The 115,343-nt window shown below is 63.1% G+C and carries 96 protein-coding genes, 1 tRNA gene and 2 pseudogenes (2 of these 99 only partly in view); 43 read left to right on the top strand and 56 right to left on the bottom strand.

The window, feature by feature from the left end:
* Both NKJ28_RS08635 and NKJ28_RS08630 read right to left on the bottom strand, forming a co-directional pair.
* Nucleotides 1-393 carry the start of a glycosyltransferase family 2 protein gene (locus tag NKJ28_RS08635; protein WP_023676309.1) on the bottom strand. The gene continues 630 nt to the left of window position 1, outside the view, so the window shows 393 of its 1,023 coding nt (coding positions 1-393); the start codon lies at nt 391-393; the stop codon falls past the left edge of the window.
* A gap of 455 nt (nt 394-848) precedes the next feature.
* Nucleotides 849-1,178, bottom strand: coding sequence for an exopolysaccharide production repressor protein (locus NKJ28_RS08630; protein WP_245274682.1), 330 nt, complete (start codon nt 1,176-1,178; stop codon nt 849-851).
* A gap of 549 nt (nt 1,179-1,727) precedes the next feature.
* Here NKJ28_RS08630 and NKJ28_RS08625 point away from each other — a divergent pair.
* A complete protein-coding gene (locus tag NKJ28_RS08625; protein WP_023676307.1) occupies nt 1,728-2,405 on the top strand; it encodes a sugar transferase in 678 nt (225 codons plus the stop codon).
* 207 nt (nt 2,406-2,612) lie between these two features.
* The gene (locus NKJ28_RS08620; RefSeq protein WP_084641075.1) at nt 2,613-3,824 is read left to right on the top strand and encodes a polysaccharide biosynthesis/export family protein; all 1,212 of its coding nucleotides are present in this window, start codon (nt 2,613-2,615) and stop codon (nt 3,822-3,824) included.
* A 127-nt stretch (nt 3,825-3,951) separates the two neighbouring features.
* On the opposite strand, the gene NKJ28_RS08615 is transcribed toward NKJ28_RS08620, so the two are convergent.
* Nucleotides 3,952-5,223 (bottom strand): O-antigen ligase family protein, encoded by a 1,272-nt coding sequence (locus NKJ28_RS08615; protein WP_023676305.1) that lies wholly within the window; start codon nt 5,221-5,223, stop codon nt 3,952-3,954.
* Between the two features lie 328 nt (nt 5,224-5,551).
* Between NKJ28_RS08615 and NKJ28_RS08610 the strand changes: the two genes are divergently transcribed.
* A complete protein-coding gene (locus NKJ28_RS08610; protein WP_023676304.1) occupies nt 5,552-6,304 on the top strand; it encodes an SDR family NAD(P)-dependent oxidoreductase in 753 nt (250 codons plus the stop codon).
* Nucleotides 6,305-6,345: 41 nt separating this feature from the next.
* Here the strand turns inward: NKJ28_RS08610 and NKJ28_RS08605 are convergent, their stop codons facing one another.
* Nucleotides 6,346-6,927: a DUF1349 domain-containing protein gene (locus NKJ28_RS08605; protein WP_023676303.1), complete on the bottom strand. Its 582-nt coding sequence runs from the start codon at nt 6,925-6,927 to the stop codon at nt 6,346-6,348.
* Between the two features lie 37 nt (nt 6,928-6,964).
* The gene (locus NKJ28_RS08600) at nt 6,965-8,401 is read right to left on the bottom strand and encodes an aldehyde dehydrogenase family protein (protein ID WP_352635063.1); all 1,437 of its coding nucleotides are present in this window, start codon (nt 8,399-8,401) and stop codon (nt 6,965-6,967) included.
* A gap of 177 nt (nt 8,402-8,578) precedes the next feature.
* On the opposite strand from NKJ28_RS08600, the gene NKJ28_RS08595 reads away from it, so the two are divergent.
* Nucleotides 8,579-9,610, top strand: coding sequence for a hydroxyacid dehydrogenase (locus NKJ28_RS08595; RefSeq protein ID WP_352623309.1), 1,032 nt, complete (start codon nt 8,579-8,581; stop codon nt 9,608-9,610).
* 25 nt (nt 9,611-9,635) lie between these two features.
* On the opposite strand, the gene NKJ28_RS08590 is transcribed toward NKJ28_RS08595, so the two are convergent.
* The 9 genes from NKJ28_RS08590 to NKJ28_RS08550 all read right to left on the bottom strand — a co-directional run bounded on the left by NKJ28_RS08590 (nt 9,636) and on the right by NKJ28_RS08550 (nt 21,089).
* Nucleotides 9,636-10,121, bottom strand: coding sequence for a hypothetical protein (locus NKJ28_RS08590; protein ID WP_023676299.1), 486 nt, complete (start codon nt 10,119-10,121; stop codon nt 9,636-9,638).
* 103 nt (nt 10,122-10,224) lie between these two features.
* Nucleotides 10,225-13,179 (bottom strand): nitrate reductase, encoded by a 2,955-nt coding sequence (locus NKJ28_RS08585; RefSeq protein ID WP_352634972.1) that lies wholly within the window; start codon nt 13,177-13,179, stop codon nt 10,225-10,227.
* Nucleotides 13,180-13,182: 3 nt separating this feature from the next.
* A complete protein-coding gene (gene nirD / locus NKJ28_RS08580; protein ID WP_023676297.1) occupies nt 13,183-13,512 on the bottom strand; it encodes a nitrite reductase small subunit NirD in 330 nt (109 codons plus the stop codon).
* Between the two features lie 65 nt (nt 13,513-13,577).
* Complete coding sequence (gene nirB, locus NKJ28_RS08575) at nt 13,578-16,028, bottom strand: nitrite reductase large subunit NirB (protein WP_023676296.1); 2,451 nt, start codon at nt 16,026-16,028, stop codon at nt 13,578-13,580.
* 19 nt (nt 16,029-16,047) lie between these two features.
* Nucleotides 16,048-17,349 (bottom strand): MFS transporter, encoded by a 1,302-nt coding sequence (locus NKJ28_RS08570; protein WP_352634970.1) that lies wholly within the window; start codon nt 17,347-17,349, stop codon nt 16,048-16,050.
* A 58-nt stretch (nt 17,350-17,407) separates the two neighbouring features.
* A complete protein-coding gene (locus NKJ28_RS08565) occupies nt 17,408-17,566 on the bottom strand; it encodes a hypothetical protein (RefSeq protein WP_023676294.1) in 159 nt (52 codons plus the stop codon).
* Between the two features lie 416 nt (nt 17,567-17,982).
* A complete protein-coding gene (locus NKJ28_RS08560) occupies nt 17,983-18,780 on the bottom strand; it encodes an ABC transporter ATP-binding protein (protein WP_352634969.1) in 798 nt (265 codons plus the stop codon).
* An 11-nt stretch (nt 18,781-18,791) separates the two neighbouring features.
* Entirely contained in the window at nt 18,792-19,688 is an 897-nt protein-coding gene (gene ntrB / locus NKJ28_RS08555; protein WP_352634967.1) for a nitrate ABC transporter permease, read from the bottom strand.
* Between the two features lie 84 nt (nt 19,689-19,772).
* Entirely contained in the window at nt 19,773-21,089 is a 1,317-nt protein-coding gene (locus tag NKJ28_RS08550; protein WP_352634965.1) for a CmpA/NrtA family ABC transporter substrate-binding protein, read from the bottom strand.
* On the opposite strand from NKJ28_RS08550, the gene NKJ28_RS08545 reads away from it, so the two are divergent.
* On the top strand, nt 21,076-21,204 hold the full coding sequence (locus NKJ28_RS08545) for a hypothetical protein (RefSeq protein WP_352448433.1): 129 nt from the start codon (nt 21,076-21,078) through the stop codon (nt 21,202-21,204). The genes NKJ28_RS08550 and NKJ28_RS08545 overlap by 14 nt on opposite strands.
* A 243-nt stretch (nt 21,205-21,447) precedes the next feature.
* On the opposite strand, the gene NKJ28_RS08540 is transcribed toward NKJ28_RS08545, so the two are convergent.
* Nucleotides 21,448-22,686 (bottom strand): CmpA/NrtA family ABC transporter substrate-binding protein, encoded by a 1,239-nt coding sequence (locus NKJ28_RS08540; protein ID WP_352577826.1) that lies wholly within the window; start codon nt 22,684-22,686, stop codon nt 21,448-21,450.
* A gap of 2 nt (nt 22,687-22,688) precedes the next feature.
* Nucleotides 22,689-23,288, bottom strand: coding sequence for an ANTAR domain-containing response regulator (locus tag NKJ28_RS08535; RefSeq protein ID WP_023676288.1), 600 nt, complete (start codon nt 23,286-23,288; stop codon nt 22,689-22,691).
* 127 nt (nt 23,289-23,415) lie between these two features.
* Here NKJ28_RS08535 and NKJ28_RS08530 point away from each other — a divergent pair.
* From NKJ28_RS08530 to NKJ28_RS08520, 3 genes and pseudogenes are all read left to right on the top strand, one after another.
* Nucleotides 23,416-23,772, top strand: a pseudogene (locus tag NKJ28_RS08530) (ABC transporter permease subunit); the annotation flags it as partial.
* A gap of 242 nt (nt 23,773-24,014) precedes the next feature.
* Entirely contained in the window at nt 24,015-25,109 is a 1,095-nt protein-coding gene (locus NKJ28_RS08525) for a branched-chain amino acid ABC transporter substrate-binding protein (protein ID WP_352448431.1), read from the top strand.
* A gap of 42 nt (nt 25,110-25,151) precedes the next feature.
* Nucleotides 25,152-27,656 (top strand): adenylate/guanylate cyclase domain-containing protein, encoded by a 2,505-nt coding sequence (locus NKJ28_RS08520; protein WP_352454712.1) that lies wholly within the window; start codon nt 25,152-25,154, stop codon nt 27,654-27,656.
* A 247-nt stretch (nt 27,657-27,903) separates the two neighbouring features.
* On the opposite strand, the gene NKJ28_RS08515 is transcribed toward NKJ28_RS08520, so the two are convergent.
* The 3 genes from NKJ28_RS08515 to NKJ28_RS08505 form a co-directional block, all read right to left on the bottom strand.
* On the bottom strand, nt 27,904-29,400 hold the full coding sequence (locus NKJ28_RS08515; protein ID WP_352568365.1) for a helicase HerA domain-containing protein: 1,497 nt from the start codon (nt 29,398-29,400) through the stop codon (nt 27,904-27,906).
* 150 nt (nt 29,401-29,550) lie between these two features.
* Nucleotides 29,551-31,659, bottom strand: coding sequence for a PAS domain-containing hybrid sensor histidine kinase/response regulator (locus NKJ28_RS08510; RefSeq protein ID WP_502896637.1), 2,109 nt, complete (start codon nt 31,657-31,659; stop codon nt 29,551-29,553).
* 10 nt (nt 31,660-31,669) lie between these two features.
* Nucleotides 31,670-37,381 carry a HAMP domain-containing protein gene (locus tag NKJ28_RS08505; protein WP_352635061.1) on the bottom strand — a complete coding sequence of 1,904 codons (5,712 nt, stop codon included), beginning with the start codon at nt 37,379-37,381 and terminating at the stop codon, nt 31,670-31,672.
* Between the two features lie 44 nt (nt 37,382-37,425).
* Here NKJ28_RS08505 and NKJ28_RS08500 point away from each other — a divergent pair, with 44 nt between their 5' ends.
* A complete protein-coding gene (locus NKJ28_RS08500; RefSeq protein ID WP_352634963.1) occupies nt 37,426-37,944 on the top strand; it encodes a hypothetical protein in 519 nt (172 codons plus the stop codon).
* 229 nt (nt 37,945-38,173) lie between these two features.
* Here the strand turns inward: NKJ28_RS08500 and NKJ28_RS08495 are convergent.
* Nucleotides 38,174-38,249, bottom strand: a tRNA-Ala gene (locus NKJ28_RS08495).
* A gap of 163 nt (nt 38,250-38,412) precedes the next feature.
* The gene (locus NKJ28_RS08490; protein WP_023676282.1) at nt 38,413-38,802 is read right to left on the bottom strand and encodes a TIGR02300 family protein; all 390 of its coding nucleotides are present in this window, start codon (nt 38,800-38,802) and stop codon (nt 38,413-38,415) included.
* 194 nt (nt 38,803-38,996) lie between these two features.
* Here NKJ28_RS08490 and aroA point away from each other — a divergent pair, with 194 nt between their 5' ends.
* The 4 genes and pseudogenes from aroA to rpsA all read left to right on the top strand — a co-directional run bounded on the left by aroA (nt 38,997) and on the right by rpsA (nt 43,214).
* Nucleotides 38,997-40,355: a 3-phosphoshikimate 1-carboxyvinyltransferase gene (aroA, locus tag NKJ28_RS08485; RefSeq protein WP_352634961.1), complete on the top strand. Its 1,359-nt coding sequence runs from the start codon at nt 38,997-38,999 to the stop codon at nt 40,353-40,355.
* Nucleotides 40,352-40,630: pseudogene (locus NKJ28_RS08480) on the top strand (DUF6881 domain-containing protein); the annotation flags it as partial. The gene aroA and the pseudogene NKJ28_RS08480, both read left to right, overlap by 4 nt.
* Before the next feature lie 30 nt (nt 40,631-40,660).
* Nucleotides 40,661-41,311: a (d)CMP kinase gene (cmk, locus tag NKJ28_RS08475; protein ID WP_352635059.1), complete on the top strand. Its 651-nt coding sequence runs from the start codon at nt 40,661-40,663 to the stop codon at nt 41,309-41,311.
* A 205-nt stretch (nt 41,312-41,516) separates the two neighbouring features.
* Nucleotides 41,517-43,214, top strand: coding sequence for a 30S ribosomal protein S1 (gene rpsA / locus NKJ28_RS08470; protein ID WP_352634959.1), 1,698 nt, complete (start codon nt 41,517-41,519; stop codon nt 43,212-43,214).
* Between the two features lie 107 nt (nt 43,215-43,321).
* Here the strand turns inward: rpsA and NKJ28_RS08465 are convergent, their stop codons facing one another.
* From NKJ28_RS08465 to NKJ28_RS08455, 3 genes are read right to left on the bottom strand one after another with little or no spacing between them, the layout of a single operon-like run.
* Nucleotides 43,322-44,029 carry an SDR family NAD(P)-dependent oxidoreductase gene (locus NKJ28_RS08465; RefSeq protein ID WP_023676277.1) on the bottom strand — a complete coding sequence of 236 codons (708 nt, stop codon included), beginning with the start codon at nt 44,027-44,029 and terminating at the stop codon, nt 43,322-43,324.
* Between the two features lie 57 nt (nt 44,030-44,086).
* Nucleotides 44,087-45,667: a 5-guanidino-2-oxopentanoate decarboxylase gene (locus NKJ28_RS08460; RefSeq protein WP_352634957.1), complete on the bottom strand. Its 1,581-nt coding sequence runs from the start codon at nt 45,665-45,667 to the stop codon at nt 44,087-44,089.
* Nucleotides 45,664-46,512, bottom strand: a complete 849-nt coding sequence (locus tag NKJ28_RS08455; RefSeq protein WP_352591054.1) for a dimethylarginine dimethylaminohydrolase family protein — start codon at nt 46,510-46,512, stop codon at nt 45,664-45,666. The genes NKJ28_RS08460 and NKJ28_RS08455 overlap by 4 nt, the downstream gene beginning before the upstream one ends.
* A 217-nt stretch (nt 46,513-46,729) precedes the next feature.
* On the opposite strand from NKJ28_RS08455, the gene NKJ28_RS08450 reads away from it, so the two are divergent.
* The 5 genes from NKJ28_RS08450 to NKJ28_RS08430 all read left to right on the top strand — a co-directional run bounded on the left by NKJ28_RS08450 (nt 46,730) and on the right by NKJ28_RS08430 (nt 51,204).
* Nucleotides 46,730-47,539 carry an ABC transporter ATP-binding protein gene (locus NKJ28_RS08450; protein ID WP_023676274.1) on the top strand — a complete coding sequence of 270 codons (810 nt, stop codon included), beginning with the start codon at nt 46,730-46,732 and terminating at the stop codon, nt 47,537-47,539.
* A gap of 51 nt (nt 47,540-47,590) precedes the next feature.
* A complete protein-coding gene (locus NKJ28_RS08445) occupies nt 47,591-48,385 on the top strand; it encodes a transporter substrate-binding domain-containing protein (RefSeq protein WP_352568373.1) in 795 nt (264 codons plus the stop codon).
* 212 nt (nt 48,386-48,597) lie between these two features.
* Nucleotides 48,598-49,263 (top strand): ABC transporter permease, encoded by a 666-nt coding sequence (locus tag NKJ28_RS08440; RefSeq protein ID WP_352578586.1) that lies wholly within the window; start codon nt 48,598-48,600, stop codon nt 49,261-49,263.
* Between the two features lie 14 nt (nt 49,264-49,277).
* On the top strand, nt 49,278-50,084 hold the full coding sequence (locus NKJ28_RS08435) for an ABC transporter permease (RefSeq protein WP_023676271.1): 807 nt from the start codon (nt 49,278-49,280) through the stop codon (nt 50,082-50,084).
* A 118-nt stretch (nt 50,085-50,202) separates the two neighbouring features.
* Entirely contained in the window at nt 50,203-51,204 is a 1,002-nt protein-coding gene (locus NKJ28_RS08430; RefSeq protein WP_023676270.1) for an Ldh family oxidoreductase, read from the top strand.
* Nucleotides 51,205-51,261: 57 nt separating this feature from the next.
* Here the strand turns inward: NKJ28_RS08430 and NKJ28_RS08425 are convergent, their stop codons facing one another.
* Nucleotides 51,262-51,591, bottom strand: a complete 330-nt coding sequence (locus NKJ28_RS08425) for a hypothetical protein (protein ID WP_348625925.1) — start codon at nt 51,589-51,591, stop codon at nt 51,262-51,264.
* A 187-nt stretch (nt 51,592-51,778) separates the two neighbouring features.
* On the opposite strand from NKJ28_RS08425, the gene NKJ28_RS08420 reads away from it, so the two are divergent.
* Entirely contained in the window at nt 51,779-52,753 is a 975-nt protein-coding gene (locus NKJ28_RS08420) for a complex I NDUFA9 subunit family protein (RefSeq protein ID WP_023676268.1), read from the top strand.
* Nucleotides 52,754-52,774: 21 nt separating this feature from the next.
* On the opposite strand, the gene NKJ28_RS08415 is transcribed toward NKJ28_RS08420, so the two are convergent.
* Entirely contained in the window at nt 52,775-54,148 is a 1,374-nt protein-coding gene (locus NKJ28_RS08415; RefSeq protein WP_352634954.1) for a cytochrome P450, read from the bottom strand.
* Nucleotides 54,149-54,332: 184 nt separating this feature from the next.
* On the opposite strand from NKJ28_RS08415, the gene NKJ28_RS08410 reads away from it, so the two are divergent.
* The 4 genes from NKJ28_RS08410 to NKJ28_RS08395 all read left to right on the top strand — a co-directional run bounded on the left by NKJ28_RS08410 (nt 54,333) and on the right by NKJ28_RS08395 (nt 61,408).
* Nucleotides 54,333-54,902 (top strand): NADPH-dependent FMN reductase, encoded by a 570-nt coding sequence (locus NKJ28_RS08410; RefSeq protein WP_023676267.1) that lies wholly within the window; start codon nt 54,333-54,335, stop codon nt 54,900-54,902.
* A gap of 58 nt (nt 54,903-54,960) precedes the next feature.
* On the top strand, nt 54,961-57,627 hold the full coding sequence (locus NKJ28_RS08405; RefSeq protein ID WP_352634952.1) for a caspase family protein: 2,667 nt from the start codon (nt 54,961-54,963) through the stop codon (nt 57,625-57,627).
* 146 nt (nt 57,628-57,773) lie between these two features.
* On the top strand, nt 57,774-60,245 hold the full coding sequence (gyrB, locus tag NKJ28_RS08400) for a DNA topoisomerase (ATP-hydrolyzing) subunit B (protein WP_352453677.1): 2,472 nt from the start codon (nt 57,774-57,776) through the stop codon (nt 60,243-60,245).
* Nucleotides 60,246-60,490: 245 nt separating this feature from the next.
* Nucleotides 60,491-61,408: a hypothetical protein gene (locus NKJ28_RS08395; protein ID WP_352634950.1), complete on the top strand. Its 918-nt coding sequence runs from the start codon at nt 60,491-60,493 to the stop codon at nt 61,406-61,408.
* A 99-nt stretch (nt 61,409-61,507) separates the two neighbouring features.
* On the opposite strand, the gene NKJ28_RS08390 is transcribed toward NKJ28_RS08395, so the two are convergent.
* The 11 genes from NKJ28_RS08390 to NKJ28_RS08340 form a co-directional block, all read right to left on the bottom strand.
* On the bottom strand, nt 61,508-63,028 hold the full coding sequence (locus NKJ28_RS08390; protein ID WP_352634948.1) for a hypothetical protein: 1,521 nt from the start codon (nt 63,026-63,028) through the stop codon (nt 61,508-61,510).
* Nucleotides 63,029-63,120: 92 nt separating this feature from the next.
* Entirely contained in the window at nt 63,121-64,518 is a 1,398-nt protein-coding gene (locus NKJ28_RS08385; protein ID WP_352454727.1) for an NAD(P)(+) transhydrogenase (Re/Si-specific) subunit beta, read from the bottom strand.
* Nucleotides 64,519-64,524: 6 nt separating this feature from the next.
* Nucleotides 64,525-64,947, bottom strand: a complete 423-nt coding sequence (locus tag NKJ28_RS08380) for an NAD(P) transhydrogenase subunit alpha part 2 (protein ID WP_502898217.1) — start codon at nt 64,945-64,947, stop codon at nt 64,525-64,527.
* Nucleotides 64,947-66,221 carry a Re/Si-specific NAD(P)(+) transhydrogenase subunit alpha gene (locus tag NKJ28_RS08375; protein WP_352578573.1) on the bottom strand — a complete coding sequence of 425 codons (1,275 nt, stop codon included), beginning with the start codon at nt 66,219-66,221 and terminating at the stop codon, nt 64,947-64,949. The genes NKJ28_RS08380 and NKJ28_RS08375 overlap by 1 nt, the downstream gene beginning before the upstream one ends.
* 81 nt (nt 66,222-66,302) lie before the next feature.
* Nucleotides 66,303-66,527, bottom strand: coding sequence for an aa3-type cytochrome c oxidase subunit IV (locus NKJ28_RS08370; RefSeq protein WP_352522521.1), 225 nt, complete (start codon nt 66,525-66,527; stop codon nt 66,303-66,305).
* Nucleotides 66,528-66,700: 173 nt separating this feature from the next.
* On the bottom strand, nt 66,701-66,850 hold the full coding sequence (locus tag NKJ28_RS08365) for a DUF3096 domain-containing protein (protein WP_013528205.1): 150 nt from the start codon (nt 66,848-66,850) through the stop codon (nt 66,701-66,703).
* A gap of 119 nt (nt 66,851-66,969) precedes the next feature.
* Nucleotides 66,970-67,752, bottom strand: a complete 783-nt coding sequence (locus tag NKJ28_RS08360; protein WP_023676258.1) for an N-acyl amino acid synthase FeeM domain-containing protein — start codon at nt 67,750-67,752, stop codon at nt 66,970-66,972.
* Nucleotides 67,753-67,902: 150 nt separating this feature from the next.
* Nucleotides 67,903-70,224 (bottom strand): putative bifunctional diguanylate cyclase/phosphodiesterase, encoded by a 2,322-nt coding sequence (locus tag NKJ28_RS08355; RefSeq protein WP_352452207.1) that lies wholly within the window; start codon nt 70,222-70,224, stop codon nt 67,903-67,905.
* Nucleotides 70,225-70,376: 152 nt separating this feature from the next.
* Nucleotides 70,377-73,856 carry an indolepyruvate ferredoxin oxidoreductase family protein gene (locus NKJ28_RS08350; RefSeq protein WP_352634943.1) on the bottom strand — a complete coding sequence of 1,160 codons (3,480 nt, stop codon included), beginning with the start codon at nt 73,854-73,856 and terminating at the stop codon, nt 70,377-70,379.
* Between the two features lie 225 nt (nt 73,857-74,081).
* Complete coding sequence (locus NKJ28_RS08345) at nt 74,082-74,612, bottom strand: hypothetical protein (protein WP_352452209.1); 531 nt, start codon at nt 74,610-74,612, stop codon at nt 74,082-74,084.
* Nucleotides 74,605-75,213, bottom strand: coding sequence for a CGNR zinc finger domain-containing protein (locus NKJ28_RS08340; protein ID WP_352634941.1), 609 nt, complete (start codon nt 75,211-75,213; stop codon nt 74,605-74,607). The genes NKJ28_RS08345 and NKJ28_RS08340 overlap by 8 nt, the downstream gene beginning before the upstream one ends.
* Nucleotides 75,214-75,353: 140 nt before the next feature.
* Between NKJ28_RS08340 and NKJ28_RS08335 the strand changes: the two genes are divergently transcribed.
* The 4 genes from NKJ28_RS08335 (at nt 75,354) to NKJ28_RS08320 (ending at nt 79,868) form a co-directional block, all read left to right on the top strand.
* Nucleotides 75,354-76,259 carry a branched-chain amino acid ABC transporter permease gene (locus NKJ28_RS08335; protein ID WP_023676253.1) on the top strand — a complete coding sequence of 302 codons (906 nt, stop codon included), beginning with the start codon at nt 75,354-75,356 and terminating at the stop codon, nt 76,257-76,259.
* Nucleotides 76,260-76,463: 204 nt separating this feature from the next.
* Nucleotides 76,464-77,048 (top strand): TRAP transporter small permease subunit, encoded by a 585-nt coding sequence (locus tag NKJ28_RS08330; RefSeq protein ID WP_023676252.1) that lies wholly within the window; start codon nt 76,464-76,466, stop codon nt 77,046-77,048.
* Nucleotides 77,048-78,826 carry a TRAP transporter large permease gene (locus NKJ28_RS08325; protein WP_352635057.1) on the top strand — a complete coding sequence of 593 codons (1,779 nt, stop codon included), beginning with the start codon at nt 77,048-77,050 and terminating at the stop codon, nt 78,824-78,826. Before NKJ28_RS08330 ends, NKJ28_RS08325 begins: the two co-directional genes overlap by 1 nt.
* Nucleotides 78,827-78,842: 16 nt before the next feature.
* On the top strand, nt 78,843-79,868 hold the full coding sequence (locus NKJ28_RS08320; protein WP_023676250.1) for a zinc-dependent alcohol dehydrogenase family protein: 1,026 nt from the start codon (nt 78,843-78,845) through the stop codon (nt 79,866-79,868).
* A gap of 387 nt (nt 79,869-80,255) precedes the next feature.
* On the opposite strand, the gene NKJ28_RS08315 is transcribed toward NKJ28_RS08320, so the two are convergent.
* Nucleotides 80,256-81,365 carry a TRAP transporter substrate-binding protein gene (locus NKJ28_RS08315; protein ID WP_023676249.1) on the bottom strand — a complete coding sequence of 370 codons (1,110 nt, stop codon included), beginning with the start codon at nt 81,363-81,365 and terminating at the stop codon, nt 80,256-80,258.
* A gap of 284 nt (nt 81,366-81,649) precedes the next feature.
* Between NKJ28_RS08315 and NKJ28_RS08310 the strand changes: the two genes are divergently transcribed.
* Nucleotides 81,650-82,423: a gamma-glutamyl-gamma-aminobutyrate hydrolase family protein gene (locus NKJ28_RS08310; RefSeq protein WP_023676247.1), complete on the top strand. Its 774-nt coding sequence runs from the start codon at nt 81,650-81,652 to the stop codon at nt 82,421-82,423.
* Nucleotides 82,424-82,437: 14 nt separating this feature from the next.
* Here NKJ28_RS08310 and NKJ28_RS08305 read toward each other — a convergent pair whose 3' ends face one another.
* The 6 genes from NKJ28_RS08305 to NKJ28_RS08280 form a co-directional block, all read right to left on the bottom strand.
* Nucleotides 82,438-82,833 carry a hypothetical protein gene (locus NKJ28_RS08305; RefSeq protein ID WP_031211664.1) on the bottom strand — a complete coding sequence of 132 codons (396 nt, stop codon included), beginning with the start codon at nt 82,831-82,833 and terminating at the stop codon, nt 82,438-82,440.
* 154 nt (nt 82,834-82,987) lie between these two features.
* Complete coding sequence (locus NKJ28_RS08300; RefSeq protein ID WP_023676246.1) at nt 82,988-83,968, bottom strand: 2-hydroxyacid dehydrogenase; 981 nt, start codon at nt 83,966-83,968, stop codon at nt 82,988-82,990.
* The gene (locus NKJ28_RS08295; RefSeq protein ID WP_023676245.1) at nt 83,965-84,987 is read right to left on the bottom strand and encodes a LacI family DNA-binding transcriptional regulator; all 1,023 of its coding nucleotides are present in this window, start codon (nt 84,985-84,987) and stop codon (nt 83,965-83,967) included. The genes NKJ28_RS08300 and NKJ28_RS08295 overlap by 4 nt, the downstream gene beginning before the upstream one ends.
* A 68-nt stretch (nt 84,988-85,055) precedes the next feature.
* Nucleotides 85,056-85,940, bottom strand: coding sequence for a DMT family transporter (locus NKJ28_RS08290; RefSeq protein WP_036238364.1), 885 nt, complete (start codon nt 85,938-85,940; stop codon nt 85,056-85,058).
* A gap of 197 nt (nt 85,941-86,137) precedes the next feature.
* Nucleotides 86,138-86,545 carry a DUF2000 family protein gene (locus tag NKJ28_RS08285; protein WP_352568386.1) on the bottom strand — a complete coding sequence of 136 codons (408 nt, stop codon included), beginning with the start codon at nt 86,543-86,545 and terminating at the stop codon, nt 86,138-86,140.
* 64 nt (nt 86,546-86,609) lie between these two features.
* Entirely contained in the window at nt 86,610-86,744 is a 135-nt protein-coding gene (locus NKJ28_RS08280) for a hypothetical protein (RefSeq protein WP_352635070.1), read from the bottom strand.
* Here NKJ28_RS08280 and NKJ28_RS08275 point away from each other — a divergent pair.
* The gene (locus tag NKJ28_RS08275) at nt 86,697-87,470 is read left to right on the top strand and encodes an AraC family transcriptional regulator (protein ID WP_352635055.1); all 774 of its coding nucleotides are present in this window, start codon (nt 86,697-86,699) and stop codon (nt 87,468-87,470) included. The two genes, NKJ28_RS08280 and NKJ28_RS08275, sit on opposite strands and share 48 nt — an antisense overlap.
* A gap of 1 nt (nt 87,471) precedes the next feature.
* Here NKJ28_RS08275 and NKJ28_RS08270 read toward each other — a convergent pair whose 3' ends face one another.
* Together NKJ28_RS08270 and NKJ28_RS08265 are read right to left on the bottom strand one after the other, a co-directional pair.
* Complete coding sequence (locus NKJ28_RS08270) at nt 87,472-87,954, bottom strand: MarR family winged helix-turn-helix transcriptional regulator (RefSeq protein WP_254816029.1); 483 nt, start codon at nt 87,952-87,954, stop codon at nt 87,472-87,474.
* Between the two features lie 203 nt (nt 87,955-88,157).
* Nucleotides 88,158-88,880: an intradiol ring-cleavage dioxygenase gene (locus NKJ28_RS08265; protein ID WP_352620710.1), complete on the bottom strand. Its 723-nt coding sequence runs from the start codon at nt 88,878-88,880 to the stop codon at nt 88,158-88,160.
* A 197-nt stretch (nt 88,881-89,077) separates the two neighbouring features.
* Between NKJ28_RS08265 and NKJ28_RS08260 the strand changes: the two genes are divergently transcribed.
* Nucleotides 89,078-90,145: a CobW family GTP-binding protein gene (locus NKJ28_RS08260; protein ID WP_352590975.1), complete on the top strand. Its 1,068-nt coding sequence runs from the start codon at nt 89,078-89,080 to the stop codon at nt 90,143-90,145.
* A 254-nt stretch (nt 90,146-90,399) separates the two neighbouring features.
* The gene (locus tag NKJ28_RS08255) at nt 90,400-91,374 is read left to right on the top strand and encodes a WD40 repeat domain-containing protein (protein ID WP_352634937.1); all 975 of its coding nucleotides are present in this window, start codon (nt 90,400-90,402) and stop codon (nt 91,372-91,374) included.
* 8 nt (nt 91,375-91,382) lie between these two features.
* Here NKJ28_RS08255 and NKJ28_RS08250 read toward each other — a convergent pair whose 3' ends face one another.
* Entirely contained in the window at nt 91,383-91,838 is a 456-nt protein-coding gene (locus tag NKJ28_RS08250; protein ID WP_352634934.1) for a hypothetical protein, read from the bottom strand.
* Nucleotides 91,839-91,995: 157 nt separating this feature from the next.
* Between NKJ28_RS08250 and NKJ28_RS08245 the strand changes: the two genes are divergently transcribed.
* The 3 genes from NKJ28_RS08245 to NKJ28_RS08235 all read left to right on the top strand — a co-directional run bounded on the left by NKJ28_RS08245 (nt 91,996) and on the right by NKJ28_RS08235 (nt 95,623).
* A complete protein-coding gene (locus NKJ28_RS08245; RefSeq protein WP_352568393.1) occupies nt 91,996-93,378 on the top strand; it encodes an aspartate aminotransferase family protein in 1,383 nt (460 codons plus the stop codon).
* Between the two features lie 14 nt (nt 93,379-93,392).
* On the top strand, nt 93,393-94,814 hold the full coding sequence (locus NKJ28_RS08240; protein WP_352634932.1) for a glutamine synthetase family protein: 1,422 nt from the start codon (nt 93,393-93,395) through the stop codon (nt 94,812-94,814).
* Between the two features lie 86 nt (nt 94,815-94,900).
* Nucleotides 94,901-95,623, top strand: coding sequence for a UdgX family uracil-DNA binding protein (locus NKJ28_RS08235; RefSeq protein ID WP_352635054.1), 723 nt, complete (start codon nt 94,901-94,903; stop codon nt 95,621-95,623).
* Nucleotide 95,624: 1 nt separating this feature from the next.
* Here NKJ28_RS08235 and NKJ28_RS08230 read toward each other — a convergent pair whose 3' ends face one another.
* The 4 genes from NKJ28_RS08230 to NKJ28_RS08215 form a co-directional block, all read right to left on the bottom strand.
* On the bottom strand, nt 95,625-96,890 hold the full coding sequence (locus NKJ28_RS08230; RefSeq protein WP_352590963.1) for a glycerate kinase type-2 family protein: 1,266 nt from the start codon (nt 96,888-96,890) through the stop codon (nt 95,625-95,627).
* A gap of 175 nt (nt 96,891-97,065) precedes the next feature.
* Entirely contained in the window at nt 97,066-97,572 is a 507-nt protein-coding gene (locus NKJ28_RS08225; RefSeq protein WP_352590960.1) for a heme-degrading domain-containing protein, read from the bottom strand.
* A 74-nt stretch (nt 97,573-97,646) separates the two neighbouring features.
* On the bottom strand, nt 97,647-98,960 hold the full coding sequence (guaD, locus tag NKJ28_RS08220; protein ID WP_352590957.1) for a guanine deaminase: 1,314 nt from the start codon (nt 98,958-98,960) through the stop codon (nt 97,647-97,649).
* Complete coding sequence (locus NKJ28_RS08215; RefSeq protein ID WP_352590954.1) at nt 98,957-100,174, bottom strand: urate hydroxylase PuuD; 1,218 nt, start codon at nt 100,172-100,174, stop codon at nt 98,957-98,959. The genes guaD and NKJ28_RS08215 overlap by 4 nt, the downstream gene beginning before the upstream one ends.
* 141 nt (nt 100,175-100,315) lie before the next feature.
* On the opposite strand from NKJ28_RS08215, the gene NKJ28_RS08210 reads away from it, so the two are divergent.
* From NKJ28_RS08210 to dps, 4 genes are all read left to right on the top strand, one after another.
* Nucleotides 100,316-101,236: a LysR family transcriptional regulator gene (locus tag NKJ28_RS08210; protein WP_352590951.1), complete on the top strand. Its 921-nt coding sequence runs from the start codon at nt 100,316-100,318 to the stop codon at nt 101,234-101,236.
* Between the two features lie 75 nt (nt 101,237-101,311).
* Nucleotides 101,312-102,325: an LLM class flavin-dependent oxidoreductase gene (locus NKJ28_RS08205; RefSeq protein ID WP_352634929.1), complete on the top strand. Its 1,014-nt coding sequence runs from the start codon at nt 101,312-101,314 to the stop codon at nt 102,323-102,325.
* Nucleotides 102,322-103,575, top strand: a complete 1,254-nt coding sequence (locus NKJ28_RS08200; RefSeq protein WP_352590945.1) for an LLM class flavin-dependent oxidoreductase — start codon at nt 102,322-102,324, stop codon at nt 103,573-103,575. The genes NKJ28_RS08205 and NKJ28_RS08200 overlap by 4 nt, the downstream gene beginning before the upstream one ends.
* A gap of 146 nt (nt 103,576-103,721) precedes the next feature.
* Nucleotides 103,722-104,210 carry a DNA starvation/stationary phase protection protein Dps gene (dps, locus tag NKJ28_RS08195; protein WP_023676226.1) on the top strand — a complete coding sequence of 163 codons (489 nt, stop codon included), beginning with the start codon at nt 103,722-103,724 and terminating at the stop codon, nt 104,208-104,210.
* Between the two features lie 43 nt (nt 104,211-104,253).
* Here dps and NKJ28_RS08190 read toward each other — a convergent pair whose 3' ends face one another.
* The 5 genes from NKJ28_RS08190 to uraH form a co-directional block, all read right to left on the bottom strand.
* Entirely contained in the window at nt 104,254-104,751 is a 498-nt protein-coding gene (locus NKJ28_RS08190) for a hypothetical protein (RefSeq protein ID WP_352634926.1), read from the bottom strand.
* A 66-nt stretch (nt 104,752-104,817) separates the two neighbouring features.
* Entirely contained in the window at nt 104,818-105,822 is a 1,005-nt protein-coding gene (xdhC, locus tag NKJ28_RS08185) for a xanthine dehydrogenase accessory protein XdhC (RefSeq protein ID WP_352635052.1), read from the bottom strand.
* A gap of 62 nt (nt 105,823-105,884) precedes the next feature.
* Complete coding sequence (xdhB, locus tag NKJ28_RS08180) at nt 105,885-108,236, bottom strand: xanthine dehydrogenase molybdopterin binding subunit (RefSeq protein ID WP_352634924.1); 2,352 nt, start codon at nt 108,234-108,236, stop codon at nt 105,885-105,887.
* A complete protein-coding gene (gene xdhA / locus NKJ28_RS08175) occupies nt 108,236-109,717 on the bottom strand; it encodes a xanthine dehydrogenase small subunit (protein ID WP_352634922.1) in 1,482 nt (493 codons plus the stop codon). The genes xdhB and xdhA overlap by 1 nt, the downstream gene beginning before the upstream one ends.
* Before the next feature lies 1 nt (nt 109,718).
* Entirely contained in the window at nt 109,719-110,093 is a 375-nt protein-coding gene (uraH, locus tag NKJ28_RS08170) for a hydroxyisourate hydrolase (protein ID WP_352620696.1), read from the bottom strand.
* Between the two features lie 172 nt (nt 110,094-110,265).
* On the opposite strand from uraH, the gene puuE reads away from it, so the two are divergent.
* The 5 genes from puuE to NKJ28_RS08145 form a co-directional block, all read left to right on the top strand.
* Nucleotides 110,266-111,699 carry an allantoinase PuuE gene (gene puuE / locus NKJ28_RS08165; RefSeq protein WP_352634920.1) on the top strand — a complete coding sequence of 478 codons (1,434 nt, stop codon included), beginning with the start codon at nt 110,266-110,268 and terminating at the stop codon, nt 111,697-111,699.
* A gap of 63 nt (nt 111,700-111,762) precedes the next feature.
* Entirely contained in the window at nt 111,763-112,611 is an 849-nt protein-coding gene (locus NKJ28_RS08160) for a bifunctional allantoicase/(S)-ureidoglycine aminohydrolase (RefSeq protein WP_023676221.1), read from the top strand.
* Nucleotides 112,608-113,111 carry an ureidoglycolate lyase gene (locus tag NKJ28_RS08155; protein ID WP_352634918.1) on the top strand — a complete coding sequence of 168 codons (504 nt, stop codon included), beginning with the start codon at nt 112,608-112,610 and terminating at the stop codon, nt 113,109-113,111. The genes NKJ28_RS08160 and NKJ28_RS08155 overlap by 4 nt, the downstream gene beginning before the upstream one ends.
* Nucleotides 113,111-113,704 carry a nucleoside deaminase gene (locus NKJ28_RS08150; RefSeq protein WP_352634916.1) on the top strand — a complete coding sequence of 198 codons (594 nt, stop codon included), beginning with the start codon at nt 113,111-113,113 and terminating at the stop codon, nt 113,702-113,704. Before NKJ28_RS08155 ends, NKJ28_RS08150 begins: the two co-directional genes overlap by 1 nt.
* 85 nt (nt 113,705-113,789) lie before the next feature.
* Nucleotides 113,790-115,343, top strand: partial view of a CocE/NonD family hydrolase gene (locus NKJ28_RS08145; protein ID WP_352634914.1) — the 5' portion only. It continues 429 nt past the right edge of the window; the window shows 1,554 of its 1,983 coding nt (coding positions 1-1,554); its start codon is at nt 113,790-113,792; its stop codon lies beyond the right edge, outside the window.

Genomic DNA, 115,343 nt, shown 5'->3' with positions numbered 1-115,343 from the left:
CGAAACGTCGGTTGCCGCGTCATCCCTGACAAGCATGATATTGTCTGCGGCGAAATCCCAATCGGTGCTGGCGAACAGTCTGTGAAACCTGCCTTCGAAAAAGAAATCATCAGCGTCCAGAATGCTGATGAACGGCGACCTGGAACCGGCTATCGCGGCGTTGCGTGCAAAGGATGGGCCGCGATTGACGTCGAAGCGGATGACGGAAAGGCGGCCCGTGCCGTCGCCGGCCGCGTGGGCGACTTTCGCGGTATCGTCGGTGGACGCGTCGTCGACGACGACAACTTCCGCAACCTCAGGCTCGCGTAATGCCGATGCAATGGCAGCCGGGATTGTCCGCGCCGCATTGCGGGCGGCGATGATCACGCAGACCTGGAATGATGTCATGGACATGCCTCTCGATTGCAGAAGTCGTTGCGGATTTCCTCGCCCCGTCCGCTCAATGCCCCACCGCCCATTCTGAAATGCATCGGCCCAAACGCCTATGCTGCAAGTGCGAAGCAAGCATCGCCAAAATCATCGGCGCCGTCCAGTTTTTCATTTTGCTGGGTGTCATGGCCCGGTTGGGCAGGCGGCGAGCCTCAATCGGGATGGCTCCAGAAATGCGCCGCTTTGGCAGAGCCGTTCCTACACGCTCTATAGAGCGCTCGACTGGCAGAAACCAGTTGCTGATCCTCGCCGACCGGACGGCGGCGGGGCGGAGCGAGCGCGTCGAGGCCCGCAGTGTCAAGGAATTGAAAGAACAGGAATGCCGACTGCCGGTGTTGTTGAGGCGAGCAATTCGTCAGAGGACCGGCGAGCTTAACCACAGGTCATATGGACATCGCAGACCGCGGCCAGGCCCGAAATCAGTGAAGGCCTCTCCTGGCGCTGAGTTTCTCGCCTTCGGCCGCTTCGTTCGAACTCAGCTTTCGTTCAGCGTCGCGAATTTTGTCGGCCGGGGTCGGGGCATTTCTGGCGACCATGGCAAAGACCAGCAGAAAATAACCCAGTTGGATGACTATGGCACAGCCGATGACGCGAAACAGCGTCGTACCGAGCGAGGCGCCGCCCAAATAGGACCAGACGATCACGATCGCCAGCGCAAAACACATTCCGATAATGAACTTTGGCAGTGACATACCCGATAGCCCATCAACCGGCTCGGGAAAAAATGTCGACAAGCCCACCCCGAGCACCTCCCTTAAACTCTGCGAGCTTATTTAGGTTGCCCGCGTCTGGCCGGTTGCTTCCGGCCTAGCCCAATCTGTCCATAGTCCGACAGAAACAATTTACAACTCTATTGAGCCGCGCAATAGGCGGCAAGGGCAGCTGCGGAATAAATTTTAAACGAATCCTCGGGATCGACTCTGCCATGGTGCAACGCACACGTCGGCATCACCACTGATTGCCGGATATCGACTCGCTCCAGTATGATTCATAATATTGAATAGTATTTTATCATAACATCAGTCATTATCTTGAAATTCTAAATGACGGCAAAGCTCCACAGGAGGGTATAAAGAGCGATTCGCCTAAAATCAGCCCAAAAATTGGACTAGCTTTTCCAAAATTGCCCATAATCTGTCTCTTTTGCGACATAAATGGGAAATTTTGTGCAGGACGAGTTTATTATTTAGTCAGTTCATGACGCGACTATTACAGCCGTCTGAGAAATTGTGTGTTGCGCTGCAACATTTTTTTGGTATCGTGCGGTAAACCATCCGTTCAACGTATGGAGTTTACGCATGAGGGACGTAGCCAAGCCGGCCGATGCGGATTTTTCGCAGGCCGGCGTCGATTTTCCGCCACCGATTGGCGGCCTGCTCAAACGCAGCTTCGATATTGTCGGTTCGCTGATCGGCCTGGTCGCTCTCAGCCCGCTGTTCGTAATGATAGCGCTGCTTGTCAGGTTTTCCGATGGCGGGCCGATTTTCTATGGTCACAGCCGAATCGGCCGCGGAGGACGGATTTTTCCGTGCCTCAAGTTCCGCACCATGGTTCCAGACGGCGAGCGGGTGCTTGCTGCCTATCTCGCCGCGAATCCGGAGGCCAACGCCGAATGGATAGCGACCCGCAAGTTGAAGAACGACCCGCGGATCACGCGCGTCGGAGCGGTGCTGAGGAAGCTCAGCCTCGATGAGTTGCCGCAGATCATCAACATCCTGCAGGGGGATATGAGCCTGGTCGGGCCTCGTCCCGTGGTGCGCGATGAGCTGGAGATATATGGCAATTCGGCCGTCTATTACCTGAAATCGCGCCCCGGCCTCACCGGGCTTTGGCAGGTCAGCGGACGCAACGATGTTTCGTATGACAGCCGCGTCGCATTCGACAGGCACTATGTCGAGAACTGGTCGATGTTCGAAGACATTCGCATCATCATCAAGACCGTACCTGCGGTCTGGATGTCGCGAGGCTGCTACTGACGGCCGCTTGCTGGCCGTGCATCGAGGAGCGACTGTCCAGAATTCGGGCCCAGAACTCAGGCCCCTAACTCAGGCATCGGCAGCTCATCGGGCGGGGCAAACCAGATCGGAAACGCTCAGTTGAAAGCAGATATAATCGATATCTTTTGCACCGGCATTCTCTCCAGACGCATGCGGCGAGTACGGCTTTTGACGACTTGCCTTACAATGGCGACCGGCCTGACGCTGTCGCTAGCCCTGCCACAGTTTGCCTTCGCCGACGACTATCGCCTAGGAGCACAGGACAAGCTGACCATCCGCGTGGCGGAATGGCAGACCGTCGAAGGCACGTTCCGTGACTGGTCGGCCATCAATGGAGAATACACGGTCGGCCCCGCTGGAACCTTGTCGGTTCCCTTCGTCGGCGAGATGCCCGCATCCGGCAAGACGACTTCGGAGATCGCGGCATCGCTCGGTGAGGCGCTGCAGCGCAAGCTCGCTCTGGCCGACAAGCCGGAGGCTTCCGTCGAAATGGCGCAGTACCGGCCATTCTACATCTCTGGCGAGGTGCAATCGCCCGGCCAGTATCCTTGTGTGCCTGGGTTGTCCGTGCTGAAAGCGATGAGCATTGCCGGCGGAGCCCGGCGGAACCCGGAGAGCGGACAGCGCTACGACCGCGACCTGATCAATGCCAAGGGCAATTTCGACGTACTACAAGACCAATTGGTCAGGCTGACCGTCAAGCGCGCCCGCATCGAAGCGGAACTAGCGGACAAGCCGACATTCGCGGTGCCGAAAGAGGTGGCCGACGATCCGAAGCTGCCCAGCATCGTTGCCGATGAGACGGCGATCCTGGCGGCCGACCAGAAGAAACTCAAGCTGCGCTTGCAGGCGCTCGACGATTTGAAGGCACTGCTGCAAAGCGAGATCGATTCGCTGCAGAAAAAGATCGTCAACCAGCAGAAGCAGGTTGATCTGGCGAAGGAGCAGCTCAACGGCATCGGCTCGCTGGCGCAAAAGGGGCTGGTCGTCAACACGCGGGTTTTGAACTCGCAGCAAACCATCGCCGACCTCGAGGGCCAGATCCTGGATTACGAAACGGCGATTCTCACGGCCAAGCAGTCGATCAGCAAGGCCACCCAGGACGCCATCGATCTCGAGAACACCCAGAACTCCAGCCTCGCGACCGACCGGCAACAGACGGAAGCCGATCTCAACGAGGTGACGCTGAAGCTGAATATGGAAAAGGCCTTGATGTCCGAAGCCTTGTCGGGCAGCCCCATGCCGCAATTCTACGGCAACAACGAACCAGCGGCCTTGTCATTTTCCCTGGTGCGGGTGGTCGACGGCAAGACCAGCGAAATCACCGCCGATGAAGACACGCCGGTGCTGCCAGGGGACGTGATCAAGGTCAAACCGGCGCCCATGGCCATCCAGTAGCTTCTTTCCACCGGAGCAAAGCACCAACCCCGCAGGCAGCGGTCTGCGGGGGGTTTTTGCGTTTGGGATCTTATGGGTCAGAAAACAAGGCGGCCTTCGGGCAACGAACCGCCTGGATCCGCCCGCTCTAGCCTCGCACGGCGTCCGGTTCCTCGAGATGGTTCACGGCGCTCCACCGGGAAGGAGCGACGGCCGGCACCCTCACCAGCTTGAAGTAGCTGTAGTACAGCAGGAACGATCCCATGATGTAGGGATTGAGGGTCTCGACCTCGACGAAGGATCGGATGAACAGAAGCACCATGACGCCGGCAAGAATCACGGAGTCGGCTTGCCATGTCCTGAATATCAGCGCCGAGACGTGACCCCAGAGCGTGCGCAGGATGATCAGCGAAAGCAGTGTCGCGCCGACGAAGCCGAGTTCCACCAAGGTCTCGATGTAGGTGTTGTGGAAGTGGAAGCCGCTTCGCGCGGCGATATAGAATTCGTTCCACAGCCGCTCGGCCTCGGAGAAGCCCTGCACCCAATAAGCCGCGTAGCCGACGCCGAGGATGGGCGATTGCTGCGCGGCATTCCAGCCCTGTTGCCAGAGGTAGGTTCGTCCGGTGAGCGTCGAATCCTTGCCGAAAAGGCCAAGGACAAAGTCCATCAGCCCGAGATTCAGCGCAATCACGGTGCAGGCGACCAGCCCGCCCGCACCGATTATGAAAATCACCCGGCGATGGCGGAGCGAAAGCAGCTTGCCGATGGAAAGCAGGGCGACCAGAGCGAGAACCGCCGGGGTCGACGCCATCGAAGTGGCCGAATGCGACACGACCAGCAGATAGCCCGACAGAAGGACGATCGGTACAATCAACAAAAAGCTTATGCGTCCGCGCCTGAGAAAGGCGAGGTAGACAACGCAGAAATAAATGCCGAGCGATGCGACAAAGCCGATCTGGTTCTTGGAGCTGAAAGCGCCGACGAAATTGTATGTCCCGTCGAGAACGTCGTAGGAATAACTTGCGACCTTGAGCGAGTAGAGCAGAACGACGAAAATCCCGATCAGGGCGCCTATGGTCAAGGTCCGGACGCTGACGGTGCGCGCGGCAATGTAGGCGCAGGCGATATGGGAGCAATATTGGACGGCCGTTCTTGCCGTGGTGCCGGGAGCCGCCGACCAGAACACCGAGAAGCAGACATAGGTTGCAAAGGCCAGCGGAAGCCAGGCGCTGGAAGCGTGCCTTAATATCTTGCGGTAGTCGACCAGGATGAGCGGTAGCCAGACCGCATAATAAGCCAGGATCATGGCCTGGCCGAAAATGGTCGAGTAGGAGAACGCCCAGATCGAGACGGCAACGGCAAAGCTGCCATAGACCGTGTTCTTGTCCGGATCGATCAACAGAGATTTTGGAATCTTCATCTCGATAGCGGTTTTCCGTCCTTGCAGCTCAATGCCGATTTCATGGGCCGCTCGTGGGCCGATTCGTCGGATCGATGGGAGCCTCGCCTGCAGGCGCTCGCATTGTGCAGTGCAATATAACCCATCCGGCGCCGCCTGTCACCCGGATGCCAACCGGGCGCGTCGTTCCAGCCGTTCTCTCCATACCGGGCGAGACGATTTGGCCAGAAGGCAGTGCCGTACAATTGACCGGTGCTGGCCCATCATAAGCTGTTCTGAGGTTGCAAGTCCGCGCTTGAACTTGTCCGCCGTTGACTTCACATTCGCCGCCCATTGGGAGGAAGACCACATGCCGATGAGTTTCGCGGGACGATTTGCCGGACGATCTGCTGTTATCACCGGCGGCGCCTCAGGCATCGGCCTGGCCGTCGCGCAAAGGATCACTGACGAAGGCGGGCGTGTTTCGGTCTGGGATCGCGATGCCGCCCAGATCGAGCAGGCCAAGGCCATTGTTCCAGGCCTGCACAGCGTCACGTTAGACGTCGCCGACCCCATAGCGGTCGAAGCCGCCGCCGGAGAGACGATCGAAGCGCTTGGCGCGGTCGATGTCCTTGTCACCAGTGCTGCCATCACCGGGCCGAACATGACGACCTGGGAGTATTCGGTGGAGGATTGGCGCCGGGTCACCGACATCAACATCAACGGCGTCTTCTTCTGCAACAAGGCGCTGGTCCCGCATATGCTCGAACGCAATTACGGCAGGATCATCAACATCGCCTCGATTGCCGGCAAGGAAGGTAACCCGAACGCCTCGGCCTACAGCACCTCCAAGGCGGCGGTGATCGGCATGACCAAATCGCTCGGCAAGGAACTGGCCAAGACCAAAGTAACGGTGAACTGCGTCACGCCGGCGGCCGTGCGCACCGCGATCTTCCAGCAGATGAGCCAGCAACACATCGACTTCATGCTGTCCAAAATACCGATGGCGCGGTTCGGCGAGGTCGAGGAGGTGGCGGCGCTGATTTGCTGGATCGCGTCCGAGGAATGCTCGTTCACGACGGCGGCCGTCTTCGACGTCTCCGGCGGCCGGGCGACCTACTGAGGCGGGGCCGGACGCAAACCGCCCGACCGGATCGCGGCGCCTCAGTCGTGAAGCTCCCGCGAGATCGGCGGGCCGATCGAAAAATCGCTGAATGTCACTTCGAAGCCCTCGCGCTGCGGCGAACAGCACATCATGCCGACATCGACCGTTTTCGACGGCGGGAAATAGGCAAGCCGCACCGGTTTCCAGTGCTTGTCAGATGCGTCGCGATACTGGACGCGGATCGTCTCGGCATGGCGGGTCATGCGGATCCTGACCCCGTCCGGATCGGCCGGAATGCTGGCCAGCGACCAGTCGGAGGCATCGTTGGTGACGACGACGGAAAAATACATCAGCCCGTCGGTGTATTCGATGCCGGCCTTGATCCAGTGCGTCTCGCTCAGGCGGACCATAAGCCCGGCCTGATCGTAAAGCACCTCATAGTGCCCCTTGACCGTGACTTCGGCGCTGAAATCGCCCTCGACCTCACGATAGAGGAAATGGCCATTGTCGCGCCAGAAGCCGTAGAACGTCTCGCGCCAGAAGTCGGTCTCCTCACCGGTCCGTACATGCACCGTATTGTTGCCGAAGGCGTGGTGCGGCGGCGGATTGAGCCAGGTCAGGTCCGTATTCTCAGATGCCATCGACTTGCTCGCTGCCTGGCTGGTCTGCCGCCTTTTCTTAGCCGGCAAACGTGTAAGCGGTCTTCACCGTGGTGTAGAACTCTGCGGCATAGCGGCCCTGCTCGCGCGGGCCGTAGCTCGATCCCTTGCGCCCGCCGAAAGGCACGTGGAAGTCGACGCCGGCCGTCGGCAGATTGACCATGACCATGCCGGCTTCCGAATTGCGCTTGAAGTGCGTGGCATGCTTGAGGCTCGAGGTGCAGATGCCGGACGTCAGCCCGAACGGCGTGTCGTTGGCCACCGCCAGCGCCTCGTCATAATCCTTGACGCGGATGACGTTGGCGACCGGGCCGAAAATCTCCTCGCGCGAGATGCGCATGGCGTTGGTGGTTTCGGTGAACAGCGCAGGCTGCAAATAGAAGCCGCGGGTTTCGCGATCGAGCCGCTCGCCGCCGAAGGCGAGATCGGCACCTTCCTGACGTCCGATGGCGATATAGTCCTCGTCCTGTTTGAGCTGGCTCTGGTCGACAACCGGCCCGATCTGCGTCTTGGCATCGAGAGCGTCGCCGACGATCAGCTTGGCCATGCGGTCCTTGAGCACCTCGACGAAGCGGTCGTGGATGCCGTCCGTCACCACCAGCCGGGACGACGCCGTGCAGCGCTGGCCGGTCGAGAAGTAGGCACCGTTGATGGCGCAGTCGACGGCGACGGCAAGGTCGGCATCGTCGAGCACCACAAGCGGGTTCTTGCCGCCCATTTCGAGCTGGAACTTGCGCATGTGCTCGACGCTGGCGGCGGCGACGCGCTTGCCGGTGCCGACCGAGCCGGTGAAGGTGATGGCGTTGAGGTCAGGACTGTCGAGCATGGCCTGGCCGACCACCGAACCTTTGCCCATCACCAGGTTGAGCACACCCTTGGGCAGCCCGGCGCGGTGCAGGATGTCGACAATGGTCCAGGCGCTCTCCGGAACGAGTTCCGCCGGCTTGAAGACGATGGTGTTGCCGTAGGCCAGCGCCGGAGCGATTTTCCAAGCCGGAATGGCGATCGGGAAATTCCACGGCGTGATGATGCCGACGACGCCGACCGCTTCGCGGGTGATCTCGACGCCGACGCCGGGCCGCACGCTTGGCACCAGCTCGCTCGACAGGCGCAACGCCTCGCCGGCGAAAAAATCGAATATCTGGGCGGCCCGCACAGTCTCGCCGATGCCCTCGACCAGTGTCTTGCCTTCTTCGCGCGCCAACGCCCGGCCTATTTCATCTTTCCGCGCGGTGATCTCGTCCGACGTCTTCCTCAGCACCGCATGGCGTGCCAGCAGGCCCGATCGGGACCATGCCGGAAATGCCGCTTTCGCCGCGGCGATGGCCTGCCGAGCATGCTCCGCGCCCCCCGATGCATATTCGCCGACCACGTCGTCGAGATTGGACGGGTTGATGTTGCGGGAGCCGGCATCGCCTACCCACTCGCCATCGATGAGGTTCTTTCGAAACGGGATCATGTTGCTGTCTTCCTTGTCGTCCTTCGATCGCCGTCTATCTGGACCACCGACCGCCGCACCGCAAGGCCGAAGAAGGCAAACTTCTCCTTCTCGACAGGCATGTGATAGGTGTCGGGGGCGGGAAAAGACGATTCTTGTGTGGTGCGACGCGGATCGCACGGGAGGTAAAGTATCATGTCCGACAGCGCCTTGCCGCTGGTGATCAGCGCACCCGAACCGCGCACGCTCGACCTGATCTTCACGCCGGCTGCGCTGGCGAAATTTCGATCGAAATACCGCATCGTCGAAACATCGCCTGAAGGTGTCGCGGCGCTGCCGGCCGATATCCTTGGCGAGGCGCGCTACATTGTCGGCCAGCCGCCGATCACGCCGGAGACGCTGGAGAAAATGAAGGCGCTGCGCTGCGTCTTCAATGTCGAGAGCAACCTTATCGACAACATGCCGTACGAGGCGCTGTTTTCGCGCGGCATCCATGTCGTCACCACCGGGCTGGTGTTTGCAGAGCCGGTGGCCGAGCTCGGCCTTGCCATGGCGCTCAACCTCGCCCGCGGAATCGTCGACGCCGATCTCGCATTTCGTCAGGGCAAGGAGCTGTGGGGCGGCGACGGCAACCGGACGGCGCGGCTTCTTTCCGGCGCGGATGTCGGCATTATCGGCTTCGGCGATCTTGGCCGTGCGCTCAACCGGCTGCTGTCAGGCTTTCGCACGCGGACAAAAGTCTTCGACCCGTGGCTGCCGCCGTCGATCCTGATCGAAAACGGCGTCGAGCCGGCCTCTCTTGACGACGTTCTGTCGAACAGCGATTTCGTCTTCGTCGTCGCTTCGGTGACCAGCGAAAACCAGGGCTTCCTCGGCGCCGAGGCGTTTGCCAGGATGCGCAAGGGAGCCGCTTTCATCCTGCTCAGCCGAGCCGGCGTGGTCGATTTCCCGGCACTGATGGACGTCGTCCGCAGCGGCCATATCGTCGCCGCCAGCGATGTTTTTCCTGAGGAGCCTCTGGCCCAGGATCACCCGGTCCGTACGTTGCCGGGGTTCCTGCGCTCCGCCCACCGGGCCGGCGCGCTTGACATCGCCTTCAAGCGGATGGGCGACATGGTGCTGGAAGACATGGACCTGATCGACCGCGGCCTGCCGCCGATGCGTTCGAAGCGGGCCGAGCGTGAGACCGTTTCGCGAATGCGTTCGAAGCCGGTCGACAAGAATTAAGCCGCCTGCCGACGGTCGCACATGCTCAGACGGTGAAGGACCAAAACAGGCAGGCCAGTGTCGCTGCGGCGAAGATGACGAAGAACAGGCTTCTCAACAAGATGTTGCGGCGCAGCTCGTTGATGAACAGATGGCATCCGACGACGCCTGCGACAAACAGGAAGCGCCAGTTCAGGAGTGCGGAGAGCACATCGCGCTGACCGAAAGCAAATCTCGCGGCGAGACATCCAACGATGAGCGCAAACAACACGATGACCGTCCAGAAGATCGCATCGGCGGCATGTGTCAGGACGATGCCAGCGAGCCTGATCGGCAGAACCATCATCAGCAGTGCGCTGAAAAAATAGATCGCCGCGAGCGGAATGAACGTCCCCGCATCGGCGACGTCGCTCAAGCGCTTGGCGCCGATCGCGCCATAGGGATAGCCATGCCTGGCCACCGCCAGGCTGAGCGCCATCAGCAAGGCCGTCAGCACGGCGGCAAGCGCGAATGAGGTCAGGGCTTTGCTCATGAGGCTCCCGTTCCGAGCGAATCGAAGTCAGAACGTTGGTAGCCCATGGTTTGTAAATTGCTAGTAAGCATCATGCAGCGGCGCGGCAGAGTTCCTCGGCGCATCACTCCGCAGCTTGCAGACGCCGCCCGTCGATAATGGTCTTGATCTCGGCGCGGCAAGAGCCGCAATTGGTGCCGGCGTGAAGGGCGGCGCCGATTGCCGCGACGCTGGTACAGCCGCCGCGTACCGCTTCCGCGATCTGGTTGGCACCGACCCCGAAACAGGCGCAGACGATGGCACCGCGGTCGACGCTGTTGCCGCCCGGCCGCCCGGCGACAATCGCCAGCCGCGCCTGCCGATCGGCATGGTCAGCACCAAGTTGTTCGACCGCCCAGCCGCGCGACACCGCTACCGGGGTAGGCGCAAGATAGAACGCGCCGACCAGCCGATTGCCTGCGAAACGGGCGAAGCGATGGTGCCCGCCGGCGATGTCGTGATAGGCGAGCGTCTCGCCTTCGAGGCCGAACAGCGAGGCGGCAAACCCGGTCCAGTCACGGCCGGACTGCAGCGCAATTTCAAGGCGCCAGCCGGCGGGGCAGCGGGCGAGGCTCCAGTAATCGGCGTCGATCGATGCGGGTCGTTCGGCAAGCACGGCGAAGCCGAAGGCAGTGGCGGCGAACCGCTGGATGCGGGCGGCAACGTTCTTCGAGGCCGGCTGACCTGAAATCGCATCGGTCGTCGGCGGGACCAGTGCATCGACACGCGCGCGGGCGGAGATCTGATCGGTCCAGTGCATCGGAACGAATACAGAGCCTTGGCGTTGGCGCACCGTCACCAGCGCGCGGACCAGCACCTCGCCATGGCCAGTCGAGACGCGCACGATGTCGGCATCGCCGATACCATAGTGCTGCGCATCCGCCGGGTGGATTTCGACGAACGGTTCGGCCATGTGCTGCGACAGGCGCGGGCTCTTGCCGGTCCGCGTCATGGTGTGCCAATGGTCGCGGACGCGCCCGGTGTTGAGGACGAGCGGGTAGTCCGGGTTGGTGCGGGTTTGTGCGGCTGGGCGGATGGCAATGAAGCGCGCCTTGCCGTCGGGCGTGTAGAAGCCGCCATTGGCGAAGAAGCGGATGCTGGCTGAGCTATGTCCAGCCTGAACACCCCCCTCTGGCCTGCCGGCCATCTCCCCCTCAAGGGGGGAGATTGGCGGTTTTGCCGGCTGCGCCCACTCATCAACCTGGGAGACTGGCGACAGCCGAGCAGCAGGCTGATCTCCCCCCTTGAGGGGGAGATGGCCGGCAGGCCAGAGGGGGTCATCTGCGACGGCCTCCACCTCGGTGGGGCGACCCGGAGAGGTCGAGACTTCACCACCGACCCCACCCCGTCCCGCTTGTTTCGCTTTGCTCAACGCGCGTGCCGACCCTCCCCTCAAGGGGGAGGGTGAGGCCGGCGCTGGCCATTGGAACGGCAGAAGATCCTCATAGGCCTCTGCACCGATATCGCCATACGCGCCTATATCAAAATCGCGCGCGCCGTCATTCTCGAAGCCCGACAGCGCCGCGTGCTCGGCGAAGATGTCGGTCGGCGACACATGCGAAAACGCCTCGCCGAAGCCCATCAGCTTGGCAACTTCAGCGATGATCCACCAATCTGGCCTTGCCCCGCCGGGCCTGGCCAAAAAAGCCCGCTGGCGCGAGATGCGGCGCTCCGAATTGGTGACGGTGCCATCCTTTTCGCCCCATGCGGTGGCCGGCAGCCGGACATGGGCGTGGCGGACCGTGTCGGTCTCGCCCAGCACGTCCGAGACCACAACAAACGGGCAGGCCTTGATCGCCGCTTCGACGGCATCGGCATCCGGCATCGAATCGACCGGGTTGGTGGCCATGATCCACAGCGCCTTGATGCGTCCGTCGGCCACCGCTTGGAACATCTCGACCGCTTTCAGGCCGGGTTTTTCGGCGACGGTTGGGGCATTCCAGAAGCGCCGCACGCGTTCGCGGTGCTCGGGGTTTTCGATCTCCATGTGGGCGGCCAGCATGTTGGCCATGCCGCCGACCTCACGGCCGCCCATGGCGTTGGGCTGGCCGGTCACCGAGAACGGCCCGGCGCCGGGCTTGCCTATGCGGCCGGTGGCTAGATGGCAGTTGATGATGGCGTTGACCTTGTCGGTGCCCGAAGACGACTGGTTCACGCCTTGGCTGTAGACGGTCACCGTCTTCGCCGTCGCGGCAAACAGGCTGTAGAAGCGGGCCAGTTCGTCCTCACTGAGACCCGTGGCAGCCGCGATGCCGGCAAGATCGAGCGCCGAGGCGGCGAAAAGCGCTTGCCCGAAGCCGGTCGTGTGCGCCGTGATATAGGTGCGGTCCAGCGCGTTGTGCTGGCCGAGATAGGCGAGCAGCCCGGTGAACAAAGCGACGTCGCCATCGGGCGCGATCGCCAGATGCATGTCGGCGATGTCTGAGGTCATTGTGCGGCGAGGGTCGATCAGCACCACCTTCATCTCGGGCCGCTTTTCCCGGGCGGCGGCAATGCGCTGGTAGAGTACCGGATGGCACCAGGCGAGATTGGAGCCGACCAGCACGATCAGGTCGGCAAGTTCCAGATCCTCGTAATTTCCCGGAACGGTGTCCGAGCCAAAGGCGCGGCGGTGGCCGGCGACCGACGAGGCCATGCACAGGCGCGAATTGGTGTCGATATTGGCCGAGCCGATAAAGCCTTTCATCAGCTTGTTGGCGACGTAATAGTCCTCGGTCAGCAACTGGCCGGAAACATAAAAGGCGACCGAACCGGGGCCGTGTTCGGCAATGGTTTGCGAGAAGGTCGAAGCGACAAGGTCGAGCGCTTCGTCCCAGTCGGTGCGGCGACCGTGGATCTCCGGGTATAGCAACCTGCCGTCGAGGTCGATGGTCTCAGCCAGCGCCGAGCCTTTGGAGCAGAGCCGGCCGAAATTCGCCGGGTGGTCCGGGTCGCCACGAACGGTTATTTCACCGTCCGCGGCGACCTTCGCCAGCACGCCGCAACCCACCCCGCAATAGGGGCAGGTGGTCCTCACCTCGCGCGCTTCATCAATCTGCATGGTTCACGCCGCGCGGCTGGCCAGCGCTTCAAGCGCAATGAACAGCCGCTCGCCGTCGATCCGCACCGCAATGGTGCGCACCGCGCCCTCGTCCGCGCCGAGCGCCTTGCCTGTCTCCAGCGAGATCACCCAATTGTGCAAGGGACAGGTCACCGCCGTGCCATGGACGATGCCCTGGCTGAGCGGCCCACCTTTGTGCGGGCAATGGTCGTCGATGGCGAAGACTTGATCGTCGGCCGTGCGGAAGACGGCGATCTTGCCTTCGGGCGTGGCGACGCAGCGCGCGCCGCGACGCGGAATGTCCGAGAGCGTGCCTATCGATACCCAGTTCATGTGGCTATTCCTCTTTTGCGCGTGTTCTTGTCCGAAAACGCATTCCACTTTTCGGGAACACGCGCCTACTCCGCCGCCTGGGCAAAGCCGACCGAAGCCATCGGCCGGAATTCATGCTTGTCCTTGCCGGAAGCACGTTCCGACCATGGGTCGACCTGGGCGAATTTCTGCGAAAAGACGAAGCGGTCGAAATAGGCTTTGCGCTTCTCGCCATCGTCCATGATCTGACGCTTGATCTCAGCTATGCCGACGCGCTTGGCCCATTTGTAGATACGCTCGAGATAGCGGCCCTGCTCGCGATACATCTGCGTCAACGCCACGATATGCTCCAGCGCCTCGTCCTCGGTCTTGACCAGGCCGAGCACTTCGGTGCCCTTGATGTCGAGACCGGCGGCGCCGGCGAAATGGATCTCGTAGCCGCTATCGACGCAGATCACGCCGACATCCTTGCAGGTCGCCTCGGCACAGTTTCGCGGACAGCCCGACACCGCCATCTTGACCTTGGCCGGGGTCCACGAGCCCCACATGAATTTTTCGATACGGATGCCCAAGCCGGTCGAATCCTGCGTGCCGAAGCGGCACCAGTCCGAGCCGACACAGGTCTTCACCGTGCGCAGTCCTTTGGCATAGGCGTGGCCGGAGACGAAGCCGGCCTGGCCGAGATCGGCCCATACCGCCGGCAGGTCTTCCTTGCGGATGCCGAGCATGTCGATGCGCTGGCCGCCGGTGACCTTGACCATCGGGATCTCGAACTTGTCGACGACGTCTGCGATGGCGCGCAATTCGGCGGCGTTGGTGACGCCGCCCCACATGCGCGGCACTACCGAATAGGTGCCGTCCTTTTGGATGTTGGCGTGGACGCGCTCGTTGATGAAGCGCGACTGGTAATCGTCGGCGTATTCGTCGGGCCAGTCGCAGACGAGATAATAGTTGAGCGCCGGCCGACATTTGGCGCAGCCGCAGGAGGTCTTCCACTCCAGTTCCTGCATGACGGCGGGAATGGTCTTCAAGCCCTTGGCCTTGATCAGCCGGCGGACCTCGTCATGGCCAAGCGCGGTGCAGCTGCACATCGGCTGGACCGCCGCGGGGTTGTATTTGTCGCCGATGGTCAGCACCATCAGCTTTTCGACCAGCCCGGTGCAGGAGCCGCAGGAGGCCGACGCCTTGGTGTGGGCGCGCACATCGTCGAGCGAGGTCAAGCCCCTGGCCGTGATCGCGCCGGTGATCTTTCCCTTGCATACGCCGTTGCAACCGCAGATTTCCGCATCATCCGGCAAGGCTGCAACGGCCGCCATAGGGTCCAGGGGGGCGCCTCCCTGGTAGGACTGGCCGAAGATGAGCGTATCGCGCATCTCGGATATGTCGGTCTGCTTCTTCTTGAGGTCGTTGAACCAGGCGCCGTCCGCCGTCTCGCCATAGAGCACGGTGCCGATGATGCGGTCGTCCTTGAGTACCAGGCGCTTGTAGACGCCGGCCGCGGCATCGCGCAGCACGATCTCCTGGCGGTCATCGCCCTCGGCGAAGTCGCCGAGAGAGAACAGCTCGATGCCGGTGACCTTGAGCTTGGTCGGCGTGTCCATGTGGACGAAAGCCGCCGCCTCATTGCCGGCCAGATGGCTGGCGGCGACGCGCGCCATCTCGTAGAGCGGCGCGACCAGCCCGTAGACCTGGCCGTTGACCTCGGCGCATTCGCCGATTGCGTAGATATCGGGATCGTTGCTGCGCATGCCGGCGTCGACGACGATGCCGCGATTGACCGCAATGCCGGCTTCCTTCGCCAGCGCCGCATTCGGCCTGATGCCCACCGCCATGACGACGAGCGTTGCGGGAATGACTGTGCCGTCGGCAAGCTCCACCCGCTCGACCTTGCCGTTGCCGGTGATCGCCTGGGTGTTGGCCTTGGTGATGACCTTGATGCCGCGCTGCTCGACGGCGCGCTGCAGGAGATATCCGGCGGCCGGATCGAGCTGACGCTCCATCAGCGTCGGCATGACGTGCAGCACGGTGACGTCCATCCCTTGCGCGTTCAGACCCGCAGCCGCTTCCAGGCCGAGCAGGCCGCCGCCGATGACCACCGCCTTGGCCCGCGACTGGGCGGCAAGCATCATCGCCCGGACGTCGTCGAGATCGCGATACGTGAGCACGCCGGGCAGATCATGGCCTGGCACCGGAATGATAAACGGCACCGAGCCGGTGGCGATGACGAGCTTGTCGTAGGGCTCGGTCACGCCATGATCGGAGGTGACGGTCTTTGCCTGCCGGTCGATGGCGACGATCTTGTGGCCCTTGTAGAGGGTGATGCCGTGCTTGATGTACCAGCCGTCGCCATGGATGATGATCTCCTCATAGGCCTTTTCGCCCGACAAAACCGGCGAGAGCATGATGCGGTCGTAGTTCACGCGCGGCTCGGCGTTGAAGATGGTGACCTGGTAGCGCCCAGGCGCCTTTTCCAGGAGGTGCTCCAGCATGCGCCCGGGGGCCATGCCGTTGCCGATGATGACGAGTTTCTCGGTCATGTCCTGATCCACTCCGGTCTCACTCAGCCGCGTAGGAAAGGCCTGAAGCTTCGTCAGACGCCGTGCGCTCCATCCGCCGGATGGAAAAATGCATCCAGGCAAAGCAGGTGGCGACGATGACGAAGAGCAGCATGAAGCAGCTCGACCAGACGCCGGTGAGGTCGTTGAGCGCTCCGAAGACGATTGGCAGGATAAAGCCGCCGAGCCCGCCAATCATGCCGACAACGCCGCCGACCGCGCCGACACTCTGCGGATAGTAAGCCGGGATGTGCTTGTAGACGGCAGCCTTGCCGAGGCTCATGAAGAAGCCGAGCACACAGGCAACGGCTATGAAGGCGAGCGGGCCGACCTCGAAATGGAAGGCGATCGGCCCGCTGACACCGCGCACGACGTAATCTGCCGAGGGGAGAGACAGAACGAGAGTCGCGGCGGCACTGACAGCGAAGGTCCAGTAGAGCACGGTGCGGGCGCCGATCCGGTCGGAAAGCACGCCGCCATAGGCGCGGAAAATACTTGCCGGAATTGAATAGGCCGCCCCGATCATGCCGGCGGTCGCAAGCCCGAAGCCGTAGACGCCGATCAGGTAGCGGGGCAGCCACAACGAGAGCGCCACGAATGCACCGAAGGCGAAGAAATAATAGAAGGCGAAGCGCCAGACCTGCAGGTTCTTGAGCGGTGCGAATTCCTGCAAGAAGCTTCTCGCGGGCGCTGCCTTGCCGGCGCGGCGCTCGCGGATGACCGGATCGTCGCCGGTCGTGAACCAGAAGACGGCGGCCATGACGACGAGTGCTGCCGCCCAGATCAGCGCGACCGACTGCCAGCCCCAGGAGAGAAGCACGAACGGTGCCAGGAACTTGGTGACCGCGGCGCCGACATTGCCGACACCAAAAATGCCAAGCGCCGTACCCTGCTTGCCGGCCGGGAAGAAGCGCGAGACATAGGCGACACCGACGGCGAAGGAACCGCCGGCGAGCCCAACGCCTAGTGCGGCGACCAGCATCTGCCCGTAGGTGTGCGCAAAAGCGAGCAGAAAAGTCGCGACCGCCGCCGCAAGCATGGTCGCGGTGTATACCAGCCGTCCGCCAAAACGGTCGGTCCAGACACCGAGCACCATACGGACGAGCGAGCCGGTGAGGATCGGCGTGCCGACGAGCAGGCCGAACTCCGTCTCGTTCAGCCCCAGCTCCTGCTTTATGCGCACGCCGATGATTGAAAAGATCGTCCACACCGCGAAGCAGACGGTGAAGGCGATGGTGGACATGGCAAGCGCCTGCCGGGGAGCGCTGTCCTGGCTGGGCGCGGCTGGGAGATTTGCGGTCATTTTCTGGCTCCGGTTTGCGGCGTGGGAGGCACCGCCCTTGTCTGTTCGTTCGCGACTGTCAGCGGCGCAGCATCGGCGAACTGGTTGAACCCGACCTTTGCGCGGTCACTTCGAGACCCTTGCCGTCAGTCTTGGCGCCGGCGGGAAAGAGGACGAGCGCGGCGGTGAACAGCGCGCTGCTGGCCAGAAAATGGCGGCGCGTGAGCCCGCGAGGCACGCGCCAGTTCCAATCCGTTTCGTCATCGTCGTCTCCGGTTGGGCGCCGCTTGGGACCAGCGCCGTCGATTGCGTCAAAACAAAAAAGCCGCCGGCCAGGTCTTCGCGTCCGGGGTTCCGGGAGCGCGTGTGGACCTGAGCGGCAGCTTTGCCTGTGGCGCCCGCCATTGGACGCCGTTTCACTTGGCCCTTGCGGACCCTACATTTTGAAAAGCAGGAAGCGTGCCAATTCGACAGCGCTCTTAATTATCGAATGAAATCAATATGAACCGCAGCCGCGCGACTTTTGACCAAGCTCGGCAGCGGATCAAAGATTAGTCAAAATGCCTTGCACGGCAGCATAATATTTGTGCAATGCGGTAGATTGCCCATTGCCGATGCAGATTGCCAATGATGACGAGTTTTCCCGTTATGGCCTTACTCCGCGGCTTCGACGAAGCGGTGGCGTTCGTAGAGGAATTTCAGCACCGCCTCGCGGCAGCGCAGGAAGGTGCGGTCGGAGGAAAGCTCGATGCGCCGACGCGGCCGGGCCAGCGGCACGGGAAGAACCTCGCCGATGGTGGCCGCCGGCCCGTTGGTCATCATGACGATGCGGTCGGACAACAGCACCGCCTCGTCGACATCGTGAGTGATCATGATCATCGTCGAGCCGAGCCTCGAATGGATATCCATCACCGCGTCCTGCAGATGCGCGCGCGTCAGCGCGTCGAGCGCGCCGAACGGCTCGTCGAGCAGCAGGATCTTCGGCTCCATGGCCAGCGCCCGGGCGATGCCGACGCGCTGCTTCATGCCGCCCGAAATCTCGGCCGGACGTTTGTCCTTGGCATGCGCCATCTGCACGAGATCGAGATTGCGCATGATCCATTCATGCCGCTCGGCCCGGCTCTTTGTGCCGCCGAAGACCTTGGATACCGCGAGGTTGATGTTTTCGTAGACGGTCAGCCATGGCAGCAGGCTGTGGTTCTGGAACACCACGGCGCGTTCGGGACCGGGGCTGTCGACCTCCTTGTCTTCCAACAGAACCGCGCCGGCGGAGACCTTGGTCAGGCCGGCGATCAGGTTGAGCAAGGTCGACTTGCCGCAGCCGGAATGGCCGATGATCGAGACGAATTCGCCTTTGTCGATGGTCAGCCGGATGTCCTTGAGCACGTCGCTGACTTGGCTGCCGCGGGCGAAGGATTTGTCGATGTGGTCGAGTTTCAGATAGGCCGTCATCGTCCCTCTCCTCACTTTGCCGTTGTGCCGCGGGTGACGAAGGCGCCGACCGCCGCGACCAGGCGGTCGAGGCAGAAACCGGTGACGCCGATATAGGCGAGTGCGACAATGATGTCGGGCAGGCGCGACGAGTTCCACGCGTCCCAGATGAAGAAGCCGATGCCGACGCCGCCGGTCAGCATTTCGGCGGCGACGATGGCCAGCCAGGACAGGCCGATGCCGATCCGCAGGCCGGTGAAGATGTAGGGCGCGGCCGCCGGCACCATGATCTTCACAAAGAACTCGAACTGGTTGAGCCGGAGGATACGGGCGACGTTGCGGTAGTCCTCGGGGATGTTGCGGACACCGACCGCGGTGTTGATGATGATGGGCCAGATCGAGGTGATGAAGATGACGAAGATCGCCGACGGGCTGGAATCGCGGAACGCCGCCAGCGACAGCGGCAGCCACGCGAGCGGCGGCACCGTGCGCAGGATCTGGAAGACCGGATCGAGACCGCGCATCGCCCAGATCGACTGGCCGACGAGCGCGCCGAGCGCGACGCCGACGATTGCTGCCAGGCCGAAGCCCATGGCGACGCGCTGCAGCGACATCAGCACCCGCCAGGCGAGCCCAATGTCCTGCGGGCCATTGTCGAAGAACGGGTGGGCGATCAGGTCATAGGCCTCGTTCCAAACTTGGCTTGGCGGTGGCAGGCTGGCTGTGGGCGACGAACAGGCGACCTGCCAGACGACGAGCATAATGGTGATGACGATGACCGGCGGCACCAGCGTGCTGGCCAGCTTGCCTGCGATCGCGGCCGGGTCGAAGCGGCGCCGCGCCCTGGCGGTGAAGGCGATGATTTCGGCGGGCTTGGCAGGCGCGGGGAACGGCTTCACCTTGCGGTCCTCGATGGCTTGGATAGACATTTCTCGAACGTTCCTTTGGCATTTGGCGACAAGCGGCGCCGTTGCGCTTGTGGCGACAAACGGCGCGAGCGCCGTTTGCACCGTTCAGGCCGATGCCTTGATCTTCAGGCTGTCGAGATAGGCGGACGGGTTCTCCGGATCGAAGACCTTGCCGTCGAAGAAGGTCTCGACGCCGCGCGATGAAGACGCCGGGATATCGGCCGCGGCGACACCAAGATCCTTGGCCGCCTCTCGCCACAGATCCTCGCGATTGACCTGGGCGACCAGCGCCTTGATGTCGGTGGTCGGCGCGAACTTGCCCCAGCGGATGTTTTCGGCGAGGAACCAGCTGTCGTGGCTCTTGAAGGGATAGGACACGCCGCCCTGCCAGAACTTCATGTAGAGATCGGTGCCGTTGGCGACGCGGCCATTGCCGTAATTGATGTCGCCCTTGAGGCGGCCGATGATGTCGGCAGTCGGCACGTTCATCCATTGCCGCTTGCCGATGATGGCGGCCATCTCGTCCTTGTTTTCCTTGGCTTCGCACCATTGCTGGGCTTCCATGACCGCCATCAGGATCGCCTTGGTGGAGTTCGGGTACTTGTCGATGAAGGCGGCGCGCAGGCCGAGCGCCTTTTCCGGATGGCCCTTCCACAGTTCGCCGGTGGTGGCGGCGGTGAAGCCGACGCCCTGGTGGACGAGCTGCTCGTTCCACGGCTCGCCGACACAGAACACGTCCATGTTGCCGACCTTCATGTTGGCGACCATCTGCGGCGGCGGCACGACGATGGTCGAGACGTCCTTGTCGGGATCGATGCCGCCGGCAGCCAGCCAGTAGCGCAGCCAAAGATCGTGCGTGCCGCCCGGGAAGGTCATGGCGGCCTTCACCTCCTTGCCTGCGGCCTTTTTCGCAGCGAAGGCGTCCTTCAGCTTGGAGGCGTCGAGGCCGACACCGGTGCCGGCATATTCCTGGGCGACAGAAATGCCCTGGCAGTCGTAGTTGAGCCGGGCCACGATCGCCATCGGCAGCGGCTGCTTGTTTTGAGTCACCTTGCCGGTGTGCATCAGATAAGGCATCGGCGTCAGGATATGGGCGCCGTCAATGCCGTTGGCTTCGCCGCCGAGCACCAGATTATCGCGCGTCGCCCCCCAGGAGGCCTGCTTGAGCACCTCGACGTCGGGCATGCCGAATTTCTCGAACAGGCCTTTCTCCTTGGCAATCATCAGCGGCGCCGCATCGGTCAGCGCTATGAAGCCGAGCTTGGCGCCGGTGACTTCCGGCGCGGCGGGCGCCGCATAGGCGCCGGAGGGCAGCAGCGCACGCGCCGCGGCCAGCGTTGCCGCGGTGGCCGCGCTGATCCTCAGGAAATCGCGGCGGCCGATCGCCGTTTGGGCGGAATGGCTATTGGTGCTTTTCGTCATCGTCATCTCCGGTTGGGCGCGGCTTGGGATCGGCGCCGTCGATTGCGTGTTCGACCAAAACAAAAAAGCCGCCGGCCAGGCCGCGCGCGTCCGTCCATCCGGGATCGCGTGTTGACCTGAGCGGCAGCGTTGCCTGTAGCGCCCGCCATTGGACGCCTATTCCGTGACCCGAGAAGAGTCTGCCTATTGCAACGCAGGAACCGTGCCAGTTTCGGAATGGATGACAAACATCAACGAGATCAACGACATGCCAAAATCGTCGGCGCGCCGGCCCGCTGGGCGAGCAAGCCAAAGATTGTTCATTAGCGCAGTTGCACGCACATTTTTTGTGCAGCGCACAAGAATGCCGCCGAAATGATCAGACTTCGGCGCGCGCCAATTTCTGGCCGGCAATGTAGGCGTCGATCTCGTCGGGATCGAAGATCTGGCCATCGAAGAAACCATCGGGACCGAGCACCAGGCTTGCCCCCGCCGAACCGACCGGAGTCGCGGCCTTCAGCGCGCCCTCGACCTTGGCATTGGCACCGGGAAGCGCTACGCCAAGCGGCTTCAACGCCGAGCGGTAGAGATCGGGGCGGTAGCAGTCGCGGGCAATAGCGAGGTTTTCCGGCGTGTGCGCGACATGCCCCCAGCGCACCATCTGCGTGTAGAACCACAGCGCATGGCTCTTCCACGGGAAGTTCGCCGCCTTGTTGAAGGGCAGAAAGAAGTCGCCGACACTCAGTTCGGCGCCGCCGCCGAGCGCCAGATGCCCGCTGAGGATCGGCATCTGCAGCGCCGGCGCAAGCCCGAGGAAGGCCGGCTGCGCCATAAGGGCCGCGAGTTCGTCACGGTTTGCCGGATCCTGGCACCAGCGCGCCGCGTGATGAAGCGCACGCAGCAGGGCTGAAAGCGCGTCCGGCTCTCTTTCCGCCCATGCCTTGCGCACGCCGACGACTTTCTCGGGGCTGGTCTTCCAGATGGCCGCCTTGACCGTGGCGATATGGCCGGTGCCCGCGACGACCGAGGCGCTGTTCCAGGGTTCGCCGACGCAGTAGCCGTCGATCCTGCCGGCGGCGAGTGCGTCGGCCATGAAGGGGGGCGGCACGATGACGATCTCGATTTCACGCGACGGGTCGATGCCACAGGCGGCGAGCCAGTAGCGCAATTCGTAATTGTGCCCGGAGTGCGGATGGACGACGGCGAAGCGAAGCGGATCGCCGCCGCCATTCGCCCGTTCACGAATCAGCGCTCCCAACGCCTTGCCGGCCCGCGCCGGATCGAGATCGGGTTGGGCGCCGTGCGCGGCCATGCCGGCCCAGACCGCGTTCGAAACCGTCACGCAATTGCCGCCGAGGCCGAGCGAAAACGGCACGACGGTATCGGAGGCGAGCGGCGTCAGCCCCAGATTGCAGGCGATCGGCATCGGCCCCAGCATATGCGCCAGATCGAAATGGCCGATGGCGATGCGGTCGCGGATGTTGGCCCAGGATGTTTCCCGGTTGAGCGTCAGGTCGATGCCTTCACGCAGGGCGAAGCCGATTTCCTTCGCCGCGACAAGGACAGCGCTGTCGAAGAGCGGCATGAAGCCAGCATTGATCCGGTGCTCGGCCGCCATTCTCAACTCTCCTCGGGATCCAGCAGGCCTGCCGCCGTTACCAGGCTCTGGGCGATCTCGGCGATCTTGCGGTTCTGGTTCATGGCGGTCTTGCGCAGCAGCGTATACGCCGCGTCCTCCGACAGGCCGCGCGACTTCATCAGGATGCCCTTTGCGCGATCGATCACCTTGCGGCTTTCCAATTCGCTGCGGGCTTCTTCCAGTTCGCGCGCCATGCGCGAAAACGCATTGAAGCGGCTGATTGCCATGTCGAGGATCGGCTTGACCCGCTCCTGACGCAGGCCGTCGACGACATAGGCCGACACTCCGGCTTCCACCGCTGCTTCGATCGAAGCCTGATCGGAGCGGTCGACGAACATGGCGATCGGCCGCTTCACCACGCGCGAAAGCTGGAACATGTTTTCGAGCATGTCGCGGTTGGGATTTTCGAGATCGATGACGATCACGTCGGGTTCGATCTCGGCTATCCGCCGCGCTATGCCGGCGACGTCATGGATGACCGTGACCTGCTGATGCCCGGCCTCCCGCAATCCCGCTTCGATTATCGAAGCGCGGATGTGGTTCTCATCGATCACCAGGACAGTGAGGGATTTGCGGATCATGCCGCATTTTGCGCAGGCGAGACGATTGTGCAATGCGGCATCGCGAGATTCACGGAAACAAAGCCGGCGTCCAGGCGCCGCCTGAGGAATTGGACGCGACGGCCAGCGTCGCGGCGGTGGTGCTGGGGCGGTCGGCGACAACGAACGGGCAACGCGCCTGTCCGGCGTACGCTGCTGGCAGGTGATCACCGCGCTCTACGTTATCTCGAGCGTGCTCGTCGGCACTGCACTACATCGGCCTGATCAAGGCCGTCGCTCGCCGACCCGCTGGTGCTGCCTTGGGTGGCCGCCGCCGTCGTCGGCGGCACCTCGATCTTCGGCGGCCGCGGCGGCTGCACCGGCACAATCAACGGCGCTGATCCCTACCGCGCTGACGACGCTGCTGACGATTTTGCAGATGCCGGAAGGGGCGTGGTGGATATTGTTTGGGTTAATCGTGCTGTTTGTGACGGCGGCCTATTTGCGGATTGTGGAGGAGAGATAGGGGGAAGCTGAGGCGGGGGCTGCTTTGACCCAATCACGACGCTCACTCCGGTCAGTGGTAACGTCCGGATTTGGCGCGCGATTCCGACCTCAGCGAACGAAGTTATGACACGCCATTCCAGTGTATGCTTGCTTCGCCAAATTGGGTGTGCGCTGCAATAGCAGCCCGAGACAGTCGCGCTTGCCGAAGGGGCTGTCGGCTTTGACGGGATTGGCGTAAGCTACAGTTAAGGGGGTGCACACATGCACCGCATCATCGCCATAGCGATCTTAGTTCTCGCGGCCGTGTTCAGCTCCGCGCGGGCGGAGGTGCTGATCGGCGTCTCGGCTGCGATGACGGGACGGCTCGCCTGGATCGGCGAGCAGGGACAGCGCGGCGCGGAGATGGCAGTGGCCGACGTCAACACGGCGGGCGGCGTGCTCGGCCAGAAGGTGAGGCTCATCTCGGTCGACGACTTCTGCGATCCCGAGCAAGCTGTGGCGGCCGCCAAGAAGCTGGTGGCTGACGGGGTCGTGCTCGTCGTCGGGCATTATTGCTCCGGGGCCTCGATCCCCGCATCAAAAGTGTACGAGGAGGCAGGCGTCGTTGAGATATCCCCAGGCTCGACCAATCCGCAGCTGACCGAACAGGGCCGTGCCAATGTCTTTCGCACCATTGGCCGCGACGACGCGCAAGGTTTCATCGCCGGCAACTACCTTGCCGATCGCTGGGGCAACAAGAAGATTGCGATCCTCCACGACAATTCGACCTATGGGAAGGGTCTCGCCGACGAGACCAGGAAGCAGCTGAACAAGCGGGGCGTGACTGAGGCCGTTTACGACGCATACATTCCCGGGAAGGACGACTATTCGGCCGAGGTCGCTACGTTGCAGACCGCCGGCGTCTCCGCCTTATATGTGGGTGGGTATCATGCCGAGGTTGCGCTGATTGCTCGCGCTGCACACGACAGTGGCTACACGGTTCAGCTCATATCCGGAGATGCTTTGGCGACCGAGGAATTTGCCCTGATCGCCGGCCCCGCGGCGGAGGGGACCCTCTTCACGTTCCCGGCGGACCCGAGGCGAAGCCCCGAAGCGGCCGCGGTCGTTGAGCAGTTCCGTGCGGAGAATTTCGAACCCGCGGGCTACACGCTGTTGAGCTACTGCGCGGTCCAGGTTTGGGCCCAGGCAGTCTCGAAGGCAGGTTCGCTGGAGCAGAAGGCCATCATTGCGGCACTGCACGAACAGGAATTCGACACCGTCATCGGCCGGGTCGATTTCGACGACAAGGGCGACCTCACGAAGCAGAGTTGGGTTTGGTACGTCTGGCGCGGCGGAGAGTACGTGCCGGTTGAATAGGGTTCGCTGATCGCCGGCGTGCCGGCTGAGATGTCTAGTCTGATGCAGACCAGTGTGGCCGGACTGTTCCGACTCGCCGAGCTTGAACGCCTCGGCATACGCGGCCGGCTGTTGCTCGCCTTTTTCGGGATCAGCGCCCTTGCGGTGCTGGCAACCGCTGCGGCGCTTTATGCCTTCCTCCAGGTTGGCGACGTCGTGGACCGAATTACCACGGATCGAGTGCCGTCGGCGCTCGCCTCCCTCCAGCTGTCGCGCCAGGCCGAACGGGTCGCTGCTGCCGCGCCATCGGTGCTGGCAGCGACAAGCAGGGCTCAGCACAGCGAGGTCTCGGCTGCCGTCGCGCTCGAGATGTCCCGCCTCGAGGCCCTGCGCACGGACCTCCGGGATGCCACGTTGGGCACAGTGCCTTTGGCCGAGATCGAGGAAGCCGCGATTGTTCTGAGGCGCAACCTGAAGGAGCTCGACTCTCTTGTTGTCGCCCGGCTCGACGTGGTCGCCCGCAAGGAGGAGCTCCTGAACCGCCTCGCCGCGACGACGACCGGAAGCCAGCGCCTTGTGGCCACCGGCATCCTAGTAATGGATTCCAGGCTCCCGCAATGGCGGGCGGTCGCGGCCGACACGTCGCTGTCGCCCGATCGACGCGCAGCGGCGATGGCCGACCTGGTCCAGGCGATTGCGGCTTACATTCCCCAGCAGAAGGCGCAGCTGGAGATCTCGGCGGTCAACGACGCGCTGGTGAAGGTCGCGAACGCGCCGACGCCGGGCGACCTGGCGTTGATCCTTTTTCCGCTACGCCGTTCGCTCACTGCTCTTGAAAAGGTTTCCACGGAGATCGACGAAAAGCTGCGGACCCGCTTCCGGCAGCGTGTTGACGAGTTCAGGGGTTTGACCGACGGCGAGGACAGCATCCCCAAGGTGCGGGAGGACGAGTTTGCTGTCCTGGCACAGGGCGAAAGGCTTCTGGCCGAGAACAATCGACTGTCGCGCAATCTCACCGCTGGCGTCGATCGCCTGGTCGCCACGGCAGATCAGGAGATCGCTGCGTCCGGTCGCGAAGCCGCGCTCGTCCAGCGCTACGGCACCGCGGTTGTACTCGGCTCCGCCTTTCTCAGCCTCCTGAGTTCGGTTCTGGTTGTCTGGCTCTATGTCGACCGCAGCCTCCTCGCCCGACTGGGGGCCGTGAGCCAAGGCATGCTCGCGATTGCGGGGGGCAATCTTCGTGCGCCGCTGCCAGCCGCGGGCAGCGACGAAATCGGGCGCATGGCCGAAGCGCTGAGACTCTTCCGGGATACTGCTGTCGAGGTCGAGGAAAAGAACCTGCGCGACGTTGCGGAAGCTCGTCAGCGGCTCATCGATGCCATCGAAAGCATCTCCGAAGGATTCGCTCTGTACGACTGGGAGGACCGGCTCGTCCTCAGCAACAGCCGCTACCGCGAATTGCTCTACACCGGTCTGGAGACCGAACTGACGCCCGGCACGACATTCGAGCAAATCATTCGCCGATCCGCTGAGCGCGGCTACATCAGGGACGCCGAGGGGCGGGTCGAGGAGTGGGTCGCCGAGCGCCTCTCGCGGCACCGCAACCCTGGCGAACCTTGGGTGCAGAGGCGAGGCGACGGGCGATGGGTCATGGTCAGCGAGCGGCGGATCAGCGCCGGCGGCACGGTCGCCGTCTATTCGGACATCACTGAGCTGAAGCAAAGGGAGGAGAACCTCGCCGAGAAATCCGTGGTTCTGGAGGCGCTTTCCAGCAAGCTGGCGAAGTATCTGGCGCCCCAGGTGTATCGCTCGATATTCACCGGCCGCCAGGAGGTCAGGATCGCCAGCCAGCGGAAGAAACTGACAATATGCTTCTCCGATATCGCCGGCTTTACCGAGACCACTGACAAAATGGAATCCGAGGATCTCACCCAACTCCTCAATCACTATCTGACGGAAATGTCGAAAATTGCTTCGGATCACGGCGCGACGATCGACAAATATGTCGGCGACGCGATCCTGATGTTTTTCGGCGATCCCGAGACTCGCGGCGTCAAGGAGGACGCGCTGGCTTGCGCGCAGATGGCACTTGCAATGCAAAAGCGGATTAGCGAGCTTGCCGAAGTCTGGCGGGACATGGGGATCGAAACACCGCTGCGCTGTCGCATCGGCATCCATACCGACTACTGCACCGTCGGTAACTTCGGCAGCGAGGACCGGATGGACTACACGATAATCGGCGGCGCCGTGAATCTCGCCTCGCGCCTGGAGCAGGAGGCGCCGCCGGGGGCCATCCTCATTTCCTACGAGACGTTTGCGCAAGTGAAGGACGCAATCGACTGTGAGGAACTGGGGCAAGTCCAGGTCAAGGGGATCGCCTATCCCGTCGCCACCTACCGCGTCATCGATCTGAAGGCCAATCTGGCGGCCGCTCGTCGTGCTGTTCGAACCGAGCTGCCGCACTTCAGGTTGGAACTTGAACCGGAGCTGATGTCCCCTGACGAGCGTGGCGATGCCGCCAATGCACTTCGAGACGCGCTGGATCGGCTTCGTCACAAGCCTGGGTAGTAGGGCTTGGTCCACAACGACCCCTCCCAATGGACACAAGGAGTGGGATGTGGGACGCCGCTCATTGGCGCTATCGATGCGAAGGCCGCAGAACGGTCGCGGTCAGTCTTCGAACTCGGGCGGAACGTCCGCATCGGAGCCGAGACTTAACATTCACGGCATCACTGGCAAGGTCCGGATATGGCGCAAAACAGACTTAGCCCCTGCCTGATGAGCGGTGCTTTCTCAGTGTGAGTTCGTCCCCCCATCACACCAAACTCCCCTGCTCCGCCTCCTCCGCATTGGGATCCCCCGGTGCCGTTGCCCAGGCGAGCTCCACCAGCGTCACCGTCCGCCGGCCGGCTCCGTCGAGCTGGCATACGATCAGCCCCTGCTCCTCGATATAGGTCAGCAGGCGCCGGGCGCGGCGCAGCGAGTGCGAGCCGTAGGCGCGGGCGATTGCCGCGTCGCTCGGGCAGGGCCAGCCCTCCTTGGCGGCGCGAGCGATCATCATGAACACGCCTTGCATGTCCTCGGGCAGCAGCGAGGCGCGCGCCGAGACGTCCTGCCAGGCGTCGTCGCCCGCCATGTCGGAGCCGAGGCCGGCGCGGGCGCGGGTCAGCATGCGGCGGAACTCGGGCAGGTCCGGCACGACCGAGGCGAGGCCCTCGATGCGGCAGCGGACCACGAACTCCTGATAAAGCACGCCGATGACCCGGAAGCCGGCATCGGGTTGCGCCAGCACGGCGCGCAGCACCCGGTCGACGCGCTCGCGCCGCTCCGCCAAATCCTCGGCGCTGATTTGCGCCTCCGCTGCTTCCGGGCGGATTTCCAGCGCCGCCGACTTCGCCGCCATCAGCTGATCGAGTAGATCCGGCGACGAGCGGCGCTGCGGCCGGACGGTTTCCGGCGGCGGGGCCGCCAGGATGATCGCACGGGCATCCTCCAACGCCGATTCCGGCAGCGGCATCAGGCGCGGGGTCGCGTTGCGCGGGCTTGTATCTGTCGGGCCGATGCGCAAGCCGAGCGGACGGCGCGACAGCGCCGGGCCGAGCGCCATGAATTGCCCGCGCTCGAGGTCGCGAAAGGCCTCGGCCTGGCGCCGCTCCATGCCGAGAAGGTCGGCGGCGCGCGCCATGTCGATATCGAGAAAAGTCCGGCCCATGAGGAAATTGGAAGCCTCGGCGGCGACGTTCTTGGCAAGCTTGGCCAGCCGCTGGGTGGCGATGATCCCGGCCAGCCCGCGTTTGCGGCCACGGCACATCAGATTGGTCATGGCGCCGAGCGAGAGCTTGCGCGCCTCGTCCGAAACCTCGCCGGCGACGGCCGGCGCGAACAGCTGCGCCTCGTCCACCACCACCAGCATCGGGTACCAGTGGTCGCGGGCGACCTCGAAAAGCCCGCCGAGGAAGGCGGCGGCGCGCCGCATCTGGTTCTCGGCGTCGAGCCCCTCGAGATTGAGCACCGTGGAGACGCGGTGGATGCGCGCCCGCTCGCCGGCGCTCTGCAGGCCGCGCTCGGTATGCTCCTCGGCGTCGATCACCAGATGGCCAAAACGGTCGCCCAGCGTCACGAAGTCGCCTTCGGGGTCGATGATGGTCTGCTGCACCCAGGGCGCGCTCTGCTCCAAGAGCCGGCGCAGCAGGTGGGACTTGCCGGAGCCCGAATTGCCCTGCACCAGAAGCCGCGTCGCCAGCAGTTCCTCAAGATCCAGCGCCGCCGGGGCGCCTGCGCTCGTCTGGCCCATCTCGATCGCAACGGTCATGTCTCGACTCTCCTTGCGGAGAGGGCTTATCAACCGCATCACAGCCCGTCGAGCGCGCCATGGCCGGCGCTCCGTGTTGCGCACAGGCTGGATGTCGCGGACGATCGAGGATACGGAACGTACCGTTTCGATTCGATAAGGCTTGTCTCTTCAGGTCGAAAACCGGTACCCGCCTTTCACCGGCTGGGCCTGCCTGGCTTTCTGCGAGCCGGCGCGCGCGGCCGCCGCAAGAATGCTCTCCATCAGGTCCTTTTCGCGCAGCGGTTTGCCGAGCAGCGGCACGTCGGGGGGCCGGTCGGCGATCGCGTCGGCATCGGCATATCCCGTTATCATCACCGCCGGCCAATCGGACCGCAGATTCCGGGCGAACCGAATGACCTCCAGGCCCGAGACGAGCGGCATGGCAAAATCGGTGACGATGACATCGAAATCGTACGGCGCCCGCTCGATCATCGCCAGCGCTTCGGCACCGCCCCCGGCACAGGTAACCGCAAAGCCGTGTTGGCGAAGCGATTGCGCCGTCAGTTCCCGTAGTACATTGCTGTCGTCGATCAGCAGGACCGATGGATAGTCCTCGCCGGCATTCCCGACGCTGTCGTCGGCATCGGACTTCTCGGCGATTTCCACCGGGCGCTCGATTGAACGCGGCAGCCAGAGCTGGACGGATGTTCCACTGCCGACGGTGCTTTCAATGCGAAGCGTGCCGCCCGATTGCTTGACGAAACCATGCACCGTGCTCAGACCGAGGCCAGTGCCTTTGCCGACCGGTTTTGTGGTGAAGAACGGTTCTACGACCTTGGCGAGAATGTCAGCCGGTATGCCCGACCCCGTGTCCTTGACCGTGACCACGACATAGTCGCCCGCCGAAATATCCTCGGCTGCACTGCCTAGCGTTCGATTTTGCGCCTCCACGATTATCGTGCCGCCGGACGGCATGGCATCGCGCGCGTTGAAGACCAGGTTCATCAGCGCGAGCTCCAGCTGGCTGGCATCGACATGCGCCGGCCACACAGTGTCGTCGACAAGCCAATCGAAACGGATCAGGCCGCCCAGGACCGGGGCCACCAACCCGTTCATTGTATCGCCGAGCGCGGCGAGGCGCACGGCCTGCGGCCGCAGCGTCTGGCGGCGCGAGAAGGCAAGCATGCGGTTGACGAGCTCGGCGCCTTGTTTTGCCGACCGGCGTGTCAGTTCCAGAACCTGCCTGGTCTGTCCGTCGAACTCGGCATGGCGCTCGAGCAATCCCAATCCGCTGAGAATTGCGGCAAGCAGATTGTTGAAATCATGCGCCAGGCCGCCGGTAAGCTTGCCGATCGCGTCGAGGCGCTGCGACTGCAGCAGCTGGTCCTCAAGCTCGCGCCGCTCGGTAACGTCCAGCAATGTGCCGAGGATCTCGGGGTTCCGGCCGTCGGAGCCATTCGACAGGACGCCCTGGTCGAGAAAAATCCGGTAATTGCCGTCGGCGCATTGCCAGCGGAATTCGCAGGTGTAGGAGCCGGTGGCCTTGGCTGCGAGCAGGACCTCCCTCACTCTCGGCAGATCGTCGGGATGAACGCGGCTCAGGCCGAAGCCTGGATCGGCGGTCAGCCGTTCCGCAGGAAAGCCGGTCAGGCGTTCGACCCCTTCGGTGACAAAGCTGGCGCCGAACGGCGGCTCCGCCGCCCTTGCGTGGAAGCAGACCGGAAGAGAGCTCAAAATGGCATGCTGCCGCTCCTGTGCGCTGCGCAGCGCCCGCTCGGCCTCGAGCTTTTCCTTCTGCGCCTGCAGTGCCTGGGCCAGCAGCCGTTGCTCGGCAGCCGCCTTTTGCTGGATTTCGAGCGTCTTCTCATGAAGTTCGACGAACACGGCAACCTTGGAACGCAGCATGGCCGGGTCGAAAGGCTTGAACACGTAATCCACCGCGCCGGCGTCGTAGCCGCGCAGCATGTGCGCGTCTTCCTTGTTGATGGCGGTGAGAAAAATTATCGGCGTTCGCCTGGATTGCTCGCGCTGGCGGATCAATCCCGCGGTCTCGTAGCCATCCAGCCGGGGCATCAGCACGTCCAGCAGGATGACTGCGAAATCCTCCTTCAGCAGTGCGCGCAACGCCTCTTCGCCCGACTGCACGCAGACGACTTCACCGATAGGGGCCAGAACCTCGCCGATCGCCAGCAGATTGCGCTCGTCGTCATCCACGGCCAGGATGCGCGCCTTTGCCGGCCCCGCTGCCGGCGCCATGACCTCCAGCTTCCTTGCTCCGTTTCTCGACAGCTTCTGCATCGAGCGGCCGTCAGTTCACTGCCATGAGCGTCTTTTCCGGACCATGGACACGGGATCGCGAACGGCCGATCCAGACACGCAGCAATGCCAACAGCAGATCGAGGTCGACAGGCTTGGCGATGTAGTCGGAGGCGCCGGCGTCGAGGCACTTCTGCCGGTCGCCCTTCATTGCCTTGGCTGTGACCGAGATCAATGGGATATGGGCGATCGCCGGCATGCTGCGGATCTGCCGCATCGTCTCGTAGCCATCCATTTCCGGCATCATGATATCGATCAGTGCCGCATCGATGTCCGGGCTCTGCTCCAGAAGCGCGATACCTTCCCGGCCGCGCTCCGCATGCAGCACCTGGATGTCATAGGTCTCGAGAACGCTAGTAAGCGAATAGATGTTGCGGATGTCGTCGTCGACGATGAGGACCTTTGCGCCGGCGAGGTCGAATTTGTCCGGCTGTTCGGCTGCCGCACCATCGTTTTCGTGGCCTCGCCCGGGGAGTGTTGCCGACATCAGGAGAGCCAGCTGCGCGAAATTCTCCGCCCGCGGAACATCCGCCAATGCCGGATGCAAGGCGAGCGACTGTTGCAGCGCTTCCGGATGAGGCGCAAAGAACAGCAGTCGCGACACCGACTGCCCGAACAGGACGGCAATCTCATCCAGCATCTGGGCGTTGTCCTTGGCCGAGCGGCCAAAGCCGAGCACAACGGCATCATAGTTGGCGATGCCGATTTCGTCCGCATTCGCCGCGACGCGGCCGATCGCCGTAACCGAGGTGACGCCGTCGCGGATCGCCTCGATCAGCGAAAGGCGGCGCTCGGGATCGGGATCGGCAATCAGGACGCGGCTCTGGACGCGGAGCTTTCTGGAATGAATATCCTGGAAGACCTTCATCAGTTCGTCCGACGATACGGGCTTGGTTGAAATGCTGGATGCACCCTTGCGGGCAAGCACCTCGATGTCTTCGGCGCCCGAGATGACATGAACGGGAATGTCCTTGGTTTTCGGGTCATGGCGAAGCAGATCGAACAACACCCAGCCGTCGATATCCGATAGTCCGAGATCGAGCGTAATCGCGTCGGGAACCAGCTTGCGTGCCAAAGCCAGCGTGCCGGAGCCCGCGGTCGACAGGACGCCTTTCAGCCCGGCCGAACGTGCAAGGCCGAGCAGCAAACCGCCGAAGGTCGGGTCGTCCTCGACGATCAGCACGACCCGATCTTCAGACGAGATCATGTCGCGGTCATCGAGCAATTCGGAGGACGGCGGGCTCGGCTGCGCTGTCGTCGCGGCCACCTCCATCGCCGGCAGCAACGCCGCTTGCGGGGCCAAGGCCATCCGGGGTCCGTCGAATGGAATGACCAGAGTGAACGTCGAACCCTTGCCCGGCGTGCTCTCGACCCGCAATTCGCCGCCGAGCAGCCGGGCAATCTCCCGGCTGATCGAGAGCCCAAGCCCGGTGCCGCCATATTTGCGGCTGGTGGTGCCGTCGGCCTGCTGGAAGGCCTCGAAAATCAGCTTCTGCTTGTCTTGCGGAATACCGATGCCGGTATCGCTGACCACGATCGCGAGCGCCTCCATCGGTTGCGCCGAGCCGTTGTGACGGCCCGTCGTTTCGGCCCGGAAATTCAAGCGGACCTCGCCTTGCGAGGTGAACTTGAACGCGTTCGACAAAAGGTTGAGCACGATTTGCTGCAACCGCTTCTCGTCGGTGCGGACGGTTTCCGGAAGCTCGCGGTCGACATTGATGGTGAAGCCAAGCCCCTTGTCGGTCGCCAGCTGCCGGAAGGTTCGCTCCATATGCTGGCGAAGATGCACCACGGGCATATCGTTGATATCGATCGAGACGGTGCCCGATTCGATCTTCGACAGATCGAGGATGTCGTTGATGAGGCTCAAAAGGTCGGTGCCGGCCGAATTGATGGTGCGCGCGAACTCGACCTGCTTGTCGTTGAGATTGCCCTGCTGGTTGGTTGCGAGCAGGTTTGAAAGGATGAGCAGCGAGTTCAGCGGCGTGCGCAGTTCGTGGCTCATATTGGCGAGGAATTCCGACTTGTATTTCGAGGTAAGCGCCAGCTGCTCGGCCTTCTCCTCCAGCGCCCGCCGCGCCATCTCGATTTCCAGGTTCTTGTTCTCCACCTGCTTCTTTTCGTTCTCGAGCAGCTGCGCCTTTTCCTGCAGCTCCTCATTGGTGGCGTGCAGCTCCTCCTGCTTCTTGGTCAGTTCGGTCTGACGCGCCTGCAATTCCGAGGTCAGCAGCTGCGACTGCTTGAGCAGGCCTTCGGTGCGCATGGTGGCGGCGATGGTGTTGAGAACGATGCCGACGGATTCCATCAGCTGGTTGAGGAACGACTGGTGCGTGTCGCGGAATTCGCTGAACGAGGCGAGTTCGATGACGGCCTTCACCTCGTCCTCGAACAGAGCCGGAAGAATGATCACGTTCGCCGGCGCGGCATTGCCAAGGCCGGAGGTAACGCGCAGGAAATTCGGCGGCACATTGTCCAGCATGATGGCGCGCTTGTCGGCGGCACTCTGCCCGACAAGCCCTTCACGCAGATCGAGGCGTTGCTTGATTTCCGCCTTGCTTTCGGCGCCATAGGAGGCGGCGAGCTCCAGATAGAATTCATCCTCGTCGCGGTTGGTCACATAGAACACGCCATATTGCGCATTCACCAGCGGGGCGAGTTCGGACATGATGAGGCGCGAGATCGTGGCCAGGTCGCGCTCGCCCTGCAGCATGCGCGAGAAGCGGGCGAGATTGGTCTTCAGCCAGTCCTGCTCGGCATTCTTCAGCGTCTGGTCCTTCAAATTGCGGATCATCTCGTTGATGTTGTCTTTCAGCGCCGCCACCTCGCCGGAGGCCTGGACGCTGATCGAGCGGGTCAGATCGCCCTTGGTCACCGCCGTCGACACCTCGGCGATGGCGCGCACCTGAGTGGTCAGGTTGGCCGCGAGCTGATTGACGTTGTCGGTCAGGTCGCGCCAAAGGCCGGCAGCGCCGGGCACCCGGGCCTGGCCGCCGAGCTTGCCTTCGATGCCCACTTCGCGGGCGACGTTGGTCACCTGGTCGGCGAAGGTCGCCAGCGTCTCGATCATGCCGTTGATGGTGTCGGCGAGCGAGGCGATCTCGCCCTTGGCATCGACCGTCAGCTTGCGCTTGAGATTGCCTTGCGCGACCGCGGTCACGACATCGGCGATGCCGCGCACCTGGTTGGTCAGGTTCGTCGCCATCAGGTTGACGTTGTCGGTCAGGTCCTTCCAGGTACCGGCGACGCCCTCGACCCGCGCCTGGCCGCCGAGCTTGCCCTCGGTGCCGACCTCGCGGGCGACACGCGTCACTTCGCCGGCAAAGGAGTTCAGCTGGTCGACCATGGTGTTGATCGTCGATTTCAGCTCCAGGATCTCGCCCTTGACGTCGACGGTGATCTTCTTCGACAGGTCGCCGCGCGCCACAGCGGTGGTCACCTCGGCGATGTTACGGACCTGGCCGGTCAGGTTCTCGGCCATCGAATTCACATTGTCGGTCAGATCCTTCCAGGTGCCGGCAACGCCGCGCACCTGCGCCTGGCCGCCGAGCTTGCCCTCGGTGCCGACCTCGCGCGCCACGCGCGTCACCTCGGAGGCGAAGGAATTCAGCTGGTCGACCATCGTATTGATGGTGTCCTTGAGCTCGAGGATTTCGCCGCGCACATCGACGGTGATCTTCTTCGACAGGTCGCCAAGCGCCACCGCCGTGGTCACCTCGGCGATGTTGCGCACCTGGCCGGTCAGGTTGGCAGCCATCGCATTGACATTGTCGGTCAAGTCCTTCCAGGTGCCGGCAACGCCGCGCACCTGCGCCTGGCCGCCGAGCTTGCCGTCCGAACCGACCTCGCGCGCCACGCGCGTCACCTCGGAGGCGAAGGAATTCAGCTGGTCGACCATCGTATTGATGACGTCCTTGATCTGCAGGATCTCGCCCAATGCATCGACGGTGATCTTCTGGGTCAGGTCGCCGGTCGCAATTGCCGTCGCCACCTTGGAGACGTCGCGCAATTGCACGGTCAGATTGCCGGCCATGGCGTTGACGTTGTCGGTCAGGTCCTTCCAGGTGCCGCCGACACCCTCGACATGCGCCTGGCCGCCGAGCTTGCCTTCCGACCCCACTTCGCGCGCCACACGCGTCACTTCGGAGGCGAAGGAATTGAGCTGGTCGACCATCGTGTTGACGGTATCCTTGAGCTCCAGGATTTCGCCCTTGACGTCGACGGTGATCTTTTTCGACAGGTCGCCGCGGGCGACGGCGGTCGTCACCTCGGCGATGTTGCGGACCTGGCCGGTCAGGTTGGCGGCCATCAGATTGACGTTGTCGGTCAGGTCCTTCCAGGTGCCGCCGACCCCTTTCACCTCGGCCTGGCCGCCGAGCTTGCCCTCGGTGCCGACCTCGCGGGCGACGCGCGTCACTTCGGAGGCGAAGGAATTGAGCTGGTCGACCATCGTGTTGATGGTGTCCTTGAGCTCGAGGATTTCGCCCTGCACGGCGACAGTGATCTTCTTCGACAGGTCGCCCGAAGCGACCGCAGTCGTCACCTCGGCGATGTTGCGCACTTGGCCGGTCAGGTTCTCGGCCATCGAATTGACGTTGTCGGTCAGGTCCTTCCAGGTGCCGGCGACGCCGCGCACCTGCGCCTGGCCGCCGAGCTTGCCCTCGGTGCCGACCTCGCGGGCGACGCGCGTCACCTCGCCGGCAAATGAATTCAGCTGGTCGACCATGGTGTTGATAGTCGATTTCAGCTCGAGGATCTCGCCCTTGACGTCGACGGTGATCTTCTTCGACAGGTCGCCCAGCGCCACAGCCGTCGTCACCTCGGCTATATTGCGCACCTGGCCGGTCAGGTTCTCGGCCATCAGGTTGACGTTGTCGGTCAGGTCCTTCCATGTGCCGCCGACACCTTCGACGCGCGCCTGGCCGCCGAGCTTGCCTTCTGTACCGACTTCGCGCGCGACGCGCGTCACTTCCGAGGCGAAGGAATTGAGCTGGTCGACCATCGTGTTGATGGTGTTCTTGAGTTCGAGGATTTCGCCTTTCACGTCGACGGTAATCTTCTTCGACAGGTCGCCGGAAGCGACGGCGGTCGTCACCTCGGCGATGTTGCGCACCTGCCCGGTCAGGTTCGTCGCCATCGCGTTGACGTTGTCGGTCAGGTCCTTCCAGGTCCCGGCCACACCTTTCACGCGGGCCTGGCCGCCGAGCTTGCCTTCGGTGCCGACCTCGCGCGCCACGCGCGTCACTTCCGAGGCGAAGGAGGCCAGTTGCCCGACCATGGTGTTGACGATCTTGCCGATGCGCAGGAATTCGCCGCGCAACGGCCGGCCGTCGATTTCGACCATCATCGTCTGCGACAGGTCGCCTTTGGCGACCGCGCCGATGACGCGCGCCACTTCGGCCGTCGGCTGAACCATGTCCTCGATCAGATCGTTGACGGAACGGACGCTCGATTCCCAGCTGCCGGTGGCGTTGCGGACACGGCCGCGTTCGCCGATCCGGCCATCCTTGCCGACGACCTTGCTGAGGCGCTCAAACTCGCGCGTGACCTGATCGTTGAGCTCGACGATTTCGTTGAAGGTGTCGGCGATCTCCGAATCGAGGCCAGAATAGATATTGTCGATGCGAACGGAGAAGTCACCGCTCCGAAAAGCCTTCAGCGCGTTCAGTATTTGACGGTGGTCCAATTGCCTTGTGGATGCAAGCACGCTCACAGCGCCCCTCCCAGCTCACGGATTTCTTGAAAGTCCTGGTGAAACTGTCCCCTGCGGCCGACACAACTCCCCGCAAGCGCAACAACGCGGCGTGCTCGATTTGGTTCCAGGCGAAATTGCCGCGATGCGGCCGGAATTTCGCGGCCGAATTCATGAAACGACGAACAACAAAGATCCATAGTGATTGTATCGATCACTATTTCTGTCCAACGGAACATCTCGAAAAAACTCTCGTTGGTATAGATCGCGATAGAGCGATGCAACTCTATGGAGACACTAAGATGATGAAAATTCTCTCTGGATCCCTACTTGCTATCGGCCTGGCCACATCTGCCATGGCACAATCCATGGGCTCCGGGACCGGTAGCACTTCCGGCGGCAACACCGGGACCGGCAGCGCAACTACCCCGAACACGATCGATCCGAACGCAACGAACGCCACCACGCCGCAGACAAACGGTATGGAGGACCGCTGTAAGGATACGGCGAGCAGCGATACCGACAACAATACCCCCAGCGGCGCCATGACGTCGGATATGCAGAACTGCAACAAGTAACGGAGTTTTGCTCAGCCGTCATTTCAGCCCGCTGCCTGGTCCAGACCGGTGCTCGCGGTTCAAACCACAGCCAGAAACATGCACTGACCGGGCACGGGCCCATTACTTCTGAATGGATCGGCGAGCCCAAGCCGGGCGGCCGATTAACTAGTCTCAGCTAGGTTCTGCGATAAGCGGCGGCCAGCCCGGACGGGCGGGCGGCCGTTCTGCTGATTTTCGCGGAGAGAACTGGTGGAGCCAATCGGAATCGAACCGACGACCTCTTGAATGCCATTCAAGCGCTCTCCCAACTGAGCTATGGCCCCACTCCGGCAGTTCACCGGCGCCGTTTCCGGCGAAGAGATCCGGCGCGGGTTCTAGACCGCGCCGTTAGTGAAGGCGGCTTCTAACCCCGCCTTCAGTCAATATCAAGCCTTCAAGAACCGCTTTTTCTAGGCAGCGCCGCGAAAGCCGGCGAATGCGGTTCGCTCAGACCTCGTCGTCGTCTTCGCCGACGCCGATCATGTCGGCAACGTCGTCGTCTTCTTCCTCCTCGTCGGCGAGGAACGTGTCATCCTCGTCATCGCCAAGGTCAACGTCGTCTTCGTCATCGCCGAGATCGGGAAGCTCGTCGGCCTTCGCGTCCTCGTCCGCCTCTTCGAGCGAGACGACCTCGACGCCCTCTTCCTCCTCGGCGTCCACTTCCTTCTCGGCAACTTCCTCTTCCTCCTCGAGGGCGGCGATCTTGCCTTCCTCGAAATAGGAGCGCGGATAGCTCTTGCCCGTGTAAGGCGAGACGATCGGGTCCTTGTTCAAGTCATAGAATTTTCGACCCGTCTCCGGGTCGATGCGTTTGGTGCCAAGTTCGGGTTTTGCCACAGCAAGCCTCGTCGATGAAAGTTTGGTCCCCTTAACCAGAGTTTACGGCGCTGTCAAAGCGAAAAGCCGGCGTCCCAAAAAGCTTGAATTCGAAGGCCTTCATACCAAGGGGATGACCATTTCGGTACGCCATGATAGGAGACCCCGCAAACCAGCAGAAAATGGCCGGCCGCCGGCGTTTCCAGGAAAGAACCATGTCGCACACTGCCGCCCCGAAGCAGGCCACCGCCCGCAAATCATCTGGCCTTTCAGGCGCGGCACGGGTGCCGGGCGACAAGTCGATCTCGCACCGCTCGTTCATGTTCGGTGGCCTGGCCTCCGGCGAAACCCGCATCACCGGGCTGCTGGAAGGCGAGGACGTGATGCGTACGGGCGCTGCCATGAAGGCCATGGGCGCCCATATCGAGAAGCATGGCGCTGAGTGGGTGATCCGCGGTACCGGCAACGGCGCGCTGCTGCAGCCGGAAGGCCCGCTCGATTTCGGCAATGCCGGCACGGGCTCCCGCCTCACCATGGGCCTGGTCGGCACCTATGACATGGAAACCACCTTCATCGGCGACGCCTCGCTGTCGGGCCGGCCGATGGGCCGGGTGCTCGAACCGCTCCGCCAGATGGGCGTGCAGGTGCTGAAGGCGACGCCCGGCGACCGCATGCCGATCACGCTGCACGGGCCCAAGCACGCCGCGCCGATCACCTACCGCGTGCCGATGGCATCGGCGCAGGTCAAGTCGGCGGTGCTGCTGGCTGGGCTGAACACGCCGGGCATCACCACCGTCATCGAGCCGGTTATGACGCGCGACCACACCGAAAAGATGCTCAAGGGGTTCGGCGCCAATCTGTCGGTCGAGACCGACGAGCGCGGCGTGCGCCACATTTTCATCGAAGGCCAGGGCAAGCTCACGGGGCAGACGATCGCGGTGCCTGGCGACCCCTCCTCGGCCGGCTTTCCGCTGGTGGCGGCGCTGATCGTGCCGGGTTCGGACATTATCATCGAAAACGTGCTGATGAACCCGACCCGCACAGGCCTTCTGCTGACGCTGCAGGAAATGGGCGCGCGCATCGACATAATCGATCCGCGCACCGAAGGCGGCGAGGATGTTGCCGATCTGCGCGTGCGTTACTCCGAGCTGAAAGGCGTCACCGTACCGCCGGAACGGGCGCCGACGATGATCGACGAGTATCCGGTGCTTGCCGTGGCGGCCAGCTTCGCCGAGGGCGAAACGCTGATGCTTGGCCTGGAAGAGCTGCGCGTGAAGGAATCCGACCGGCTGTCGGCAGTGGCCGAAGGGCTGAAGCTCAACGGCGTCGACTGCAGCGAAGGCGAGGCCTCGCTTGTCGTGCGCGGAAAGCCCGGCGGCAAGGGCCTCGGCCAGCATCCCAACGGACAGGGCACCATCGTCCAGACCCATCTCGATCACCGCATCGCCATGAGCTTTCTGGTGATGGGGCTGGCGACGGAAAAACCGGTGACCATCGACGATCAGGCGATGATCGCAACGAGCTTTCCGGAATTCATGGGACTGATGAAGGGGCTGGGCGCGGAGATTGAATGAAATATGTCTGCGTACATTGGAAGCACGAGCGGCCGGAGCAACCATCTCATCTCTGGTATGAGATTGCCGACGACAACTGTCAGTCGAGAACAATAGAGTTCTATCGGGACGGTTCAGTCGGTTTTGCGTCACGTGGCGTCGCGCCAGATGGATCAGAGGACCTCGAAGTTGGCGGGACAACGAACTCAGACCAACCTTTTCCGGCCCTCGACGAGATCAACGCTGATCCTGTATTTGAGGCGGTGGAAGTCACGGCGGCAGAGTTTGAAAAGCGTTGGCAGCAGGCGCTTGCCTCGCGACGGCATATGACGGCGTCCTTCACCATCGCCATCGACGGACCTGCCGGTGCCGGCAAAGGCACCCTTGCCCGGCGGCTCGCCGATCACTACCGGCTGAACCTGCTCGACACCGGCCTTACCTATCGCGCGGTAGCCCATGCGCTGCTTCGGCTTGGCCTGCCGCTCGACAATGTCTCGGCCGCCGAAACCGCCGCCCGCCAGGTTGATCTGGCCAAGCTCGACCGGGCGGTGCTGTCGGCGCATGCGGTCGGCGAGGCGGCGTCGAAAGTGGCGGTCATCCCGTCAGTGCGGCGTATACTGGTCGACAAACAGCGCGACTTCGCCAAGACGCCGCCAGGCGCAGTGCTGGACGGCCGCGACATCGGCACCGTCGTCTGTCCCGATGCCGACGTAAAACTCTATGTCACGGCCAGCGCCGAGGTGCGGGCAAAGCGGCGGCTGGATGAAATCGAGAGCATCGGCGGCACCGCTAATTTCGATGAAATCCTTGCCGATATCGTGCGCCGCGACGAGCGCGACATGGGCCGCATGGACTCGCCCTTGAAGCCGGCCGCCGATGCGCACTTGCTCGACACGTCGGAAATGGCTATAGAGGCCGCGTTTCTGGCAGCTCAGGTGATCATCGACGACGTCCTGGCCAAGAGAAACGAAGCCTGAGCCGGGTTTTCCTGCCGCCGCCGATTGCCGGCGACAACAAGAATTCCCATATCGGGTAGGAACCAGCCTGCCAGCATTCTTCATGCGCCGGAATTGCCGCTCAAGGGCGGCCAAGGGCTTTTTGCCCGGAACGCCGGCAGGCCAACGCAACGCTAACCCACGGCGCCGGCCCCGCGACAGATTGCGGGGCATTCCAGGAGAAACTATGTCAGTTGCAAATCCCACTCGCGATGATTTCGCGAGCCTGCTCGAAGAATCATTTTCCGCCGGCCATTCCGGCGAAGGCCAGGTCGTCAAGGGCATCATCACCGCCATTGAGAAGGAGATGGCCATCATCGACGTCGGCCTCAAGGTCGAAGGCCGCGTGCCGCTGAAGGAATTCGGCGTCAAGGGCAAGGACACGACGCTCAAGGTCGGCGACACGGTCGAGGTCTATGTCGAGCGTATCGAAAATGCGCTTGGCGAAGCCATGCTGTCGCGTGAGAAGGCCCGCCGCGAAGAGAGCTGGGTCCGTCTCGAAGAGAAGTTCACCAAGGGCGAACGCGTCGAAGGCGTCATCTTCAACCAGGTCAAGGGCGGCTTCACCGTCGACCTCGACGGCGCTGTGGCCTTCCTGCCGCGCAGCCAGGTTGACATCCGCCCGATCCGCGACGTCTCGCCGCTGATGCACAACCCGCAGCCCTTCGAGATCCTCAAGATGGATCGCCGCCGCGGCAACATCGTGGTGTCGCGCCGCACCGTGCTCGAGGAAAGCCGCGCCGAACAGCGTTCGGAAATCGTGCAGAACCTCGAAGAAGGCCAAGTAGTCGAAGGCGTCGTCAAGAACATCACCGACTATGGTGCGTTCGTCGACCTCGGCGGCATCGATGGCCTGCTGCACGTCACCGACATGGCCTGGCGCCGCGTCAATCATCCGACCGAAATCCTCAACATCGGCCAGACGGTCAAGGTGCAGATCATCCGCATCAACCAGGAAACCCACCGCATCTCGCTCGGCATGAAGCAGCTCGAGAGCGATCCGTGGTCCGAGATCGGCACCAAGTTCCCGATCGGCAAGAAGATCAAGGGTACCGTCACCAACATCACCGACTACGGCGCATTCGTCGAGCTGGAGCCGGGCATCGAAGGCCTCATCCACGTTTCGGAAATGTCGTGGACCAAGAAGAACGTGCATCCCGGCAAGATCCTGTCGACGACGCAGGAAGTCGACGTGGTGGTGCTCGAAGTCGATCCGGCCAAGCGCCGTATCTCGCTCGGCCTCAAGCAGACGCTGGAGAACCCGTGGGAGGCCTTCGCGCGCAGCCACCCGGTCGGCAGCCAGGTCGAGGGCGAGGTCAAGAACAAGACCGAGTTCGGCCTGTTCATCGGCCTCGAAGGCGACGTCGACGGCATGGTCCACCTTTCCGACCTCGACTGGACCCGTCCTGGCGAGCAGGTGATCGAGGAGTACAATCGCGGCGACATGGTCAAGGCGCAGGTGCTCGACGTCGACATCGACAAGGAACGCATCTCGCTCGGCATCAAGCAGCTGGCCAAGGATACGGTCGGCGAAGCAGCGACGTCAGGCGAACTGCGCAAGAACGCAGTCGTCACCTGCGAGGTTATCGGCGTGAAGGATGGCGGTCTGGAAGTGCGGCTGGTCGACAGCGGCATCGAGACCTTCATCAAGCGCTCCGACCTCAGCCGTGACCGCGACGAGCAGCGCCCCGAGCGCTTCACCGTCGGCCAGAAAGTCGACGCCCGCGTCATCGCCTTCGACAAGAAGACCCGCAAGCTGCAGGTCTCGATCAAGGCGCTGGAAATCGCCGAAGAGAAGGAAGCGGTCGCTCAGTACGGCTCAACCGATTCCGGCGCTTCGCTGGGCGACATCCTTGGCGCCGCGCTGAAGAAGCAGGGCAGCTAAGCCAACACCGCGCCTCGCGCGGGTTATAAACGAAACAAAAAAAGCCCCGCCGGAACGATCCGGCGGGGCTTTTGCTTGTGACCTTTTGCTTGTGACGAGCCGCAGGCTTAGGCCCTGCCGTAAAGCGGCACCAGCGTGCCGCTGATGGCCATGTTGGCCGGCGAGGCGAGATAGGCAATGGCCTCGGCGGCCGCTTCAAGGCTGACCCATCTGCTGAAATCTGCGTTCGGCATGTCAGCCCGGTTGGCCGGCGTGTCGAGCGTCGAAGGCGCCACGGCGTTGACCAGGATGCCGTTGCCCTTCAGCTCTTCGGCTATCGCCACGGTCATCGCGGCGACTGCCGCCTTGGCGGCGGCGTAGGCCACCTTGCCGGAGCCGCGCCGCGGATCGAGCCCGGCTCGCGCGGTGACATTGACGATGCGACCCGGCACGGAAGATCCCAGCATCGAGCGTATCGCCGCGCGGCAGCACAGAAAGGTGGTGCGGGCATTGGTGTCCATCATCTCGGCGAAGGAGGCGGGTTCGATCTTCTCGACCGGCGCCGCGGTGAAGCCGCCGGCAAGATGCACCGATGCCCATAAATCTGGAACGCTGGCATAGAAGGCGTCGACCTTGGCAGGGTCGGCAAGGTCGACATTGTGCGCCAGCCTGACGCGGTCATGCGCCGGAAAGGGAAAATGCGCAGGCGCGGCAGCGTGGGCATTGGGCACATGGCAGATCGCGCCCTGCTCCAGCAGTTTTCCTACGACCGCGCCGCCAAGGGCACCGGTGCCGCCGGTCACCACGATATGTCTGCCGTCCAGTGTTTCCGTCATATTCGACCGCTCCGTCATTGCGCGCCGCCGATGCGGAAGGTCGCGCCTTTCGCGCGATCACTCAACCGAAATCTCGATGACGTAAGGTCGTCCAGTCGCCCGCGCGCGCCCAAGCGCGTCCGCCAAGCCGCCGGTGCCGGAAATCCGCTCGGCGGCAATGCCGTAGGCTTCGGCCAATTTGCAGAAATCCGGCGGTGCCGGGGAGACGCCGACCGGCTCGACGCCGACGTCGAGCATCGAGGTTTCGATCTCGCGGTAGCCACGATTGTTCCAGACTGTGAAGATCACCGGCGCCGCCGCGTCGAGCGCGGCGCCCAGTTCCGGCAGGGTGAACTGGAAGCCGCCGTCGCCGGTGAGGCAAACGACCGGCGCCTCAGGCCTGGCAAGGACGGCACCGATCGCCGCCGGCGGGCCATAGCCGAGCGCGCCGAAGCCGGTGGCGGCGTTGAACCAGCCGCCCGGCCGGTCATGATCGTAATAGAGGTTGGCGGCGTAGACCGGCTGGGTCGAATCGCCGACGATGATCGCGCCAGGCAGCGCATCGCGGATCGTCTCGACGGCGCGCAGTTGCGCCTGCATGGCCGGGCCAATCTCGGCAAAGGCCGCCTGCCGCGTCGCGGCGGCGCGGGCTGAACCATCATCCAATGGCGTCTCGTGCGTGCCGATTTCGGCAAGCAGCGCCTTGAGCGCCGCTCCGCAATCGGCCTGGATCGAAATCCGCGCAGGCCGGCGGGCAAGCTGGTCGGCGCCGATGTCGATGCGGATCAGGTTGGCGGGCAGGACAAAACCGCCGTCGCCATAGCCATCATAGTCGGTCGGACCGAATTCGGTGCCAGCGGCAATGACCAGATCGGCGCCGGCCATCAGCGCACGCACCGCCTTCAGGCTGGGGCTGGCCGGCACGCCAAGCGGATGACGATAGAGCAGGCCGCGCGCATTGGCGGTCTGGACGACCGGCGCTCCCAACCTCTCGGCCAGGCGCTGCAACGGCGCTTCGGCCGCTTTGGCGCCGCCACCGGCGAGGATAAGCGGCAGGCTGGCAGACGCGCACAGCCTTGCCGCCTCTGCAATCGCCGCCACATCCGGCCCGGGCGGCGCTGAATTCCGCAGCAGCGGCACGATGCCGTTGGCCGGCATGGTCATGACATCGGTCGGGATCTCAATATGCACCGGACCCGGACGCGAGGATGAGAACAGCGCAAAGGCGCGGGCGAGCACGCCGGGCAGTTCGCCGGCCTCGGTGACACGGTGCGAAAACAGCGCCACCTTCTCCATCATGCCGCGCTGGTCCGGCAGTTCATGCAGATGGCCAAGGCCTTTGCCCAGCGTCGGTGTGGCGTTGACGCCCGAGATTACCAGCATCGGCACCGAATCGGCGCGCGCCTGACCCATGGCGGTGATGGCGTTGGTCAGCCCCGGCCCGGTGATGACGAAGGCGATACCCGGCCTGCCGCTGGCGCGCGCATAGCCGTCAGCCATGAAGCCGGCGCCCTGCTCGTGGCGCGGCGTGACGTGACGGATCTTCGATCGCGCAAGCCCGCGATAGAGCTCGACCGTGTGTACGCCGGGAATGCCGAAGACGGTGTCGACGCCGTGCGCTTCGAGCAAGGTGATGAGCGCTTCGCCGATGGTCGTCATTGTCTTAGCACCGGGCGCGTGAGGCAGGTAGGGCCGCCCTCGCAGGCAATGCACAGCGCATCGGCCTCGAATGTCGAGACCGTACAGCCGGCGGCTTGCATGGCAGCCGCCGTCTTCGGAAAACCGGCAACGGCGATAACCTGGCGCGGCGCGGTCGGCAGCACGTTCAGGCTGAGCCCATTCGAGACGAAGAATTCGTCGGCGTCGCCCTCGACCAGCCGAATGCCGCGTTCGCGCAGCATCTGGTGGAAGGCGACCGGCAGGAGGGGCGCATAGACCAGCGCCAGATCGTCTGCGAGCGGGCTGATCACCGACATCAGATGCAGGCAGGCCTCCTCGCCCTGCCAGAGCGGGAGGTCGAAGCCATAGACCTGGATGCCCTTGGGTGAAAGCAGGTTGGAGAGCTGCTGGATGCCGTGCTGATTGGTGCGCACGCCGCGGCCGACGGCCAGCGTGTTTGCATCCACCCACACGCAGTCGCCGCCCTCGACCTGGCCGGGAGCCTCGATACGGCCGAGGATGGGGATGCCCATGCGCCCGTAGGCTGCCTCGTGCAGGCCGGGCTCTCGCCGGCGCAGCGCCTTGCCCATGGCAAGGATGACCGCGCCATGGTCGGTCATCAGCGACGGATCGTGGGTAAAGACCGAATCGGCAAGCCCGTCATCGGCGTCGCTCAGCCATTCGATTTCGGCGCCTGAGACAGAAATCAGCCTGGCCAGTGCATCATGCTGGGCTGCCGCTTTTTGTGGATCGAAGCCGGGGCCATAGTGCCACTCCAGCGCTTCGGCCCGACGCATGGCGCTGGCGGCGGAGCGCATCAGCACGCGCTGCAGCGGCCCGGCCATCGACTGCGACCCGTATGCTTTGCCCACTAAGTTCTCCTGAAACGCGCCCCTCCTGCCAATAGCCACTCGGCAGGCCGTGATCAATGGTCCAAAAACTGCGGTTGACGGAGGCAAGCGGAACGGTCCATCTTGAGAATCGGAACGCTGTCCAGTGACGGGTAATGGGTAAAAAATTCCAGCAAGCACTGCCTCGGCTGCTCCGCGGGGCGCCGCGACGATGACAGCGCCGGCCACCGCCCTGAAGCATACGGCGCAGAACGGCGCTGCCGAAGCCATCCACGTCGAGAACCTGCACAAGAATTTCGGCAAGCTGCATGTATTGAAGGGCGTTTCGCTGTCGGCGCGCGATGGCGAGGTGATCGCCATCATCGGCGGCAGCGGCTCGGGCAAATCGACGCTGCTGCGCTGCATCAACTGCCTGGAGAACCCGACCAGCGGCATCATCCGGGTCAATGGCGAAGAGATAAAGCTGAAGGCCGACAGCTACGGCCACACCGTGCCCGCCGACCGCAAGCAGATCGAACGCATCCGCTCCAAGCTCGGCATGGTCTTCCAGAACTTCAATCTGTGGAGCCACATGACGTTGATCGAGAACGTCATCGAGGTTCCCGTGCATGTGCTCGGCGTCAAGCGCGATGTGGCGATCGGCGAGGCGGAAAAATTGCTCGCCCGCGTCGGCCTGGCCGAAAAACGCGACGTCTATCCCGCCTATCTGTCGGGCGGCCAACAGCAGCGCGCCGCGATTGCCAGGGCGTTGGCCATCAACCCGCGCGTCATGCTGTTCGACGAGCCGACCTCGGCGCTCGATCCGGAGCTGGTCGGCGAGGTGCTGAAGGTGATCGGCGACCTGGCGCGCGAAGGCCGCACTATGGTGCTGGTCACCCATGAGATGAAGTTTGCCCGCGAGGTCGCGACGCATGTCGTCTACCTCCACAACGGGCTGGTCGAGGAAGAAGGGCCGCCGGAACAGATCTTCGGCGCGCCGAAATCCGAAAGGCTGAAGCAGTTCATCCGCAACATCAGTTAAACTGTGGGCGGACGAAAACCGGGAACAACAACAAAACTGGGAGTCATGACGATGAAGATTATTCTCAAGACCTTTGCCGCAGCGCTGCTGCTCGGCGTTGCCGCGATGGGCGTGGCCAAGGCCGATCCGGTCAAGATCGGCGTCGCCGCCGAACCCTATCCGCCCTTCGCCTCGCCGGACGCTTCCGGCAAATGGGTCGGCTGGGAGATCGAATTCATCGATGCCGTCTGCGCCGAGGAGAAGCTCGACTGCGTCATCACCCCCGTCGCCTGGGACGGCATCATTCCGGCGCTGACGACCAAGAAGATCGATCTTATCGCCGCCTCGATGTCGATCACCGCCGAGCGCGAGAAGACGATCGCCTTCTCGGACAAATATTACAACACCCCGACTGCGATCATCGGGCCGAAGGACCAGAAGTTCGGCTCAACACCGGAGGACCTCAAGGGCAAGATCATCGGCGTCCAAGTCTCGACCGTACACGCCGACTACGCCAAGAAGCACTTCGCCGACGCGGCGGAAATCAAGGAATACCAGACCCAGGACGAGGCCAACCAGGATCTTGCCGCCGGCCGGGTCGACGCGGTGCAGGCCGATTCCATTGCCCTCGACGCCTTCCTAAAATCGGACCAGGGCAAGCAATGCTGCGATCTGAAGGGCATGGTCGCGCCGGATCTGGCCATTCTCGGGCCCGGCGTCGGCGCCGGCGTCCGCAAGGAAGACTCCGAGTTGAAGGAAAAGATCAACGCCGGCATCAAGGCCATCCGCGCCAACGGCAAATATGACGAGATTTCGAAGAAGTACTTCGACTTCGACATTTACGGTGCCGACACGCAGTCGAACTGACTGCCTCATCCATGAGCGATTAACCACGCGGCCCCGATAGAGCCGCGTGGTTCGTCGAAATCCATCGACGCGAGCTTCCGCGGGCGGAGATCGCCGGCGGTTTTAGCGCCAGCAATTCGAGGGCGACGCTGATCGACGCATTTGTTCCGGCTTGGGCCGCCTCTGCCATCGCGCTTCTCTCGCCCGTGCCGCCGGGCTGGGGTGGAACGCTCATCGTCGGGCTGCTCCATACGATCGAGATCGCGGTCGGCGCCACCGGTCTCGGCCTTTTGATCGGCATCGGCGGCGCCTCCGGCAAGCTGTATGGTGGTCCGGTGGTGCGCGATCTCCTGGCAGTCTATACGACCGTCGTGCGCGCCGTGCCGGAGCTGGTGCTGATCCTTCTGCTCTATTACGCCGGCACCGACCTGATCAATCAGATGCTGACGGCAATGGGCTATCAGCGCATGGACATTAGCGGGCTGGCGGCCGGCATTGCCGTGCTCGGCTTCGTCCAGGGCGCCTATTCGACCGAGGTGATCCGCGGCGCGATCCTTGCCATTCCGCAGGGCCAGATCGAAGCCGCGCGCGCCTATGGCATGTCTCCCGGCCTGCTGCTGCGGCGCATCACGCTGCCGGCGATGCTGCCGTTCGCCATACCCGGCCTTGCCAATCTCTGGCTGATCGCCACCAAGGACACCGCCCTGCTGGCGGTCGTCGGCTTTTTCGAGCTGACATTGGCGACACGACAGGCGGCCGGCGTCACCAAAGCCTATCTGACATTCTTTATCGCCGCCGGCGCGATCTACCTTCTGTTGACGCTGGTTTCGAATCTGATCATCGGCCGTATCGAGACATGGGCCCGCCGCGGCATGCCGTCGCTCAAGGAGGCCCGTTGATGGCTGGCCCGGTGATGACTGGCGAAGCGGCCGTCGAGATAGCCGCACGCGCTTCGCTGTGGCTGAAGCCGCATCGTATCGTGCTGATCCTGATCGCGCTGGGGCTGGTTTTGGCGGCGGCCGTCTTCATGCGCTGGGACTGGCTGCCTAAATATTACGGGATAGGACTGCTCGGCATCTGGCGCGCGCTGTGGATTCTTGCCGTCACTTGCACGCTGGGTTTCCTGCTCGCCGTGCCGCTCGGGCTGGCGCAGGCTGCGGGCTCGTTCTGGTTCGCGGCACCCGCCAAGGTCTTCTGCACCGTCATCAGAGGGACGCCGCTGCTGCTGCAGCTCTGGTTGCTCTATTACGGGCTGGGCTCGCTGTTTCCACAATATCCATGGATTCGCGAGTCTTGGATGTGGCCCTATCTGAGGCAGGCATGGCCCTATGGCGTCCTCGGGCTGACGCTGTCCTTCGCCGGTTATGAGGGCGAGGTGATGCGAGGCGCTTTCGCCGGCGTGCCGAAAGGCCAATTGGAAGCCGCCCGCGCCTTCGGCATGAGCCGCTGGAGGATTTTCCAGCGAATCTGGCTGCCGCAGGCCTTCTACCGCGCGCTGCCGACACTGACGGGCGAAACCGTGCTGCAGCTGAAATCGACGCCGCTGGTGGCGACCATCAGCGTGATCGACATATTCGCCGTCTCTTCAAAGGTGCGTCAGGATACCTACCTCACCTATGAACCCTTGCTGCTCCTGGCGTTGATCTATATGGCGATCACCGGCATCCTCGTCTTCACCCTGGGCAAGATCGAGGCGCGGATTCCGAACAAGGTTGGTTAGGTGAATAGTGAATGGTGAATAGTCAGTAGTGAGTAGCCCGTAGTGTTACCGGCTAAGTCCCACTCACCATTCACTATTCACCATTCACCCATTCCCTCAGATATCCATGGCAATCACAATGCAACTCAGTCTCGACCAGGCGACAGGGCTGTGCCGGATGGCCGCACTTGGCGCCGGCGCCAACGAAGAGGCGGCGCAGTCGCTGGCTGCCTCGATCGTCGCGGCTGAGGCGGAAGGACTGTCGACCGTCGGGCTGTCGCATTTCATCGATTATCTCGAAGCGCTGGAAGCCGGCCGTATCGACGGCAACGCCGATCCGGTGATCACCAGGCCGGCGCTCGCGGTCTATCTTTCCGATGCGCGCGGCGGCTTAGCGCATACCGGTTTCGACCGCACGATCGATGACCTCGCCAAGGCGGCGCGGCTGTTCGGCGTCGCCATCTTTTCGCAGAAGAATGCTTATACGTGCGGCGCGCTCGGCTATTTCACCGGACGGCTGGCCGCGCAGGGATTGGTGTCGTTCGCCGCCACCAACGGCCCGGCCGTGCTTGCCGGCTCGGGCTCGGTCAAGCCGGTCTACTGCACCAACCCGATGTCCTTTGCGGCACCCGCCGCGGACGGGGCGGCGCTGGTCATCGACCAGTCGTCGAGCGCCACCGCCTTCGTCAACATCCGCAAGGCGGCCGAGGACGGCAAGAAGATACCCGAAGGCTGGGCACTGGATGCCAGCGGCAATCCGACCACGGACCCGGCAGCTGCCATGAAGGGCGCCATGCTTGCCTTCGGCGGCCAGCGCGGCGCCAACATCGCGCTGATGGTCGAGGTGCTGGCTGCGGGCCTGTCGGGCGCCAACTGGTCGCTCGATGCGCCATGGTTCAGCGGCGGGCCGGACAGTCCGGGGACCGGCCTGTTCGTGCTTGCCGTCGAGCCCAAGCTGCTCGATCCGGACTTCGAAAAGCGGATGAAGGATCAGCTCGACCGGCTGCGGCGGCGCTATGGCGTGCATGTGCCGGGGCGTGCCCGGGCCGAGGCCGCGGAGAAGGCGGCGGCGCGCGGCATAAGCGCGCCGAAAGCCGTGGTGCAACGCATTTCCGAATTCGCCGCGCGCTATTCGTCCTGAAGAAATTCGTTTGTCCGATGAGCGGCTGACGAGGCCGGCCGATCCGGCAGCGCGAGCCTACTTCCCGCAATGATGATCGTTGATCGCGTTCACCGCATTCGCGTCCGGTCCTACCCTGTTGTAGGAGCAGGGTTCGGCGGCCGTCGTGAGCAGGTGGTTGTCATAGTAGCGCGGGCCACCGAACAGAATGTCGATGATGTCGCCGTTGGCAGGAACGTAGCGTTCGGGTTGCGCTTGGTGGTGATGCCGGTTTGCCGCGAATGCCGAGGCACCCATGCTGCAGCCTGTTGCGAAAGCCAGAGCGAAGATCGCAACGCATTTTGTCGTCATCGGCAATATCCTCCATTCGGAATCAAACCATACATCTAAAATCGCCGGCCGGAACAAAGGTTCCTGTTCCTAATGGCGTTGCCGTAAAGCCGGGCCTCGGCGGCGTTTTCTGCCATTTCGAACGGATCCGGAAAATCATGCTTCAACAGTGCCGGGCGACCTATGGTCGCCCTTTGCCTTTGGCGCGAAACCGACTATGAAACGGCTTCAATCAAGCCATCTGGATAGCCCGCCGGAGCCAGCCATGACCGAAATCCTTCAGACCCCAAAGCTCGTCGTCGTTTTCGGCGGCTCCGGCTTTGTCGGTCGTCATGTCGTGCGGGCGCTGGCCAAGCGCGGCTACCGCATCCGGGTCGCCTGCCGTCGGCCCGATCTCGCCGGCCATTTGCAACCGCTTGGCAATGTCGGGCAGATCCAGCCGGTGCAGGCCAATGTCCGGGTGCGCTGGTCGGTCGACCGCGCCGTGCAAGGCGCCGACCATGTCGTCAATCTGGTGGCGATCGCGCATGAGGCCGGCCGGCAGAAATTTACTGCCGTCCACGAGTTCGGCGCGCGCGCTATTGCCGAAGCGGCGCGCGCCGTCGGCGCCGGCCTCACCCACATCTCGGCTCTGGGAGCGGACCTCCACGCGCAATCGGACTACGCGCGTACCAAGGCGCTCGGCGAAAAGGCCGTTCTTGAGACGGTCCAAGACGCCGTGATCTTGCGGCCATCGATCAATTTCGGGCCGGAGGACGGTTTCTTCAACCGCTTTGCCAACATGGCCCGTTTTTCCCCAGTGCTGCCGCTGATCGGCGGCGGGCAGACGAAATTCCAGCCGGTCTATGTCGGCGACGTCGCCGAAGCGGTGGCGCACTCGGTCGACGGCAAGGTCCAGGGCGGCCGGATCTATGAACTCGGCGGGCCGCAGGTGCTTACCTTCAAGGAATGCATGCAAGAGCTGCTTGTCATCATCGAACGCAAGCGGTTTTTGCTGCCCGTGCCATGGTGGCTGGCGAACCTCCAGGCATCAATTCTCGGGCTGCTGCCCAATCCGTTGTTGACCAAGGACCAGGTCCTGCTGTTGCGCCAGCACAATGTCGTGTCGGATGCCGCCGTCAAGGACAACAGGACGCTCGCCGGCCTCGGTATCCAGCCGCGTTCGATCGGAACCATCCTGCCAAGCTATCTCTGGCGCTACCGCGCCGCCGGCCAGTTCCAACGCAAGTCCGCCGCATAACACGAGCGGACGTGCGGTTGCCTACGAGCCGCGCCGGGTGACCTGCATCGGCAGGCCGCCTTGCGGCTGCGTCGTCAGCTTCTGCACCGGCCAGGGGCGGGTTTCCGCGGTGGCGTCGAAACGGTAGCGCGACAGCATGATCGCCAACGCGATGATCGCCTCCTGCATGGCGAAGCTGGCGCCGATGCAGACGCGGGGGCCGGCGCCGAACGGCAAATACTGGAAACGATCGATCTTTTCGCGGTTTCCCGGATGGAAGCGTTCCGGCATGAAAGCGTCGGGCCGGTCCCACAATTTCCGATGGCGGTGGACGACCCACGGCATCACCAGCACCGCGGCACGTCGCGGTATGTAGAGGCCGTTCCAGGTTTCGGGCTCGATCGGTTCGCGGTTGATCGACGGCGCCGGCGGATAGAGCCTGAGCGCCTCGTCGAAGGCGGCGCGGGTGAGCGGCATGGCGTCGAGCCATTTCGTCGGGTCGGGCTCACGCGCCAACACCGCATCGATCTCGTGCTCGATCTTTTCGCGCTCCCACGGCGCTTCGGCAAGGCAGTAGAGCGTCCAGCCGAGCGCCCTGGCCGTAGTCTCGTGGCCGGCACCGATGAAGGTGATGATGTTGTCCTCGACCTCGGCCCGGGTCAGCCCGCCCGGTCCCTCCGCCTTCAACAGCAGCGTGAGAAAATCCTGCGGCACGGTGTCCGGAGCGCGCCTCAGCCGCGCCTCGCGCATCTGCACCGTGTCGGTGACGATCTTGCGGAAGTAGGCCATGGTCTTGCGGCCGCGGATGCGGGTCAGGCGCGGCAGCCAGTCGGGCGCACGCAAAAGGTCGAGCGGATCGACCCGGCCCATGGTCTCGAACAGGCGGTCGATCTCCTTGGCGAAGCTACCGGGCTCGCCCGATATCTCGCCCGAAAACAGTGTCTCGGCCAGGATGTCGAAGGTGAGCAGCGTCATGTCGTGGGCGATGTCCGACGTGCCACCTTGCTCGTAACGGGTGACGAATTCGAGCGTGCGTTTCAGCATCGGCTCGGCGAAGCCGAAGATGTGGCGCGGCGTGAACACCGGCGCCATCGCCTTGCGCGAACGCCGCCACACTTCGCCTTCGGCGGTAAGCAGGCCGTCGCGCAGGATTGGCCGCAATATCTTCTGACGCACCGTCGCCATCTTGTAGTTCTTGGCGTTATCGACGAGCACATGGCGGATGAGGCCGGGATCGTTGGCGATGACTAGCGGCCCGCCGACGCCGGTCACCGAAATCCAGGGCTCGTTATAGGTCGGCTCGCCCCACAGTTCGAGCGGATTGCGGTAGACGATGCGGATCATCTCCAGCGTCGAGGGCGGCGCTGTGCGCGGCTTCGGCGCCGGCGGGACGAAGGGAACGGGCTGACTGTCCATGGCTTGCTCCGCTGACACCTCAATGTAGTGGCGGGCAAGGCAGGCGTCCATGTGACCGGACGACAAGGCGAAGCATCCGCTCTCTGGAATGTGACCGGGGCACCGGAAAGTGCCTGCTTGCTGTGTCCGGCTGCGTGTCTTAGGTGGCAGCACCACAGATGCCACTAACCGGCGGGAGCCTGCCTTGAAGCACCAGTTGAACGTCATCATCGGCAGCACGCGGCCGGGCCGCGCCGGGCCGGTTTTCGCAAATTGGCTGGAGAGCTTTGCGCGCGAGCACGGCAAATTCGAGCCGGTGCTCACCGACATCGCGGCCTTCAACCTGCCGGTGCTGGACGAGCCGCATCATCCGAGACTGGGCAAATACGAAAACAGCCACACGAAAGCCTGGTCGAAGGCAATCGACGCCGCCGACGCATTCGTCTTCGTGGCGCCGGAATACAATTATTTCGCCGCCCCCGCGATCGTCAACGCGGTCGACTACCTGCTCAGGGAATGGCGATACAAGCCGGCCGCCATTCTCAGCTATGGCGGTGTCTCCGGCGGCTTGCGAGCGGCGCAGGCGGTCAAACCGTTGCTGACCTCCGTCGGCGTCATGCCGATTCCGGAAGGCGTGGCGCTGCCGATGTACCAGAAGCTGCTCGACGAGACCGGCGCCTTCCTGCCCAGCGAGCAGGTGCTCGGCGGGGCCAGGACCATGCTGGACGAGTTGTTCCGCTGGAGCGAAGCGCTGAAGCCGATGCGGGTCGGCTGACAACGCGAACGGCCGAGCTTGCCGATGCCATAACTTGCTCATGCCATAAAGAGATGGAATGCTCCGGCAAATGACCGGGCCGGGGCGGTTCGATTTGCGTTTTCTGTTTGCCTTGCTGCTGATCCTCTCGACGGCCTCCGCTGCCATGGCGGAGCGACGCGTTGCGTTGATCATCGCCGAGAACGACTATCGGCTGATCCGGCCGCTCGCCAATCCCGTCAATGACGGTGAGGTCATGGAAACGGTGCTGAGGAAGCTTGGTTTCGAGGTCTTCCTCGAAACCAACCGCGACCTGCGGCGCATGCGCCGGGCGCTCGACGATTTCCGCGAGGATGCCAAAGGCGCCGACGTGGCACTGGTGTTCTTCTCCGGCCACGGCGTCGAGATAGCCGGCGAGAATCGGCTCCTGCCGGTCGATGCAGACGCGTTGTCGCTCGCTACGCTGGAAAGGACCAGCCTGCCGCTGGAGGAGATCCGCGCGACCGTCGCCGCCACCAGCAAGGTCGGACTGATCGTGCTCGATGCCTGCCGCAGCGATCCGTTTGCGGCTACGGGCCGCGAAGGCCGCGGCGCAACGGCGCTGGTAAAAGAGGTCAGCGACAAGATCCGGCCGGGTCTTGGCCGCATCGGGCGGGCAGAAAACATCCTGTTTGCCTTCTCGGCGGCACCCGGCGAGACCGCCGCGGATGGGACGGGCCAGAATTCGCCGTTTACCGCGGCGCTGACGAAATACCTCGGCACCGAAGGTCTCGAGATCCGCTCCGTGCTGACGCTCGTGCAGCAGGAGGTCTACGACCTCTCGCGCGGTAAGCAATTGCCCTATGTCGAGAGCGGCCTGCCGCAGCTGTTCTTTGCCGCCTCGGCCAAGGAGAAATTGCCGGAGCGCGAACGCTTGTTGCTGGCCATGGCCGAGGTGACGCCTCAGATGCGCGGCGAGGTGGAGAAGATCGCCAGCGACGCCAACATGCCGCTGGCACCGCTCTATGGCGCGTTGATCAGTTCCGATACCGGCCACCTCTCCGCTGACAGTCTGAACGCCAGGCTGCGTGAGGCAGCCGACGCCTTCGTCAAGGTGCGGAGCGAAATGCAGACGCTTGGATCCGACGATCTGCGGGTGGCAGCGTTGCGCCGGCAGGCCGAAGAGCAGCTTTCGCTGGGAGCGTTCGATGCCGCGCGTAAAAAGCTCGCCGAGGCAGCCGAGATCGACAATGTCTCGCGCAACGCGCTGAAGGCCAATTTCGTCAGCCGCACGCTCTCCGAAGCCGCGACGCGCTATCTGTCCGGCGGGGCGGCGCGCGCCGACCTCGACTACGCCACAGCCATCAGGGACTATGAGTCCGTGCTCGCGCTTTATGGCGAAGCCGGACAGGTGGTGCTGTCGCTCGACGACGCCGACCGCTTGATCCGCACGCTGGACGAGCTCGGCAAGCTCTATACCACGGTCGGCAATATCGATGCGGCCGGCCGTGCCTTCGAGGCGCTGCAAGCCGATCTCGAGCGGCGGTCGCATCATGAAACCGATCCCAACGTGAAGCGCGACTTCGCCGTCAGCCACGTCAAGCTCGGCAACGTGCGGATGGCGCAAGGCAATCTGCCGTCAGCGCTGCAGAATTATGAGACCGCCAAGACCATTCTGCAGGGCCTGACCGAGGCGGAACCGGACAATCTGGAGTGGTTCGGCGACCTCGCCATGGCCGACGACAAGATCGGCAACGTATTGGCGACGCAAGGCGATCTGGCCGGCGCCGCAGAGGTCTACCAGGAAAGCCTGTCGATCAAGAAGCAGCTCGCCGCCGGAGAGCCCGACCTTGCCGAACTACAGCGCGACCTGACCATCACCTACGATGAGATCGGTCACCTTGCCCATATCGCAGGCCAACTGGACAACGCACAGGCGGCCTATGAAGAGAGCCTGAAGGTGCGGCTGGCGCTGGCGGCGGACAAACCGGGAGACGCCGACCGGCAGCGTGACGTCTCGGTCAGCCACGATACGATAGGCGACCTGCTGCGCGAACGCGGCGACGCCGCCGGGGCGCTGGCGGCCTACAAGGAAGGTCTGGCGATCGTAAAGCAACTGGCGAAACGCGATCCGGACGACACCGAGTTGAAGCGCGACCTGTCGGTCGGCAACGCCAAGATCGGCAATGCGCTGAGCGACCAGCAGAATTGGCCGGCGGCACTTTCGGCTTATCGTGAGGCACTTTCGCAGGCCAGCGCGCTCGCCGCCGGCGACCCGAACAACACCGAATGGCAGCGCGACCTGTCCGTGTGCATCGAGAAAGTCGCCGGCGTCCTGGCGATACAGGGCGACCACAAAGGCGCGCTGAAAGCCTATCTGGACAGCTACGCGATTGCGCAGAGGCTGGCCAAGCTCGATCCCGCCAATTCCGACTGGCAGCGGGACTTGTCGATAACGCTGTCCGAAGTCGCCACGCTGCGCCTCAGGCAGCGCGACGTCAGGGGCGCCCGGCAAGCCCTTCAGGACAGCCTGGCCATTCGCGAGAAACTTGCCCGGTCCGATCCGGACAACGCCACCTGGCAGCGCGACCTGGTGGTCGCCTATATCGACTACGCCCAAGTCGCAAAGGACCCGAAGGCTGTGCTTTCCAAGGCGCTCGACATGACGCTCGAGCTCGACCGGAGCGGGCGGTTGGCACCGCGCCACAAGTTCATGATCAAGTTTTTACGTGAGCGGCTGGCCAGGATCGAAGCCAGGCGCCGGTAGCCGGCTCACGCGATGGTCATTCCGTTCCGAAATGCCTGCAAACCTTGGAAAAACCGCCTTTTGCGCCTATATCTACGACATTAGAAATGCGCGATTCGAAGCCGATTTTTCGCGCTCTGCACACGGCATCAATCAGACAGGTTTTCATGAGCGACCAGACCGACATCGCCAACGGCGTTGAAGCCGAATACGGCGCCGATTCCATCAAGGTTTTGAAGGGCTTGGATGCCGTTCGCAAGCGGCCGGGCATGTATATCGGCGATACCGACGACGGCTCGGGCCTGCACCACATGGTCTATGAAGTCGTCGACAACGCCATCGACGAAGCACTGGCCGGCCATGCCGACCTGGTGACGGTGACGCTCAATCCGGACGGATCGGTGACGGTCATCGACAATGGCCGCGGCATTCCTACCGATATCCACACCGGCGAAGGCATTTCGGCGGCCGAAGTGATCATGACGCAGCTGCATGCCGGAGGCAAGTTCGACCAGAACTCCTACAAGGTGTCAGGCGGCCTGCACGGCGTCGGCGTGTCGGTCGTCAACGCCCTGTCGGCCTGGCTGAAACTGAAGATCCGCCGCAACGGCCAGATCTACGAGATGAGTTTCACACATGGCAATGCCGACGCGCCGCTGCGCATCACCGGCAGTTATGAACAAGACAAGGTCCCCGGCACCTACGAAGGGCGCAGTGGCAGCGAAATCACGTTTTTGCCGTCGTCCGAGACTTTCACCATGGTCGAATTCGACTACGGTACGCTGGAGCATCGGCTGCGCGAGCTCGCCTTCCTGAACTCCGGCGTGCGCATCGTTTTGACCGATGCCCGCCATGCCGACATCGTGCGCCATGAACTGCACTACGATGGCGGGCTGGAAGAGTTCGTCCGATATCTCGACCGGACGAAGAAGCCGTTGCTCGACAAGCCGATCTCGATCCGCGCCGAGCGCGACGGCATCACGGTCGAAGTCGCCATGTGGTGGAACGACAGCTACCATGAAAACGTGCTGGCCTTCACCAACAACATCCCGCAACGCGACGGCGGCACGCATCTGGCAGGCTTCCGCGGTGCGCTGACGCGCCAGATAACCGGCTATGGCGACTCCTCGGGCCTGACCAAGAAGGAAAAAGTGGCGCTGATCGGCGATGATTGCCGCGAAGGGCTGACCGCGGTGCTGTCGGTCAAGGTTCCCGACCCGAAATTCTCCTCGCAGACCAAGGACAAGCTGGTGTCGTCCGAGGTCCGCCCGGTGGTCGAAGGGCTTGTCAACGAAGCGCTCGGCACCTGGCTCGAGGAGCACCCGACCGAGGGCAAGGCGGTCATCGAGAAGGTCATCCAGGCCGCTGCCGCGCGCGAAGCCGCGCGCAAGGCACGCGACATCACCCGCAAGAGTTCGCTCGGCGTCACCTCGCTGCCCGGCAAGCTGGCCGATTGCCAGGAGCGCGATCCGGCGAAATCCGAGATCTTTATCGTCGAGGGCGACAGCGCCGGCGGCTCGGCCAAGGGCGGCCGTTCGCGCCAGAACCAGGCCATTCTTCCGCTGCGCGGCAAGATCCTCAATGTCGAGCGCGCCCGCTTCGACCGCATGCTCGGCTCCGACATGATCGGCACGCTGATCACCGCGCTCGGCACCTCGATCGGCAAGGACGAGTTCAACGCCGACAAGCTGCGCTACCACAAGATCATCCTGATGACCGACGCCGATGTCGACGGCGCCCACATCCGCACCTTGCTGCTGACCTTCTTCTTCCGCCAGATGCCGGAATTGATCGAACGCGGTCATCTCTACATCGCGCAGCCGCCGCTCTACAAGGTGACGCGCGGGAAGAGCTCGCAATACATCAAGGACGAAGCCGCCTTCGAGGAATTCCTGATCGGCTCCGGGCTGGAAGAAGCGTCGCTTGCGCTCAGCACAGGCGAGGTGCGGGCCGGGCAGGACCTGCGCAGTGCCATCGACGACGCCTTGGCTGTCCGCCAGCTCATCAACGGATTGCACACGCGCTATAACAGAGGCGTGGTCGAGCAGGCAGCGATTGCCGGCGCGCTCAACCCGGAGATCTTCACCGACCTCCGCCGCGCCAACGAGACGGCCGAGCGTGTTGCCCGTCGTCTCGACATTATCGCCGAGGATACCGAGCGCGGCTGGATCGGCCGCATGTCGACCTCGAACGAGGGCATTGGCGGCTATGTCTTCGAGCGAACGGTGCGCAGCGTCAAGGAGTTCGCGCATCTCGACCTGGCGCTGATCAATTCCGCCGACGCACGCCAGCTCGACCGCTATGCGCCGCGCCTGGCGGAAATCTACGGCGAGCCGCCGGTGCTGCGCCGCAAGGATGTCTCGGAAACCATTTCGGGGCCGCTGGCACTGCTCAACGCCGTGTTTGCCACCGGCCGCAAGGGCCTGACCATGCAGCGCTACAAGGGCCTTGGCGAAATGAACGCCGAGCAGCTCTGGGAAACGACGCTCGACCCGAATGTGCGCTCGCTGTTACAGGTCAAGGTCAATGACGCGACTGATGCGGACAGCTTGTTTTCACGGCTGATGGGCGACGAGGTCGAGCCAAGGCGCGAATTCATCCAGGAAAACGCGCTGTCGGTTGCCAATCTGGACATCTGAGCCGCCATCCAGATACCCAGCCAGCAGGCATGAAGTGTATTGGTGCGCCTTGGCGCACCAATACGACTGCTGCAACGCAACAAAGATCACCAGGACCGCCGGAACGGAAAGGCTTTCAAGGCATTGTAGTTGATCACAATCGCCGCAGGAGGCATCCATGGGACGTGGCATTTTGCTCTGGCTTCTCGGAGTCCCAATTCCGATCATTATTCTGATCATGCTGTTCGCGCGGTAGGGAGGCTTCGATGCAGTCCACCGTAACAGCTGTCGACGTTTCCGCCCCGACGGAATCCGCTTCCACTGCTGTCAGCTGGGGGCCAATCGTCGCCGGCGCCTTTGCTGCGTCAACGCTTACCTTCATCTTGATGCTGCTCGGCTCCGGGCTTGGGCTGAGCATGGTGTCGCCATGGTCCGGCTCGGGTGCGTCAGTCACCACTTTCGCCGTTTCCACCGCCGTCTGGCTGATCGTCGTGCAGTGGCTGTCGTCGGCCCTGGGCGGCTACCTCGCCGGACGCCTGCGCACCAAATGGGTCGGCATCCACACCGATGAAGTCTTCTTCCGCGATACCGCTCACGGCTTCCTGGCCTGGGCGCTGGCGACGCTGCTCGTCGCCGGCGTGCTCGGCACGGCGCTTTCGGCCGCGATAGGTACCGGTGTCCAGGCTGCTTCGACTGTGGCATCGGGCGCGGCAATGGGCGCTTCGGCAGGTGCTGCTGCAAACGCGGGTAGCGCCTCGACTGACAACGCCACATCGTATTTCGTCGATACGCTGTTCCGCCCGGCCGATCCGACAAGGCTCGCTGCCGCCAATCCGGAGAGCGACGCCGCGGCAACGGCGCAGGCATCGCGCATTCTAATCGCGAGTGCCGCAGCAGGCGAAATATCGGCCGACGACAAGACCTATCTGTCGCGGCTGGTGGCCGCCCGCACAGGCCTGTCCGAAGCGGATGCCACCGCTCGCGTCGATACGGTAATCGCCAGAGCGCAGGACGCCAAGGTCAAGGCCCAGCAGGCGGCCGACACCGCCAGAAAGGCAGGCGCCACCTTCTCGCTGATTGGCGCGCTGTCGCTGGTCGTCGGGGCCTTCATTGCCAGCGCGGCTGCAGCACTTGGCGGCAGGCAGCGCGACGACGAGGAAGCGATTTTCCTGACCAATCGTTGATCGGTGACTAAGCGAACTCGGTCCGCTTCGGGAAGATTACGCCCGAAGGGGACCTTGCTTTGAACTGCCGCCGCGGCATTGTCGTGCGCTGCTCGCCGCCTACAGCTCAGCTTCCAGTTTGCGGCCGAGATCGACCGCATCGCGCAGCACGGCAAGGTGCGAGCGCGGCTGTACGCCGGCCGGCGCGTTGACCTCGACGCCGCTCGCCGTCAGCGACCAGTAGAGCCTGTGCGTGAAGACGCGGCCGCCCGAGCCGCGCAGCTCGACCTGGATGTTTTCCACGCCGGGACCAAAATTTTCCGTCATCCGCCCTGAAATCGGGTCGCCGGTCAGCCAGCCATTGCCCCTGTCGAAAATATTGGTCCAGCGCGTCGCGGCAAACACCGCGCCATGATGCACCGCCCGCTGCGGCTTGCCGGAATGGCTGCGCCCTTCCTGGTAGAGCATGGTCCCGCCCGCCGCCCTGTCGGCAATCGGCGGGCATGCCGAAAACAGGCGCTCGGCGATGCCGCGCCTGAATTCGGCGAGGTTGTAGGTCACCAGAAATTCGCTGTGGGTCAGCGGACTGCCGAGTGTGACGAAATCGCTGATCTTCCACGGCAGCGGATGATCGGCGTCGCCGACGCGAAGCTGCCGGTAGAGCTCCCATTGGCTGCGCCGGAATGCGGGGAGGTCATCGAGGCTGTCGGGCCAAGCGGAGGCATCGGCGGCCAGCGTCGCCTTGTCGACGGCGTGGATCGCCTTCAGCCTCGCTTTGTCGCGAATGGCTTCCAACTTTCTAGGCCTGAAATCGGCCCACAATATCTGCAACAGATCATAGGCGATGATCGACCCGAGGCTGTGCGAGACCAGCACGATGCGGTCATAGGCATCGTCCATCATGAGACGCTTCAGCAGCTTGAGGCCACGCTCGCGGACCAGCGCCCGCTTCTCGACCGTTGCCGCTTCGGCCCGCACATAGGCGGCGACGTCGCCGAAATAAGGCAAGCCAAACTGGTCCACCGACCAGATGACGAACGACGCCAGAACCGTGACAAGCACACCGGTCGTCCAGGAGATGTAGCCTTGCCAGGTCGACGTTGCGAGCGCCAGCGCCGCGCCGAGGACGACGATGGTGGCCAAAAGCGTGACGACATAGAGTTTGAGCACATCGCGCGGAATATCGGCCGGCTTGCGCCAGAGCAGGGTCGTCACCCAGGCAGCAAGGCGGCTTCGGGTCGTGCCCTGGGTGATGTCGGCCCAGTAAAGCTCGTAGAAATCGGTGCGGCGGCCATCGACATCATAGGGCGTGGTGATCCGGCGGAGTTCGTGCGAATTGGTCCGGCTGTCGGGCGTGATCCAGCTCTGGTTGATCTTCGCACCCATCGGGTCGGCCGGATCGGGGACATGGGCATAGAACGGTGCCCGGGCCGGATCGTGGCTCCATACGGCCTGGACAAACTCCCTCAACGTGTCCATGGGCCGCTGCTCGCCCATGCCGTGCACGACCACTACCGCCTGGCTGCGCTTGCGTGGCGCCTTCTCTGCTGCGGTCAGATCGGCGGCCGGCGATGCAGCAGAACCAGGGTCGGGCACCAGCACCTCCACGATGACTCCGTTAGCAAGACGACGGGTCGGCATCGTAGCTTCAGAACCGGTAACAGCCAAGAAAAAGCCCGGCGCGGAGCCTGGCTGTATTCGACGATCGGCAGTGAGTTGGCAGCGACGCCGTTTCAGTGATCCATCGCTTTGACGATCTCCTCGGTCATCTTCTTGGCGTCGCCGAGCAGCATCATGGTGCCGTCCTTGTAGAACAGCGTGTTGTCGATGCCGGCATAGCCGGAGCCGAGCGAGCGCTTGACGAACAGGCAGGTGCGCGCCTTGTCGACGTCGAGAATTGGCATGCCGTAGATAGGTGAGGACTTGTCGTCACGAGCCGAGGGATTGGTGACGTCATTGGCCCCGATGACATAGGCGACGTCGGCCTGCGCGAACTCAGAGTTGATGTCCTCCAGCTCGAACACTTCGTCATAAGGCACGTTGGCTTCGGCCAAGAGCACGTTCATGTGCCCGGGCATGCGGCCGGCAACCGGGTGGATGGCGTATTTGACGTCGACGCCGTTGGCCTTGAGCTTGTCGGCCATCTCGCGCAGCGCGTGCTGCGCCTGGGCGACGGCCATGCCGTAGCCCGGCACGATGATGACCTTTTGCGCATTCATCATCAGATAGGCGGCATCCTCGGCCGAGCCCTGCTTGACCGTGCGCTCGATGCCGTCGTTGGCAATGGCTGATGTCTCGCCGCCGAAGCCGCCGAGGATGACCGAGATGAAGCTCCGGTTCATGCCTTTGCACATGATGTAAGACAGGATGGCGCCCGACGAGCCGACCAGCGCGCCGGTGATGATCAGCGCCAGATTGCCGAGCGTGAAGCCCAGGGCGGCCGCGGCCCAGCCCGAATAGGAATTCAGCATCGACACGACCACCGGCATATCGGCGCCACCGATCGGGATGATGAGAAGCACACCCAGCACCAGCGAGGCGGCAACGATCAGCCAGAACACCACCTTGGACTCGGCGGTGACGAGCAGCACGATCAGCACGATCAGCGCAATGCCAAGGGCCGCGTTGATGAAGTGGCGGCCACCGATCATGATCGGCTTGCCCGACATGCGGCCGTCGAGCTTCAAAAAGGCGATGACCGAGCCGGTGAAGGTGATGGCACCTATGGCAACGCCGAGGCTCATCTCGATCAGTGCCTGGGCATGAATATCGGCGACGGTGCCGATGCCGAAGCTTTCCGGTGCATAGATGGCGGCGGCCGCCACCATGACCGCGGCAAGACCGACCAGCGAGTGGAAGGCGGCGACCAGCTGCGGCATCGAGGTCATGGCAATGCGCCGTGCCGTGACCGCACCGGCCGAGCCGCCTATCAGCAGCCCGAGCACTATGAGGCCGAAGCGCCCGGCCGAAGGGGTCGCCAGCGCCAGCGTCGTGGCGATGGCGATGCCCATGCCGATCATGCCGTACATGTTGCCCTGGCGGCTGGTGGTCGGATGCGACAGGCCGCGCAATGCCAGGATGAACAGTATGCCGGAGACCAGATAGAGAAAGGAGGCGAAGTTGGCGTTCATAGCGGCCTACTTTTCCTTCTTCTTGTACATGGCCAGCATGCGCTGGGTGACGAGGAAACCGCCGAAGATGTTGACCGATACCAGCATCAGCGCAACGAAGCCGAAGCCGGTGGCGATGCCCGAGGCCGAGATGCCGACGGCCAGCAACGCACCGACGACGATGACGGAGGAAATGGCGTTGGTGACCGCCATCAGCGGCGTGTGCAGTGCCGGCGTGACGGACCACACGACGTAGTAGCCGACGAAGATCGCCAGGACAAAGATGGCGAAGCGAAAGACGAAGGGATCGATGGCACCGCCGGACAGCGCGTGAGCGGCGTCACCCGCCGCCTCGGTGCCGGGCGCGGCCGCCAGGTTCTGCACCGCGAGCCGCACGGCAGCTGTCGCCTCGTCGAGCTGGTCGAGGGCTTTCTGCAGGGTCTGGTCCATCACGCGATCCCTCCGGTGGTCTTGGGCTTCCTCGAAGCGGCCGTTTTCTTCGCAGCCGGCTTCGCCGAAGCCTCGGCAACCATCGTCCTGGCCGGAATGGCCGGTGGTTCGACATATTGGCCCTTTGGCGGCTCCTGCTCAGCCTTTGCGAAAGCCGGATGCACGATCTTGCCAGCATCGGTCAGCATCGTCGCCTTGACCAGTTCGTCGTCGTGGTTGATGGCAAGCGTCTTCGCCGCCTTGTCGACCAGCGTCTCGAGGAAGGCATAGAGGTTCCTGGCATAGAGAAGCGAAGCGGAGGCGGCGACGCGACCGGGAACGTTGAGATGGCCGACGATCTTTACCCCGTTGGCCGTGGTCACCACCTTGCCGGCTTCGGCGCCCTCGACATTGCCGCCGCGCTCGACCGCGAGGTCGACGATCACAGAGCCGGGTTTCATCGAGGCGACCATCGCCGCCGAGACCAGCTTCGGCGCCGGACGGCCGGGGATCAGCGCGGTGGTGATGACGATGTCCTGCTTGGCGATGTGCTCGGCGGTCAACGCCGCCTGCTTGGCCTGATACTCCTTTGACATTTCCTTGGCGTAGCCGCCGGCCGTCTCGGCCGCCTTGAACTCCTCGTCCTCGACCGCCAGGAATTTTGCGCCGAGCGAGGCAACCTGCTCCTTGGCGGCCGGGCGCACATCGGTGGCGGTGACCACGGCGCCGAGGCGGCGCGCGGTGGCGATGGCCTGCAGACCGGCGACGCCGACGCCCATGATGAAGGCCTTCGCCGCCGGTACCGTGCCGGCGGCCGTCATCATCATCGGCAGTGCCCGGTCATATTCGGCAGCCGCGTCGACCACTGCCTGATAGCCGGCGAGGTTCGCCTGGCTGGACAGGACGTCCATCGACTGGGCACGGGTGATGCGCGGCATGAACTCCATGGAAAAGGCAGTAACACCAACCTTGGCCAGCGCGGCGACGGCAGCATCGTTGCCATATGGATCCATGATGGCAATGACGGCAGTGCCCGGCCGATAGGCTTTCAGCTCGGCATCGCTCGGCCGGCGCACCTTCAGCACGACATCAGCCCTGGAAACATCGCCGGCCTTGCCGATCGCGGCGCCGGCCTTGGCAAACTCCTCGTCGGGAATGCGCGAAGCAGTGCCTGCGCCGGCTTCGACGACCACGCCGAAACCCAGCGCCGCCAGCCGTTTCACCGTGTCGGGCGAGGCCGCGACGCGCGGCTCGTTCGCGTCGAGCTCACGAGGGATGAAAACCGTCTGTCCCACCGCATGATCCTTTCGGCCGGAACCCGTTACCCAAGACGCCGGCCGGCCACCGGCGGCGCCCTCGACAAAGGTTGGAGGAGTCTATCGGAGAATAAAGGCGCCGACGGCCAGGATCAGCACGAACAGGATAGTCCCCGAGAAGAAGCCGCCCACAAAGAAGCCGAACGCCATGGCCAGAAGCACGGCGGCGCAAAATAGCGACCCATATTTGGCCAGCATCACAAAGCCGGCATAGGTGCGGTCGTGCTCGGCATAGTCCATCTTCGCGCCCAGTTCGACAGGACCGGTCGGCGTGTGTTCAGCCATAGGAATACCCCTTCGAAGACATCTTTCAGGCACATAGCGAAAAGCCGCGTTAAGGGCAATGGCGCTATTGCCGCATCGCCGCAGCCAACAATCTCAAGCAAAACTTGAAATCGCTGCGCGAAGCGCGGCGATACCAATCCCAATGGATGGCAGGTCCGCTATTGCCGATGTCGTTAGCCGGCGAGATGCGGGAACAGACCGAGCAGGCCGACAACGATCAGATAAAGGGCGACGATATAATTGAGCAGCCGCGGCATCACCAGGATCAGCACGCCTGCAATCAGCGAGATAAGCGGGGTAAGGGCGAGCGTGGAAATGGTCATATCGGTTCCTTTGATCGGATCGCTATCGAAGCGATGCTTGGCGGATGCCGGCAATGCCGACCTACCACCAGCACCCTTGCCCAGAACGCCGAAGCGACCGGAAGGCTCCATGGGCTCGTTCAGGCGGCTTCGCGAAAATACTTGGCGGTGGGCAGGATGGTCAGCGGGGCGAGTTCGCCGGCACCGGGCGTATCGAACAACATGCGCTGCTCCATTGGCGTCGAACGGAAGAACGGAAAGCGAGCGTAGGTTTCATTCTTGATCGCCAGGACATCGGCTTGATAAAGCAGCGCGAAACAGTTGATCACGCCGGCATAGGGCCGCGCATCGCCAATCGGTCGCGCCCGATAGATGCGCTTGTAGAAAGCCGCATGGTCCTCGCGGATCATGGATATGCAATAAGGCGCGCCGAAATGGAAGCAAGCCATGCCCGCAAGGCGCAGCGTCACATACGGGATCTGCGGGTAAAGCCGTGACCATTCGGCGTCCACGGCAAAACGGCTCGGGTCGATAAAGACTTCGCCGGCCGCCAGACGCGGCATCAACAAGTCCTTGTAGACGCTGAGCGCTGGTGATGTGGCGTTATCAGCAGACACGTTATGCAGGCGCATTGTGCTGACCAGCCGCCCCTCGATGTAGATTCCGAACGTATGGCAATTGGGCAGTTCGTCAAATTCGTCATGGACCTGACGGGACGCATTCTCGGGCACCAGATCGTTCATCCGATAGGAATTGTAGCGCAGCCTGTAAATGCTTTCGAAGTCCTCGCCGCTTTCACAGCGTCGGTACTCCGTCCGGTCAAGCAGCGCATAAACATGTTGCGCGAAGCTGGACATGGTCTCGGACGCATCTTTCCCACCAGCGCCCGCCGCATGGCCGAGCGAACTCAACTGGGCACACATGAACTCTATTCCCCGCGATTACCGCCACCAGCCGACACTACGGACGGGTCATGAGATGTAAAGATGAAAATAAATAGGAGCTCGTTTACCGCTCGTTAGGGTTAACAATTAATAAAATTATACTAAAATACGCGGTTTTTCAGCGCGAAGTCAGCGCCGCGGCGCCTTCCTTGCCGTCTGGATGTCCTTGGCGAAGGGCCAGACGGTGCTCGACATCGTCTCGATGCCGGACGCGCTGAGTGCCGACCCGAACAGAAAGCCCTGGACCAGGTCCGGCTTGACCTGCAATGCCAGGATCTTGAGCTGTTCGAAGGTCTCGACACCTTCGACGGTAACCGAAAGTCCCAGCGGCCGTGACAGGTTGACGATGCCCTTGAGCAATTCGAGCGACCGGCTGTTCTGAGTGACATCCATCAGGAACGAGCGGTCGATCTTGATTTTGTCGAGCGGCAGTTTGTGGAGATAGCTGAGGCTCGAATATCCGGTACCGAAATCGTCGAGCGCAATGCGCACGCCGAGCCGCTTCAACTCCTCGATATATTGGCGTGTCAGCGACTTGTCGTCGAGCAGCGCCGTCTCGGTGACCTCGATCTCCAGACGTCCGGCGGAGAGACCGGATTCAGCCAGCGCGTCGCGAACCTTCTGGATGACATCACGGTTGCGGAAATCCTTGGCCGAGAGATTGACCGACACGCTGGTCTGGGCCGGCCATTTGGCGCATTCCGTGCAGGCCGCATGCAGGACGAAGGTGCTGATGTCGGAAATAATCCCCATTTCCTCCGCCAGCGGAATAAAGATACCGGGGGAAATCGGCCCGAGATCGGGATGATCCCAGCGGCACAGCGCTTCGCAACTGGCGATACGCATCGTGCTCATCGCCACGATCGGCTGATAGACCACCCGCAATTCGTTGTTTTCCACGGCGCTGCGCAGGTCCGCCTTCATCAGCTGACGGCTGCGGAAGGCAGCATCCATGGAGGCCTCGAACAGCCGCCAACCGTTCTTGCCAAGCTCCTTGGCCTTGTAGAGTGCAAGGTCGGCTTTGACGATCATGGCGTCAACGTCGGTATCCTTGACCCGCGACAGCACCGCGCCGCCGCTGGCCTGGATGCGTAATCCGTGGCCGGCGACATCGACCTCGCCCTGTAGATTGACAAAGATCTCATCAACCTGGCCGGTCAGGTGGCTTTCATCCTCGATGCGCTCGAAGAAGATCATGAACTCGTCGCCGCCGAAGCGGCTGACGGTGATGCCTGGCCCAGCGACTGCCGCCAGCCGCTCGGCAACGGCGTAGATCAATCCGTCGCCGACCGGATGGCCGAGCGTGTCGTTGACGCTCTTGAAATCATCGAGATCGAGCACCACCAGCCCGCAGAGACGCTCGGGATCCCCTGAGGCCATGGCTTCCACCACCAACTCGTGGAAGTAGGCGCGGTTGGGCAGGCCGGTGAGACTGTCGTAGCGCGCCATGAAGCGGATCTTGTCTTCCGCCTCGACCCGGGCGGTCACATCCTCGAAAGTGACGACGCCCAGTTCCTGGCTGCCTTCGCGCGCCGAAAATTCATAGTGCTGGCCGTTGGTGAGCGAGACCAGGACCTTGCGGTCGCGGCCCTCGCGCAACGCACGCGTCAGCTGGGCTTCGATGTAACGGCAATCTTTCGGCGCCAGCATGCCGCCTGCAGCGCCGCGCATCAGCAGACCGTGGATCGAGCGGCCTAGCAGCGCATCGGCCGATTTGAGCGACATCAGGTGCGCGGCTTCGGCATTGGCCACCGCCACCCGGCCGTCGGGACCAAGCATGACAAGGCCATGCGACATGGTGTTGAGCGCGCGGTTGAAACGCTGCGCGATGCGGTTCGCCTTCTTTTCCTCCGACAGGGCGGTAAACAGGACTTCGCGGACGATGTCGGCGAACCGCTTGATCGCAAACAGAAAAGGGGCCGACATCAGACCGAGGATGATGTGGTAGATATCGCCGCGCAGGATAAAGCCAAGCGATATGGGCCATGTGGTGGTTATGATAAAAATCATAACCATGCGCGGCGACCCATAATTGCGGCCGGCAATCGACGTGACCGATGCCAGAGTGACGCAGACAGAGGCTATTTCGGCATAGTTGTCGTGGCTGTCATTTGCCAGATAGATACTGACGAAACAGAACGCGCCAAGCATGAAACCATGCATCGAACCGAAAATTATGTAATCGTTTTCGCGATCATGGGCTTCTTCCCACGTCGTCGGGGAAGGAAGTCGCCCGTATTTTCGGATGTTGCGAAGGCGCAGAGTACCGACAATGATGAGCCCAGCGGCAACTAGAAGATACGCCAAGTCCATGGTCTTCCAATAGACCAGAATGACGAGGAGTGTCTGCGCAACAAGGCCGATCGACAGCGTGAACCCGTCGCGAAACAGCGTTTCCACGAACGGAATGTAAACGTCGACCGGAATCTCGTTTTTTCGTCTCAGATTCACGCCTGGATCCCAACCCTGGGGAACCCAGCAGTGTCACATTGGCCTTAAGAAAGGTTTAGAGCAGCGGTTCGGGCTCTATTGGCATCCATTGGTGACGCAGCGGAAGCAGGGAAACTACAGTTCAGGTAAACAAGGAGTATCACAGCGCTGAATTATTCGGCGGCTTGAAGTTGCGGCCGCAGCGGCGCCGTCGAGAGGCGGTCGAGCAGACGCTGGCGTTCGCCGGCGGCTTTTTCGGCACTGGCCTGCTTGACGTGGCCAAAGCCGCGGATGAGCGCCGGTACCGAAACAAGCGCGGCAGCAACCTCGATCTTGCCCGGCGCCAGCGCGCCGGCGACAAGCTCCAGGTCGGCTTCATAGAGGGCAAGAAGCTGCCGCTCCATACGCCTCTCGGCGCTGTAGCCGAACAGGTCGAAAGCGGTACCGCGCAGCCCCTTCATCGCCGCCAGCAGGCGGAACCCGTTCATCATCCACGGGCCAAAGCTCGATTTCTTCGGCTTGCCGTCACTGCCGCGCCTGCCCATGATCGGCGGTGCGAGATGGAATTCAAGCTTGCCGTAGCTCTGGAACTGCTTTGCGAGCTCTGCGGCAAAGGAGCCGTCCGTATAAAGCCGCGCCACCTCGTATTCGTCCTTGATCGCCATCAGCTTGAACAGGTTCTTTGCGGCAGCCTCGGTCACCACGGTCGAACCGCGCACAGCATTGGTTTCGGCCTTGCGCAGCGCCGCCAGTCTGTCGGCATAGCGCTTGCCATAGGCGGCGTTCTGATAGGCGGTCAGGAAGGCGACGCGGCGAGCAATTATATCGTCCAGCGTCTCGGCAATGGCGGCATGCTGCGTGGCCTTGCCCGGCTGGGCGAGAAGGCTGCGCACGAAATCCGGCTGGTGGGCGGCGCGGCGGCCCCAGCGAAATGCCGCGATATTCATCGCTACCGCCTCGCCGTTGAGCTCGATCGCCTTTTCGACCGCCTCCGCCGACAGCGGCAAGCCGCCATGCTGGAAGGCGAATCCGAGCATGAACATGTTGGCACCAAGCGAGCTGCCGAACAGCGCGGTGGCGGTGCGGGTGGCGTCGAAGAAATGCGTCCTGTCGTCGCCCGCGGCCGTTCTTATCGCTTTCTTCAGCCGCTCGACGGGCAGCGAGAAATCGGCCGAACGGGCGAACTCGCCCGGCATGATCTCGGCAGTGTTGGCGAGGAAGATGGTATGGCCTTCGCGCACCGCGGCCAACACCTTCTTGGCACCCGAAACGACGAGATCGCAGCCGAGCACGAGATCGGCCTTGCCGGCCGATACCCGAATGGCGTGGATGTCGTCCGGCGTGCGGGCGATGCGGACATGGGTGAACACCGAGCCGCCCTTCTGGGCGAGGCCGGCCATGTCGATCATGCCGCAGCCCTTGCCTTCCAAGTGCGCGGCCATGCCGAGCACCGCGCCTATTGTGACGACGCCGGTGCCGCCGACACCGTCGATGATCGCCGCCCAGCCTTGTTCACCGAGCGTAAATTGCGCCGGCGCCGGCACCCCCGCGAGCGGGTCGGCCGCGCCGGCTATGCCTTCGGCTTTCCTGATTTTGGCGCCGTGGACGGTGACGAAGGAGGGGCAGAAACCGTTGACGCACGAGAAGTCCTTGTTGCAACTCGACTGGTCGATCTTGCGCTTGCGGCCGAATTCGGTCTCGACCGGCTGGATCGAGACGCAATTCGACTGCACGCCGCAATCGCCGCAGCCTTCGCAGACCAGCTCGTTGATGAAGATACGCTTGTCGGGATCGGGGAAGGTGCCGCGCTTGCGGCGGCGACGCTTCTCGGCGGCGCAGGTCTGGTCGTAGAGCAGCACCGAGACGCCTTTGACCGAACGCAACTCGCGCTGGACGAGATCGAGGTCGTCGCGGTGATGGATGGTGGCGCCGGCGGGAAATTCCACCTTGCCGGTATATTTGTCCGGCTCGTCGGTGACGATGGCGATGCGCTCCACGCCCTCGGCGCGCACCTGCCTTGCGATCATGTCCACCGTCAGGCCGCCCTCGTGCGGTTGCCCGCCGGTCATCGCGACGGCGTCATTGTAGAGGATCTTGTAGGTGATGTTGGCGTCGGTCGACAGCGCGAAGCGGATCGCCAGCACACCCGAGTGGTTGTAAGTGCCATCGCCCAGATTCTGGAAGATGTGCTCGCGCTTCGAGAACGGCGCCTGGCCGACCCACTGCGCGCCCTCGCCGCCCATGGCGGTGAAGCCGACGGTGTTGCGGTCCATCCACAGCGCCATGAAATGACAGCCGATTCCGGCGGCGGCGAGCGAGCCGTCCGGCACCTTGGTCGAGGAATTGTGTGGGCAGCCGGAGCAGAAGAAGGGCGTGCGCGAGGCGATGTCTGACGTGTCGGCCAGCATCGCCTGGAACTGGCGCAACTTCGCCACCCGCGCGGCGATTTCTTCCGACGGGCCGATCGTTCGCAAAATCCTCTCGCCGAGCGCGATGGCAATATCGTTGGGGTCGAGCGCGCCCTTGGCCGGGAACAGCCAGTCGCCGCGCTCGTCCTTCTTGCCGACGATGATCGGCTGCGTCGCGGTGCCGTAAAGGTTCTCGCGCAGTTGCACCTCGATCAGCGAGCGTTTCTCCTCGACGACGACGATGGTATCGAGGCCGCGAGCAAAGTCGGCGATGTGCTGCAGGTCGAGCGGCCACGGGCAGCCGACCTTGAACAGCCTGATACCGATGCGACTGGCGGCCGCTTCGTCGATGCCGATATCCTCCAGCGCCTGGCGAACATCGAGATAACTCTTGCCGATGGTGACGATGCCAAGCTTGGCGCTGCTGCCGCCCGAATAGACGATCCGGTTCAGCCCATTGGCGTGGATGAAGGCCGAAGCGGCGGCGCGCTTGTGTTCATGCAGCCGCTCCTCCTGGCCGAGCATGTCGATCTCGTTACGGATATTGAGGCCGCCGGGCGGCATGTCGAAGTCCGGCACGATGATGTTCAGCCGTTCGAGCGCGGCATCGACCGAGGCCGTCGATTCGATGTTGTCCTTGACGCATTTGATCGCCGCCCAGGTGCCGGCAAAACGCGACATGGCAAAGCCGTAGAGGCCGTAGTCGATGATCTCCTGGACGCCGGCCGGATTAAGGATCGGCACCATGGTGTCGACGAACAGGAACTCGGTGGCATGCGCGTTGGTCGAGGATTCGGCCATGTGGTCGTCACCCATCAGGGCCAGCACGCCGCCATGTTTCGACGACCCGGCGAGATTGGCGTGGCGGAACACGTCGCCGGAGCGGTCGACGCCCGGACCCTTGCCGTACCAGACCGAAAAAACGCCGTCATGGGTACCCTCGCCCAGCAATTCGGCCTGCTGCGAGCCCCAGCAGGCGGTGGCGGCGAGCTCCTCGTTGAGACCGGGCTGGAAGACGATGTCCGACTGCGCGAGCTGGTTCCTGGCCTTCCACAGCTGCATGTCGAGGCCGCCGAGCGGCGAGCCGCGATAGCCGGAGACGAAACCGGCGGTGTTCAGGCCAGCCCGGCGGTCGCGCTCGCGCTGCATCAGAAGCATGCGGATGACTGCCTGGGCACCCGACAGGAAGATGCGCTCCTTTGCCAGGTCGAACTTGTCGTCGAGCGCGACATTGTGCAGCGTCATCAGGCATTTCCTGTGCGGAGGCCGCGCCTGGTGGTGCGCGGCCAACGTCGGAGTCGAGTGCCCACAGTCTTTCTTCCCTTGCCGGGGAGGTCAAACAAAATCGAAGGTGCCAGGCGGTCCGCAACAAACGATCCGTGCGCGGCCGTGTAGCGCCACGAAACGCCTGTCGGGGAGGATGGCCGAGCATGAAAAATTCCGGCGGCGGTCAGTGCCGCTGGTGATGCATCATGCAGCCTTTGGGCAACTGGGCTTCGGTTCACCGGGCAGCTTGCCGTCGACATGGCCGGCCAAGTCCTTGTTGAGCTCGTAGACTGGCCCGACCACCAGAGGCCGGTCGGGCAGGACCGACTGGTCGAGCGAGGACGTCAGAGTGGTCGCGAAACTCTGCAGCAACTTGCCGCTGGAATCCTCGATGCGGATCGACACCGCATAGGGCTTGTCCTTGACAACGCAGGTAAGCGGCGGGCTGGTGAGCGTCACATGCGGCAGCTTCGGCCATATTTTCTGGGTGACGATGATCGGATCACCACCGGCCGGGTTCTGGAAGGAGACCACAGCGACCTGCCCCTCACCCACCGGCCGCAGCGGATTGAGGGTGATGACATAGGTGGCGATACCCAGCCGGTAGTTGAACTCGAACAGCTTCCCGGAAATGGCGAACAGCTGGTCCTTGCCGGAATCACGGCAGGCGCCGAGCGCGGCCGCCGCGAACAACGCCGCGACGACAATCATCGCGCGTGAGAATCTTCTAGACATTGGTGACCTCCCTGGCCGCGGTCCGGCGGCGATAGTGTCGGTTTGCCTTCTGGCGGTTGCCGCACACCGCCATGTCGCACCAGAGGCGGCTGGAATTGCGGCTTTTGTCGACAAACAGCCAGCTGCAGTTCGGACATATCCGCAGCCTGGCGATGGTGTCGCTACGCAGCAGCGACAGCGCCGAGACCGCAAGCGCGGCCTCGAAGGCAATCGGCGTCGCCGGATCACCGAACGGTTTTCCAGGCGTGCCGATTTCGGTGCGGCTATGAGCAAGGCCATCGGCGCAGGCTTCCAAGAATTTCGGCATATCGCCGGTCGCGATCGCACCTTTCGATACCGCGCCGCGAAACAGCCGATCGGTCGTCTCCCGGATCGACAGCACCACCGGTGCGATCTTTTCAGGCGCCGGCGCTACGAGCCGCCTGCCGCCGCGCTCGGCGGCGCGAAAGGCACTCGCGGCTTCGGCAAAGCGGGCGATCTCGGCCGGATCGTCGAAACGGTCGAAAGTTTTCTTCGGATCGTTCCGCAAAACGACGGTGTTCGCCGTATCGAGCGCCAGCATGCCACCGGTAAAGCGGTGCGGAGTCCAGGATACTGTCATATGGCGAATCTAACTGATAACTCGCGTTTGACAAGTTAGATTCCGGGTGCAACGCTCGTCACTGAGGCGATCGCCGTACTGAGAATATCGTTCGTCCCAAACCTCTGCCCCGATTGCGGGGCATGCATAGAGGGTCTTGCATGCTCTATTTCTTCCAGCAGGTTCTGAACGGGCTGCATTCGGGCGCGCTCTACGCATTGCTTGCCTTCGGCTACGTGCTGACCAATGGCATCCTGCACCGTACCAATCTTGCCTATGGCGCGCTGTTCGCCTTTTGCGGGCATACGATGATCCTCACCGCGGCGTTCGGCTATCAGGCGCTGTGGCTGACGCTGTTTGCATCGGTCGCGCTCGGCGTAGCTGCGGCATTCCTTTATGCGGCGCTGCTCAGCCATGTCCTGTCGCGAAGTATCTTCGAACCGCTGGCCGACCGCTCGCCCAACGCCATCGTGGTGACGACGCTCGGCATATTGCTGGTCTTGTCGGAAGCCAGCCGCATCGCCGCCGATACCCATGACCTATGGTTGCCGCCAATGCTGGCCCAGACCATCGTCTTCGCGCAGAATGCCAGCTTCAAGGCGACGTTGACGCTGATCCAATTGCTCGATTGCGCCGCCGTACTGGCGGCCATAGCGCTGGCTGCTTGGGGCTTCGCATATTCGAGCTTCGGCCGGAGCTGGCGCGCCGTATCCGACGATCCCAAGGCGGCTGCGATGTGCGGCGTCGATGTCCGTGCGGTGTTTCGGCGTGCGGTGCTTTTCGGCGGCCTTTGCGCGGCACTGGCCGGCGTGCTCGCCGCCTTCTACTACGGTAACATCAGCTTCGGCACAGGGTTGGTCTACGGGTTGAAAATCCTGTTCGTGACCGCAGTGGGCGGCTATCTTTCGCCTTTGCGGGCGGCACTGGGCGCCGCCGCTTTCGGCATGGCCGAATCGCTATGGGCCGGCTATTTTCCGCTCGAATGGCGGGACGGCTGGATGTACCTGTTCCTCGTCGCCATGCTTGTGCTGATCGGCGCCGGCCGCGACCAACAGAAGATCGCCTGAGCCGCACCCGACTTTGCTTGAGTGAAAGCGCCGCATGTCCTTGGACATGCAAAGGACGCGGCAGCATTTTGCCGCCCGTCATCTCACAACTGTGTTTATGCGGGCTGTCCCGTGTTGACCCGCCGGACCACGCACTGCATACCGTTGGTCCACAGCGACGCGACGGACAGGGAACCGCCGCGCTCTGACACAAGGGAGGAATGCATGGCAGGGCTTCTCGCTCTTTCCAGAACCATTGACCGTTTGAACGAATTCATCGGCAAATGGGTTTCGTGGCTGATCCTGCTGGCGATCCTGGTAAGCGCCGCCAACGCCGTCATCCGCAAGGTGTTCGACATGTCCTCGAACGCCTGGCTGGAATTGCAATGGTATCTGTTCGGCGCCGCCTTCATGCTGGCCGCCGCCTACACGCTGAAGCAGAACGACCATATCCGCATCGATATCGTCTACGGCATGTTCTCGCGCCGCGTGCAGCACTGGATCGACCTTTTCGGTCACGTCTTCTTCCTGATGCCGTTCGTGACGTTGATGGTGGTCTATTTCGTTCCCTATGTGTCGCTGTCGTATCGCAGCGGGGAGATGTCGAACAATTCCGGCGGGCTGATCATCTGGCCGGCGAAGGCGATCCTGCTGGTCGGCTTTTTTCTGCTCGCGCTGCAGGGCATTTCCGAAATCATCAAGAAAATCGCCATCATGCGCGGTCAGATGGACGATCCCACTCCGTTCATATCGGTGCATGAGCAGGCCGAACTCGAAGCCAAGGCGCTCGTCGAAGAGGTGCGCTCGTGATCGAGTTCATCGCCCAGAACATGGCGCCGATCATGTTCGCCTCGCTGGTCGTCTTCCTGCTGATCGGCTACCCCGTCGCCTTCTCGCTCGCCGCCAACGGCCTGATGTTCTTCTTCATCGGCGTGCTTCTGTCGCCCTATTCGGGCGGCTCGATCAATCTCGCCTGGCCGTTGCTGCACGCGTTGCCGGATAATTTCTATGGCAGCCGGGTGATGTCGAACGATACGCTGCTGGCGATCCCGTTCTTCACCTTCATGGGCATCGTGCTCGAACGATCCGGCATGGCCGAAGACCTGCTCGACACGATCGGCCAGTTGTTCGGACCTGTCCGTGGTGGCCTCGCCTATGCCGTGATTTTCGTCGGCGCGCTGCTCGCCGCGACGACCGGCGTGGTGGCGGCCTCCGTCATTGCCATGGGTCTGATTTCGCTGCCGATCATGCTGCGCTACGGCTACGACCGGCGGCTGGCATCCGGCGTCATTGCCGCGTCCGGGACGCTCGCCCAGATCATCCCGCCGTCACTGGTGCTGATCGTCCTGGCCGACCAGCTCGGCCGCTCGGTCGGCGATATGTATAAGGGAGCGCTGATCCCCGGGCTCATTTTGACCGGCATCTACATGCTCTACATCCTGCTCATGTCGATCTTCCGGCCGAAGTCGATGCCGGCCCTGCCGCTGGAGGCCCGCACGCTCGGCCACGGCGCGCTGTCGCTGCTGGCGGCGCTGCTGGCGGCGGTGGTGGTTTCCTATGCGGCGTATCGCTACCTTGCGCCGAACCATGGCGGCAACGCCGATATCCTCGGCGCCACCATCGGCGTCATCTTCATCTATGTCGTCGCGATCGTCGACCAGCGCCTGAAGATCAACCTGATGTCCAGACTGGCACAGCAGGTGATCATCGTGCTGATCCCGCCGCTGGCGCTGATCTTCCTGGTGCTGGGCACGATCTTCCTTGGCATCGCCACGCCGACGGAAGGCGGCGCCATGGGCGCCGTCGGCGCGCTGGCAATGGCGGCGATGAAGGGGCGGCTGTCGCTCGACGTGGTCAAGCAGGCGCTGGCGTCGACGACCAGGCTGTCGTCCTTCGTTCTGTTCATCCTGATCGGCGCGCGGGTGTTCTCGCTGACCTTCTACGGCGTCAATGGCCACATCTGGGTCGAGCACCTGTTGACGTCGCTGCCGGGCGGTGAAGTCGGTTTCCTGATTGGCGTCAACATCCTCGTCTTCGTGCTCGCCTTCTTCCTCGACTTTTTCGAGCTTGCCTTCATCATCGTGCCGCTTTTGGCGCCAGCGGCTGACAAACTCGGCATCGACCTGATCTGGTTTGGCGTGCTTTTGGGCGTCAACATGCAGACCTCCTTCATGCATCCGCCCTTCGGCTTCGCGCTGTTTTATCTGCGCTCGGTCGCCGCGCGCGTGCCCTATCTCGACCGACTCACCGGCAAGCAGATCGCGCCGGTCACCACAGGGCAGATCTATTGGGGCGCAGTGCCCTTCGTCTGCATCCAGGTGATCATGATCGGCCTGACCATCGCCTTCCCGCAGATGGTGATGCACTACAAAGGCACTGTCGTCGATCCTGGCACCATCAACTACCAGGTGCCGGAAACGCCTGGCATCGGCTTGTCGCCGCTTGGCACGCCGCCAGCCAACGGCGGCACTGCCCCGGCCTCACCTTCCACACCGGATTTGTCGCAGCCGCCGAGCTTCGACGAAAAGCCGCCCGCGAAACCGGCGGCGCCGGCAATTGATCTGTCGCAACCACCGAGTTTCAACTGAGGAAGGCCCGGCAGCCATGAAGGCGGTTCGGTTGGAGCGAATGGGCAGCCTCGCCGTGTGCGAGGTCGAGAAACCGACCGCCGGGCCGAACGATCTGCTGGTGCGCATCGAGGCGTGCGGCGTCTGCGGCACCGACAGGCATCTTTTCCATGGTGAATTCCCGTGCACGCCGCCGGTGACGCTCGGGCATGAATTCTCCGGCATCGTCGAGGCGGTCGGACCTGCCGTATCCGGCTTTTCGGTCGGCGACCGCGTCACCGGCGATCCCAACATTGCCTGTGGCCGATGCGAGCATTGTCAGGCCGGCCGGGTCAATCTCTGCGGCAATCTACGCGCCATCGGCATCCATCGCGATGGCGGCTTTGCCGAATATCTTGTCCTGCCGCAGAAACAGGCCTTCGTCTTGCCAGGCGATCTGAAGCCTACGCATGGTGCTTTCTGCGAGCCGCTCGGCTGCTGCCTGCATGGCGTGGACCTTGCCGCGATCAAACCAGGCTCGTCGGTCGCGGTGCTCGGCGGCGGCGTGATCGGCCTGCTCACCGTTCAGCTGGCAAAGCTCGCCGGTGCGACGACCATTATCTTGTCGACCCGTCAGGCCTCGCGGCGGGCTCTTGCCGAGCAATTTGGCGCAACGGCGACGCTCGATCCCAGCGCCTTCGATGTCACCGATGCGATCGTCGGCCGGTCGGGTTTGATGCCGGGCGGCGTCGACGTGGTGTTCGAATGCGCCGGCGTGAAAGACACTGTTGAGCAGGCGATGCGGCTGGCCAAAGCGGGCGGCACCGTCGTCGTCGTCGGCGTGATGCCGCAAGGCATGAAAGTGGCGTTCGAACCGTTCGATCTGCTGTTCCGTGAGTTGAAGGTCCTGGGTTCCTTCCTCAACCCCTTTACCCATCGCCGGGCCGCCGATCTTATCGCCTCGGGGGCGATCGAAGTAGATCGGCTGATATCACGACAAGTCAGCCTCGACGAGGCGGTGGCGATCATTGCCAACCCGCCGGCGCCAGGTGAGGTCAAAGTCCTGGCAGTGCCTCAGAGCTGATCCATCGGGCCAGTTGCCACCGGCAGGCTTCGCGGTTCTGCGTCGCATCGATGGCTTCATCCTCAATCTGATAAAGCCGGGCTGATGAAGCCGGGGAAAGGCGACCCCGCCACCTATGGCGACGCCGGCTTACAACCGGGTGAGGTCCAGCAACTGATGCGTGGCCGCATCAAGTCGACAGTGTTCTATTGCCATGCTCCGGGCGGGAATACCGGTGGAAGTCAGTGCGTCCGAGGCTGACAGGAAGGAACACGGGGCGTGCTCAGGGTCCTTTGACAAGAACCACGTCTTCCTGGAGCGGAATGCATTCAAATAAAACCGGGCATCCGCTTTGTTTTAGCCCATTTCTGCGACGCCGAGTGGAGCCACTCGGCGTCGCAGAATGTTCTAGAGCTTGGCATTGCGCTGCTGGACCATCATGAAGGTGTCATAGTTGTACTCGGCCACCTGCGCCCAGAGATAATGCTCCTTGCGGAACGCCTTGATCGAATCCCAGATCTTCTTGAACGGCGCGTTCGAGGCTTCCATCTCGGCATAGACTTCGTTGGCCTTTTCGAAACAGGCGGCCATGATCTCCTGGCTGAACGGGCTCAACTTGGCACCGCCGGCAACCAGCCGCTTAACCGCCGCCGGATTGAGATAGTCGTATTTCTGCAGCATGTTGGCGTCGGCCGCTTGAGCGGCAGTATGCACCAGCGACTTGTAAGCCGGCGAAAGTTCGTCGTACTTCGCCTTGTTGAACATCAGATGGACAGTCGGTCCACCTTCCCACCAGCCGGGATAGTAGTAATAGGGCGCAACCTTGTAGAAGCCGAGCTTCTCGTCGTCATAGGGGCCGACCCATTCGGCGGCATCGATCGTGCCTTTTTCCAGCGCCGGATAAATGTCGCCACCGGCGATCTGCTGAGGAACCACGCCGAGCCTTTGCACCACTTTGCCGGCAAAACCACCGATACGCATCTTGAGGCCGGAAAGGTCGGCGACCGTTTTGATCTCCTTGCGGAACCAGCCGCCCATCTGCACGCCGGTATTGCCGCCCGGCAGCCCAAACAGACCCTGCGTCGCCAGGAACTCGTTGAACAGATCGATGCCGCCGCCATGATAGTGCCAGGCGTTTATGCCGCGCGCGTTGAGCGAAAACGGAACCGCCGCTCCCAGCGCCCAGGTCGGGTCCTTGCCCCAGTAATAGTATGCCACGGTGTGGCAGGCCTCGACGGTGCCGGCAGTGGTGGCATCGGCGGCCTGCAGGCCGGGAACGAGTTCGCCGGCGGCGAAGACCTGGACCTGGAAGTTGCCGTCGGTCGCCTCCGACAGCATCTTGGAAAACACTTCGGCGCCGCCATAGATCGTATCGAGCGACTTCGGGAAGGACGACGCCAGCCGCCAGGTCACTTTCGGATTGGACTGGGCGATGGCCGGCGCGGCAAGTGTCGCGGCAGCGGCCGCGGCGCCAACGCCGGCGGTGCCGGCCTTGCGGATGAACGAACGACGATCCATGAAGTTCCTCCCTTTTGGATCCACTGACCGACATTCGGGACACTTCGGCGCCCGGATCGGCTTCGAGCCGACAATACACAGGCAAGGAGTCGAGTCCAGCACGGCAGCCCGGTTTGAGCGGCGCATTTCGGGGAAATTCACGGCGTTGGGGCAGATCTTGCAACTATAGTCTAAGGTCGATTAACTGGCCTACGCGACACGCCGAAACTTGCCATGGAAATGCGCCTTCGGATCGCCTATTTTGCAGGCAGATAATTCGTTGCACCCGATGGGATCCGGACCAAATGCACCAGCCGCTCGTCGCCGTATCGACCGATGTCCGCCAGTTCGACAATTACACCTGGCATGCCGCGCCACAGCAATATCTCGAAGCGGCGCTTTCGGGTGCAGGCGTGTTCCCGCTGCTGGTACCGTCCTTCGGCGACCGGCTCGACTTCGACGAACTGCTTTCCGCCGTCGACGGCGTCATGGTCACCGGTTCCAAATCGAACGTTCATCCCTCGCTCTATGGCGGTGACGCCAGCGAAGCCAATGGTCCTTACGACTCCGCCCGCGACGCGACGACGTTGCCGCTGATCCGCCGGGCGGTGGAGCGCGGGGTGCCATTGCTCGCCATCTGCCGCGGCATCCAGGAGATGAATGTGGCGCTGGGTGGCACGCTGGCCACCGAAATCCAGGAACGCGCCGGTTCGCTCGATCATCGTGCGCCGGCAAGCGACAATCAGGACGAACGCTTCGCCATCCGCCAGAGCGTGGCGATAAAACCCGGCAGCTGCTTGGCCGGGGTCTTCGGCGCCGGCGACATCATGGTCAATTCGGTGCATCGCCAGGCCATCGGCCGACTTGGCCCAAAGCTGCAGGTCGAAGCGGTCGCCGCCGACGGCACCGTCGAGGCGGTTTCGGTGCGCGATGCACGGGCTTTCGCCGTCGGCGTCCAGTGGCATCCCGAATACTGGGTCAAATCGGACAGTATCTCGGTAAAGATATTTCGCGCCTTCGGCGATGCTGTACGTCTGCATCAGGCGGCGAAATCGGGTGCGCGCGCAGCCGCGGAATAGTCCTGCCGCGCTCGCTAGTTGCCGGCCGACGCCAGCGTCAGCAGCGGCAGCGCCGGCGCGTAGGATTCGTAACCATCGCCGTCGGCGACTGAGAACATGACGATCGGATCGGTGCCGTTGGCGCTGAGGGTGACCGTGCCGTCATCCTGCTCTCGCCAGAACTTCGCCTGCTCCACGCCGGGCAACACCCGGCGGCAATTTGCTGCGACCGTCAACAGCGACAGGCCTTGCGAAATCTCGGCGCCGCGGCTGACCGCACAAGACCCCTCGTCGCCATGGGCTACCAGCCTGTAGTTGCCGGATGAAGGCGGTGACTCACTGGCCGCACGGCTTTCACCGCTACCGGCGTAAAACAGTTGGGCGCTGCCGAACAGTACAGCGACAGCCATCAATGCAGGAAGCGTCTTCATCCTGGTTCTCCGCGCATTTCAAGCGCGCCGGTTCGAAGAGATCAGGGAGGCGCGCTTCCTCTTGCTGTCATGTCCTGTCAGGCGGACAGACACTGCGAAGGGACCAGAATGATTCCGAAGGGTTAAGCTGAAGTTAATAGATATGGCAGCCCGCTTACGGCCTTGCCTTGACATTTGCCGTCTCCGGCACCGGCGTCAGCGCCTTGCGCTGCGAAAACCACGAGACCAGATTTTCGACGCACAGGTCCGCCATGGCGCGGCGGGTGTGCTGCGAGGCCGAGCCGACATGTGGCAAAAGCGAGGTGTTGGGCGCGGCAAGCAACGCCGCTGGCACATTCGGCTCGTCGGCAAAGACGTCTAGCCCGGCAGCGGCGATGCTGCCGCTGGCAAGTGCGGCGGCAAGGGCTGGTTCGTCGACCGTGCTGCCCCGGCCGATGTTGACAAAGACGCCGTTCCGCCCAAGAGCCGAGAGAATTTCGGCATTGACGGCCTTTTCCGTCGAAGCCCCGCCGGGCGCCACCGAGATCAGTGTGTCGACCGCCTCGGCGAGACCTTTCAGCGTCGGGTGATAGTCATAGGACAGGCCTTCGACGCGGCGCCGGTTGTGATAGGCAATGGGCAGCCCAAAAGCGTCGAGCCGGCGGGCAATGGCGAGGCCGATGCGGCCCATGCCAAAGATACCGACTTGGCGCCCGCGCAAGGTCAGCCGGCTCAGCGGATAGTTGCCGTTGCGCAGCCAGCTTCCGTCGCGTAGCCAGGCCTCGGCGCGCGGCAGTTCGCGGATGGTATTGATCAACAGGCCGAGCGCCGTATCGGCGACCTCTTCGGTCAGCACATCCGGTGTGTTGGTGACCATGATGCCGCGCCGTGCGGCGTGGCGGACATCGACCGAATCATAGCCGACGCCGAAATTGGCGATAATCTCGAGCTTTGGCAGCGCGTCCATCAACGCGGCGCTTATGCCGCCAAAGGCGGCTATGCCGCGCACCGTAAGGCGCATCTCGTCGGTGACCAGCGACGGATCGGCGCGTTCGATCCGGACGCGGCTGAACACCCCGTCGATGCGGCCGACCGCATGATCGTTGAACTGGCCCGGCACCAGAATGGCGACAGCTTGCTGTTTGGTTTTTGTCATGCACGTTCCACCGGTTTGCCGGTCGACTGGCGCACATGCAGTTCCGGCTTGATCAGTTCCTGCGACGGCCGCACCGTCTGTCCGTTGAGTTTGTCGAGCAGCGCGCTGGCGGCGCGGCGGCCAACCTCGCGCTGGCCGTTCCAGACGGTGGTTAGCGCAGGCGTCGCGATCGCCGCCTCCTCGAGGTCGTCATAGCCGGTAACAGAGATGTCGATGCCCGGCACCAGCCCGGCGCGCGCAATGCCGTTCATCAGGCCGATGGCGACGAGGTCGTTCCAGCAGCAGGCCGCGGTCGGCCTGTCCTTCAGCGCCAGGAACTGCCCGGCGGCCTCGAAGCCGGCCTGCTTGGTGCGTGGGCCGGCGATGCGCCAGGACGGCCTGACCTCAAGCCCTGCCGCCTCCATGGCGTTGACATATCCCTGATAGCGGTCGCGGCCGGTCGAGGTCTGGTCGGTACCGCCGATCATTGCGATGCGCTTGTGGCCAAGCGAGATCAGATGATTGGTAGCAAGCCCGGTGCCATAGGCATCGTCGCCGCGAAACACCGGCACGTCGGCACCTTCGACGGTGCGTGCAATCAGCACTGCCGGGAGACCGTTCTCCTCGGCCATGATTATGTCTTCGGGCGGTGTGCCGATGGCCGGCGACATGATGACGCCGTCAGCGCCGAGCTGCAGAAGCGTGTCGATGAAGGTGCGTTGTTTCTCGAGTTGGTCGTAGTGGTTCGACAGGATGAAGGTTTGCCGGCTGCGGTCGAGTTCGCTCTCGATCGAACGCAATATCTCGGCAAAGAACGGGTTCATGATGTCGTGGACGACGACGCCGACTATGCCTGAGCGCGAGGTGCGCAGGCTGGCGGCGCGGCGGTTGTAGATATAGCCGATGGCGCGGGCATGTTCCTTGATGCGGTCGCGGGTGCCGCCGGCGACCAGCGGGCTGTCGCGCAAGGCCAGCGAGACCGTGGCCGTGGACACGCCGAGCGCATCCGCGATGGTGGAAAGCTTGATCTTCTGTGCCAGCGCCCTGCGCTCCCGAAGCAATTTAAACTGTTTAAAGGCCGGCTCTTATGCCATCGATCCCGCGCAAATCAAAGTTTTTTTGCCAGCGCTTCCGCCTCCGCGTCCAGCGTCGCGCGGTTGCGCACACGAAGCCGGTGCTCGCGGTGGACGATGTAGAGGCCGCTGGCGACGATGACTGTCGCACCGGCCAGCGTCCAGCGGTCGGGAAACTGGTTGAAGACGATCAGGCCGGAGATGATCATCCAGATCATCTGCGAATAGGGATAGGGGGCCAGGGCCGTGGTGGTGGCAAGGCGATAGGCCTGCACAAGAAGCCAATGGCCGATGGCGCCGAAGACGCCCAGCATCAGCAATATGAACCAGTGCCAGCCATCCTGCGGCAACGAAAGCGAAAACGGCAGTGTCGGCAGCAGCAGCACGGCCGGCGCCAGCGCCGAAAACAGGATGAGGCTTTCCGAGGTTTCCGTCGCCGACATGCGGCGCGTCATGATGACGTAGAAACTGTTCGATAGCATCGAGCCGAGCGCAAAGAGATGGCCGACGCCAAAAACCCCGATGCCCGGCCGGGTGATGATGAGGACGCCGACAAAGCCGCTCATGATCGCCAGCCAACGCCGCCAGCCGGCCCATTCCCCTAGCAACGGACCGGCAAGCGCGGTGATCACCATCGGGCCGAAGAAGTAGATCGAGGTGGTTTCCGCCAGCTGCAGCGTCCGCAGCGCGAGAATGTTGCATATCGTCGATCCGAACAGGAGCAGACCGCGCGTGAGATGCGCCGGCAGGTTGGCGGGACGAAAGCGCAGCGGCTCACGCCATCCGTGCAGAAAGACGCCGACGATCAGCACATGGACCGCGAAGCGGGTCCAGGCGACGATCAGCGCCGAGACGCCGGCCAGCACAAGGTACTTGCTGCTGGTGTCGAGGAAGGTGAAAAACACATAGACGGAAAGCATGCACAGGATCGCCGCCGGCGATGTCGCGCTTTCGTCTTGTCTTGGGGGAGCATTCAATTTCAGGCCGGACGGGAAGCAAGGCGGTCCCTCACCAATGCGGCAATTGTCGCCTGCGGGCAAGCCAAAACAGTCTGGCACAACGACAGCCGCCGACAGGCTCAGTTTGTTTCCCAGTGGCCGACCTAGTGGCCGACGACTCAGGCGTGCATGCGGGCGCCCTTGGTGATCTTGTCGACGAGCTTCTTTTCGGCGCGAAGCGCGATGCCGACCACCTTGGCATCCTCCGGCGCAAATTCGGCAAAGACGGCGCGGTTGGCCAGATCATACCCGGTCGAAAACATATCCTCGACATAGAGCGAAACCGTCACACCACGCTCCAGCGCCCGCCGCTGGATCGCGCCGAGCGTCTGGCCGTCCGCCGAAAGCACGATGACCGGCTGGATCGACAGCGGGTTGTAGATATTGCCGGCGCGATCACGGTAGGGGTCGCCGATAATGTCGGGAAATTGCGCGACGATGCCGCTGGTCAGAAAGGCGGTGACATTGAGCTTTTGCCAGACGGGAAGATCATCCTTGAGCACGATTGCAAATTTCGTATCGAACATGCGACAGTTTCCAATCCGAAAAGGGGGCCAATCCGAGGCTGCGAGTGAAGCGATGGCGCACGATCTAGACCGGGAAGCCTTTCAGGGTCTTGGACGTTTGTGCGTGGATGCAGCCGAGAACTGCATCGTACCGGCACCCGGTGCTGCCGGGATGGAACGCATCGAGGCCCGGTTCCACGGCAATGCCTTCGATCTCCATCGCCACGACACCTATGCGATCGGGGTGACGTTTTATGGCGTGCAGCGCTTCCGCTATCGCGGCCAAACGCATCAGAGCCTGCCTGGCCAGATCATTATCCTTCATCCCGACGAACTGCACGATGGCGGTGCCGGCACCGAAGACGGCTTGCGATACAGAATGCTCTATTTGGAGCCGTCCCTGATGCTCGATTGTCTCGGCGGCGGATCACTACCATTCGTCGGGAATGCCGTGGTGACAGACCGCGATCTCCGGGCGACGCTGCTTTCCGCGCTCGGGCCGTTGAATCAGGAACTGGACGAGCTGTTTGTCGTCGATTTCATGACGCAGCTTATGCAAAGCTTGGCCCGGCACGCCGGTCAGCCGACGAAACCGGTAGCGAAAACTGCGTGGCGCGCCGCCAGCCTGGCGCGCGACTATCTGGAGGAAAATGTCGCGCGGATTGTACGTTCGGATGAATTGGAGGCGATAACCGGATTGGACCGTTATGCCCTGTCGCGGCATTTCCGCGCCACCTTCTCCACCAGCCCGCACCGGTTCCTGTTGATGCGCCGGCTTCAACGAGCCCGTCGGATGATCGAAGCCGACGAGCCGCTGGCGCAAATCGCCATCGCAGCCGGCTTCAGTGATCAAAGCCATTTCAATCGGCATTTCAAGAAGGCGTTCGGCGTCACACCGGGACGCTGGTCGGCACTGACGCGGCAGCCGTCAGCGGCGAACGCGTGAGCTATTCAAGCATCTTGTCCTCGATATCGAGTTCGTCATCCGGGAGCACCATTTCGCCGTTCGACAGGTTCGCCTCGACGCGGGCAAGCAGCTTGAACAGCGCTTTCTGATCCTTCTTGTCGAGACCCTTCAATGCCTGCTTTTCGGTCTTCTTCACAGACTTCTCGATGGCGTGGATGATTTCGCGGCCGGTGTCGGTGAGGAAAATATGCGCCTGGCGGGCATCGGCGGACGAGGCCCGCTTCTCCAGAAAGCCCTGCGCCTGCAGCCGGTTGATGGTCTTGGTGATGGTCGGCGGACGCACGCCGAGGCGGCCGGCAAGGTTGCCGGGCGTCTGCCCGTCCTCGCGGTCGAGCGCCAGCATGATCTGGTCCTGGCCGGCATAGAAACCATGCGCCAGAAGCCGGGCGGCGAGCGCCGTGCGCGCCAGCCGCGCCGCCGAATGCAGCCGGCTCATTGTTGCAGTCTTGTCCGCCTTGGCCATGCTCATCCCTCCTCGGCCGAACCGGAGCGGGCAGCATAGAAGCAGGCCGCCGATTGGCAATGACGATCGAAAACATTCCGGCTCGGAAAATAGCTTTGCCGGCAAGCTTCGCGGTGTTCGCCGTGGCTAATGCCAGATGTTTATTTCAGTTAGATGACAAACGACTTTCCGCAATGGCTGGATGAAGACGTGACGAGGTGTTCTCAACCGGCTTTCACCGCGACCACCATCAACGCCTGATAGGCGTCCGCCATTTCCCGCAGCGCTGCCTGCGACAGCGGCCCGGCCTGCCGCGCAATGCCGTCCCGCGCGTTCGATGTATCGCGTTTGCCGGGGCGATCTTTATAAGGCGCGACGGTGGCGAATATCTGCTCGCTGAGGCTGTCGGGGAAGAACATCTGGCCGGTCATCACCGAGCGGTCGTCGGGGAAGATCTTGAAATGGATGTGGGTGGTGCGGCCGCGATACCAGCCGGGATAGATGGTGGCGAAAGAAGCGATGCCGCTTTCATCGGTTCTCTGCCAGCCGCGGAGAAAGCTCTGGCCGGACGTGTCGATATCCTGCCCGTCGCCCTGTCCGGGATAGCCGGAATAGCTGCCTTGGGCGTCGCAATGCCAGATATCGACGCGTGCGCCGGGAAGCGGCTGGCAGGCGGCGTCGACGATTTGCAGCCGCACATTGAGGCCGATGCCCTTCTTGCCCTCGGTGATATCGGCGCGTTCGAGCTTCGGGTCGAAATAGAACGGCCCTTCGGTGACCTCGGGCGTGATGGCGCAGACGCCGGCACCGGCTTCGAACAAAGCAAGCCCGGCATAGGGCGAAACCTGCCCGGCCCTTGCACCGGCGGGCAGGAATATGCCGCCAGCGGTAACCGCAACGAGACCGAGCGCCTGCCGACGGCTTAGTGGCAACGACTTGTCGGACATCTGGCGCCTCTTCAACGCGAACAGCTCCGTAAATGACCCCGCCTATCTAGGGCCCGCTGTCAGGCGGCGCCAATGAAAGTTCGGTAATGTGAGGAAAGTTCGGCAATACCAGCCCCTCTTTGGCCCACCGGTTTGCCTCGTGCAAAAGCCGAGCACACATCCTATATGGAGCCGACAATCCCTATTCGAGGCACAATATGAGCGACGCACAGACGCAGATCCCCGTAACCGTCCTCACCGGCTATCTCGGCGCCGGCAAGACGACACTGCTCAACCGCATCCTTTCGGAAAACCATGGCAAGCGCTACGCCGTCATCGTCAATGAATTCGGCGAGATCGGCATCGACAACGAGCTGATCGTGGAATCCGACGAGGAAATCTACGAGATGAACAATGGCTGCGTCTGCTGCACCGTGCGCGGCGACCTGATCCGCGTCGTCGAAGGCCTGATGCGCAGGCCTGGCCGCTTCGACGCCATCCTCGTCGAGACCACTGGCCTCGCCGATCCCGTGCCGGTGGCGCAGACCTTCTTCATGGACGACGACGTGCGTTCCAAGACCAAGCTCGATGCGGTGGTGGCGCTGGTCGACGCCAAGCACCTGCCGCTGCGTCTGAAGGATTCCCGAGAGGCCGAGGACCAGATCGCCTTTGCCGATGTCGTCGTACTCAACAAGACCGATCTGGTCACCCCCGAAGAGCTGAGCAAGGTGGAGGCGACGATCCGCGCCATCAACCCGGCGGCACGAATCCATCGCACCACACGCGCCAGCGTGGCGCTGTCCGAGGTGCTCGATCGCGGTGCGTTCGACCTGTCCCGGGCGCTGGAGAACGATCCGCACTTCCTCGAGGCGCATGACGATCACGACCATCATGATCATGATCATGACCACCATCACCATGATCACGACGGCCATGATCACCACGATCATGACGGGCATCATCATGCGCACCCTTCCGACATCCATGACGTGACTGTGCAGTCGGTGTCGCTGCGCGGCGGCGAGATGGACCCGAAAAAGTTCTTCCCGTGGATCGAGAAGGTCACCCAGATGGAAGGCCCGAACATCCTGCGGCTGAAAGGGATCATTGCGCTGAAAGGCGATGACGAGCGCTATGTCATCCAGGGTGTGCACATGATCATCGAGGGCGACCACCAGCGCGCCTGGAAGGACGACGAGAAGCACGAGAGCCGGCTGGTGTTCATCGGCCGCGAACTCGACGCCGAGCGACTGAAGACAAGCTTCGAGGCCTGCCAGGCGGCTTGATTTCCGGACTTTATAGCGCTAGCGCTGCCCTTCTCTCCTTCTCCCCTTGTGGGAGAAGGTGGCCGAGCGAAAGCTCGGTCGGATGAGGGGTGTTCCAGCTTGGCAAGGACGGCACTCCGTCCAGCACCCCTCATCCGTCTTGGCGCTGCGCGCCAATCCACCTTCTCCCACAAGGGGAGAAGGTCGCGTCGAACCTAGCCACGCTTTCCTCCAATGGCGGCAAGGCGACCAAACAATCTAATGGAACAGTTCGCATGCCCACCGTCGCCCCGCTTGATCTCGAAGGCCACTGCGTTGCCGCCGTCTTCCTCGGCGACGTGCCGCATTTCGCGCTGGCCGACGGCGCGATCCACCGGCTCGACCATGGCCACAAGACGGTGCAGGCCAATGACGGGCTGCTCGCCGCCTTCCATGACGTGGCCAACGACCGGCTGATCACCGGCGGCGAGGACGGCAAGGTCTTTGCCGTCACCGCTGGCGGCGAGGCCGGGGAATTGGCGAGCGCCGGCAAGAAATGGATCACCAGCGTCGCTGCAGGGCCGCAAGGCGCCATCGCCTTCGCGTCGGGCAAGACCGCCTATGTGCGCTTTGCCGACGGCAAGACGAAAGAATTCGCGCATCCGCGCTCCGTCGAGGGACTGGCCTTCTCGCCCAAGGGCATGCGCTTCGGCGTTGCCCGCTACAATGGCGCGACGCTGCACTTCCCGGCTGCCGACGGCAAGCCGGTCGAGCTCGAATGGGCCGGCGCCCACACCGGCATCGCCTTCTCGCCGGACGGCGGCTTCGTCGTCACCACCATGCAGGAAAACGCGCTGCATGGCTGGAAGCTGGCCGACGGCAAGCACATGCGCATGTCCGGCTACCCCGGCAAGGTGAAAAGCCTGTCGTGGAGCGCCAAGGGCAAATGGCTGGCGAGTTCCGGCGCGCCGGCGGCGATCGTCTGGCCGTTTTCCGGCAAAGACGGGCCGATGGGCAAGGCGCCGCTGGAACTCGGCACGCGCGGCAATGCGATGGTCACCTCCGTCGCCTGTCACCCGAGCCAGGACGTCGTTGCTATCGGCTATGATGACGGGATGGTGATGGCGGTGCGCTTCGCCGACGCCAAGGAAGTGCTGTTGCGCCGGCCGGGCAAGGGCGCCGTCACTTCGATGATGTGGGACAAGGAAGAGCGCCGCGTCGCCTTTGGCAGCGCTGCGGGCGACTGCGGCGTCATCGATATTTCGGCGTAGCCTGTTACTTACTCGGCTCCGCAAGATACTTTGCCGGTCAATTCAGCCGGTTTGCCGTCCTTTTCGGCATCGGCCGTTACATCATGGATTGAGAGCAAATAGCGACCGTCATAGACGCCTTCGTCGCTGGCCTTGGTCAGGATCGCCAGTTCGACATAGCCGTAGGCGTTTTCGACCTGCCGTTCGTGGTAGACGAGCAGCCGCAATTCCTTGTTGTCGAGCCAATATTGCGTGAGGTTCTGATCCTCGAACAATGTCTCGCGCAGACTGTCGCCAGCCGGCCTGCCCAGAATCTCGAGCTCGCCGCTAAAATTGAAGGTCGGCCCGCCCATGCCTCTGGTGATCCCGGCACCGACCTGAAATTTGACGGCTGCATCCTCGGCGGAACACCAGATGCCGCCGGACGCCAGAGCCGCACCAACCGACGACAGCAGCGTTGCTGCGCAGACGATCGCCCGCACCATCTTATGCCCTCCAGCCGAAGTACCATTGGCGCCCGAAGGCGGCTCGCGGTCAAGCGCCTGTTTTCATTCAAATGACCGCTGACCCAACACAGGGCAGCCGCCCGGCCAATTGCGGTGGCGGATGCCGATTGTCTAAAGTGCGACTGAGAGGGCCGCCATGAACGTCATGAACCATTCAAAGACTTGCATCGGCGGCATCGGCCCGGCCCGGATCGTCGAGTTGCGCGCGACCGAGGCAGAAGTCTTCCGCCGGGCGCGGCCAAAATCGATGGCGAAAATCGGCAATGGCCTGCCCGGCTTCTTCGGCGGCGTGCCGATGCATTGGATGAACGACTGGCCGACGCCATTCCCGATCCTCGTCGATAGTGCCAGGGGCGCCATCATCAGAGATATCGACGGCAACCGGCTCGACGATTTCTGCCTTGGCGACACCGGTTCGATGTTCGGTCATTCGCCGCCGCCCGTCGCCCGCGCCATCCGCCGGCAGGCCGGACGCGGCCTGACCTACATGCTGCCTGCCGAGAACGCGCTCGCCATCGGGCCGTTGCTGCAGCAGCGCTTCGGTTTGCTGTCGTGGCAGATTGCGACGACGGCGACCGATGCCAACCGCTTCGCGCTGCGGGTTGCCCGCGCCGTTACCGGCCGGGAGAAGATACTGGTCTTCAACGGCTGCTATCATGGCTCGGTCGACGAGACGATGGTGCGGCTGGTCGCCGGGAAAGCGGTGAATCGACCGGGACTGGCCGGCGAGTTCCGCGACCTGACGCGGGCGACTGATGTCGTCGAGTTCAACGATCTGCCGGCGCTCGACGCGGCACTCCGGGGCAACGATGTCGCCTGCGTCATCGCCGAGCCGGTGCTGACCAATTCCTGCATGGTGCTGCCCGAAGCCGGCTTTCATGATGGCTTGCGGCGTCTCACCCGTGCGACCGGCACGCTGCTTCTAATCGACGAGACGCATACAATCTCGACCGGTCCCGGCGGCTATACAAGCAAATACGGGCTGGAGCCGGACCTGTTCGTGCTGGGCAAGCCGATTGCCGGCGGCGTACCGGCGAGCGTCTGGGGCATGAGCGAAGACGTTGCGGCCCGCTATGCCGCTTATATCAGCCGGAAAGAGCCCGGCTACTCCGGCATGGGGACAACGCTGTCGGCCAATCCGCTGCAATTCGCAGCGATGCGCGCCACGCTCGAATACGTCATGACCGACGAGAACTACAGCCATATGGACCATCTGGCGCAGCGGCTCGACGCCGGGCTGACCGCCGTCATCGATCGCTATCGTCTGCCCTGGCATGTTGCTCGCGTCGGTGCCCGTGTCGAGTTCATCTGCGCGCCGGGCCCGCTGAGGAACGGCGGCGAAGCGGAAGCTGCGCACGTGCCGGAGCTCGAGGCGGCAATCCATGTCGCGCTGGTCAATCGCGGCGTGCTGATCGCACCCTTCCACAACATGATGCTGATCTCTCCTACGACCAGCGCCGCCCAGGTGAACCGGCTGATCACTGCCTTCGGCGCGGTTGCGGCAAAGCTTACGGCGTGAGACAAGCTTTCGGCATGAAACAAGCGCCCAAGCAAAGTTTGAACCTGGTCACGGCATCCCCTTCGGGCTCGACGCCCGCCGAGGCGCAGGCCTTTCTCGACGCTCATCCCGAGATCGAAGCGTTCGACATCGTGCTGACCGACGCCAATGGCGTCGGGCGCGGCAAGATCGTGCGCCGGCATGAGTTGATGAGCATCTTCGAGGGGGGCCGGCACATGCCGATCTCGATCCTCGGCCTCGACATCACCGGCGAGGATGTTCACGAGACCGGGCTGATCTGGACGACGGGCGACGGCGACCTGCGGGCGTGGCCGATCCCCGGCACACTGGTGCCGCTGTTCGGCACCCAGCCGCCGCGCGGCCAGGTGCTGATGGCGATGTACCATCTCGATGGCCAGCCGATGTCGTCCGACCCGCGGCTGGCACTCGCCCGCCAGGTAGACATCCTCGCGGCCAAGGGCCTGCATCCGGCCGGCGCCTTCGAGCTCGAATTCTTCCTGCTCGCCAACGAGCGCGATGCCGAAGGCAAGGTGCAGCCGGCGCACGCGGTGCTTGACGGACGCCGCTCGGCCAAGACGGAGGTCTATTCCGTCGACCATCTGCACGGCATGGAGCCGCTGTTTTCCGACATCTACGCCGCAGCCAAGGTGCAAGGCATCCCGGCCGAGACGATCATCTCGGAATATGCGCCCGGCCAGTACGAGCTGACGCTCAACTACCGCAAGGATGTGATGCGGGCGGCCGACGATCTCGTGATGCTCAAGCGACTGGTGCGGGCGCAGGCGCGCCGTCATGGTGTCACCGCTTGCTTCATGGCCAAGCCGATCGAGAAATATGCCGGCTCGGGCATGCATTTTCATGTCTCGCTGTTGGACGATGCCGGCAAGAATGTCTTTGCCGAAACCGGCGGCGAAAGCTGGTCTCTGCCGCTGCTGCGCGGCCTCGGCGGACTGATCCAGACGATGGCGGAATCGATGCTGGTCTTCGCGCCGCATGCCAATTCATGGCGGCGCTTCGTCTCGCAATCCTATGCGCCGGTGGCGCCGACCTGGGGCGTCAACAACCGTTCGGTGGCACTGCGTGTGCCGGCCGGCGATGCCAAGAACCGCCGCATCGAGCACCGGCCATCGGGCGTCGACGCGAATCCTTACCTAGTGGCAGCAACGGTGCTGGCCGGTGTCGTCAAAGGCCTCGACGAAGGCCTCGATCCCGGTCCCGAAACCACCGGCAATGGCTACGAATCGGCCGTCACGCTCACGACGATGCCGGTCGACTGGCGTGCCGCGATCGAGGCGGCAAGGGCGTCGACCTTCCTCAAGGACGCATTGGGCGAAGACCTGCACCGGACGTTCGTGGCGATCAAGCAATCGGAATATCTGCGCGTGGCGCGCACGGTCAGCGAACTGGATTATCACCTCTATCTGCACGAGGTGTAGGGCATCACATCGTCGGCCATCCGCCGTCGAAGGCCCATGCGGAATAATTTCAACGGAACCTTCGGCGGGCTTTGCTCATTGCGTGTCTGATTGCAGGAGCGAACAAGGCCGCCTTAGTCATGATCGCCAGGATGCAGACAACCCCGACGCCGCACCATGCCAAGGTGCAGGCAAGACGCTTGCCTGCAAGCAAGTCTCCGGAAACGACAGAAATCGACGCCAGGACGATTCCTGAACTGCGCGAAACGGCCAAGATCTGCCGCCGCTGTCCGCTATGGCACGACGCCACGCAGACCGTGTTCGGTGAAGGCCCTGATAAAGCCAAGGTGATCTTCGTCGGCGAACAGCCGGGCGACCAGGAGGACCTGGCGGGCAAGCCCTTCGTCGGTCCGGCGGGCAAGGTGTTTGACGCGATCCTGGACGATGCCGGCGTCGATCGGCTGAAAGTCTATGTCACCAATGCGGTCAAGCATTTCAAGTTCGAGCCGCGCGGCAAGCGGCGCATCCACTCCAAGCCGAACGCCGGCGAGGTGCAGGCTTGCCGCTGGTGGCTCGACAAGGAAATCGATCTGATCAAGCCCAATCTGGCGGTGGCGCTCGGCGCAACGGCGGCGCAGGCGCTGCTTGGTAAGGTGGTGCCGATCATGAAGATGCGCGGGGCCGTCGTGGAGCGTGACGATGGCTTGCGTGTCTTCGTCACCATCCACCCGTCCTTCATCCTGCGCATTCGCGAGCCGGCGGACAGGCAGGCAGAACGCGACCGGTTCCTGCAGGATATGAGAGCGGTGAAAAAGCTAATGGCCGCCTGAGCTATTTGATCAATATCGCCCGGAGATCGTTGACGTTTGTGCCGGTCGGACCGGGTACGAAAAGGTCATCTACGGCATTGAATGCCGTCCAGGCGTTGTTGCCGGCAAGCATGGCCTTGGCATCGACGCCCGCCTTATGCATCCGCGACACTGTCGAGCCGTCGGCGAAGGCGCCGGCATTGTCTTCCGAACCGTCAATGCCGTCGGTGTCGGCGGCCAGTGCGTGGACGCCCGCCATGCCGCTGATCCCAATGGCGAAGGCGAGCAGGAATTCCGAGTTGCGGCCGCCTTTGCCTTTCGCGCGCAAGGTCACGGTCGTCTCGCCGCCCGACAGGATCAGCACCGGTTTTGCGAATGGCCGGTTGCGCGTCGCCACTTCGCGCGCGATTGCAGCGTGGACGCCGCCGACCTCACGCGCCTCGCCCTCGATGGAATCGGAGAGAATGACCGCTTCGATACCTTGGTACCTGGCTTCGGCCGCAGCCGCTTCCAGCGATACGCCGGCCGAGGCGATCAGATGTACCTCGTTGCGCGAAAAACGCGGATCATCGACGCGCGGTGCATCGGCGGCCGGCGAATTGATGTGCGCCATCACTGAAGCCGGTAGTTTCATGTCATAGGCGGCGATCGACGCTAATGCATCTTCGCGGCTGCCGGAATCGGGAACGGTCGGGCCGGAAGCGACCAGCGCCGGGTTATCGCCCGGAATGTCGGAGACCACCAGCGACACCACCTTGGCTGGATAGGCAGCGGCCGCCAGCCTGCCGCCCTTGATCGTGGAAACATGTTTGCGGATGGTGTTCATCGCGGCGATCGGCGCGCCGGAGGCGAGCAGCGCCTCGTTGACGGCGATCTCGTCGGCCAGCGTCAGACCTTCGGCAGGTGACGGCAGCAGCGCCGAGCCGCCGCCCGAAATGAGCGCCACGACGAGGTCGTCCGCAGTCAGTCCCTGGACTTTTTCGAGCAGCCGCCGGGAAGCTTCGAGCCCTGCGGCATCCGGCACCGGATGCGCCGCCTCGATGATCTCGATGCGCCGGCAGGCCGCTCCATAGCCGTAGCGGGTGACGACCAGCCCTTCGATCGGCCCGTCCCACACTTTCTCGAAAGCCGCCGCCATCTGCGCCGAGCCTTTTCCCGCGCCGATGATGATCGTCCGTCCCTTCGGCCTTGCGGGCAAATGATCCTTGATCGTCCTCTGGGGATCGGCGGCGGCAACGGCGGCGTTGAAGATCGAAATGAGAAAGGACTTGGGATCGAGCGCGGTCATACTGAGCTACCACGGACGCTGTGCGAGCTTCTGCGGCGTTTGCGCTGCCCCTCACCCTTACCCTCTCCCCGTATAGAGACGGGGAGAGGGGATCGCCAGCGTTGGAGCGTTTCCCTTCTCCCCATCACTACGCGGGGAGAAGGTGCCGGCAGGCGGATGAGGGGCAGCGCCAACGTCACGATGTTGCTTCCGGCGGCAGGACCAACTCCTGGCTATCGACGCCCAAGTAGCTACACAGCGTATCGACGACCACTCCGTGGTCCTCGCGCTCCGGTAGACCGGAGACGGCGATCACGCCGATGACGCCAGCGCCCTTGACAGTGATGGGAAAGCCGCCACCGGCCAGCACATAGTCGGCAACGTCCAGCCCCTCGCCGGGCTTGAAGCTGCGGTCGGGGCGCTGCTGCTCCAGCACAATGCGGTAGGTGCTTTTCAGGAACCGCCGCACGACGTTGATCTTGCGCCGCGCCCAGTCCGGATTGGAGGCGTTCGAGCCGGGCATTGCCGCATAGAACAACGGCCGGTCGAAAGTTCTGATATCGACGATGATCGGCAGGTTTTCCTCGAGAGCCCGGTCGCGGATCGCCGAGCCGATCTCGAAAGCGACGGCTTCATCGAAGGCCGAAAAGACAAGCGTGGCTTCCTGTTTCTTGATCAGAGCGATGTCGTCCGCAACGGCCATGTCGTTCCCCTGTCGATCTCGCCTGTTGCTTTGGCGGATGGCTGCCGCCCGGTCAAGCCGGCCGCATACGACGGCTAAACCGCTATATCCGCCTTGGCCGCCCGGCCGGCGACATAGACCTCGCGCACGGCGCGGTCGTCGCCGAGCGTCTGCAGCAGAAACAATTCCTCGGCGAGCGTGTCCGCCGTCTCCACCCGCAGCCGCATCGCCGGCGTGGCGCGGGCGTCGAGTACGATGATATCGGCGTCGCTGCCTTCCTCCAGGGTGCCGATCTTTTCCGCAAGCGACAGCGCCTCGGCATTGCCGCGGGTCAATTGCCAGAACGACTGGAACGGATTGAGCTTCTCGCCGTTCAGCGCGATCACCTTGTAGCCCTCGTCCATGGTGCGCAGCATCGAATAGTTGGTGCCACCGCCGACATCGGTGGCGGCGGCGATGCGAAGCGGCTTCTCGCGGCGGCTATAGCGCTGATAATCGAACAGGCCCGAGCCGAGAAACAGGTTGGAGGTCGGGCAGAACACCGCCACCGAGCCGCTATCCGAAAGCGCATCCGCCTCGCGTTCCGACAGGTGGATGCAATGGCCGAACAGGCTTCTGCGCCCGAGCAGCCCATAGTGTTCGTAGATATCGGTGTAGTCCCGCGTCTGCGGGTATAATTGCTGCGTGAAGGCGATCTCGGCGTGGTTTTCCGACAGATGCGTCTGCATGTGCAGATCAGGATATTCGCGGCAGAGCGCGCCCGCCATCTCCAATTGCTCGGGCGACGAGGTGATGGCGAAGCGCGGCGTGATGGCATAGTGCTGGCGTCCCTTGCCGTGCCACTCATCGATCAACGCCTTGCTGTCGTCATAGCCCGATTGCGGCGTGTCGAGCACGCCGTCCGGCGCGTTGCGGTCCATCATCACCTTGCCGGCGATGTTGAGCATGTTGCGGTCGTGCGACTCGGCGAAGAACGCTTCGGCAGATTCCTTGTGTACCGAGCAATATGCCGCGACTGTCGTGGTGCCATGCCGCAATACTTCATCCAGGAACAGCCTGGCGATACGGCGGCCATGCTGGGCGTTCTGGAATTTTGTCTCTTCCGGAAAAGTGTAGGTGTTCAGCCAGTCGAGCAGCTCGGCGCCGAAGGAAGCGATGACCTGCATCTGCGGAAAATGCGCGTGCGCATCGATGAACCCGGGCAGCAGCAGATGCGGCCTGTGGTCGATTTTTTTTGTTCCCTCGCCCGCCTTTTTCTCGACCTCGGCATAGGCGCCCGCGGCAACGATCCTGCCGTCGCGCATCAGCAGGCCGCCATCTTGCTCGTAACGCCAGGCGGAATGGTCGTCGATGGTTTCGGGCCAGCGCAAAAACGACAGCGTACGGCCGCGCAGGAGCGTGCCGGTCATTTCCTTGCGCCTTCGAACCATGCCACCAGCAGTGCCCGTTCCTCGTCGGTGATCTGGGTGACGTTGGCGGGCGGCATGGCGTGGCTGCGGCCAGCCTGCAGGTAAATCTCGCCGGCGTGCTCGGCGATGCCGGCATCGGTATCGAGCATCACGCCCTTAGGCGCGTGGTAAATGCCCGCGTAGGACGGCTCCGCCGCGTGGCACATCGAACAGCGGCCAAGCACCGTATCGCGCACGGCGGGAAAATGCGCCGAGGCGACGTAGACCTGTGCAGCCGACGAGGCCTTCACCTCGCCGGTCAGCAGCTTCGGTGCCGTCGACAGCCAGATGATGACGACGAACAGGACGGCGGCCGCCAGCCAGGTCCAGGTCGGATTGCCTTTGCGCGCATGCCTGGTGTTGAAATAGTGCCGGATCAGCACGCCGATGATGAACACCAGCGAGGCGATGACCCAGTTGAACTCTGTCCCGAACGCCAGCGGATAATGGTTCGACAGCATCAGGAACAAAACCGGCAGCGTCAGGTAATTGTTGTGCAGCGAGCGCTGCTTGGCGATCTTGCCGTATTTCGGATCGGGCTTACGGCCGGCGATCAGGTCGGCGACGACGATCTTCTGGTTGGGGATGATGACCATGAAAACGTTGGCCGACATGATCGTCGCGGTGATGGCGCCGAGATGCAGGAAGGCGGCGCGGCCGGTGAACAGGTGGGTCAGTCCCCAGGCCATGAATACCAGCACCCCATACAGCACCAGCATCAGGCCGGTGTCGCTGTTGCCGAGCGGCGAACGGCACAAGAGATCGTAGACCACCCAGCCGACGCCGATCGTCGCCAGCGACAGCAAGATGCCTGTAGGCACCGACATGGCAAGCACATTCGGATCGATCAGGAACAGGTCCGCACCGGCATAGTAGACGACGCACAGCATGGCGAAGCCCGACAGCCAGGTGGCGTAGGATTCCCACTTGAACCAGGTCAGATGCTCGGGCATCTCAGCCGGCGCCACCAGATATTTCTGCACATGGTAGAAGCCGCCGCCATGCACCTGCCATTCCTCGCCGAAGGCTCCGGCAGGCATGCCCGGACGCTGGCGCAGCCCGAGATCGAGCGCGACGAAATAAAACGACGATCCAATCCAAGCGATACCGGTGACGACGTGCAGCCAGCGCACGGCGAAACTCAGCCAATCCCAGAATATCGCGAAATCCATCATGAAAGAAATCGTCCCTGCCGATCCACTGACTTTACGGACTGGAGCGCAAACGGAAAGGGCCGAGCTGCACGATGACTTTCAAAAAAAATTGGAAAATACTAGGCTGATCATACGCAGCCACATGAGAGCCACGGAAGCCGCATGGCCTATCTCGACAACATCGCCGTTTTCGTTCGCGTCGTCGAGCTCGGCAATTTATCGGCGGCTGGGCGCGACATGCGCATTTCGCCGGCGGTCGCTTCCAATCGGATCAAGGAGCTCGAGAAGCACCTGGGCGTCAGGCTGTTCAACCGCACGACGCGGCAGTTGATGCCGACCGAGCACGGCACGGTGTTCTACTCCGGCGCCAAGCAGGTGCTGGAGGCGGTCACCGAGGCCGAAGCTGCGGTCAGCGCGTTATCCGGGCAGCCGCGCGGCACCATAAAGGTGACAGCGCCGCTCGGCCTCGGGCGGCGGCTGGTAGCATCCGGAATCCCGGATTTCCACGACAGGTACCCCGATATCGAGGTGCGGCTCCGGCTTTCCGATCACAATGTCGATATCATGAAGGAAGGCATCGACGTTGCCTTCCGGCTGGGCATCATCGAGGATTCCAGCCTCAGGATGCGCGGCATCATGGAATGCGAACGCGTTCTGGTGGCGGCTCCGCAATATCTGGAAGCGCGCGGCGAGCCTACCGAGCCGCAGGAGTTGATCGGCAAGAAGCACGATTGCCTGATGCTGCGCTATTCCGGCGCGCGCGAATATGTCTGGACGCTGCAGACGCCGAACGGACCGCAAAAATTCGAGGTGCACGGCCCCTACGATACCGATGATGGCGACGTGCTGACCGGCTGGGCGCTGTCCGGCCGCGGCATCATCAACAAGCCGCGCTTCGAGGTCGAGCCGTTTATCCGCGACCAGCGGCTGAAGGTGATCCTGAGCAACACGCCGCCGACGCCGGTGCAGTTCGCCGCCGTCTACCCTCATAAGAAGCTGCAGGATCCGAAGGTGCGGCTGCTGCTCGATTTCATGGCCGAGCGCTGCCAGCGGCTGATCAGGGATATTCTGGCCGGCAAATGATCGCCGGCTGGCCGGTTGCTTTCCGTCCAGCCGGCGAGATAATTCTCAAGGAATCTCGCTCAACAGGGAAAAGCGATGGCCAACGGCGCCACAATGTGTCTCGCCGTTTCACTGTCTCCGGAAGCCGCCCCTTCCCATCCGCCCGACGCCGGCTCGGACTTCAGTCTGCTGACGCGGTTCGTGCAAGAAGCCGAAGCGGCCGGTCTGGACATGGTGTTGCTGGGCGATTCCGCGCCGGTTGCAGGCGGGCCGAACCGGCAAATGCGCTTCGAAGCAACGACCTTGGTGGCGGCGCTGGCGACGGTGACAAGCAGGATCGGCCTTGCCGCCGCGGCGTCGACGGTCGCCCACCAGCCCTACAACCTCGCACGCCGTTTCGCCTCGCTCGATATTATCAGCCATGGCCGCGCCGGCTGGAACGCGAGCATGTTTCCCGATCCGCGCGAGGCGGCCAATTTCAGCCGGCCGGAAGGGTTTTCCGGCGACGATTTCCGCCTGCGCGCCGAGGAATTCATCGGCATCGTGCAAGGCTTGTGGAAAGGCTGGGACGCAGACGCGCTGCTGTTCGACAAAAGTGGCGGCCGCTTCTTCGATCCTGAAAAGATGCATTTGCTCGACCACAAGGGCGAATGTTTTTCCGTGCGCGGGCCGCTCAACGTGGCGCGGTCGCCGCAGGACACGCCGATGCTGGTCATGTCCGGCCTGTCCGAGCCCGACACGGATATCGCCGCCCGCACCGCCGATGTCGTCCTGCTGGATGAGCCATCGATCGAGCCGGCGAAGGCTGGCGATCTGAAGCGCCGTGCGCTTGCCTTCGGGCGCAGTCCGGAGGCGCTGAAAGTGCTGATGAACGTTACCGTCAGCGCCGAAATAACCGCCGCGCCGGACCTGTTTGCGGACAGGCTCGAAGAGTGCTTTCGCTCGAAAGCCTGCGACGGTTTCAACATCGCCATGCCCTTCACATCGGCGCTCGACGATTTCGTCGGTCTCGTGCTGCCGGAGCTTCGCCGCCGCGGCCTTGTCCGGTCCGGCTACAGCGCGGCGACACTGCGCGCCCATCTCGGGCTTGCAGGGGAGGATCGGCAATGAGCGCCGGTCGAGGCCAGATGAAGCTCGGCGCCTTCCTGTGGGCGACAGGCCACCACATCGCCGCCTGGCGCCATCCGCAGGCGCATGTCACGGCCGGCATCGACATCGACCATTACGTCCAGTTGGCGCGGACGGCGGAAGCAGCCAAGTTCGACATGATCTTCTGCGAGGACGCCGCCGGCGTGCGCGAGGCCAATGTCAACATCGCCAGCCAAACGTCGCGCTCGATCGGCTTCGAGCCGATAAGCCTGCTTGCCGCGCTCGCCGTCCAGACGGAGCGCATCGGCCTCGTCTCCACGGCGTCGACGAGCTATAACGAGCCTTACGGACTGGCGCGGACCTTCCTGTCGCTCGACCATCTGAGCGGTGGCCGAGCCGGCTGGAACCTCGTCACTTCGGCGAGCCAGATCGAGGCCGCCAATTTCGGCTCGACCGGACTGCGCCCACATGCGGACCGCTACGAACGCGCGCGCGAATTCGCTGCCGTGGTTACCGGCCTTTGGCGAGGCCAGGGTGGACACGAAGGCAGAAGTTTTTCGGTGCGCGACCCGCTCGATCTGCCGCGCTCGCCACAAGGTGCGCCGGTCATGGTTCAGGCAGGAGCGTCGGACGAGGGCCGCGATCTCGCCGCCCGGACCGCCGATGTGGTGTTCACTGCGGCGCAAACATTCGAGGAGGCAAAGGCCTTCTACGACGACCTCAAGGGACGGCTGGCGCCCCATGGGCGCGAGCCGGAGGACGTCAAGATCATGCCCGGCGTCGCGCCGGTCGTCGCGGCAAGCGAAGCGGAAGCCCGGGCAAAACATGATGAACTGCAGGAGCTGATACCGGACGATGTCGGCGTCGCGCTGCTTTCCAGCTATCTCAGCATATCCGATCTCGCGCGCTATCCCATCGACGGACCGCTGCCCGAGCTGCCGGCCAGCGAAGGCATGCAGAGCCGGCAGGCGCTCGTCATCGAGCAATCCCGCCGCGACAAGCTGTCCATTCGCCAGCTTGCCCGTCATTTCGCCGGCGCGCGCGGTCATTGGCGCGTCGTCGGAACTCCGGCCCAGATCGCCGACCAGCTCGAGGCACGCTTCGAGGGCGGCGCGGCAGACGGTTTCAACGTCATGCCATCCTATTTTCCCGGCGAACTCGAAGCCTTTGCCACGCTTGTCGTGCCGGAGCTGCAGCGGCGCGGGCTTTTCCGGAAGGATTATGAAGGTAGCACGCTGCGCGACCATCTGGGCTTGAAAACGCCGGCGTAAAACGACGAGCGGAACGAAAGTCGGAGATCGCCGTTTTGGGATGCTGTGCCGCGGCGATGAGGGCGTCTGCGCGCATATTCGATTGACCATCCCAAACTTCGCCCTCTTTTCAAACCACGCGGACGCAACCGCCACAGGAGCCGATCATGGATGCCATCGCCACCCGCAATGACCTGCAATCCAATGCCAAGAAAGAGTGTATCGATCTTCTCAATGCCCGCCTCGCCGACGCCATCGATCTGGCCTTGATCACCAAGCAGGCGCACTGGAACGTCAAGGGACCGCAATTCATCGCCATCCACGAGATGCTCGACACGTTCCGCGAGGAGATCGACGGCCATGTCGACACCATTGCCGAGCGCGCCGTACAGCTCGGCGGCACGGCGCTCGGCACCTCGCAGGAGGTGTCGAAGGCGACTATGCTGGAGGCCTATCCGACCGACATCCACAAGACCCGAGACCATCTGGCGGCGCTGATCGACCGCTATGCCGCGACCGCCAAGCGGGCACGCGCCGCGATCGACGAAGCGGCTGGCGCGGGCGACGCCGATACCGCCGACATCTTCACCGCCTATTCGCGCTCGCTCGACAAATTGCTGTGGTTCCTTGAGGCGCACACGCAGGAGAAGGAATAGCTCTTTTTGGACGGCGCTATTTGCTCGGCGCGCCGGGGTTCGATTAGAAATTCCTCTCGAACTTCGGCACCTCAAGCTTCACCCGGCGATTTAGCTCATCGTGTCCGCCCTGGAACGCGGTGTAGCCAATGCTGGTTTTCTTGGAACGAAGCTGGAAATCTCCTGTCCATTTGCGACCAGCCCATTCGATGTCTTCCCACCGAATAAATCGAGGCGGCATGAATGGCTGCCGGATTCCTATTCCCTCGACATTCCAAAAGACTACGCGAACATAAAAGAACCAAATCCACCCGATCAGGCTCAGACCAAAGCCAACCAGTAGACCAAAAATCCAGGGAAGTTGCTCGCTCGGTGTTTCGCTGTGTCCGGCAACCACAACGACCGCGATAAAGCCCGCAAGCAGGACCGCAAACACATGCACAAACCAGGTGGCGCGGAGTGTTTGCCCGCCGGCGTGTCGCGCAGCGGGCGTTCGCGATCCTATTGTAGACGCCAAGAAAACTGCAAAAGCAGCCAGAAGAGCTATGACAAGCTGTTTCATCAATATGTGCTGCTCGTGTTTTTCTCGGCCTTACGCGCCAACTGCTCCAGTCTTTCGTTCATAGCATCAAAAAGTCTGCGACGATGATGCGGTCGACCGACCACCGCCCGGTGATTGGGAATATTTTGGCCCGTCGACGGGTAAATAATACCTCGCCAATGCCGTCATGATTTCGGCTGCGGCGAGTGCGGCGATCACCTGCGGGCGCTTGTCTTTCACCGTATCGCCGCCGATCGGCGAGACGAGGCGGGCAAATTCCGCCTCGCTTCCGTCCGCCGACTTAAGGAACCAGTTCCGGAAGGTCGCCTTCTTGGTTCTGGAGCCGATCATGCCGACATAGGCGGCATCCCGGCGTTTCAGCGCCTCGGCGACGATCAGGAAGTCCAGCGCATGGTCATGGGTGAGGACGACGAAGGCGGATCCAGCCGGGGCTTCGCGCACCATTGCCTCAGGCATCGGCGTCAGGCTTGTTTCTACCGCTTCCGGCATGCCCTCCAGCGCCTCGGCTCGCGTCTCGACAACGACGACATGCACCGGCAGCAAGGCCATCGCGGAGGCCAGCGCTTGGCCGACATGGCCGCCGCCGAAGATGTAGACATGCGGTAGCTGCGCTTCCTCGGCTTCCGCCGCCGCAACCAGCTTGGCTTCAAGCGCGGGGTCGACCAGCCGGATCAGCAGCTCGACCCTGCCGCCGCAGCACTGCCCGATCTCCGGGCCGAGCGCGATGTCGAGGGTATCCCTCCCCCTTGAGGGGAGGGTGGCGGCGAAGCCGCCGGGTGGGGTCGCCGCGGCAGTGCTCGACGCGCTGGCGGTGCCTTCTGAGACGACTCCCTCTGGCCGCTTCGCGGCCATCTCCCCCTCAAGGGGGGAGAAAAGCATCTGCCGCGCTTTGTCGATCGCCATGTATTCGAGCTGGCCGCCGCCGATCGTGCCGAAAGTGGCCGATCCCGAGACGAGCATGAGGGCACCCGTCTCGCGCGGCGTCGAACCTTTTGTCCCGGCCACCTCAACCAAGGCGACCCGGCCGGCACCGGCAAGAAAGGCTTTCAGGCTCTGCACTTTCGCGTTCATCATTCGCGTTCCCTATCGGGAAATATAGAGTTTTTCAGCCTGAATTGCACGTTTTCCGGGATTCAAGTGCCGGTCCTGGCTTCCCGCTTCAGCCGTTCGATCGCCATCAGCACACGCTCCGGCGTGGCCGGCGGGTCGAGGCGCGGGCAGATCTTGTGGCTGGCAACGCTCGCCACTGCGTCCGACAGCGCATGCAGCACCGACATTGCGAGCGGAAAGGGCGGCTCGCCGACCGCCTTGGAGCGGTGCACCGTCGGCTCGCCTGCTTGCGCCCAGTCGGCCAAAGTCACATTAAAAATCTTCGGCCGGTCCGACGCGAGCGGGATCTTGTAGGTCGATGGCGCATGGGTGCGCAGCCGCCCCTTGTCGTCCCACCACAGTTCCTCCGTTGTCAGCCACCCCATGCCTTGGATGAAGCCGCCCTCGATCTGGCCGAGGTCGATGGCGCGGTTCAGCGAGCGGCCGGTTTCGTGCAGGATGTCGGTGCGCTCGACGACATATTCGCCGGTCAGCGTATCGACCGAGACTTCCGAGCACGCGGCGCCATAGGCGAAATAGTAGAAGGGATGGCCCTCGCCCTTGTCGCGGTCCCAATGGATTTTCGGCGTCTTGTAGAAACCCGCCGCCGAAAGCTGGATGCGCGCCATATAGGCCTGCCTGACGAGATCGGCGAAGGCGATCTCCTGGTTGCCGATGCGCACGCGGTTGGGCAAGAACAGCACCTGGTCCCGCGGCACCTGGTATCTCTCGACGGCAAAATTGATCAACCGGTCCTTGATCTGGCGGGCGGCATTCTGCGCCGCCATGCCGTTGAGGTCGGAGCCGGAAGACGCGGCGGTGGCCGAGGTATTCGGCACCTTGCCGGTCGTCGTCGCGGTGATCTTGACCTGATCGAGGTCGATCTGGAACTCTTCCGCCACAACCTGCGCCACCTTGACATAGAGGCCCTGCCCCATCTCGGTGCCGCCGTGGTTCAGATGCACCGAACCATCGGTATAGACATGCACCAGCGCGCCGGCCTGGTTGTAATGGGTGGCGGTGAACGAGATGCCGAACTTGACCGGCGTCAGCGCCAGTCCGCGCTTGATGAAGCGGCTGTTGGCATTGAAAGCATCGATGGTGCGGCGGCGCCTCGCATAGTCGGAACTCGCCTCCAGCTCGGCGACGATGCGGTGGATGACGTTGTCCTCGACCGTCTGGTGATAGGGCGTGATGTTGCGGTCGCTGGTGCCGTAGAAATTCTTCTTGCGGATTTCGAGCGGGTCCTTGCCGACGGCAAACGCGACTTCGTCGATGACGCGCTCGGCGCCGACCATGCCTTGCGGGCCGCCGAAGCCGCGAAAGGCGGTGTTCGATACCGTGTTGGTGTAGAGCGGCGCCGATTGCGCGTGCACCGCCGGCCAGAAATAGGTGTTGTCGCAATGGAACAGTGCGCGGTCGGTGACCGGGCCGGAGAGGTCGGCCGAGAAGCCGCAGCGCGCCGCGAACATGAAATCTACGCCCAGAATATTGCCCTCGTCGTCGAAGCCGACCTCGTAGTCGACGAGGAAATCGTGGCGTTTGCCGGTGGCGATCATGTCGTCGTCGCGGTCGGGCCGGATTTTCACGGCCCGATGATGTTTCTTCGCGGCGATAGCGGCCAATGCCGCAAACTGATTGCCTTGCGTTTCCTTGCCGCCGAAAGCGCCGCCCATCCGGCGGATTTCCACCGTCACCGCGTGGCTCGGAACACCGAGCGCGTGGCTGACCATGTGCTGGATTTCGCTCGGGTGCTGGGTCGAGGAATAGATGGTGACGTCGTGGTCCTCGCCAGGAATGGCCAAGGCGATATGGCCTTCGAGATAGAAATGCTCCTGGCCGCCGATGCGCATTTTTCCCTTCAGCCGGCGCGGCGCCGCCTTGATCGCAGCCGCTGCATCACCGCGCTTCAGCGTCAGCGGCGGCGTGACCAGCTTATCCATCCGTGGATCGAGCTCACCGACATCGGCGACGAACGGCAATTCCTTGTATTCGACCTTGGCCAGCCTCGTTGCACGGCGCGCCTGCTCGCGGGTTTCGGCAATGACGCAGAAGATCGGCTGGCCAAAGAATTGTACCTTGCCGTCGGCCAGCACCGGCTCGTCGTGACGGCCGGTCGGCGAAATGTCGTTCTCGCCTGGCACGTCGCTCGCCGTCAGCACGTCGATGACGCCGGGTGCGGCGCGCACCGCCGACAGGTCCATGCTGGTGATGGTGGCATGCGTCGCCGTCGAAAGCCCAAGGCAGCCGTGCAGCGTGCCGGCCGGTTCCGGCATGTCGTCGATATAGACGGCCGTGCCACTGACATGCTTGTGCGTGGAATCATGGCGCTGGTCGGTGGCGACGCCGCCGGCGATTTTTTGCGCCTTCAGGTTTGGGGTGGCGTGCTTGTTCATCATGCCGCCTCGTGCCGTGATACCTGGATCGGCGCCCGGGTGCCGGTGGTTTCGGCAAAGAAGCGCAGCAGCAGGTTGCGCGCCGCCAGCGCCCGGTATTCGGCGCTTGCCCGCATGTCGGTCAGCGGCGTGAAATCGCCGGCGTACGCGGCCATCGCCGCCTCGACCGTCGCTTCCGTCCACGGCTTGCCAAGCAATGCCTTTTCCACGCCAAAGGCTCGCTTCGGCGTTGCCGCCATGCCGCCGTAGGCGATGCGCACATCCGCCACCGTGTCATCCGCGGCGAGCTTCAGGGTAAACGCCCCTAGCGCTGCTGTGATGTCTTCGTCGCGGCGCTTGGTGATCTTGTAGACGGCAAATTTCGTCTCGCTACCTGGCACCGGGACATGCACGGCCTCGACGAATTCGCCGGGCTGCCGGTCCTGTCGGCCATAGGCGATGAAAAACTCCTCGAGCGGGATCGTCCGCCGCTTGTCGCCGCGGCGCAGCGTCAGGCGGGCACCGAGTGCGATCAGCGGCGGCGGCGTGTCGCCGATCGGCGAACCGTTGGCGATATTGCCGCCGATGGTGCCCATGTTGCGCACCTGATCGCCGCCGATGCGATCGAACAGCGGGCCGAGCGCCGGGATGCGTTTCGCCAGCGTCGAGAAGGCTTCGCTATAGGTGACACCGGCGCCGATCGAGATGACGCCCTTGTTCTCGGAAATCCCGCACAGACCATCGAGATTGCCGATGAAAATCGCCGGCGCGATATCGCGCATGTGCTTGGTCACCCAAAGGCCGACATCGGTCGAACCCGCGACGATAGTGGCGCCCGGCTCCTTGACCAGCACGCTGGCCAGATCGTCGGCATTGGCCGGCACGATCAGCCGCTTGTTGCCGGAGCCGATCTCGATGCGCGAACCGTCCTTCATCGCTTCGAGCTTGGTCGTGACTGCCTTGCGCTCCGCCGCCAACGGATCCTTTGCCGCCGAGCCGTAGCTGGAGATGGCACGTGCGGCGCGCATGATCGCCTCGTAGCCGGTGCAGCGGCAGAGATTGCCTTGCAGCGCCTTTTCGATGGCGGCGTCCGACGGCTCCGGCGCCCGCATCCACAGAGCATAAAGCGACATGACGAAACCCGGTGTGCAGAAGCCGCATTGCGAGCCGTGGAAATCGACCATCGCCTGCTGCACGGGATGCAGTTTTCCTGCGTCGCCGCGCAGATGCTCGACGGTCACGACATGCGTGCCGTCTAGCGAGCCAAGGAAGCGGATGCAGGCATTGACGCTTTCATAGACCAGTGTTCCACCGGAGAGCCTGCCGACCAGCACCGTGCAGGCGCCACAGTCGCCCTCGGCGCAACCTTCCTTGGTGCCGCGCAGCGAGCGGTCGAGCCGCAGCCAGTCGAGCAGTGTCTGGTCGGGCGCGACCGTGCCGAGCGCGACGTCCTCGCCATTGAGGATGAACCGGATTTCGTTGCGTGTCTTGATCCCGGCCATCTCAGCTTCCCCGGTAAGTCGAATAGCCGTAAGGCGACATGAGCAGCGGCACATGATAGTGCACCGGCTCGGCCATACCGAAGCGGATCGGCACATGGTCGAGGAAGGCCGGTTCCGGCAGTTTTGTCCCTTGCCGGCGCAGATAATCGCCAGCCGCAAAGACCAGCTCGTATTCGCCGGTACGGAATTCCGCGCCGGCAAGCAGCGGAGCATCGCAACGGCCGTCATCATTGGTGACGACCGTTTTCAGATGCGTCCGGGCCTGACCGTCAAGATGATAGAGCTCGATCGACAGACCGGCCGCCGGTTTGCCGGCCGCAGTGTCGAGGACGTGGGTCGTCAGGCGCCCGCCTTCGGCTTTCGACGTTTCCGCCACTGGCTGCTCCATTCCCTGCACAGTCGAACACTATTCATGAATTGTGCGCCAATTAAAGGCGATGCATAAGTCCCGGTCGAGCGGAGCGCGACAAAAACACTTTCAAAAATTTCGGGGGAATGCGCAGGCACTCCTTTCGACTATCCTGATCACAATTCCGGCAGGAGCGAGAATGCGTTACGAACGAGACATGCGGGGCTATGGAGCCAATCCGCCGGATCCGAAATGGCCCGGCGGGGCGCATGTCGCGGTGCAGTTCGTCGTCAATTACGAAGAGGGCGGCGAGAATTGCGTCCTCCACGGCGACAAGGCTTCGGAGGCTTTCCTGTCGGAGATCGTCGGCGCCGCGCCCTGGCCCGGCCAGCGCCACTGGAACATGGAATCGATCTACGAATACGGCGCCCGAGCCGGCTTCTGGCGATTGCTGCGCCTGTTCAGCGAGGCACAGGTGCCGGTCACCTGCTACGGCGTCGCCACGGCCCTGGCGCGTTCGCCCGATCAGGTTGCGGCGATGCAGGAGGCCGGCTGGGAGATCGCCTCGCACGGGCTGAAATGGATCGACTACCGCGACCATACGCCAGAAGACGAGCGCCGCGACATGGAAGCGGCGATCCGGCTGCATTATGAGGTCACAGGCACGCGGCCGACCGGCTGGTACACCGGGCGCACCTCGATCAACACGGTGCGGCTGGCGGCGGAAGAGGGCGGGTTCGACTATGTGTCGGACACCTATGACGACGAACTGCCCTACTGGTTCGAGCATGTGTCACCGGACGGGTCGGCGAAGCCGCAGCTGGTCATCCCCTATACGCTCGACGCCAACGACATGCGCTTTGCCACGCCGCAAGGCTTCAACTCGGGCGACCAGTTCTTTGCCTATCTCAGGGATAGTTTCGATACGCTCTATGCCGAGGGCAAGGCAGGACGGCCGCGCATGATGAACATCGGCCTGCACTGCCGCCTCGTCGGCCGGCCGGGCCGGGTCGCGGCACTGAAGCGCTTCATCGACTACGTCAAATCACACGACAAGGTCTGGCTGGCACGGCGCATCGACATCGCAAAACATTGGCAGGAGACGCATCCGTTCCGGTTGCCGGCGCTGCGCCCGTCGAAAATGGAATTCGAGGCCTTCGTCCATACATTTGGCGGCGTGTTCGAGCATTCGCCGTGGATTGCCGAGCGCGCTTATGAGCTGGAGCTCGGCCCGGCGCATGACAGTGCCGGCGGCCTGCACAATGCGCTCTGCCGCGTCTTTCGCGCGGCAAGCGAGGCCGAGCGGCTTTCCGTGCTCAATGCGCACCCCGACCTTGCCGGAAAACTGGCGCAGGCCAAGCGGCTGACGGCGGAATCGTCGAGGGAACAGGCTTCGGCCGGCCTCGACGCGCTGACCGACAAGGAGCGCGAGCTGTTCGCAAAACTCAATGCCGCCTACGTCACCAGTTTCGGTTTCCCCTTCATTATTGCGGTGAAAGGCAAGACCAAGGGGGAGATCCTGGCCGAGTTCGAGGCGCGTATTGGCAACAGCCACGATGTCGAATTCGAAACCGCCTGCAGACAGGTCGAGCGCATCGCGCTGCTTCGTCTCAAGGACATGCTTCCGCAATAGGCTTTGGCTGCCGCGATAGGCCCTGGCTTCCGCAACAGGCTTGAATTTATGGATATGATGAAAATGGCCGAGCGAACCTATTATGCGCCGCAGGGCGGACATCCCGGCCAGAGCGAATTGCTGACCGGCCGCGCTGTGTTCACACAGGCCTATGCCGTCATCCCCAAGGGCGTGATGCAGGACATCGTCACCAGCGCCTTGCCGTTCTGGGATGGGACACGCGTCTGGGTGCTGTCGCGGCCGCTGTCGGGTTTTGCCGAGACGTTTTCGCAATATATCGTCGAGCTCGCGCCTGGCGGCGGCAGCGACCACCCTGAGCTTGACGCCGCCGCCGAAGGTGCGCTGTTCGTGGTCGAAGGCGAGCTAAGCGTTTCGCTTGCCGGCAAGAAACATAGCTTAAGGCCGGGCGGCTTTGCCTTCCTGCCGCCGGCGAGTGGGTGGACGGTGCACAATGAAAGCGGCGCCGCCGTCCGCTTCCACTGGATCCGCAAGACTTATGATGCAGTCGACGGCATCGAGCCGCCGCAAGCGTTCTTCGTCAACGAACAGGACATCGCGCCGACGCCGATGCCGGGTACCGAAGGCCGATGGGCAACAACGCGCTTCGTCGATCCGGCCGATATGCGCCATGATATGCATGTCACCATCGTGACGCTCGAGCCGGGCGCGGTCATTCCTTTCGCCGAGACGCATGTCATGGAGCACGGGCTCTATGTGCTGGAGGGCAAGGCGGTCTACCGCCTCAACCAGGACTGGGTCGAGGTCGAGGCCGGCGACTATATGTGGCTGCGAGCCTTCTGCCCGCAGGCTTGCTATGCCGGCGGGCCAGGCAAGTTCCGCTACCTCCTCTACAAGGACGTCAACCGCCACGCCAAGCTTGGCAGCGCCGGCGTCGCGAGACCTACACCATGACCCGCATCGTTGCGCGGCCGCTGACCCGCGAGAATTTCGCCGAATTCGGCGACGTCATCGATATGGGCGGCGACAACCATTATTCGATCAATGGCGGCAAGGCCGAGCGCTACCATGACCTCGCCACCGCGGAAGCACGAGGGCCGAATGCGCGCGTGCTGATCTCGATGGTGCGTGGCACGCCCTATGAGCTGCCGTTGAAGCTGACCATGGTGGAGCGCCATCCGTTTGGCAGCCAGGCCTTCATCCCGCTGTCACCACGGCCGTTCCTGGTCGTCGTCTGCCATGACGGCGAGGAAGGCCCGGGCGAGCCGCATGCCTTCATCACCGCGCCCGGACAAGGCGTCAACTATCCGCGCAATTTGTGGCACGGTGTGCTGACGCCGATCGGCGATGTCCAGGATTTTGCGGTCGTCGACCGTGGCGGTGACGGCTCCAACCTCGAAGAGTGCCACTTCTCGCACGCCTACGAGATTCATCTTCCCGATGGGAGCCGGTGATGGCTGACATTTCGCTGATCGACCGCCTGCTCGATGTCATAGAGCACGACATCGTGCCGAAGACCGCCGAAGGCGTCGCGCATGGCAACAAGCTGTTCGGCGCGGCGATCCTGCGCAAGGACGACCGCTCGCTGGTGCTTGCCGAAACCAATAACGAGACCGAAAACCCGCTCTGGCACGGCGAGGTGCACTGCCTGAAGCGCTTCTACGAACTGCCGAAAGCCGAGCGCGTCGACACCAGGGAGGCTATCTTCCTCGCCACCCACGAGCCCTGCTCGCTCTGTCTGTCGGCGATCACCTGGACCGGCTTCGACAATTTCTTCTATCTGTTCAGCCACGAGGACTCGCGCGACAGCTTCGACATCCCGCACGATTTGAAGATCCTGAAAGAGGTCTTCACCCTCGATCCCGGCGGCTACAATGCCGAGAATGCCTATTGGAAGAGCTTTTCGATCCGCAAATTGGTGCGCTCGCTGCCGGACCCCGAGCGCGGTCGGCTGGAAGCGCGCATCCACACAATATCAACGCGCTATGACGAATTGTCCGGCGCCTATCAGGCCGGCAAGGACGAAAACGACATTCCGCTGAATTGACGCGGATTGACCAGCCGAATTCGTTGACTGGCCCATGACGCGCTCTCACGGGCTCCATCATCTGGCGCTCCTGGAGTTCGCCCGCATGAAAATCGTCACTGAATTCCCCCGAAAGATCGTCGAATTTCCGGATATGGGGATCATCATGCCGGACGGCTGCCGGCTGTCGGCGCGGGTGTGGATGCCGGCCGATGCTGCCGACGACCCAGTGCCGGCAATCCTCGAACACCTGCCCTATCGCAAGCGCGACGGCACGATCTATCGTGATCAGCTGACGCATCCCTATTTTGCCGGCCACGGCTACGCCTCGATCCGCGTCGACATGCGCGGCAATGGCGATTCCGAAGGGCTGATGGACGACGAATATTCCGAGCAGGAATTGCAGGACGCTTGGGACGTCATCGCCTGGGCGGCGGACCAGCCCTGGTGCAACGGCAATGTCGGCATGATGGGCATTTCGTGGGGCGGCTTCAACTGCCTGCAGGTGGCGTCTAAGCAGCCGCCGGCGCTGAAGGCGGTCATCAGTCTCTGTTCGACGGTCGACCGCTATGCCGACGACATCCACTACAAGGGCGGCTGCCTGCTGATCGAGAATTTCGGCTGGGCCTCGACCATGCTGTCCTATTCGTCAAGGCCGCCGGATCCGTTGCTGGCCGGCGACAACAGATGGCGCGACCTGTGGCTGACCAGGCTGGAGAACCAGCCCTTCCTGGCACCGCTGTGGCTGAAGCACCAGCATCGCGATGCCTATTGGAAGCGCGGCTCGATCTGCGAGGACTATTCCGCCATCCATGCCGCGGTGCTGTCGATCGGCGGCTGGCATGACGGCTATCGCAATACGATTTCCCATCTCGCCGCCAACATCCAGGCGCCGGTCAAGGGCATCGTCGGCCCGTGGATCCACAAATACCCGCATTACGCCGCGCCCGAACCGCGCATCGGCTTCCTGCAGGAGGCCTTGCGCTGGTGGGACCGCTGGCTGAAGGACATCGACACCGGCGTCGAGGCCGACCCCGCCTACCGCGCCTATGTCATGGACAGCGTGCGTCCGGCGCGCTGGCATCCCGAGCGGCCGGGCCGCTGGGTCGCTGAATCGGAATGGCCGTCACCCAACATCAAGACGCAAGAGGTTGAGCTTATCGCTGAAGGCAACCACGCTATCGTCGTTTCGCCGCAAAGCTGCGGCCTCGCCGGCGGCGAATATTTCCCCTTCACCTTTGGACCGGAACTGCCGGGTGACCAGCGCCCCGACGATGCGCTGTCGGTGTGTTTCGACCAGCCGGTGCTGACCGAAACGGTCGACATTGTCGGTGCTCCCGAAGTTGTGGTCAGGGTCTCGTCGGACCGGCGCCAGGCGAACATCGCGGTTCGGCTGTGCGACGTCCATCCGGACGGGGCATCGGAGCTGATCTCGTACGGCGTGCTCAACCTGACGCATCGCAACTCGCACGAATTTCCCGAAGCGCTGGTGCCCGGCGAAACCGTCAGCGCCCGGGTGGTGCTCGACCAATGCGCCTATCGCGCGCCGGCCGGCCACCGCTTGCGCGTTGCCATCTCCAACAGCTATTGGCCGATGATCTGGCCGTCGCCGGAGCCGGTCCGGCTGGAATTGTCGGCCGCGACATTGATGCTGCCGCTG

The organism is Mesorhizobium sp. M0145 (assembly GCF_040322355.1).
Classification (GTDB): Bacteria; Pseudomonadota; Alphaproteobacteria; order Rhizobiales; family Rhizobiaceae; genus Mesorhizobium.
Note: the sequence above shows the minus strand (reverse complement) of the source record. Positions and strands in the feature narration are given on the sequence as shown.

Excerpts from the sequence above, each read along its gene's own strand:
- NKJ28_RS08585 (WP_352634972.1), bottom strand. The coding sequence starts at position 13,179 with ATGCAGATTGATGAAGCGCGCGAGGTGAGGACCACCTGCCCCTATTGC.
- NKJ28_RS08330 (WP_023676252.1), top strand. The coding sequence starts at position 76,464 with ATGGCAGGGCTTCTCGCTCTTTCCAGAACCATTGACCGTTTGAACGAA.
- NKJ28_RS08190 (WP_352634926.1), bottom strand. The coding sequence starts at position 104,751 with ATGAAACAGCTTGTCATAGCTCTTCTGGCTGCTTTTGCAGTTTTCTTG.
- cmk (WP_352635059.1), top strand. The coding sequence starts at position 40,661 with ATGACGGCGTCCTTCACCATCGCCATCGACGGACCTGCCGGTGCCGGC.
- NKJ28_RS08620 (WP_084641075.1), top strand. The coding sequence starts at position 2,613 with ATGGCGACCGGCCTGACGCTGTCGCTAGCCCTGCCACAGTTTGCCTTC.
- NKJ28_RS08160 (WP_023676221.1), top strand. The coding sequence starts at position 111,763 with ATGGCCGAGCGAACCTATTATGCGCCGCAGGGCGGACATCCCGGCCAG.
- NKJ28_RS08225 (WP_352590960.1), bottom strand. The coding sequence starts at position 97,572 with ATGGCCGTTGCGGACGACATCGCTCTGATCAAGAAACAGGAAGCCACG.
- NKJ28_RS08385 (WP_352454727.1), bottom strand. The coding sequence starts at position 64,518 with ATGAACGCCAACTTCGCCTCCTTTCTCTATCTGGTCTCCGGCATACTG.
- NKJ28_RS08200 (WP_352590945.1), top strand. The coding sequence starts at position 102,322 with ATGAGCGCCGGTCGAGGCCAGATGAAGCTCGGCGCCTTCCTGTGGGCG.
- NKJ28_RS08275 (WP_352635055.1), top strand. The coding sequence starts at position 86,697 with ATGGAACGCATCGAGGCCCGGTTCCACGGCAATGCCTTCGATCTCCAT.
- NKJ28_RS08340 (WP_352634941.1), bottom strand. The coding sequence starts at position 75,213 with ATGACAGTATCCTGGACTCCGCACCGCTTTACCGGTGGCATGCTGGCG.
- NKJ28_RS08270 (WP_254816029.1), bottom strand. The coding sequence starts at position 87,954 with ATGGCCAAGGCGGACAAGACTGCAACAATGAGCCGGCTGCATTCGGCG.
- NKJ28_RS08370 (WP_352522521.1), bottom strand. The coding sequence starts at position 66,527 with ATGGCTGAACACACGCCGACCGGTCCTGTCGAACTGGGCGCGAAGATG.
- NKJ28_RS08535 (WP_023676288.1), bottom strand. The coding sequence starts at position 23,288 with ATGATCCGCAAATCCCTCACTGTCCTGGTGATCGATGAGAACCACATC.
- NKJ28_RS08335 (WP_023676253.1), top strand. The coding sequence starts at position 75,354 with ATGCTCTATTTCTTCCAGCAGGTTCTGAACGGGCTGCATTCGGGCGCG.
- NKJ28_RS08300 (WP_023676246.1), bottom strand. The coding sequence starts at position 83,968 with ATGACAAAAACCAAACAGCAAGCTGTCGCCATTCTGGTGCCGGGCCAG.
- NKJ28_RS08610 (WP_023676304.1), top strand. The coding sequence starts at position 5,552 with ATGCCGATGAGTTTCGCGGGACGATTTGCCGGACGATCTGCTGTTATC.
- NKJ28_RS08625 (WP_023676307.1), top strand. The coding sequence starts at position 1,728 with ATGAGGGACGTAGCCAAGCCGGCCGATGCGGATTTTTCGCAGGCCGGC.
- NKJ28_RS08380 (WP_502898217.1), bottom strand. The coding sequence starts at position 64,947 with ATGGACCAGACCCTGCAGAAAGCCCTCGACCAGCTCGACGAGGCGACA.
- NKJ28_RS08420 (WP_023676268.1), top strand. The coding sequence starts at position 51,779 with ATGACCGAAATCCTTCAGACCCCAAAGCTCGTCGTCGTTTTCGGCGGC.
- NKJ28_RS08245 (WP_352568393.1), top strand. The coding sequence starts at position 91,996 with ATGAACGTCATGAACCATTCAAAGACTTGCATCGGCGGCATCGGCCCG.
- xdhA (WP_352634922.1), bottom strand. The coding sequence starts at position 109,717 with ATGGCCGGGATCAAGACACGCAACGAAATCCGGTTCATCCTCAATGGC.
- NKJ28_RS08515 (WP_352568365.1), bottom strand. The coding sequence starts at position 29,400 with ATGACCGTTGCGATCGAGATGGGCCAGACGAGCGCAGGCGCCCCGGCG.
- NKJ28_RS08510 (WP_502896637.1), bottom strand. The coding sequence starts at position 31,659 with ATGCAGAAGCTGTCGAGAAACGGAGCAAGGAAGCTGGAGGTCATGGCG.
- NKJ28_RS08405 (WP_352634952.1), top strand. The coding sequence starts at position 54,961 with ATGCTCCGGCAAATGACCGGGCCGGGGCGGTTCGATTTGCGTTTTCTG.
- NKJ28_RS08255 (WP_352634937.1), top strand. The coding sequence starts at position 90,400 with ATGCCCACCGTCGCCCCGCTTGATCTCGAAGGCCACTGCGTTGCCGCC.
- NKJ28_RS08465 (WP_023676277.1), bottom strand. The coding sequence starts at position 44,029 with ATGACGGAAACACTGGACGGCAGACATATCGTGGTGACCGGCGGCACC.
- rpsA (WP_352634959.1), top strand. The coding sequence starts at position 41,517 with ATGTCAGTTGCAAATCCCACTCGCGATGATTTCGCGAGCCTGCTCGAA.
- NKJ28_RS08210 (WP_352590951.1), top strand. The coding sequence starts at position 100,316 with ATGGCCTATCTCGACAACATCGCCGTTTTCGTTCGCGTCGTCGAGCTC.
- aroA (WP_352634961.1), top strand. The coding sequence starts at position 38,997 with ATGTCGCACACTGCCGCCCCGAAGCAGGCCACCGCCCGCAAATCATCT.
- NKJ28_RS08205 (WP_352634929.1), top strand. The coding sequence starts at position 101,312 with ATGGCCAACGGCGCCACAATGTGTCTCGCCGTTTCACTGTCTCCGGAA.
- NKJ28_RS08570 (WP_352634970.1), bottom strand. The coding sequence starts at position 17,349 with ATGACCGCAAATCTCCCAGCCGCGCCCAGCCAGGACAGCGCTCCCCGG.
- NKJ28_RS08560 (WP_352634969.1), bottom strand. The coding sequence starts at position 18,780 with ATGACGGCCTATCTGAAACTCGACCACATCGACAAATCCTTCGCCCGC.
- NKJ28_RS08415 (WP_352634954.1), bottom strand. The coding sequence starts at position 54,148 with ATGGACAGTCAGCCCGTTCCCTTCGTCCCGCCGGCGCCGAAGCCGCGC.
- NKJ28_RS08450 (WP_023676274.1), top strand. The coding sequence starts at position 46,730 with ATGACAGCGCCGGCCACCGCCCTGAAGCATACGGCGCAGAACGGCGCT.
- NKJ28_RS08260 (WP_352590975.1), top strand. The coding sequence starts at position 89,078 with ATGAGCGACGCACAGACGCAGATCCCCGTAACCGTCCTCACCGGCTAT.
- NKJ28_RS08395 (WP_352634950.1), top strand. The coding sequence starts at position 60,491 with ATGCAGTCCACCGTAACAGCTGTCGACGTTTCCGCCCCGACGGAATCC.
- NKJ28_RS08250 (WP_352634934.1), bottom strand. The coding sequence starts at position 91,838 with ATGGTGCGGGCGATCGTCTGCGCAGCAACGCTGCTGTCGTCGGTTGGT.
- NKJ28_RS08240 (WP_352634932.1), top strand. The coding sequence starts at position 93,393 with ATGAAACAAGCGCCCAAGCAAAGTTTGAACCTGGTCACGGCATCCCCT.
- NKJ28_RS08280 (WP_352635070.1), bottom strand. The coding sequence starts at position 86,744 with ATGGAGATCGAAGGCATTGCCGTGGAACCGGGCCTCGATGCGTTCCAT.
- NKJ28_RS08285 (WP_352568386.1), bottom strand. The coding sequence starts at position 86,545 with ATGTTCGATACGAAATTTGCAATCGTGCTCAAGGATGATCTTCCCGTC.
- NKJ28_RS08310 (WP_023676247.1), top strand. The coding sequence starts at position 81,650 with ATGCACCAGCCGCTCGTCGCCGTATCGACCGATGTCCGCCAGTTCGAC.
- xdhB (WP_352634924.1), bottom strand. The coding sequence starts at position 108,236 with ATGAACAAGCACGCCACCCCAAACCTGAAGGCGCAAAAAATCGCCGGC.
- NKJ28_RS08360 (WP_023676258.1), bottom strand. The coding sequence starts at position 67,752 with ATGTGTGCCCAGTTGAGTTCGCTCGGCCATGCGGCGGGCGCTGGTGGG.
- guaD (WP_352590957.1), bottom strand. The coding sequence starts at position 98,960 with ATGACCGGCACGCTCCTGCGCGGCCGTACGCTGTCGTTTTTGCGCTGG.
- NKJ28_RS08150 (WP_352634916.1), top strand. The coding sequence starts at position 113,111 with ATGGCTGACATTTCGCTGATCGACCGCCTGCTCGATGTCATAGAGCAC.
- NKJ28_RS08315 (WP_023676249.1), bottom strand. The coding sequence starts at position 81,365 with ATGGATCGTCGTTCGTTCATCCGCAAGGCCGGCACCGCCGGCGTTGGC.
- NKJ28_RS08550 (WP_352634965.1), bottom strand. The coding sequence starts at position 21,089 with ATGACGAAAAGCACCAATAGCCATTCCGCCCAAACGGCGATCGGCCGC.
- ntrB (WP_352634967.1), bottom strand. The coding sequence starts at position 19,688 with ATGTCTATCCAAGCCATCGAGGACCGCAAGGTGAAGCCGTTCCCCGCG.
- dps (WP_023676226.1), top strand. The coding sequence starts at position 103,722 with ATGGATGCCATCGCCACCCGCAATGACCTGCAATCCAATGCCAAGAAA.
- NKJ28_RS08520 (WP_352454712.1), top strand. The coding sequence starts at position 25,152 with ATGCAGACCAGTGTGGCCGGACTGTTCCGACTCGCCGAGCTTGAACGC.
- xdhC (WP_352635052.1), bottom strand. The coding sequence starts at position 105,822 with ATGAACGCGAAAGTGCAGAGCCTGAAAGCCTTTCTTGCCGGTGCCGGC.
- NKJ28_RS08350 (WP_352634943.1), bottom strand. The coding sequence starts at position 73,856 with ATGACGCTGCACAATGTCGCGCTCGACGACAAGTTCGACCTGGCAAAG.
- NKJ28_RS08590 (WP_023676299.1), bottom strand. The coding sequence starts at position 10,121 with ATGAGCAAAGCCCTGACCTCATTCGCGCTTGCCGCCGTGCTGACGGCC.
- nirD (WP_023676297.1), bottom strand. The coding sequence starts at position 13,512 with ATGAACTGGGTATCGATAGGCACGCTCTCGGACATTCCGCGTCGCGGC.
- NKJ28_RS08435 (WP_023676271.1), top strand. The coding sequence starts at position 49,278 with ATGACTGGCGAAGCGGCCGTCGAGATAGCCGCACGCGCTTCGCTGTGG.
- NKJ28_RS08615 (WP_023676305.1), bottom strand. The coding sequence starts at position 5,223 with ATGAAGATTCCAAAATCTCTGTTGATCGATCCGGACAAGAACACGGTC.
- NKJ28_RS08525 (WP_352448431.1), top strand. The coding sequence starts at position 24,015 with ATGCACCGCATCATCGCCATAGCGATCTTAGTTCTCGCGGCCGTGTTC.
- NKJ28_RS08215 (WP_352590954.1), bottom strand. The coding sequence starts at position 100,174 with ATGATGGATTTCGCGATATTCTGGGATTGGCTGAGTTTCGCCGTGCGC.
- NKJ28_RS08430 (WP_023676270.1), top strand. The coding sequence starts at position 50,203 with ATGCAACTCAGTCTCGACCAGGCGACAGGGCTGTGCCGGATGGCCGCA.
- NKJ28_RS08265 (WP_352620710.1), bottom strand. The coding sequence starts at position 88,880 with ATGTCCGACAAGTCGTTGCCACTAAGCCGTCGGCAGGCGCTCGGTCTC.
- NKJ28_RS08305 (WP_031211664.1), bottom strand. The coding sequence starts at position 82,833 with ATGAAGACGCTTCCTGCATTGATGGCTGTCGCTGTACTGTTCGGCAGC.
- NKJ28_RS08155 (WP_352634918.1), top strand. The coding sequence starts at position 112,608 with ATGACCCGCATCGTTGCGCGGCCGCTGACCCGCGAGAATTTCGCCGAA.
- NKJ28_RS08345 (WP_352452209.1), bottom strand. The coding sequence starts at position 74,612 with ATGTCTAGAAGATTCTCACGCGCGATGATTGTCGTCGCGGCGTTGTTC.
- NKJ28_RS08365 (WP_013528205.1), bottom strand. The coding sequence starts at position 66,850 with ATGACCATTTCCACGCTCGCCCTTACCCCGCTTATCTCGCTGATTGCA.
- NKJ28_RS08455 (WP_352591054.1), bottom strand. The coding sequence starts at position 46,512 with ATGGCCGGGCCGCTGCAGCGCGTGCTGATGCGCTCCGCCGCCAGCGCC.
- NKJ28_RS08460 (WP_352634957.1), bottom strand. The coding sequence starts at position 45,667 with ATGACGACCATCGGCGAAGCGCTCATCACCTTGCTCGAAGCGCACGGC.
- NKJ28_RS08390 (WP_352634948.1), bottom strand. The coding sequence starts at position 63,028 with ATGCCGACCCGTCGTCTTGCTAACGGAGTCATCGTGGAGGTGCTGGTG.
- gyrB (WP_352453677.1), top strand. The coding sequence starts at position 57,774 with ATGAGCGACCAGACCGACATCGCCAACGGCGTTGAAGCCGAATACGGC.
- NKJ28_RS08605 (WP_023676303.1), bottom strand. The coding sequence starts at position 6,927 with ATGGCATCTGAGAATACGGACCTGACCTGGCTCAATCCGCCGCCGCAC.
- puuE (WP_352634920.1), top strand. The coding sequence starts at position 110,266 with ATGCGTTACGAACGAGACATGCGGGGCTATGGAGCCAATCCGCCGGAT.
- NKJ28_RS08230 (WP_352590963.1), bottom strand. The coding sequence starts at position 96,890 with ATGACCGCGCTCGATCCCAAGTCCTTTCTCATTTCGATCTTCAACGCC.
- nirB (WP_023676296.1), bottom strand. The coding sequence starts at position 16,028 with ATGACCGAGAAACTCGTCATCATCGGCAACGGCATGGCCCCCGGGCGC.
- NKJ28_RS08320 (WP_023676250.1), top strand. The coding sequence starts at position 78,843 with ATGAAGGCGGTTCGGTTGGAGCGAATGGGCAGCCTCGCCGTGTGCGAG.
- NKJ28_RS08445 (WP_352568373.1), top strand. The coding sequence starts at position 47,591 with ATGAAGATTATTCTCAAGACCTTTGCCGCAGCGCTGCTGCTCGGCGTT.
- NKJ28_RS08540 (WP_352577826.1), bottom strand. The coding sequence starts at position 22,686 with ATGGCGGCCGAGCACCGGATCAATGCTGGCTTCATGCCGCTCTTCGAC.
- NKJ28_RS08290 (WP_036238364.1), bottom strand. The coding sequence starts at position 85,940 with ATGCTTTCCGTCTATGTGTTTTTCACCTTCCTCGACACCAGCAGCAAG.
- NKJ28_RS08595 (WP_352623309.1), top strand. The coding sequence starts at position 8,579 with ATGTCCGACAGCGCCTTGCCGCTGGTGATCAGCGCACCCGAACCGCGC.